A 113,723-nucleotide genomic window follows, 5' to 3' on the forward strand; every position below is an offset into this window, starting at 1 on the left:
GCGCAGATCAAAGCGGCGGCGCAGCGCGTGGCGCGCCTGCTGGAGATTCCGGTGGGCGATGCACTGGCGCGCTGCCGCGCGTTACCGCTGCTGCTGGGTGAAGCGCTGGATCGGCGTCGTGCGCAGGCGATCAAGGATGACTTCGCCGACATCGGCGCGACGCTGCAGGTGCGTGGCTACAAGCCGTTCCCGTGGATGGAGGCGCCTACGCTGCGGTAGCGCCGGGCCATGCCCGGCGGCATTCCGTTGCGCCGCCGCGATGCGGCTCGCCGGGCGTGGCCCGGCGCTACCGGGCTTCGGTCGGGTGGATGACGTTCAACCGAACGCCAGCAACTCCGGCTGCAATGCGCTGAAGATCCGCGCCAGCCGCTCCGCCCACGCCAGCTGCCCGGCCACGTCGGCAATCAGGTCCTGGCGGATCTCCAGCTCCACGTGCACCAGGCCACGGCCTTCGCCATGCACCGGCACCGCATAGTCGCTGGTACTGCTGACCGAATACGGCTCGTTGTCACCCACCACCAGGTCGCCCTCGTCGCGCAGTGCCTGCAGCAGGGCATGGGCAAAACGCGTGTCCTGGTGGTACAGCACGCCGGCATGCCACGGCCGCTGCATGCCGTTCATCGCCGGGGTGAAGCTGTGCATCATCACCAGCAGGGTGGGGCGGCCTGCATCACGGCGTGCATCAAGCTCGGCGTCGATGCGCGCGTGGTAGGGAGCGTGGATCGCTTCGATGCGTTGTTGCCGCTGCGCTGCCGACAGCCCGGCATTGCCTGGCACCACCGTGTGGTCGCTCACTTCCGGAATCAGCGTTGGCGACGCCAGCGGGCGGTTGCAGTCGATCAGCAGCCGCGAATAGGTCTGTTCGATCGCCCAGGCATCCAGCCGTTCGGACAGTGCGTGGGTGGTGCCGGCAATGCCGATGTCCCAGCCGATATGGCGGTCCAGCTCGGCCTGCGGCAAGCCCAGGCCTGCGAGGACACGCGGCACCCGCTGGCCGGCATGGTCGGCCAGCAGCAGGAACGGCGAGCCGCCCTGCGGCCGGTGGATCGTGTGGATCGCCGGGTCGTCTGCGCCCAGCAGCGCAGGCAGCGCGTGCAGATCGGCGTCAGCCACGCGGGCGTCCGTCCAGATGGTGCTCGATCATCCACAGTCCGGCCCAGAGCTTGGCATCCAGCTCGTAGCCTTCGCCCATTTTCTGTACCAGCCAGGCTGCCGCCCGGGCACGCGGAATCTCGTGCACGATGATGTCTTCGCTGTCGTCACCACCGCCCTCGCCAACGCGGCGCAGGCCGGTGGCACGCACGAAGGCGATCTTCTCGCTGCTGGCGCCGGAGGAGGTCGGGCCGATCAGCAGCACTTCGGCGTGATCGGCGGTCCAGCCGGTTTCTTCTTCCAGTTCGCGCACGGCCGAAACTTCGATCGATTCGCCTGCATCGATGTCGCCGACCAGGCCGGCCGGCATCTCGATGGTGGGCGCCTGCAGCGGCACGCGGAACTGTTCGACGAACAGCACGTTGTCGTCAGGGGTGACCGCGATGATGATCGCCGCCAGGCCACCGGCATGGGTGCGTTCGCTGTACTCCCAGGTGCCGCGCACCAGCATGCGCTGGTACTTGCCTTCATAGACGACGCGCGGGGCTTCGGTGTTGCGCTGGCTCATGCGGGCTCGCTGTGGGTGGGAAGAATATCGGGCACGCCGGCGGCATCGAACAGCCGGCGGCGGGTCATCGGGCCGAAGCGTAGGGTCTGGCACAGGCCGCCGAGCAGCTCGGGATCGGCGGTCTGGCGCAGCAGGCCGGGTTGGCTGCCTTCCAGCGGTGCGTCCAGCGCGATGGTGGTCAGCTGGCGCCAGAGCAGGGCGTGCTCGCGCTGCTCGCGCAGGCGCACGGCCATCTGCGCGGCGCCACGCAGGCGCAGGAACGGTACTTCATCCAGTCGCTCGTACAGCGCGTCCATGCTGCCGAAATGGGCCAGCAGCACGGCGGCGGACTTGCTGCCGACGCCACTGACACCAGGAATGTTGTCCACCGCGTCGCCACACAGCGCCAGGTAATCGGCGATCTGGTGCGCATGCACGCCGTGCCGTGCCTTCACCCCGGCCACGTCCCAGCGCTGGTTGCGCGCGTAGTCCCACTGTTCGTCGTGGTCCAGCAGCAGCTGCGACAGGTCCTTGTCGGCGGAGATGATCACGCCGCGGTGGCTGCCACGATGCACATGCAGGGCGCTGCCGATCAGGTCATCGGCCTCGTATTCGTGGTGGGCCAGAACGGCAAGGCCCAACGCCGCGCACAGCGCCTTGCAGTGCACGAACTGGCGCTTGAGCGCCTCCGGCGCCGGGTCGCGGTTGGCCTTGTAGGCCGGGTACAGGCGGTGGCGGAAGCCGCTGTCCAGCGCTTCGTCGAAGGCGATGGCGATGTGACGCGGGCGCTCGCGCTCGAGCAGGTCCAGCAGGAAGCGGGCGAAGCCGTGCACGGCATTGGTCGGCCAGCCCTGCGCGTCCTGGAACTGGTCCGGCAGCGAATGCCAGGCGCGGAACACGTAGATGCTGGCGTCGACCAGGTACAGCGAGGGCGGCGCTGCCGGCAGGCTCATGCCGGCGGCGTCCAGTCACGCAGCAGGGCCGCCGGATCGGGGCGCTCGCGTTCGGGGACGGCGGCTTTCGGCGTGCCGATATGGATGAAACCGGCGATGCCTTCGCCCTCGGCCAGGCCCAGGTAGGCGTGCACGGCAGGGTCGAAGGCCATCCATGCGGTCAGCCACTGCGCGCCGAAGCCCAGCGCCTGCGCGGCCTGCAGCAGGGCGAAGCAGACGCAGCCGGCGGTCATCAGCTGCTCCTGTTCGGGCACCTTCGGGTCCGGGCGCGGGCTGGCCACCACCACGATCACCAGCGGCGCATGGCTGAATCGCTGGCGGTCCTTTTCGAACACAGCCTCGCCGGCGTGCGGGTGGCGTTGGCGGCTGCGCTCGGCCAGGAAGTCGCCCAGAGTGTGACGTGCATCGCCGGCGATCTTGAGGAAGCGGAACGGCACGCGCTTGCCGTGATCGGGCACGCGCACGGCCGAAGCCAGCATCCGCTGCAGAGTGGCCGGGTCCGGGCCGGGCTCGGCCAGTTGCCGCGAAGGCACGGAGCGGCGGGCATCCAGGGCGAGCAGGGCGGCGGGGTCGGGCATGGAGTCTGAACCGGTCATCACGGAGGTTTGATTATAGTCGGGGTGGTCAAAGACACCGTCTGTGTCGCGTCTGGCCTTTGAATACCAAACTGTGATGAACGTCATGCCACTGGCGGGAAACGGACGGCCGCTTCCCCTCGCCTCGCAGGCCTTGCACGGCTTACGATATCTACCTTGCCGGGCCGCCGGTCATGAGGTTTGAAGTGAGGACTGTTTCACTGTCCGTGACGGGCTGGCCGGCCTACCATCGACGTACCGGTACATGGGGTGTGCCGGTTGTCGCGATGTCCACGTTGTCTGTCGTACCAGAGAAGGTGGGGAGCCTTCCCGAATGATGAGCGCGCCCACACCGATGGGATCGCCGGGCCGTGACCCGGCCCAGCTCCAGCTTGCCCGGGACATGGTCCTGCCCGCGCTGTGCCAGGCCTTTGGCGCTGCACTGGCGCGCTTCGACGATGCCCTGTTTGATCGGGCCGGCAATGCCGGTTCGTCGCAGCTGCTGTTCCTGGATGCGATGCGTGAACTGCGCCGCCGCCGCGAGGACATTGCCGGTGCCTTCTCTGGCCACCTGCAGCGGGCCTGGGATGCGCTGGCCAGTGGTGAGCCCATGTCGGCCGAATCGACGCTGTCGGGCCCAGCCGAGGATGGCCTGAGCCTGCTGGCGGAGCACGTGCTGGAGTCGCGGTTGGCGGTGCGCAATTTCGCAACTGTGCTGCTGCGCGACTTCAAGCCGGTGCTGGCGCGGCTCGACCGCCGCCTGGGCCGTCTGATCGGCGGCGCCGAACTGGATGCCGACCATAATCCCATCAGCCCCGAACACCTGGGCGTGGCCATCCACGAAGCCTTTGCCGGCTGCGAACTGGCCCCGGAAGTGCACCTGGTGCTGATCAAGCTGTGCGAGCGCGACCTGCGCGCGCCGGTGGGTCGCATCTACGAGAAGCTGGACGAGCAACTGGCCGCGGCCGGGGTGATGTCGCAGATGGGAGCGCCGCAGCGTCCACTGTCGGCTGCACCCGACCCGCGCATGGCCTCGGGCCTGGATGACCTGGTGGAGCAGCGCCCGGGCACGGGCCTGGACGGCGAATTCGGTGATGACGAGCAGGCTGCACCGGCCTGGGCGCAGCGCTTTGCCGCGCGCTGGTCCGAGCGGCGTGGCCACATGCAGCAGCACCTGGGCGCCGAAGACGGCGGCACCGGCGAGGCCCATGCAGGCCAGCAGGGCATGCTGCTGGAGGCGCTGCACGAACTGCTGCAGCAGACCCGCCACGTGCGCGAGGACGCGACGTCGGCCGCACAGGTGGCGATCGGCCAGCAGCGTCCGCTCAGCCAGCGCGAGATGATGTCGGTGCTGTCGCTGCTGCAGGCCACGCCCAGTGCAACCCTGCGCGCGGCGATCGGCGAGGACGGCGAATCACTCGCGCAGCGGTTGAAGAGCGAAGTGCTGTCCAGCGCCACCCGTCTCGGTGTCGATCCGGGCCAGACCCGGCTGGACCCGCAGGACGAGGATGCGATCGACCTGGTGGGCATGCTGTTCGACGTGATGCTGGACGAGCGCGAACTGGAAGGCCGCTCGCGCGAGCTGATCGGCCGCCTGGTGGTGCCGTTCGTCAAGGTCGCCATGCTCGACCGCCGCATGTTCGTGCAGAAGACCCATCCGGCGCGCAAGCTGCTCAACTCGCTGGCCGAAGCCTGCGAAGGCAACACCGGCGAAAGCCAGGCCGAGCGCATGCTGATGGCCAAGGTCGAGGAGATCATCGAGCGCCTGGTCGCCGAGTTCAACGAGAACCTGGCGATCTTCCTGACCCTGGAAGAAGAATTCCGCGAGTTCCTGGTGCAGCATCGCCGTCGCGTGGAAATCGCCGAGCGCCGCGCCGCCGAAACGCAGCGTGGCCAGGAAAAACTGGAAATGGCCCGCACCCGCGCCGGCGCCGAACTGGACCGCCGCATTGGTGATGCCACCCTGCCGCCGGCCATCGCCGAATTCCTGCGCCAGCCGTGGCAGCACCACCTGACCCTGGCGCTGCTGCGCGAGGGCGAGGAGGGCGCATCGGTGGCCGAGGCGCTGAGCCTGGGCGACGGCCTGCTGGAGGAAGTGGCCGAGGCCCGCCGCCAGATCGTCGGCAAGCCGTGGCTGCAGGCCTGGCAGCCGGTGCTGGCCAAGGTGTTCGCCAGCGTTGGCGTGCATGGCGACGCCGCCACCGGCGCCATCGATGCCCTGCATGACACCCTGCAGGGCATTGCCGAATCGCGGCCGGAACTGCAGCGCGGGCTGCCGGAACTGCCGCAGGTCGCACTGCCCGCGCCACCGGTAGCCGAATCGCCGGCGGTGGAGTTGAGCGGCCAGATCGATGCCGACGATTTCGACAACGCCGACGCCGATCGCTTCCGCCGCATGGAGATCGGCAACTGGCTGGACTTCGTCGACAAGGACGGCAAGGTGCAGGCCGGCAAGCTGTCCTGGGTCAGCCCGATTTCCTCGCGCCTGCTGTTCGTCAACCGTCGTGGCGTGCGCTTCTGCGTGGCCTCGCCGGAAGAACTGGCAGTGATGGTGCGGCTGGGACGTCTGCGCGCCCATGTGGATGACGGTGCGTTCGACAGCGCCATGCAGGGTGTGATCGATCGGCTGGACCCGGGCAGCGCCACGCTGCACTGAGTGGAGCCGCCTGCTAGGATCGGGAAAACTCACCGATCAGCGGGGACCTGCATGGCCGTGGCGTTGCTGGGGATCAAGGAAACCGCGCCGGGCGAACGGCGCGTGGCGCTGACGCCGGAGACCGCGCGCAAGCTCGGCGCCCTGGGCATCACTGTGTGGTACGAGTCCGGCGCCGGACTGGCCGCGGGTTTCACCGATGCAGCGTATGACGATGCTGGTGCCCGCGCGTTCGATGCCAGCCGCTGGGCCGAAATCGACATCCTGTTGTGCGTGCAGGCGCCGGCGGCGGCGGTGCTGGAACAGCTCAAGCCGGGTGCCACCGTGGTTGGCCTGTTGACTCCTGCCAGTGATCCGGCCCTGGCGGCATTGGCTGCCGATGACCGCCTGCACCTGTTCCCGCTGCAGCAGCTGCCGCGCACCACCCGTGCGCAGGCGATGGACGTGCTCAGTTCGCAGGCCGGCATGGCCGGTTACAAGGCCGCGCTGATCGCCGCCGAACGCGCACCCCGTTTCTTCCCGATGCTGACCACCGCTGCCGGCACCGTGCGTCCGGCCAAGGTGCTGGTGATCGGTGCCGGCGTGGCGGGGCTGCAGGCCATTGCCACTGCCCGGCGCCTCGGTGCCCAGGTGGAAGGCTTCGACGTGCGCCCGGAAACCCGCGAGCAGATCCAGTCGCTGGGCGCCCGCTTCCTCGACCTGGGGGTGAGCGCGGCCGGCGAGGGTGGTTACGCGCGCGCGTTGACCGATGAGGAGCGTGCCGAGCAGCAGCGCCGCCTGGCCGACCACCTGCGCGGCGTGGATGTGGTGATCTGCACGGCGGCGGTACCGGGGCGCCCGGCACCCACAATCGTCACTGTGGCGATGGTGGAAGGCATGGCCACCGGCAGCGTGATCGTGGACCTGGCCGCCGAGAGCGGTGGCAACTGCGCACTGACCCGGCCGGGGCAATGCATCGAACACCAGGGCGTGACCATCGACGGCCCGTTGGGCCTGGCCAGTCGTGGTGCGACCCAGGCCAGCGAGATGTATGCGCGCAACCTGCTGAACTTCGTCGCGCTGTTCGTGCGCGAGGGGCAGCTGGCGTTCGACTGGGACGACGAGTTGCTGGCCAAGACACGCTGGCAGGCGTGAGTCGGTAGCGCCGGGCCATGCCCGGCGAGCGCAGCGGTATGCGGAAATCCGCCGGGCATGGCCCGGCGCTACCGAAGCGGAGGCGTTACCGCGGCTTCGCCGGCGGTGGGTTGTCGCGCACCCAGTCCTTTCGCTGTTCCGGCGTCATCTGCGACCAGCGCTCGCGCAGGGCGTCGCGCTGCGCCGGTGGCATGTCGCGCATCTGGCCGAACAGTGCCCGGGCCTGCTCACGCTGCTCCGGGCTCATGTGCTCGAAGCGGCGCAGGCCGCGGCGCGCTTTGTCGCGTTCCTCCGGGCTCATCGATTGCCAGCGCTGGCCGTGCGACAGCATGCGTTGGCGCTGGCCGGCATCGGCACCGTTCCAGCGGTCGCGCAACGGTGCCAGCAGCGATTCGCGCTGGGCTTCACTCAGCTGTTCCCACGCCGGCAGCGGTGCGGCCGGTACAGGGCGTGGAGCCGCAGCGGGTACAGCGGGTGCAGCGGTCTGCGCCAGCGCGGGGACGGCCGGCAGCAGCGACAGGGTCAACAGCAGCGGCAGCAGGTTGAATCGGGGCATGGTTCACTCCATCGCCAGGTCGGTATCGCCCAGCCACAGGTACAGATCGGGATTTTCGTCGTACAGCGCGCTGTTGTCTTCCACCGAGGCCAGCACCGGGGCCGGCGCTGGGCCCGACAGGGGGCTGTGGCCGCTGAACTGCAGGCCGATACCCAGTGCCACCACCAGCGAACAGGCGCTGGCCAGCCACCAGCGCAGGCGCCCGTGCCGGGCCGCGCTGGCGCCGTGGCGGGCCTGGCGCAGCCGTGCCAGTGTGGCCGGCGACAGCGCCTGCAGCGACTGCGCGTGCAGGCTGCGCAGGATGTCATCGGAGGGCAGGGAGCGGTTCACGGGTGGGTCTCCAGGTAGTCCTGCAGCGCCTGCCGGGCGCGTGCCAGATGGGTTTTTACCGCGCCTTCGCTGCAGCCCATGGCGCGGGCGGTGGTGGCCCCGTCCAGGTCCTGCAGCACGCGCAGGGTGAAGGCTTCGCGCTGGCGGGCGGGCAGGGTGCGCAACGCGTCCACCAGCTGCTGGTACTGCTGGCGCTGTTCATGCGCCTGTGCGGGGTCCGGGCCGGGATCGGCCCAATCGATCTCGCCGCCTTCCGCGTCCTGGTTGTCGCGCCAGAACGGCAGGCGGAAGCGGCGTCGGCGCTGCAGGTCGATCACGCGCCGGCGCAGGATGCTCCAGAACAGCGGCGCCCATTCGGCGGCAGGTTTGTCGGCATAGTCCAGCATGCGCATCAGCGCGTCCTGCACCGCGTCCATGGCGTCGTCGCGCTGGCGCAGACCAGCCTCGGCGAAACGGAACGCACGCGGGCCGACGCTGGCCAGGAACGCTTCCAGCGACGCCGGCAGGGCATCGGTCTCGGCGCTCGGGGGGACAGGGCTGCTCACCAGCACAGGGTACGGTTCCTCGCTCGGGGTCACCATCGACAACGCGTGAGCGCGGCTTCGGTTGACCGTGGGCGCGCGCCGGGTTCAGCCCGTGGTTATGATGGGCCGACGAAGACAGAGCGGGAGCGTTGCCAGTGAGTGACGGGTTCGTAGCGCTGTACATCTTCATGCTGGCGGCCATCGCCGGCCACGTGATCATTTCGCGGGTGCCGGTGATCCTGCATACCCCGCTGATGTCGGGTTCCAACTTCATCCACGGCATCGTGCTGATCGGCGCGATGGTGGTGCTGGGACACGCGCAGACGCCGCTGGAGAAAGCCCTGGGCTTCCTTGCCGTGGTGCTCGGTGCCGGCAATGCGGCCGGTGGCTACGTGGTCACCGCGCGCATGCTGGAAATGTTCAAGCCGAGCGCGCCCAAGGGTGCCAAGGACGAACCGAAGGAGCCGCAGGCTTGAACATCAGTACCGTCGAACTGCTCGACTGGCTGGTCAAGGCCAGCTACCTCGTCGCCGCCACGTTGTTCCTGCTCGGCCTGCAGCGCATGGCCTCGCCGCTGACCGCGCACAGCGGCATCCGCTGGGCCGGGCTGGGCATGCTGCTGGCCACGGCGGCCACCTTCTTCCTGCCCGAACTGCACAACGTGCCGCTGATCCTGGTGGCGCTGCTGCTTGGCGCGGGCCTGGCCTGGTGGTCGGCAGGCAAGGTCGCCATCACTGACATGCCGCAGATGGTGGCGCTGTACAACGGCATGGGCGGTGGCTCGGCGGCGGCGATCGGCGCGGTGGAACTGCTGCGCTATGCGTTCCTGGCCAACCGCGATACCAGCCACTGGAGCGCGCAGGCGCTGGCCGACCTGGCCGCGCGCCAGCCATCGGGCACGGTGCTGCTGCTGGCGGTGGTCGGCGCGGCCATCGGCGCGGTGTCGCTGTCCGGCTCGGTGATCGCCTGGGCCAAGCTGGACGGACGCCTGGACAAGCGCGTGACCTGGCCCGGCCAGCAGGTGATGAACCTGCTGGTGGCGCTGGCGGTGGTGGTGCTGGCGATCATCGCGGCCAGCACGCTCAGTACCTGGTCCATCGTCGCCTTCTTCGTGCTGGCACTGGCGCTGGGCGTGCTGATGACGCTGCCGATCGGCGGTGCCGACATGCCGGTGGTGATCTCGCTGTACAACGCGTTCACCGGCCTGGCGGTGTCCTTCGAAGGCTACGTGCTGGGCAACGAGGCGTTGATCATCGCCGGGATGATGGTCGGCGCGGCCGGCATCCTGCTGACCCGGTTGATGGCCAAGGCGATGAACCGGCCGATCCGCAACGTGCTGTTCTCCAACTTCGGTGGCACGGCCGGTGGCGAAGCGCAGGCGATCAGCGGTTCGCAGAAGCCGATCGACGCGGCCGACGTGGCCGCGATGATGGCGTTTGCCGAGCGCGTGGTGATCGTGCCCGGCTACGGCATGGCGGTGGCGCAGGCCCAGCACAAGATCTGGGAACTGGCGCAGCGGCTGGGACAGCGCGGGGTGAAGGTGAAGTTCGCGATCCACCCGGTGGCGGGGCGCATGCCCGGGCACATGAACGTGCTGCTGGCCGAGGCGGGCGTGCCCTACGACCTGATCGCCGACATGGACGACATCAACCCGGAGTTCGCCAACACCGACGTGGTGCTGGTGATCGGCGCCAACGATGTGGTCAATCCGGTCGCGCGCACCGACCCGGCCAGCCCGATCTACGGCATGCCGGTGCTGGACGTGGTCAACGCCCGCAACGTGGTGGTGATCAAGCGCGGCAAGGGCACCGGCTTTGCCGGCATCGAGAATGCGCTGTTCTACGCCGACAACACCCGCATGCTGTACGGCGACGGTGCCGAGGCGGCGGCCTCGCTGGTGAGCGAGTTGAAGGCGCTCGACGGCGGGCATTGATGCCCGGGGTCGGATCCCTTTCCGCAGGAAAGGGTTCTGACCCCATGCTTCAGGCCCTCATCCACGCATGGCGTGGATCTACCGGGCGTGGGTGCGGACCTGGGTCCGCACGCTTCTGCCGGCCAGCAGCCGGCACTACCATCGCATCCACGCATGGCGTGGATCTACCCGCGCATCCCCGGTAGCGCCGGGCCATGCCCGGCGGGCGTAGCAACCAGCGCGCTCAGCGCGCCAGCCAGGCTCCCACGGCAACACCCACGACCAGCCACAGCCATTCCATGGCGCCATTGGCCAGGGTGATCAGGGTCCAGGCCAGGTGCGGGCCCATGCGCAGGCTGGCGTCCCACAGGTCCAGCCCGATCGACCCGCCCATCCAGGCGCTGGCGATGGTCCAGTTGGCCACGGCGGCTACCAGCAGGGTGCCCAGCACGACCAGGGCGATGCGCAGGCGGCCCGGGCCGAGCGTACCCATGCGCAGCATGAACACCAGTTCCAGGGCGGTCAGTACCGCCATCCAGCCGACCTGCCGGCCGGTCATCAGTGCCAGCACCATCCAGGCAAGGGGAGCAACAACCAGGCCCAGCAACAGCATGATGGGCCAGAGCCAGGTTACGGTCCTGGCACGCGCGGCATTGGAGGACATCGAAGCTCCCTGAAGATCACCCACAGGATACTGTGGTTTGCGGCGGTGCACCGGCGGTGCCGGGGCGGCTGGGCTAGAATGCCGTCTTGCGTGGCCCCGGCCACGGCCCCATATCGGTCCCCATGTATTCCCGTAGCAGCGAACCTGTCCACTTCGAACGCGATTGCGAGGCCGTGATGGTCCCGCAGGGCGATACCGTGACCCTGCCCGCCGGCAGCTATGGGTACATCACCCAGGCGCTGGGCGGCAGTTATTCGGTGTTCGTCGAAGGCAACCTGTTCCGCATCGCCGGCAAGGACGGCGACGCCATCGGCAAGGAGGCACCGGCACCGCTGGAACTGCCTGCCGATGCCACCGATGAACAGGTGGAACAGCTGGTGTGGCAGCAGCTGCGTACCTGCTTCGACCCGGAAATTCCGGTGAACATCGTCGAACTGGGCCTGGTCTACGAGGTCGAGATCAAGCACCTGGACGAGGGCCAGCGCGAGATCGACGTGAAGATGACCCTGACCGCACCGGGCTGCGGCATGGGCGACATCCTGGTCGACGACGTGCGCAGCAAGCTTGAAATGATCCCGACGGTGGCCGAGGCCGACGTCGACCTGGTGTTCGACCCGCCGTGGAACCAGCACATGATGTCCGAGGCGGCCCGGCTCGAGACCGGCATGCTTTGACCCAGGGCCCGCAGTGACGCGGGCCCGGCACTACCCGCAACCAGAACAGGAATCCTCCGGTGTCCCAGTCCATTCCCAGCTTCGCCGTCACCCGTTCGGACCACCCGCGCAGCGCTGAAGAGCGCGCCCAGATCCTGGAGAAGCCGGGCTTCGGCCTGCACTTCACCGATCACATGGTGGAAGTGCGCTGGGACAAGGATGCCGGCTGGCACAACGCCAACGTGCGTGCCTATGGCCCGCTGCAGCTGGACCCGGCCGCGGCCGTGCTGCACTACGGCCAGGAAATCTTCGAAGGCATCAAGGCCTACCGCCATGCCGATGGCTCGATCTGGACCTTCCGCCCGGATGCCAACGGCCGTCGCCTGCAGCGTTCGGCACAGCGCCTGGCGCTGCCGGAACTGCCGGTGGAGATCTTCGTCGAATCGCTGAAGCAGCTGATCGCCGTGGACAGCGCCTGGGTGCCGTCGGCCGATGAGTCCAGCCTGTACTTCCGTCCGTTCATGATCGGCGACGAAGCCTTCCTCGGCGTGCGCGGCGCGCACAAGGCCGGTTACTACGTCATCGCCAGCCCGGCTGGCCCGTACTTCGCCAAGGGCGTTGCCCCGGTGTCGATCTGGCTGTCCACCGAGTACGCACGTGCGGCCAAGGGCGGCACCGGCGCGGCCAAGTGCGGCGGCAACTACGCCGCCTCGCTGCTGCCGCAGCAGAAGGCGCAGGCGCAGGGCTGCTCGCAGGTGCTGTTCCTCGACCCGGTCGAAGGCAAGTACCTGGAAGAACTGGGCGGCATGAACGTGTTCCTGGTCTACAAGGACGGCACCCTGGTCACCCCGGAACTGTCGGGCAGCATCCTCGAGGGCATCACCCGCGAGAGCATCCTGCAGCTGGCCCGCGACCGTGGCATGAAGGTCGAAGAGCGCAAGGTCACCATCGATGAGTGGAAGCAGGGCGTGACCTCCGGCGATATCGCCGAAGTGTTCGCCTGCGGCACCGCTGCGGTGGTCACCCCGATCGGCCAGCTGAAGGGCGAGGGCTTCTCGGTGGGCGACATCAACGCCCCGGCCGGCGAAGTGACCATGTCGCTGCGCAAGGAACTGACCGATATCCAGTACGGCCGCCTGCCGGACCGCCACAACTGGCTGGTCAAGCTGGGCTGATCGCCCACGGCCCACTGTAGAGCCGAGCCCACGCTCGGCTGCTTTTCCGGAAAGCCCGTCCCCATGACGGGCTTTCTGCGTTTCGGGCTTGGGGTCAGATCCCTTTTCCTGCAGAAAAGGGATCTGACCCCGAGTGCGACCCGCATTCTGTAGAGCCGAGCCCACGCTCGGCTGCTTTTCCGGAAAGCCCGTCCCCGTGACGGGCTTTCTGCGTTTCGGGCCTGGGGCCAGATCCCTTTTCCTGCAGAAAAGGGATCTGACCCCGGATCAGCGGACGCCGATGTCGGCAAAGTCATTCCAGGACACGTGACGACCCAGTCAGGTCTGTGCAGGACACGAGAAAGTTCCTTCACCTTCACAAACCCTCGACCCGAAAAGTCTCAGAACGAACATTTCATCTTGCTGAAAAGACGCTGAAAATCTTGTGGTGTCCGGTTTCGGCCTTTAGCGTCATCTGCACGGCGGATCGTTAGGGGGATCCGCTGACTCACCGGACTTCGAACCTCGCCAATGCAAGCCAGCCCACGGTTCGGGCCGGTGCTTCTGCCGATTCCGGCATTCACACCACAAGAAAGGGAAATACGATGTCCCAGGTAACGCAACCGCGTGTGCGTCGAGTGTGGGTGGTCCTTGGTGCGTCCGTTCTGTCATCGCTGCTGCTGGCCACGCCTGCGCTGGCCGGTGATGTCCAGCTCAGCGGCCTGCAGTCCGCGCCGACGCACCAGCGCTTCATCGTGAAGTACCGCGACGGCAGCGCCGCCATGGCCAACACCACTGCGCTGGCTTCGTCGCTGAAGACGGCCGCCGCTGGCCTGGCCAGCAGCCAGGGCCGCGCGCTGGGCCTGCAGGAGGTCCGCAAGCTGGCCGTCGGCCCGACCCTGGTCAAGACTGACCGTCCGCTCGACCAGGCCGAATCCGAACTGCTGATGCGCAAGCTGGCCGCCGACCCGAACGTGGAATACGTCGAAGTCGACCAGATCATGCGCGCGACGCTGACCCCGAACGACACCCGCTTCAGCGAGCAGTGGGGCTTCGGTACGTCCAACGCGGGCATCAACATCCAGCCGGCCTGGGACAAGTCGACCGGCACCGGCGTGGTCGTGGCGGTGATCGACACCGGCATCACCAACCATCCTGACCTCAACGCCAACATCCTGCCCGGCTACGACTTCATCAGCGACGCAGCGATGGCGCGCGATGGTGGCGGCCGCGACAACAACCCTAACGATGAAGGCGACTGGTACGGCGCCAACGAGTGTGGCTCGGGCATCCCGGCCTCCAACTCCAGCTGGCACGGCACCCACGTCGCCGGCACCGTGGCGGCGGTGACCAACAACGCCAGCGGCGTGGCTGGCACCGCGTTCAACGCCAAGGTCGTGCCGGTGCGCGTGCTCGGCAAGTGCGGCGGTTACACCTCCGACATCGCTGACGCGATCGTGTGGGCGTCCGGTGGCACCGTCAGTGGCGTGCCGGCCAATGCCAATCCGGCCGAGGTCATCAACCTCTCGCTGGGCGGTGGCGGCAGCTGCTCGACCACCTACCAGAATGCGATCAACGGCGCGGTCGGGCGTGGCACCACCGTGGTGGTCGCCGCCGGCAACAGCAACGCCAACGTGTCCAGCTCGGTGCCGGCCAACTGCCCGAACGTGATCGCGGTGGCGGCAACCACCTCGGCCGGTGCACGTGCCAGCTTCTCCAACTACGGCACCGGCATCGACATCTCGGCACCGGGCCAGAGCATCCTGTCCACCCTCAACACCGGCACCACCACGCCGGGCAGCGCGACCTACGCGTCGTACAACGGCACCTCGATGGCGGCGCCGCACGTGGCCGGCGTGGTCGCGCTGATGCAGTCGGTCGCTCCGAGCCCGCTGAGCCCGGCGCAGGTCGAGAGCATCATCAAGAGCACGGCACGTCCGCTGCCGGGCGCCTGCTCGGGTGGCTGCGGCGCCGGCATCATCGACGCCAACGCGGCCGTGGCTGCGGCGATCAATGGCGGTGGCCCGAACCCGGGCGGCAACGTGCTGCAGAACAACGTGCCGGTGACCGGCCTGGGCGCTGCAACCGGTGCCGAGCTGAACTACACCGTCGCGGTTCCGGCCGGTAGCACCCAGCTGCGCGTGGCAATCAGTGGCGGCAGCGGTGATGCCGACCTGTACGTGCGCCAGGGCAGTGCCCCGACCGATACCGCCTACACCTGCCGTCCGTACCTGAGCGGCAACAGCGAGACCTGCACCATCAACAGTCCTGCCGCCGGCACCTGGTATGTGCGGGTGAAGGCCTACAGCACCTTCTCGGGCCTGACCCTCAACGCCCAGTACTGAGCCCAAGTCCCTCTCCATGGGCACGCCCCGGCTCCGGCCGGGGCGTTTCTGCTTTGGTGGGTGCCGACCTTGGTCGGCACGCGGTTCCTCAAGCCATGGTGGGTGCCGACCTTGGTCGGCACGCTGTTCCTCAGACCGACTCGAAGCGGTTCGCGGCCACGTTCTTGCGCACGTGCTGCGGGTCGAAAATGCGGCCGTTCATGGCGATGTACACGCCGCTCGGCAGCGACTGCACCGCACCGATCGCACAGCCGATGTTGAACTCCGCATCCGAACCACGGAAGCGCGCCGGGCTCAGCGCGCCGGTCATCACGATGGTCTTGTCCGGGATCGTTGCCAGCACCTTGCCGGTCTGCACCATCGAATCGGTGCCGTGGGTCACCAGCACGTGCCGGGTCGGCTGCGCGGCGATGGTGGCGCGGATCAGCTCGCGGTCCTCATCGTTGATGTGCAGCGAATCCTTGCGCAGGATCGGAATCACGTTGAAGCGGAACGTCACGCCCAGCTCGCGCAGGATCATGCCGATCTGCGGATCGCCGATCTGGTAGTCCGACTTGTCGTCGAAGTAGATCTTGTCGATCGTGCCACCGGTGGTGACGACCAGGAGCTCTTCCATCATGTGCATGCGCGAAACCAGGACAGGTACTGCGGCGCGGGGCCAGGAATGCAGATGATACGGCCCGGCGGGCGCAGCGTCAGCGTCGCTTGCCGAAGCGGGCGCGCAGGCCGGGCAGGCTGGCGCTGAAGATCACCAGGAGGGCCAGCGCGATCTCGATCAGCGCCAGCCAGCGCGTTTCCGGATGGCTCCAGGCGCTCATCACGCCGTGGCTGAACCAGCCCAGCGCCAGCACCGAAGCCCAGAAGCCGGCCTTGCGCCAGCCCAGGCGCAATGCAAAGGCCAGTGCCAGCGGCGGCGCGGTGAACACCAGCTGGGTGGGCAGCCAGTGCTTGTCATTGATGAACCAGCCTGCGAACAGCGCAGCCAGCCCCATCAGGGCCAACAGCAGGACCGTGCGCGGCGGCCGGTTCATCGGGCCAACCGCTGCGCGATGTCGGCCACCCGGCGGCCCAGCGCACGGGCCAGCACGGCCTCGTCGTCGGTCGGCTGCGGGTCGTCGGCGGCTCCAGCCACGTGGCTGGCGCCATAGGGCGTGCCGCCACTGGTGGTGTGGCTCAGCGCCGGTTCGGTGAACGGGATGCCGACGATCACGCAGCCGTGGTGCAGCAGCGGCACCTGCATCGACAGCAGGGTCGATTCCTGCCCGCCGTGCATCGAGGCGGTGGAGGTGAACACGCCGGCCGGCTTGCCCGAGAGGGTGCCGTTGACCCATTCGGCTCCCAGCCCATCCAGGAAATGCTTGACCGGGGCGGCCATGTTGCCGAAGCGGGTGGGGCTGCCGAGCAGCAGGCCCTGGCACTCGACCAGGTCCTGCACGCTCACATAGGGGGCGCCATCGTCGGGTACAGGCGGCTGCGCGGTCTGGGTCACCGCGGCTACCGGCGGCACCGTGCGCAGGCGCGCGCTCATGCCCGGCACTTCGCCGATGCCCCGCGCGATCTGGCGCGCCAGCCGTGCCACCGAACCGCCCCGGCTGTAGTACAGCACCAGAATCTCGCCCATCGTGCCCGCTTCTCCTCGTCGTGTGGCCACCAGTATGGCTATCCTGCCAGCATTCCGCATCGGGTACCCTTCCACCGATGGAACCTTTGGATACGCTCAACCTGTGGATGGAGCGCGCGCGGGATCGCGCACGGGCCATCAGTTTCGGCCGCTTCCTGTGGCATCGCTTCCTCGACGACCGCCTGTTCCAGGCAGCGGCGGCGCTGGCGTACACCACGGTGTTCGCACTGGTGCCGCTGGCCATCGTGGTGTTCGGCGTGCTCTCGGCCTTCCCCGTCTTCGACCGCTGGAGCGACCAGCTCAGCGATTACGTCTTCTCCAACTTCGTGCCCAACGCCGCGCGCGCGGCCGAGGGCTACCTGCGGCAGTTCTCGGCCAGCGCCGGCCAGCTCACCGCCGCCGGCTTCATCGCGCTGGTGGTGTCACTGCTGATCACCCTCAACAGTGTTGAAGAGACCTTCAACCAGATCTGGCGGGTCGGTTCGACCCGGCCCAAGCTGACCCGTTTCCTGGTCTACTGGACCGTACTGACGCTGGGCGCGATGCTCGCGGCCGCTTCGCTGGCGGTGTCGGCGCGGGTGTTCGCGATGCCGCTGTTCGGCACCCAGGAGGGCCGCTGGCTGGCCGAACTGGCGCTGCGGCTGGCGCCGATCCTGATCGAGTTCGTGTGCATCACGCTGATGTTCCGGGTGGTGCCGCACCACACGGTGAAGTGGCGGCATGCAGTGCCCGGCGCGATCCTGGCGGCGGTGATCCTGGAACTGGTGAAATGGGGCATCGGCGCCTACCTGGGCAGCTTCCAGTCCTACCAGAAGCTGTATGGCACGGTGGCGTTCGTGCCGATCCTGCTGCTGTGGATCTACCTGTGCTGGGTGGCGGTGCTGCTGGGCGCGTCGCTGTCCTCGTCGATGGCTGCCTTCCGCTACCAGCCGGTGGAACTGCGCCTGCCGCAGGGCTACGAGTTCTATGGCCTGCTGCGCCTGCTGGGCCGCTTCCACCATGCACGTGCCAAGGGCAAGGGTCTGGCCGATGATGAAATCCTGCGGCTGGAGCCGATGCTGACCGATTCGCTGCTGCAGGACCTGGCCTGCAACCTGCAGGAGATCGGCCTGCTGCGCCGCGACGAGCGCGGCGAGTGGTTGCTGTCGCGCGACCTGGACCAGGTCAGCCTGGCCGATCTGTACGAATGCACCCAGCTGCGCATCCCGGTGGCCGAGCAGCATCTGCCGTACCGGGACGACAGCCTGGGTCGCGCCGCACTGGCGGCACTGGACGACCTGCGACTGCCCCTGCGCGAACGCCTCAAGCGCAAGGTCAGCGATATCTATACCGAATCTGGAGACATGCCATGACCCGCAAGACCCCGTTGCTGCTGCTCCCGCTGGCCCTCCTGTTGGCGCTGGCAGCCTGCAAGCCGGCGCAGGAGCCGACCCCGGCCAGCAGCCAGCCGCCGGCGCAGGCACCGACACCGAGCACGCCGGCACCGGTCGAGGAGACCCCGGCCGAACGCACCACCGCCGAGTTCCCGGCGCTGAAGATGAAGGCGGTTGATGGCAGCGACTACGACCTGGCCGCGCACCGTGGCAAGTGGGTGGTGGTGAATTTCTGGGCGACGTGGTGTGCCCCGTGCCGCAAGGAAATGCCGGAGTTGTCGGCGCTGCATGCGATGCGCAGCAACATTGAAGTGGTCGGCCTGGCGTATGAGGACATCGAAGCGCCGGAGATGCAGGCATTCCTGACCAAGCATCCGGTGACCTATCCGATCGTGATCGTCGACCCGTTCGATCCGCCGGCTGATTTCGCCACGCCGCGTGGTTTGCCGCTGACGCATCTCATCGATCCGCAGGGCAAGCTGGCGCACAGCTTCCTCGGACCGGTGACCGCCGCGGACATCGAAAAGCAGATCGCTGCTGCCAAGTAGTGGGTTGGTCGGCAGGGCCTGCGGCCCTGCACCCGCGGTAGTGCCGGCCGCTGGCCGGCAACCCCAGCAACGGCAACAGCAACAGCAACAGCCGAAGCGGGTTTCCTGAGAGATGGCGGGGTGGGTCCGGTGGCGGGGGACGCCGTAAACCCATCCATGGGGGCTTGGCCGCGGCATCCATGCCGCGGACACCCCCGCAACCGGACCCACCCCGCCTTCGACAGTTCGCCGCGATCTGTCGGAATGCATGGCCTGCTCCAGGTGGGTGTCGACCACGCCGCTGTTGGTGGGTGTCGACCTTGGTCGACACGTAGATCCACGCCACGCGTGGATGCTCTTCGTTCCATTGTCGAAATATTCGATTTCAATGGAAATTCATCCACGCATGGCGTGGATCTACCTCCGTCACCGGAAATCTGTCGGGGATGGGGCGGTGTGGGTTGGCAGGACCGTTGGCGCCATGGATGGCGCCATCGAGCCCCCATGGATGGGTTTACGGCGCGTCCTGCCAACCCACACCACCCCAGCCAACAAGCAAAACTCCCAGAGCCGGCTGTTGCCGTTGCTTGAGGGCTTCTGCAGGTGCAGGGCCGCAGGCCCTGCCGAACAAACCCTATTCCTCTACCGGGAAATCCTCGATCGGCTTCAGCACGTCGTAGTGCTCGCGATGCAGCTTGCCTTTCAGCTTCGGCAGCTCCGGCAACGGCGCATCCACGCGCGTATCCGGCAGCCGGTCCAGCAGGTTGCGCACCAGCGTCAGCCGGCCCAGCCGCTGGTCGTTGAAATCCACCAGCGTCCACGGCGCCGCCTCGCGATGCGTCGCGCGCAACATCGCCTCGCGGGCCTCGGTGTAGGCGCTGTACTTGCTTCGTGATTTCAGGTCCACCGGAGAGAGCTTCCAGCCCTTCAGCGGGTCGATATGACGCTCGGCGAAGCGCTTCTCCTGCTGCTCCTGGTCAACGCACAGCCAGTACTTGAACAGGAGGATGCCGTCGTCCACCAGCAGCTGCTCGAACACCGGCGCCTGGCGCAGGAACTGCTGGTACTCGGTTTCGCTGCAATAGCCCATCACCCGTTCGACGCCGGCACGGTTGTACCAGCTGCGGTCCATCAGCACGATCTCGCCGGCGGCCGGCAGGTGCGAAGCGTAGCGCTGGAAATACCACTGCGTGGCTTCACGGTCGGTGGGCTTGGGCAAGGCCACCACCCGGCACTGGCGAGGGTTGAGGTGCTGGCTGATGGCCTGGATCGCGCCGCCTTTGCCCGCCGTGTCGCGCCCTTCGAACAGCACCAGCAGGCGTTGCCCGCTGTGCTGCACCCAGCGCGCCATCGCCGTCAGTTCCAGCTGCAGTGGCAGCAGCAGTTCGTCGTACTCCTTGCGCTTGAGCTTGGCCATCGTCACACCACGCGGGAAGGAAGCCCGAGCGTAGCGCAGGTGGCGCTCAAACGATGTCGATGCCGGGTAGAGTCGACTGTCAGTCGACTATCGCGCGCAGCGCGGGGTTTTGCGTTCTGCGCCTAGGGCAGTCGACTAACAGTCGACTCTACCCAGTCGACTCTACCCAGTCGACGTCATCCAATCGACGTCATTCAATCGACGTTACCCAGCCGACGTTACCAGTCGACGCCATCCAATCGAAGTTACCCCGTCGGTTCTACTGTACCCACCCAGCCGTGCTCACGCGCCAGCTGCTGCAGCAACGCCGACAGATCGCGGGCAAACCCGCCCATGTCGAACAGCCCGCTGCGCTCGCGTGCCTGCACCAGCTCAGCGCGCAACGCGGCCAGCGCCGCCGGGTCGTTGCCCAGTGCGCTGGCAGTGGCGATGAACGCGGCATCGTCGGCGACGTTCAGCCGGGCCAGGCCGAGGTGATGGTTGAGGCTGCCGGCCACGCGCGCGGCGAAGGTGTCACCGGGGCAGGTCAGCACAGGGCAGCCGGCCCACAGCGCATCGGAGGCGGTGGTGTGGGCGTTGTACGGATGCGTGTCCAGGAACAGGTCGGCCAGCTGATAGCGCGCCAGGTACTGCGGATGCGGCAGCTTGGCCATGAACACCAGGCGCGCCGGGTCCAGGCCCGCGGCCTGTGCGGCGGCACGCAGGCGCGCATCGGCCTGGCCGGGCCCGGACAGCAGCCACAGCACGCTGCCGGGCACCGCATGCAGCACTGCGAAGGCACGGCCCATGCTGCGCGGATTGAGCTTGTAGCTGTTGTTGAAGCAGCAGAACACCACGCCCTGCTCGGGCAGACCGCAGTCGGCACGGGTCGGCGCAGGCTCCAGCACACGCGTGTTGTCCGATGGCTGGAAGGCGCGCGGCAGGCGCAGCACGTGTTCGCTGTAGTGCGGCTCCAGTGCCGGCGGCAGGGCGAAGGCATCGCCGACCACCGCGTCCATCCACGGCGCCCCCGACGTGCCTGGATAGGCCAGCCAGTTCAGCTGCAGCGGGGCAGGGCGCATCGCCAGCACTTCCGGCGCGCCGCCACCGCCCCAGCCGCGCAGGTCGAACAGCAGGTCGATGCCCTGTCCGCGGATGCGTGCAGCGGTATCGGCATGGCGCAGGCCGGCCACATCATGCAGCTGCGCCGCTGCCTGCAGGCGCTGGCGGATGCGGCTGCCGTCGTCGCGGTTCAGTGCGAACAGATGCAGTTGCAGTGCGGGGTCGTGACGCAGCTGCTCGAACAGTGCCACGGTCAGCAATCCGGTTGGATGTGCGCCGAAGCCATTGGAAAGGAAACCGACGCGCAGCGCGCCGCGCGGGCGCACCGTTGCCGGTGGCAATGGCCGCACCGAGGCAGCCACGGCCAGCGCACGGGTGCGCGCGCAGGCCAGCTGTTCGGCAGCGCTGGCGTCCTCGCTGAGGAAGGCGAACGGTTCGACCACGCCCTGGCCGCTGGCAACGGCGGCGCGCACCTGTGCAGCCAGCGTATCCACGTCCTGCCAATCGCACAGGCGACGCTGCCAGGCCAGGCGCTGGGCGGCGATGTACGGTTCGGCCGGCATCAGCCCATGTGCGCGTCGATAGGCTGCCGACGCGCCTTCGGCATCATCGGCATCTTCCAGTGCGTGGCCCAGCCACAGCGCAATGCCGGGATGCTGCGGTGCCAGCGCCGAGGCCTGGCCGAGCAACTTGGCCGCGTCGCCATGTGCACCGGCCATCCACGCCACGCGGCCCAGCCGTGCCAGCGCTTCGGGGTGGTTCGGGCGCAGCTGCAGGGCACGTCGCGCGGCCTGTTCGCCGGCAGCGATGTCGCCGGTTTCCAGTTCCACGTCGGCCAGCATCACCCAGGCGACGAAGTCGTCGGGCTGGCGGGCGATCGCTTGCTGCAGTTGCTGTCGCTGCTGCCAGGCCGACATCGTGCTCAGCCCGCCGACAGCTGGGCCAGGGCGTCGACCTGGTGTTCGTGGCTGAGCCGCTGCAGCAGCGGGTCGAGGTCGCCGGCCAGGATGTTGGGCAGGTCGTACAGGGTCAGGCCTTCCACACGGTGGTCGGTGATGCGCCCCTGTGGGAAGTTGTAGGTGCGGATGCGCTGGCTGCGGTCGCCACTGCCTACCTGCAGGCGCCTCGACTCAGCCTGGGCGGCGTCCTGGCGCTGGCGCTCGGCGTCGAGCAGCTGCGCTTTCAGGCGCTTCATCGCCTTGTCGCGGTTGGCGTGCTGGCTGCGTTCGGTCTGGCATTCCACCACCACGCCGGTCGGTACGTGGGTGATGCGGATCGCCGACTCGGTCTTGTTGACGTGCTGGCCGCCGGCGCCGGAGGAGCGGAAGGTATCCACCTTCAGGTCGGCCGGGTTGATGACGATGTCATCGACTTCGTCGGCTTCCGGGATGATCGCCACGGTTGCGGCCGAGGTATGGATGCGGCCCTGCGATTCGGTGGCCGGCACGCGCTGCACGCGGTGCGTGCCGGATTCGAACTTCAGGCGCGAGAACGCGCCCCGGCCGACCACGCGTGCCACCACTTCCTTGTAGCCGCCGTGCTCGCCGGGATTGTCCGATTCGATCTCGACCTTCCAGCCCTGGCGCTCGGCATAGCGGGCGTACATGCGGAACAGGTCGCCGGCGAAGATCGCCGCCTCATCGCCACCGGTGCCGGCGCGCACTTCCAGGAACAGGTTGCCTTCATCGCGCGGGTCGCGCGGTACCAGCAGCAGCGCCAGTTCCTGCTCCAGTTCCAGCAGGCGCGCCTGCGCGGCGGCGATTTCCTCGTCGGCCAGTTCGCGCAGGTCGGGATCGGCGCGCATGCCTTCGGCGGCGGCCAGGTCGGACTTGGCACGTGCTTCATCGGCGAGTGCAGCAGCGACCGGTTCAAGTTGGGCGAATTCGCGCGAAAGGTCGCGGAAACGGGTGTTGTCGGCGACCACGTCGGGTTCGGCGAGCAGGCGTTCCAGTTCTTCGCGGCGCTCGGCCAGCGCTTCCAGCTTACGGCGCAGGGTCGGCGTCATCGGGTCTCACGGGTGGGTGGCGGTAACCCGGCGTGGCCGGGAACAGGCGCTCGGCGGCGCGGGTCAGGTCGGCATCGCCGCTCAGCGCGGCAGCGCGCAGGGCAGCGGTAGGAGGATGCAGCAATCGATTGGTCAGGCCGTGCGCCAGCAGTTCCAGCACTTCGTCGGCCGGCTTGCCGTTGGCCAGCTGCTGGCGCGCGCGTTCCAGCAGTTCAGAGCGGGTGGCCTCGCCGAACGCACGCAGCTGTCGCAGCGGCGCCTGGTGGGCGCTGGCCTGCTGGGTCTCGACGAAGCGCGATACCTGAAGGTCGATGATCGCCTCGGCCTCGGCGGCTGCCTCGCGGCGTCCACGACGGTTGTCTTCCACCGCACGTTCCAGGTCGTCGACGGTGTAGAGGAAGGCGTCGTTGAGCGTGCCGACCTCCGCCTCGATGTCACGTGGAACGGCCAGGTCGAACAGCAGCATCGGTTTGTGCCGGCGTGCGCGCAGGGCCTTGGCCACCATATCGCGGTGGATCACCGGTTCGCGTGCGGCGGTGGCCGAAAACACCACGTCGGCCTCGCCGAGGTGGCGGTCCAGTTCGGTCAGCGGCAGTGCCACGCCGCCGTGGCGGCTGGCCAGCTCCTGCGCGTGGGCGAGGGTGCGGTTGGCGATCAGCAATCGCCGCACCTTGCCCTCACTCAGGTGGCGTGCAGCCAGCTCGATGGTCTCGCCCGCGCCGACCAGCAGCACGGTGGAATCGTCCAGGCGCGCGAAGGCGTTCTGCGCCAGGCGCACTGCGGCCGAGGCGACCGACACCGGATTGGCGCCGACCTGGGTGTCGGTGCGCGCACGCTTGGCGACCGAGAAGGTCTGCTGGAACAGGCGGTCCAGCCGCTGGCCGAGCAGGCCGTGGTCGCGCGCGGTCGACCACGCATCCTTCACCTGGCCAAGGATCTGTGGTTCGCCCAGCACCATCGAATCCAGCCCGGTGGCGACCCGGAACAGGTGGCGTACGGCTTCTGCATCGGCATGCTGGTACAGGTAGCCCTGCAGGTCGCCTGCCTGGGCATGCAGCCACTGGTCCAGTGCCTGTGCCGAATCGGCCACGGCGTACAGTTCGGTGCGGTTGCAGGTGGACAGCAGCACCGCCTCGGCGATCTGCGGGGTATCGCGCAGCGAACCGAGCGCGCGCGGCAACGCCTCACCGGCGAAGGCCGCGCGCTCGCGCAGCTCCACCGGTGCGGTCTGGTGATTCAGTCCGAGCACCCACAGGGTCATTGTTCAGTTGCTTGCGATAAGCTGCTGGCCATTGGACGACATTTTAAGGCCCCGATGCCGACGATGCCCGCATTGATTCGCATCCCCAGTGTTCTGCTGCTGTCCCTGGCCTGTGCCCAGGCCCTGGCAGCGGTGCCGGCCAAGGCCCCCGTACGGGCCCCGGCCACGGAGGAACTGGCGCTGGAACCGGTGATGGCCGGTGAATTCGCCCTGCAGGCCGGCAAGCTGGCCGAGGCCGCCCGCTGGTACCTGCAGGCGGCCCAGCAGACCGACGGCGACGCCGGCCTGGCCGAACGTGCCACCCGCATTTCCATGCTGGCCAACGATGATGCCAGTGCCGCCAAGGGCCTGGCCCTGTGGCAGCAGCGCGCGCCCAGTTCGTTGACCATGCGCAGTGCCGCTGCCGCGCTGGCCATGCGCCAGGGTGATGTGAAGGCCGCGCTTGGCGATCTGCAGGCGTTGCTGGCCGACCCCGACGAGCGCGGCTGGAAGTTCGCCCTGGCCGCCCTGATCGGCGGTGGCCGCGACCCGGCGGTGCCGGCGCAGGTGCTGGGCGAGCTGGTCGACGCCAACGCCATTCCGCCGAAGATCGAGGCCTGGCAGGAGTTCGGTCGCCTTGCCCTGCGCATGGACAAGCCCGACTTGGCGCGGCGCATGATCGATGAAGTGGTCAAGCGCTTCCCCGAAGAACCGCGCGTGGCGCTGCTGCGTGCCAGCCAGCTGCAGCAGGCCGGGGAGACCGGCAAGGCGTTGTCGCTGCTGCACGATGTGGAGCCGAAAACCCGACAGGACCCGGAACTGCGCAATGCAGTGGCCATTGCCTACGACAGTCTCGGCCAACCGTCCGCAGCCGAGCGCGTACTGGCCTTCGGCCCGCAGGACGTGCAGACCTGGGGCATGCGCGCCTCGCTGCTGGCCAAGCAGGGCGACAAGGCCGCGCTCTCCAATCTCTACAACGAACTTTCACGACAGGCGGCCAAGCCGGACCCGGCGCAGCGCCTGCTGCTGGGCAAGATCGCCGAATACCTCAAGCGTTACCCCGAGGCCGTGCAGTGGTACCACAGCGTGCCCGGTGGCGATGAACTGAGCGAGGCACGCCTGCGCGCGGCCAATGCGCAGGCCCTGGCCGGGCGCCTGCCGCAGGCATTGGATGAAGTGCACGCGATCCAGTCCGATGCGGTGGTCGACGACGACGTGCGTCGCGACGCCTACCTGCTGGAAGCCGAACTGCGCCAGCGCGCCGACGACAGTGCCGGGGAGCTGGACGCGCTGGCCCGGGGCCTGGCCGCCTACCCGGATGACAATGGCCTGCTCTACGCCCGTGCCCTCACCTGGGAGCGCCGCGACGACATTCCGCGTGCCGAGGCCGACCTGCGCAAGATCCTGGTGACCGACCCGGAAAACGTGCCGGCGCTGAACGCGCTGGGCTACACCCTGGCCGACCGTACTGGCCGCCTGCAGGAAGCGCTGGAACTGATCGACCGCGCGCGCGTGGCCGAGCCGGACAACGCCGCCATCGTCGACAGCTATGGCTGGGTGCTGTATCGCCTGGGGCGCAAGGAAGAAGCGCTGGTGCAGCTGCGCCGTGCCTGGACCCTGGCCAAGGACCCGGAGATCGCCGCACATGTGGGCGAAGTACTGTGGGTGCTGGGCAAGCATGACGAGGCGCGCCACTTCTTCGAGGAAGCGGCCAAGCTCGATCCCGAAAACCGCGCGCTGCTGCGCGCCCGCGAGAAATTCAATCCATGAGTGTTTCGATGATCCGGCCGCTGCTGCTGGTGGCCGTGACCCTGGCGGTCAGCGCCTGTACCACCGTGGGCACGCAGAAGACCCCGCCACCGGCGGTGGTCGAGACCGTTTCCGCCGAAGCCGCGCAGGCCGAGGTCGCGCGCGTGGCCGCGCTGCACGCGCAGCCGGACTGGGCGTTCCAGGGCCGGGTCGCGGTCAGCAAGGGCAAGGACGGCGGCAGCGGCCGCATTGACTGGAAGCAGGAAGGCCGGCGCTATGTGGTCGAGCTGAGCGCGCCGGTGACCCGGCAGAGCTGGAAGCTGATCGGCGATACCCATTACGAAGCCGGTCGGCTGGAAGGGCTGCCGGGCGGTCCGCGGGACGGTGAGGACGCACAGGACCTGCTGCTGGAGGCCACCGGCTGGGATGTGCCGGTGAACCAGTTGCCGGACTGGGTGCGCGGCCTGGTGGCCGGCGACTCCGGCGCCCCCGACAAGGTCGAGCGCGATGCCGATGGGCGCCCGCGCCGCATCCAGCAGATGGGCTGGACCGTGCAGTACCTGGACTGGTACCCGGCTGAGGGCGAGCGCCCGGCGCTGCCGCGCCGCATCGAGGCCAGCAGCGAGGACGCCAAGGTGCGCCTGCTGGTGGACCAGTGGGGGCAGGGCACCCCATGAATGGCGCAGGCGACGACGCGGGCTGGTCCTGGTGGCCGGCCCCGGCCAAGCTGAACCTGTTCCTGCACATCACCGGCCGCCGTGCCGATGGCTACCACGAGCTGCAGACCGTGTTCCGCCTGCTGGACTGGGGTGACCGCATCGGCCTGCGCCTGCGTGAAGACGGCCTGGTGCGCCGGCAGGGGGATGGCCTGGCAGGCGTGGCCGAGGCCGATGATCTGGCGGTGCGCGCAGCGAAGCTGCTGAAAGAGGCGGCCAATATCGCGCAAGGCGTAGACATCGTCGTCGAAAAGAACGTTTCTGCAGGGGGTGGCTTTGGCGGCGGTTCCTCCGATGCGGCCACCGTACTGGTGGTGCTGAACCGGCTCTGGCGGGCCGGTCTGGACGAGGATGCGCTGGCCGCGCTGGGCCTGCGCCTGGGCGCTGACGTGCCGGTGTTCGTGCGCGGCCGCAATGCCTGGGCCGAAGGCGTGGGCGAGCGCCTGCAGCCGATCACCCTGGCCCCGGCCTGGTACGTGGTGGTCGAACCAGGCGTTCATGTTCCTACGCCGGCGCTGTTTGCAGACCCGGATTTGACGCGCGACAGCCCAGTTGCGAAAATAGAGGACTTCGCTTCCGGGACCCTGGTCGGGAACGCGTTCGAACCGGTGCTGCGCCGCCGCGAGCCTGCCGTAGAGGCGGCGCTTGTCGCGTTGAGCAGTATCGGGTCCGCGCGGCTGACCGGTTCGGGAAGTGGTTGTTTCGTCGAGTTCGCATCGCAGTCTGCTGCAGAGCAGGGACGGTCGAAGTTGCCGAAGGAGTTGCGGGCAAGGGTGGCAGCGGGCGTTGCGCGTTCGCCACTGCTGGATGCACTCGAGCAACACTGATTTATCAATGCAGGGGCGTCGCCAAGAGGCCCAAGGCACCAGGTTTTGATCCTGGCATTCGTAGGTTCGAATCCTACCGCCCCTGCCAATAGCGGCTGTGTCCGCGCCTTCCAGCGCATCGCCCGCGCGGGACGTGGAAACAACCGCGGTGTTGTCAGCAGCAAGGGTCCATCAGGGTCCTTGCCGACTCCGGATCCCCGCCACTCGTCCCCGCCCGAGACAATCATGATGCAAGAGTCCCCGAACCTGCTGGTCTTTTCCGGCAACGCCAACAAACGTCTGGCGCAGAACATCTGCAAGGAACTGGGGGTTCGCCCGGGCAAGGCGCTGGTCTCGCACTTCTCCGATGGTGAAGTGCAGGTGGAGATCGAAGAGAACGTCCGCAAGCAGGACGTGTTCGTGATCCAGCCGACCTGCGCGCCGAGCGCGGAAAACCTGATGGAACTGCTGGTGCTGATCGACGCGCTCAAGCGCGCATCGGTGGCCAGCGTGACCGCCGTGGTGCCGTACTTCGGTTACTCGCGCCAGGATCGCCGCATGCGTTCCTCGCGCGTGCCGATCACCGCCAAGCTGGCGGCCAAGATGTTCAGCACCGCTGGCGCTGATCGCGTGCTGACCGTCGACCTGCACGCCGACCAGATCCAGGGCTTCTTCGATATTCCGGTGGACAACGTGTATGCGTCCCCGCTGCTGCTGGCCGACATCTGGCGCGCCTACGGCACCGAGAACCTGATTGTTGTCTCGCCGGACGTGGGCGGCGTGGTCCGCGCCCGTGCGGTGGCCAAGCGCCTGGATGACGCCGACCTGGCGATCATCGACAAGCGCCGCCCGCGCGCCAACGTCTCCACCGTGATGAACATCATCGGTGACGTCGAAGGCAAGACCTGCGTGATGGTCGATGACATCGTCGACACCGCCGGCACCCTGTGCGCCGCTGCCGCTGCCCTGAAGGCGCGCGGTGCGCTCAAGGTCGCTGCCTACTGCACCCACGCGGTGCTGTCGGGCCCGGCAGTGGACAACATCACCAATTCCCAGCTCGACGAGCTGGTGGTGACCGACACCATCCCGCTGAAGGACGCGGCGCGGGTGTGCAGCAAGATTCGCCAGCTGAGCGTGGCGGAAATGCTGGCCGAAACGATGCGCCGCATCGCCTTCGGCGAGTCGGTCAGCTCGCTGTACGTCGATTGAGTTTTTCGCCCTCGCCGGCAACGGTGGGGGCATACCCCGGGTGCTTCTGGTCGCGGAAGCATCTTCAACCGCCACGCCGCGAGGCGCGGCAACAACCTGAGTAGTCGAAAATGTCGAAGACCCATGAAATCAAGGTCACCAAGCGTGAACTGCAGCGTAAGGGTGCGAGCCGCCGCCTGCGTCACGCTGGTGTGATCCCGGCCATCGTGTACGGCGGCAACGCCGAGCCGGTCGCCATCAGCCTGGACCACAACGAAATCTGGCTGGCCCAGCAGAACGAGTGGTTCTATGCCTCGATCCTGGACCTGAACCTGGACGGCCAGGTGCAGAAGGTCCTGCTGCGTGACATGCAGCGCCACCCGTACAAGCAGCTGATCATGCACCTGGACTTCCAGCGCGTGAACGAGAACGAAGCCCTGACCGCTTCGGTCCCGCTGCACTTCATCAACGAAGACACCTCGCCGGCTGGCAAGGCTGCCGACGTCGTGGTCACCCACGAACTGAAGGAAGTGACCATCACCTGCCTGCCGAAGGACCTGCCGGAGTCGATCGAAGTCGACCTGGGCGAGCTGAAGGCCGGTGACGTGGTGTACCTGTCCAACATCAAGCTGCCGAAGGGCGTGGAAATCCCGGCCCTGGCGCTGGGCAAGGACCACGACGACGCCATCGTCACCGCCAAGGCCGGCAAGGCCGACGCGGCTGACGAAGAAGCGGCTGCCGCCGAGTAATACCGCTACGGTGCCTGCCTCCGGGCAGGCACCGTACTGGAAGGAACCATGGCAGGACTGCGACTGATCGTCGGTCTGGGCAATCCCGGATCGGAACACGCCCGGACCCGGCACAATGCCGGGTTTCATTTCGTTGAGGCCCTGGCGGAAAAAGCCGGTGCGCGATGGAATGTGGACAGCAAGCTGTTCGGCGAGACCGCCAAGGTCGAGATTGCCGGGCAGACGGTGTGGCTGCTCAAGCCCGCCACCTTCATGAACCTCAGCGGCAAGTCGGTCACGGCGGCGCAGCGGTTCTGGAAGATCGAACCGGAAGAGACCCTGCTGGCCCATGACGAACTGGATCTGGCGCCCGGCGTGGCGCGGCTGAAGTTCGACGGCGGCCACGGTGGCCAGAACGGCCTGCGCGACACCATCCGCCTGCTCGGCCACGGCAAGTTCCATCGCCTGCGCGTGGGTATCGGCCATCCCGGCCACAAGGACCGCGTGGTGGGTTGGGTGCTGGGGCGTCCGTCCAAGGAGGACGACGTGCTGATCGCGCGCGCCATCGACGATGCGATCGACGTGATGCCGCTGGCGGTACAGGGCGATTTCAGCGAAGCGATGAAGCGCCTGCACACCCCGAAATAACCCGCTTTGGGTAGGTGCGAACCTTCCTGATTCCGGTGGGTGCCAACCTTGGTTGGCACACAATGATCAACACCGAGATGGATTGGCCAAGCAGCGCGCGCGCTGTTTCACCAATCACTTTCACCCCAGAGAGCTGTCACCCATGGGTATCAAATGCGGCATCGTCGGCCTGCCCAACGTCGGCAAGTCGACCCTGTTCAATGCGCTGACCAAGGCGGGTATCGCCGCGGCGAACTTCCCGTTCTGCACCATCGAACCGAACGTCGGCATCGTGCCGGTGCCGGATCCGCGCCTGGGCGAACTGGCAGGCATCATCAACCCGCAGAAGGTCATCCCGACCGCGGTCGAGTTCGTCGACATTGCTGGCCTGGTGGCCGGTGCTGCCAGCGGTGAAGGCCTGGGCAACAAGTTCCTGGCGCACATCCGCGAAGTCGATGCGATCACCCACGTGGTGCGCTGCTTCGAGCACGGTGACATCGTGCACGTGGCCGGCAAGGTCGATCCGATCTCGGACATCGAAACCATCGATACCGAGCTGGCGCTGGCCGACCTGGACAGCGTCGAGAAGGCACTGAACCGTGCCGAGCGTGCAGCCAAGGGTGGCGACAAGGATGCAGCGGCGCGCAAGCCGGTGCTGGCCAAGCTGCAGGCCGCGCTGTCGGACGGCAAGGCTGGTCGTTCGGTGGGCCTGGACGAAGAAGAGAAGGCGCTGGTCCGTGACCTGTTCCTGCTGACCCTGAAGCCGGTGATGTACATCGCCAACGTGCTGGAAGACGGTTTCGAGAACAACCCGCACCTGGAAGCCGTGCGTGCGCATGCCGCCGCCGAAGGCGCGCAGGTGGTGCCGGTGTCGGCCGCGATCGAAGAAGAGCTGTCGCAGCTTGACGACGAAGACCGCGACACCTTCCTGGCCGACCTCGGCCTGAGCGAGCCGGGCCTGAACCGTGTGATCAACGCGGCCTACAGCCTGCTGGGCCTGCAGACCTACTTCACCGCCGGCGTGAAGGAAGTCCGCGCGTGGACCGTGCGCAAGGGCGCCACCGCCCCGCAGGCCGCCGCGGTCATCCACACCGACTTCGAGAAGGGCTTCATCCGCGCCGAAACCATCGCGTATGACGACTTCATCAAGTACAAGGGCGAAGCCGGTGCCAAGGAAGCCGGTCGCCTGCGTCTGGAAGGCAAGGAATACCGCGTGCAGGAAGGCGACATCCTGCACTTCCGCTTCAACGTCTGATCCTGCGGCAACGGATCGACCCTGGACGCCCCGCCCTGTGCGGGGCGTTCGCGTTTGCGGGTATGGACAAAAAAGCACCACACTGCGAAACGCTTGCGGTGTGATGTTCGCCGGCACTTGTCCACAGCAAACTCCCATCGCTTTCCACGCCTGGTGTGGAAAACCATGCGACGCCCTGTAGAGCCGAGCCCATGCTCGGCTGATGCTGGCCGAAGCCGAGCATGGACCCGGTGCTCCGGGGCTCAATCGTGCAACGTGGACAAATATTCACCACGCTTTGAAACGATTGCGCGGCAACACTCCCACCCACTTGTCCACATCAAATCCCAACCACTCTCCACGAGGGGTGTGGAAAACCGTCGAACAGCATGGACAAAAAATAACCACGCTCCGAAACGCTTGCTGCGCAGTGCTCGCCGCCACTTGTCCACACCAAACCCCCACCGCTTTCCACGGCCCGTGTGGAAAAAAGAACCCGGCACTCCCTTGCCGGGTTCTTCCCGCATCACCAGTTGTACGAGACGCCCAGCTGGGCGCCGACATCGCGGAAGCCCATGCTGCCGCTCTGCCGGCTGATTTCTCCCCAGCCCCGCCATCCGCCGGACAGGTTCAGCTGCACGCCGGCCTTGGCCTCGTAGATGTCACGCGGCAGCTGGCGGCGCAGTTGCTCGCCGTCCATCGCCAACCCCGCGCCATTGCCGCCGGACCACCAGTTCACCGCCACGTACGGGTGCACCTGGCCCTGCGCCGGGCTCAACCCACGGCTGTACAGGCGCAGGCCGAGGCGGGTGCTTGTCTCGCCACCGCCGCGGTCCTCGACCACTGTGCCGTTGGCCTCCACTACGCGGTCGCTGTCATAGCGGCTGTGCACCACCTGCAGCTGCGGTTCCAGGTAGATGCCGCGCTGCGCGGTGTGCCGCAGCGGCAGCACGTAGCCGGCTTCGGCAGACGCGCTCCAGCTGCGGGCGTCATAGCGCTCCTTCTGCAGGCCGTCGCCCTGCACACTGTTGCGGAAGCGTCCGTACTGCAGCGAGCCATCCACATAGGCGCCGCCTTCCATGCGCGCATCCTGCAGCCAGGTGGCGTAGGCGCCCACGCTGGTGCCGGTCACCACGCCACGCGCGGTATAGCCGGTCAGCTGCGAGCGGCTGTCATTGCGCGCGCGGCCGTGGCCGAGCATCGCACCCGCCTGCAGCTCGCCCGTGCCACCCACTTCGAAGCGGCGGCCGACGCCGACCAGCACGCTGCTGATCTGGCCATCGACCTGTACCTGGCGGTTGCGGTCGTGGCTGTCGGGCTGCCCACTGCGAAGATGCATCCAGGCCACGGCATCGCTGTTGGCGCCGGCTGCGGCGGCGGGATCACCGGCGCGGTCGTGCAGGCCGTGCCGGAACATGCCCAGCGCGGCACTGCGGTTGGCCACGTAGGCGGCCGGTTCCGGGCGTTCCACCTGCGGACGCGGCGGATCGATCGGTGGCTCCGGCGGCAACGGCGGATCGATCGGGGGTACCGGCGGCACTGGCGGATCAACCGGCGGTTCCGGCGGCAACGGCGGATCAACCGGAGGTTCCGGCGGATCGACCGGCGGTACGTATTCCGAGCGCAGGTACCAGTTGCCGTCATCCGGCGTCGATACGCCGCCCTTGAACAGGAAGTAGTCGTAGGCACCAGCAACCGCGCGCCCCTGCAGGCTGAACTGTGCATCCGACTGGCCACCCACGGTGATCAGGCGGATGCCTTCCTGGGTCAGCGCACCCGCACCGCCGGCATTGCGCACGCTCACGCTGGCAGTGCCGCTGCTGTTGCCGTTGATCACCAGCTGGTCGCCCAGTGAAGTGTCGTCGCCCAGTGCGCGGTTGAAGATCCACTGGCCACCGTTGCCCACGTAGTCGCCGCTGACGGTAACGGTCTTGAAATCGCCGGCCGCCGGCGCATCGAAAGCGATGGTGCCGGTGTGCTCGAGCGTGCCGACGCTGGAACTGGCACGCACGTTCCACTGGCTGCTGCCGTCCAGCGACAACTGGGCAACCTGGTAGCCGGAATCATCACGTAGCGCACCGCTGAACGTGGTGCCGTTGCGCAGCACCATCCGAACATCCGCGGTCGCGCTGTCGACGACCACGTCACCGGTCAGGCGGCTGTTGTCCGCGGTGAAACGGATCTCGGACGTTGCCACCGAACTGCCATCGGTGAACACGGTATCGCTGACCCGCAGCAGTCGGCCGCCGTCCAGATCACCTGCGAGGCGGGCAACAACGGCCGTATTGTTGAGTGTCAGCTCGTGATTGCTGCCCTGCAACCACAACGCAGGACCATCCATGGTCTCGATCTGGCTGTCGTTGAACACCAGCCGGTCCCAGTAGGGACCGAATGCGGTGATGTAGGAACGATAGGCACCGGAGTTCGCTCCCAGCGCCTGGATGTGCAGGCCGTCCGCAGTGAGCTTTGCAGTGTTCATCTGCACGATGCCGAACGAGGATGCGCCGTGGGTGGTGATCGAGCCGCCATCCAGCTGTATGTCAGCGGTACTGCCGCCCGCGAACACACCACCGGACACCGCGCCGTAGGTCGCAATGTCGAGGTTGCTGGCACGGATCCGGGAGTAGGGAGTCGGAGGATTGCTGCCGGAAGCGCGCAGGCCGTAGACGCCATCGCCGTGGGTATCAATGCTGCCACCGGTGATCGTCGCGGTGCCACCCCACACGTCCACACCGTGGCCATACCCAGTGTCACCAAAGGTGCTGATCACGGTGTTGCTCAGGTCAGCCAGCGAATCGGCACCGGACAGCCAGATTCCGGAACTGCCATCGCGGACGGTGAATTGCGCACCATCGGCGGTCAACTTGCCCCAGCTGTTGACGTTGACGCCGTAGCCGCCGATGGTTTCGAAGCGGGCATCGCTGATTTCCGCTGTGGCGAACGTGCGATTCGTCCGGTTTCCCAGCAATCGGATGCTGCCGCCGTTGGCGGTGGCGGTGCCCCCGGTGATGCGGAGGGTCCCCCCGTTGTCAATGTCGAAGTAACCATTGATGACATCCACATCGCGCAGCGACATCACGCTTCCGCTGCCGCTGGCAGACATGCGGCCACTGAAGCCGTTGGTTGCCTGCGCGAACGTCATCGTCAGTGATTCCAGCGAAAGCAGTGCGCCGCCCTCGGCATAGGCCGTGCGGCCGGCACCGTTGCTGATCGTGGTACCCGACACATGCAGTTCGCTTCCACGCCCACTGGAATACAGGGTATGGCCATCGCTGCTTACACTGCCGCCATCGAGCCATACCTTGCCGCCGTTGGTGGCATTGACCGTGCCGTAGCCGGAGCCATTGCGATAGGCATCGATGACCAGGTTGCTGGCGCGGATGACGCTGCCGGCGCCGGTTGCGTTGAGCGCATAACCGACGCTGGAGCTTCCATTGCCAAGCTGGATATGGCCTCCCTGGACAAGGACGCTGCCGCCTGCCGAAGCCTGGATTGCGCTGCCGCCGCCGGTGACATCGACACGCGTGCCATCGAGCGTCGCCGTGCTGCCGGCTCCGTTCACATCCAGGGCGAAGCCGCCCGCGGAATGCAGCAGGGTATCGTTCGCATCCAGCTGCAGGGTCTCGCCATTGATGACCTTCAGCGGCCCGGTCAGGTCGGCGGCCTGGGCCGGTAGTGCCGCCCACAGGGCGGTGGCCAGCAGGCTGGGAAGGAGAGGAGCAGGCGCGGGACGCGCGCGCCCGGACGCACGGCGGCGCCGAGTGGGGGAGGCGTTCATGCTGGTGGACTTCCTGTGGCAGGGCGCAGCGCGGCTGCGCGAACTGGCGCGGCAGGGCCGCGTCGCTGCGGAAGCCCGCTGTGATGGCAGCAGGGGCGCCATCGGCTTCCGTTCCCCCACATGGCGATGCAGCTACTGCCGGCAGACGCACCATGGCGGGATGCGTCCAGCCTAGGAATCGGCACAGTTCTGTGGAATCAGGCGTTTCCTAAAGCCCGTGCAGGCCCTCCTGCGGGGCCGGCAGGGTTCAGCCTGCAGTGGGGCTCAGGCGAACAGCGAGGCCTGCAGGCAGTACTCGATCAGGGCCTGGTCGCTGTCCACGCCCAGTTTGCGCATGGCGCTGATCTTCTGCGTGCTGACCGTCTTGGCGCTGCGCTGCAATTGCCGCGCGATGTCACCCACGCTCATGCCGCCGGTGAACAGGCGGATCACTTCCAGCTCGCGCGGCGACAGGCGGGCGCGGACCGCATCGGCGTCGGCCGGTTCGCTCGCAGCGACCGGCAGCAGGCCGGGCGGGCGGTAGACGCGGTCGGCCAGCACCACGCGCAGGGCCTGCACCAGGCTGCCCAGGCCATGGCTCTTCAGTACCACCCCACCGGCGCCTGCTGCGTACATTGCTGCCACCAGCGACGGGTTGGAGACCATGGTCAGCACCAGCAGGCGGGTGTCCGGGAAGCTGCGGTGCAGGAACGAGATCAGCTTGATGCCATCACCGAAGTGGTCGCCCCCGGGCATGCTGTAGTCGGTGATCACCGCCTGTGGCCGGGTCTGCGTCATCAGGTCGATCAACGTGGCCGGATCGGCGGCTTCTCCCACAACCTCCAGGTCCAGTTCGCCCGCCAGCACATCGCGGATGCCGGCAAGGACGATCGGATGGTCGTCGGCGATGAGGATCCGTGTGGTCATGGCAGGAGCGGGTCGTCTGGGAGGGAAGGGGAGCCGGTATCAAGCAGGGGTTCGAGCAGTCGTTGCAAGCGCTGCTGGAACGCGAGCAGCGGGGCGTTCACCGCGTCCAGTCCGTCACCATGCGCGATGCGCTGTTCGATCTGCAGGCCGTTGTCCACCAGGCCGGGGGCGCCAACAATGACCAGTGCGCCACGGATGCGATGCAGAACCTGCGCGACGCGCAGGGCATCGGTAGCGGTGATCGCCTGGCGCAGGCTGTCGAGATCGTCCTGCATGGTCTGCACGAACAGCGCCTGCATCTTCGGGGGCACCTGCAACGGAGCATCGTGGCCAGCGGCGACGAGCAGCGCCGATCCGACCGCCGGCTCAACGCTCGCGGAATCCGTGCGGGTGATCCGGGCCAGCAGGCGCTGCAGCGCTTCCAGAGTGATCGGCTTGACCAGCAGGCCCTGCATGCCGGCCTCCTCACAGCGCCGGCGCTCGGCCGGGTCGGCATTGGCGGTGGCACCGTGGATCGGCACGCCAACGCCGCGTGCCCGCAGTTCGCGGGCCAGGCCGTAGCCATCCAGCCCGGGCATGTTCAGGTCGGTCAATACCAGCGCGAATGCCCCCTGCTGCCAGTAGCCCAGAGCTTCATTGCCATCGCTGGCGACCACGGCGCGGCATCCCAGTTGTTCCAGCTGGTCGCGCAGGATCGCCTGGTTGATCGGGTTGTCTTCGGCCACCAGTACCTGCAGGTTGAAGCGACGGGGCGGCGGGAGCCGGCCTTCCGCACTGGTTGCCGATGCCTGGCCACTGGCCGCTGCCAGCGCCATCACGATGGCGTCGAGCCGGTGCAGTCCAATCCGCCAGGTGTCGTCGATCAATTGCGGGCGTGCGCCGCCGTCGCGGCTGGCTGCCACGTGCGGGCTGCCCGTGGCCGGCGGCACCGGGCCATCCAGCACCACATCGAGCAGGACCGAGGGTGCTGGCGCGTTCGTTGCGACGTCTTCCCGGTACACGGTGGCGATCGCGCCACGTTGCTGCAGGCGTTCGCACAGCGATTGCACCAGTTCGCGGGCGGTGCCCCGCACCTGCACCCGCAGGTTGGCCGGCAGCCGTGGCGGCGGCGACTGCTGCGGATCGGCCGGAGCCGGTGGCAGCGGCAGTTCCACGCTGAAGCTGCTGCCCAGGCCGCTTTCGCTCACCACGCGCAGGTGACCGTCCATCAGGGCCGCGAGATGGGCGCAGATGGCCAGGCCCAGGCCGGTCCCGCGCATGGCGTCGGTAGCCGGGTTGGCCTGGAAGAACGGCTCGAACAGATGGGCCTGGTGCTCGCTGGCAATGCCGATGCCAGTGTCAGTCACCTGCCACTGGATCCAGCAGCAATCGTCCTGCAAGCGCGTGGATACCCGTACCACCACGCGCCCGCTGTCGGTGAACTTCAGCGCATTGCTGATCAGGTTGTTGAGCACCTGGCGGATCCGCGCCGCATCGCCACACACCGTCTCTGGCACGTCGGCATCGATGCAGGCATAGAACTGGAGGTTCTTGCCGGCCGCCGCTGCAGCATACGAATCCATTGCATCCTCGGTCAGCCGCACCGGATCGAACGGGCTGGGCTCCAGGCTCAACTGCCTGGCTTCGGCCTTGCTTACGTCAAGGATGTCGCTGATCAGCTGCATCAAGGTCGACGAGGAGCGCTGTATGGTGGCCAGGTAATCCTGTTGCTTCGCATCGAGTGGCGTCAGTCCCAGCAGTTCAAGCGTGCCGAGCACGCCGTAAAGTGGGGTTCGGATCTCATGGCTCATCGTCGCCAGGAACTGGCTCTTGGCGCGGTTGGCCTGGTCGGCGGCCCGGCGCGCCTGCTGCAGGACCTGCTCGGCTTCATGCTGGCTGCTGAGATCGATGAACAGGCACAACACGGCGGGTTCGCCGCGGTAGCGTGCCGGCGTGGCGGTGACCAGCAGGTGGCGGTCCTCCGGCGTGGTGTAGGCCAGGCCGTCGCCGAGCGTGGTGCCCCCGGCCGTCAGTACACTGCGCCGCCAGGGGCCGTGCCATCCGCCAGCGTGGTGGTCTTCGCCCAGCCAGCGACGGGCGAGGGCGTTGTCCAGCAGCACCGTGCCGTCACTGCGCCGCAGCAGGCACAGCCCGATCGGTGCGTTGTCCAGGATGGTGCGGCTGAAGGCTTCGCTTTCGAGCAGGCGCGCGTGATTGGTGCGCAGTGGCTCGATGACCGATCGGCGGTAGGCGCGCAGCACCAGCGTGCCACCCAGCGCCAGCATCAGTGCGACCAGCGTGGCGCCCAGCAACGGCCCCTGCGGATGCTGGAAGATCTGGCGCCAGCCCACGTGGTAGACCGCCAGCCACCCCCGGTCGCTGCGCATGCGGAACTGCAGGCCGTCCAGGCCGGCCTGCCAGGAGGCGCTGGCGCTGCTGGCATCGGCGGCATCGCCAAGCAGGCGACGGCCGCTGGCATCGAACAGCGACAGGCGCTGGAACACGGGAATGCCCAGCACCTGGCGGTAGTCATCAACACGTGCCGGGTCGAGTAGGCACGCCAGGGCGGCCAGCGAGCCATCGCTGGGCTCGCCCCACAGGCGCGCGTCCTGTGGCGCATGCGCAATCGCCAGCAGTCGGGTCTGGCCATCGCGCCAGGGCACGTCGACCCAGATGATTCCACCGCGCTGCAGGGCCGGCTGCGTGGCCAGCACACGGTGGATGTCGCTGATCGCCGGGCGCAGGTGGTGCGGGCTGTTCTGGCTGGCGTCAGCGCCGGTCATCTGCACCGGCGCCAACACGCCGCGCGTGCCCTGGCCATCGACCAGCAGGCACTGCGGTGGTGGGAAATGCGAGGCCGACCAGAACGTACCGTAGAAGCGCAGGAAACGATCCCCCAGTTCGGTTGGCGGTATCGCTTGGTTGTCGGTGTTCTCCACCAGCGCGAAGTTGGCGAACATCGGGCCACGCTGCAGTTCCACGCTGGCATCCGGAACCGGCTGGCCGCGTGCGCCGACATCATGCAGCCGCCACTGGCGCAGGAAGCGCTCCTGTTCGCGCAGCGTGCCGTCGAGGCGGCGGAAGTGGTACTCGATCTTCCTGCGCTCTTCGTTCAACAGCTGCGTGCCGCTGGACAGCAGCAGGCCGGCCTGCAGTGTGGCCAGCACGACCACGCCGATCAGCAGGGCATGGACGCGCAGGGAGCGGCGGGCAAGTCGACGTACGGGAGCGGCCTCGGCCGGCATGGCGGGTCTCGGAGCAATGGGCAGTCAGCGGCAACTCGCGGCGGCGGGGAATTGCCGGGTATCGCCGCCCATACAGGATCGTCAATGGTGCTTGATGAATCCGTGAAGCCCGTGTGGAGCCGGGCTCATCGCAGGGCGGCCGATGCGGCCTCGTCCATTCGCGGCGATTCGTCATCCAGCAGACGGGTGAATTCATCCGATGGCAGCGCCTGCGAAATCAGGAAGCCCTGCACCTGGCTGCAGCCGAGCTGGCGCAACGCCGCCAGGTCGGCATCGCTTTCCACGCCTTCGGCCACGATGGTAAGGCCCAGCTGGTTGGCCAGCGCGATGATGGTCGACAGGGTCAGATGCAGGGCAGGATCGCGGGCACAACCACTGACCAGCGCACGATCGATCTTGACCTCGGTGAAGGGCGTATTGACCAGGTTGTGCACCGAGCTCAGGCCTTGCCCGAAATCGTCCTGGGCGAGGCCGAAACCCTTCATGCGCAGGCGACAGGCGCCTGCATAGAAGTCGCTGACGTGCCGCGTGGTGCTGTTTTCCATCAGTTCGAAACACAGTTCACCCGGCGTGCCGCCCAGCGCCAGCGTCATCGCCAGCAGCTCGTCAGGCAGGTCGGACTGCTCCAGCAGATGCGGCGGCAGGTTGATCGATACCGGCACGCGGAAGCCCTGCTTGCGCCAGCGCGCCTGTGCCTTGATGCTGGCCTTGAGCATCATCCGCAACAGTTCGCCTTCCAGCCCATGGCGGCACATCGCGGGCAGGAAGCTGCCCGCGGCCAGTGTTCCCAGCTGCGGATGGCGCCAGCGCACCAGTGCTTCAGCAGCGACCACGCGCCCGGTCTGCAGCGATTTCTTGGGCTGGAACCAGGCCGTGAGGCCGCCGTCGGCCATTGCCTGGCGCAACTGCTGGGCATCGGGTTCCGGCAGCGTCGCCGCGCGTGCCGGTGCTGCATCCACCGACGGTCGCGCCTGCGCCAGCGCGTCGAACAGCGCCTCGATGTCGGTCGCGGCCACCGGCTTGGGCAGCAGGCCGATCACCTCCAGTCCGAGCGATTCGGCCATCAGGCGCGCTGACGTCATCATCCTTCGCGATGCCGCGCTGACCACGGCCAGGCGTGGTGGCCGCGGTTGGGCGGCCAGCGCCTGTATGAACTGGATGCCGTCCTGTCCCGGCATCAGCAGGTCGCTCACTACCAGATCGTAGGATTGGCAGGCGCACAGGGCGATCGCTGCTTCCACGTCCTCGCAGGCGTCGACCTGCACACCGCGGCGGCTGCCGAACAGGTTGGCGAGATAGCCGCGCTGGAACGGCTGGTCTTCCAGGATCAGGATGCGCTGGGTCATGCGGGGTTTCCTTGGCGCAGGGCGGTGATCGCCTTGCGCAGGCGGGCGATGTCGATGGGCTTGCTCAGATAGCCCCGCATGCCGCTGGCAAGGCAGCGCTCGCGTTCCTCGGCGGTGGCGTTGGCGGTGGCACCGATCACCGGCAGTGGATTGCCGTCATCGCGTAGTTGCCGTGCAAACGCGTGGCCATCCATGCGCGGCATGTTGATGTCGGTCACCACCAGGTCGAAGCTGTGTTCACGGCACAGCTGCAGCGCTTCCATGCCGTCCTGGGCCAGTTCCACGTCGCAGCCCAGGGTGCGCAGCTGTTCTGCCAGGATCACCCGGTTGATCGGATTGTCCTCGACGGCCAGCACGCGCATGCCCAGCGGCATCAGCGGCACTGCGCCCGCGGCTTCCGGCAGCGCCGCGCCGCGTTGCTGGAGGTTGGCCACTGCGTTGCCGATCGCGGTCATGCCATGCAGGCTGACCACCAGGCTGCCATCGGGCGCCACGATGGGCTGGTCGCCGCCGTCGATCGAGGCCACGACCCGCGGGCCCTTCCAGGGCAGCGGCGTCGACGCTTCACCGTCCATCAGGATCGCGCCGTCATGGTCGAGCAGGGCAGGCTCACCGTGCAGCGGCTGTGCGTTGGCACCCCAACGTTGCAGCCAGCCGCACGCACTGTCGACCAGTTCGCGGTCACGGCCACGTACCAGGATCGGCGGCTCCTGCTTCAGGGTCGGCCCATCTTCGGCAGCGGCCAGCACCGGCAGCGGCAGGCGCACACTGAAACTGCTGCCCAGCCCGGGTTCGCTGACCACCTGCAGCTCGCCACTCATCAGGCGGACCAGGCGGTCGCTGATGGACAGGCCGAGCCCGGTGCCCTGCGCGCTGGCTGCGCCGCGTACCTGGCGGAAGGGCTCGAACAGGCGCGCCTGCTCTTCGGCAGCAATGCCCACGCCGGTGTCGGTCACTTGCCAGGCCAGCACGCTGGACTCGGCCTCGCGCTCCACCTGGCGAACGCGGAGTACCACGCGGCCGTGTTCGGTGAACTTGATCGCGTTGCTGAGCAGGTTGCCCAGCACCTGGCGGATCCGGTCGGCGTCGCCAAGGACACGCGTCGGCAGGCGCGGGTCGGTGCAGACCAGGATCTGCAGCCCCTTGCGGGTGGCGGACGCGGCGAAGCTGCGCAGCACGCTTTCGGTCAGTTCGCGCGGCGAGAATGAACTCGGCTCCAGGCTGAGCTGCCCGGACTCGATCTTGGAAACATCCAGCACGTCGCTGATCAGCTGCAACAGCACCGATGACGAGCTCTCGATGGTGCGCAGGTACTGCGACTGCCGCGCATCCAGCGCGGTGTGTCCAAGCAGTTCAAGCGTCCCCAGTACGCCGTACAGCGGTGTGCGGATTTCATGGCTCATGGTGGCCAGGAACGCGCTCTTGGCCTGGTTGGCGGCATCGGCGGCCTGTCGTGCCGATGACAGCGCCGCCTGTGCCTGGCGATGCCGCGAGATGTCGTGGAAGACGCACAGCAGCACATCATCGCCCTGATAGCGGCAGGCGGCGTGCAACACCTGCAGTTGCCGGCCTTCGCGGGTTGTGAACTCCAGCCCACGGCCGCGTTCGCCGGCATGCCCGCGCCATGGCGCCTGCCAGTCGCTGTCCTCGCCATCCTGCCCCAGCCAGTCGCGCAGCAGCTGGTTGCAGAGCAGTAGATGGCGGTCACTGCGTCGCAGCACGCAGATCCCGACCGGGGCCATGTCGATTACCGTCGAGCTGAAGTCCAGATTCTCAAGCAGCCGGCGGTGCTGCTGGAGTGCCGGCTGGATCAATTGACCGTCGACGCGATGCCGCAGCAGGCGCAGCGTAAAGCCGGCCAGCAGCAGCGCCGTGCTGCAGGCCAGCAGTGGCACCGCCAGGTCGCTCAGCAGCAACGACGGCGGCAGGTGGTAGACCAGCCGCCAGCCATCGTTGCCAACGCTCTTCACCAGGGCCACGCCGCGCGGTATGCCGCTGCTCCACAGCGTGCCGAAGCTGTCGTCCTGGCGTTGCCGCAACGTTTCCCAGCCCGCCCTGTCCAGGCGGGGCGTCTGGCTGGACAAGGCCGGTTGCGCCTGGTCATCGAGCAGTGCGTAGCCACCAATACCCTGGCCATCAATCATGCTCGCCGCCGCCGCACCATCCAGCAGCAGCAACAGCCACTGCGCCGGGTGCGGCCCGGCCTGCACCGGTTGCGCCAGTACCACGCCGGTGTCGCCCGGGCGCAGCCAGTACACGGGGTCGGCGCCGTCGAGGCTGCCGTTGCGCGCCTGCAGTGCGTGCAGCGGCGGCAGTTGTGCCAGCGCCACGTCCACCTCGGTGCCAGCCAGCCTGTGGGGGCCACCTGCATCCACCAGTACCAGTTGTGTCTGCAGCGCCTGCAGCGTGTGCTCGGCACGTGCCGACAGCAGCAGTTGCTGGCCGCCTGCGCCATCGGGGATGTCCAGCGCAATCCGGCGCATGCCCTCGGCGTCGGTTGCCGAGGTGACCGGTGGGCCCTTCACCACCGAGTCGCCCAGGTAGCGCAGCAGGGCTTCACGCTGGTCGAAGTAGATCTGTGCCTTGTAGGCGGCTGCGTTCATTTCCCGGCGATGGGTCGAGATGTCCTCGTTGAACGTGCTCAGCAGGTAGAAGCCCGCCGCGGCTGCCAGGCAGATGAACACGCACACGGTCAGGCAGCGCAACAGCACCGATGCGGTGCTGGGCGGCGCGGACTGCGGCAGCAATGGGCGGGGAATGCGGAACATGAACCGATGCTAGGGAGCCACGCCGAAGTGGCGGAATCAGTTGTTTCCTAAAAGCCGCTGCCGGGCTGCCCGCAGCGGCGCCGTGCGGGGCTTCCGTTCAGCAATGCATGAAAAAGCCCCCGCCGGAGCGGGGGCTTTGGTGGAGCGTGCTGCGGGCCGTCCTGCTTACAGTGCGCTGCCGCCGAACTTGTGGGTGTACTGCAGGTTGATGGTGCGGCCGACGCTGTCGAACCAGGACACGTCGTAGTACGGGTACGCGGTGTAGGTGGCGTCCTTCGGCGGCATCTTGTTGAATACGTTGACCACCGACAGCGACAGGCGCGAATGGTCGTCGAAGCGGTACTGCACCGACGCGTTGTAGCGGTAGGTCGCCTTCACGTATGGGCTGTCACCGCTTTCCCAGTCGAACGACTGGTCGTAGTTGTCCGAGGTCGGCAGCTTGCCCAGGCGCGAACCGTAGACCGTGGCCGACCACGCGTCCTTCTCCCAGGTCACGCTCAGGCTGGTCTTGGTGCGCGGGATGTCGAATCCGCTGTTGACCGCGAACTGGTCCAGGGTCGGATCGCCGGGGTAGCGCTGGAAATCGTGCTTCTTCACCCAGGTGTGGGTGCCATTGAGGATGAAGTCGCCGATGCCGGTCTGCAGGCGGTAGCGCAGGCCGACGTCGATGCCGGAGGTGGACTCGCGGGCGACATTGATCGGGGCCACGCGCACGCCATACAGGCGGCCATCGCTGGTGCGGGTGATGCGGTCGAGCGCATCCACGCAGGTCGGCGAGCTGATGTCGGCAGTGCCGAGCCGGCAGTTCGCTTCGTTGGCCAGGATGGTGCGCACATCCATGTCCTGCACCTGCTTGCGCATGTCGATGTCGAACCAGTCCACCGACAGGTCCAGGCCGATCGCCGGCGACCAGACGAAGCCAGCGCTCCACGAGGTGCTGGTTTCCGGGTCGAGCTGGCGGTTGCCGGTGCGGCTGCGGATCAGGTTGCGTTCGTAGTCGGAGCAGTCGCTGGCGCCGTCGGCACGGCAGCTGTACAGGTCCTCGGCGGTGGTCTCGTCGTTGCCGGGGCCGGCGAACACGTAGTGCAGGTCCGGTGCGCGGAACGCCGTGCCATACGAGCCACGTACCAGCAGGGTGTCGATCGGGCGCCATTCCAGGCCGCCGCTCCAGGTCGCCTTGCCGATGGTGTGGCCCGAATAGCGGTACTGGTCGTAACGGCCGGCCACGCTCAGGTTGACTGTCTCGTGCAGCGGCATGCGCAGCTCGGCGGCGGTCGCCCAGCGGTTGCGCGAGCCCTGGCCGTCCGAATCCTTCCAGCTGTAGTAGTAGTACTGGGTGGCCAGCGGATCGGGATTCAGCGCGTAGGCCTGCTGGCCCACTTCCACGGTCGCGGCGAAACCGGCATCACCGCCCGGCAGGCCGAACAGCGCCGAGTTGGTCAGGGTGAACGCTGCCGTTTCGGTGCGCGACTTCGGCGAATAGGTGGTGCGTGCGGCAATCGAATCGTACTCGGCGCGGGTCAGCGGCCGGTACAGCCGCGACGGGTCCGCGTTGTAGATCGGGAAGCCATCATCATCCACACCCAGCTGCGGACCCAGGAACAGGTCATTGGCCTTGGAGGCGATGATCTGCGCCCAGCTGATCCGCGACTGGTACTGCGAGTGGCTCAGCGCCGCTTCGTAGTCCCAGTTGCCGATCAGGTTGCCCTTGAAGCCGGTGGTCACGCTGAAGGTCTTCTGCGTGCTGCGTACCATCGCATTGCGCAGGCCGCCCATCTCCTCGGGCGAGAACTGGCGCTGCCAGAACTCGATCTCGCCGGTGGCCTGGTTGTTGAAATAGCCCGACTCATCGCCACTGGCATCCATCCGGCCCCACTTGGTGACATCGCGCATCAGCGACATCGTGTGGTAGCCCAGCTGCACGTCGGCAAACCACTGCTGGCCATTGTCGAAGTCGTAGCTCAGCGATGCGTAGCCGTTGGCTCCACGGCGCTTGCTGAGGATGGTGCCGTAGCCGATCGACGCGTCGCTGCCGCAGTAGTAACCGTACTTCGGACGGTAGGCGCGGTAGGTACTGCCCTGGTTCTGCCCGGCCAGTGCTTCGCAGGTGGCGGCACCCGGGTCCAGGTAGTTGTCGTCGTAGTCGGTGCGCAGGTAGGCGCGGCGCGCGATGCGCGAGCCCTCGGTGGGGCCGTCCTGGGTCGAATCCTGGATGTCGCGCTCATAGGCCCACAGCGGGGTCTGCGACTGCAGCTCGACGCTGTACACGGCGTTGAAGTTGCCGCGGCTGAAGCCGCTGGCCAGGCTCATGTCGAACGACTCGCCACCGCCTTCGCTGGTGGTGCCCATGCGCATGTCGATGGTGGTGCCGTCGGCCTTCTTCTTCAGGATGAAGTTGACCACGCCGGCGATCGCGTCCGAGCCGTAGATGGCCGAGGCGCTGCCGGTCAGCACTTCGATGCGCTCGATCATGCCCAGCGGGATGTTGGAGACGTCGGTGAAGTTGCTGCGGCCCTTGAACGGCATCGGGAAGTCGGCGATGCGGCGGCCGTTGACCAGTACCAGTGTGTGGTTCGGGCCCAGGCCGCGCAGGTCCACCTGCTGGGCGCCCGGCGAGAAGTCGGCGCCACTGGAGGACTGCTGGCTCTGCGTCTCACCGCCGTTCTGGGTCATCGCGCGCAGCACGTCCGGCACGGTGGTGAAGCCGCTGGAGCGGATCTGCTCGGCGCTGATCACCGTGATCGGGGCGGGGCCTTCCACCTGGGCGCGCGGAATGCGCGAACCGGTGACCTGCACCGCGTCCAGTTGTTGAACCGAAGAGGAAGCCGGAGCCTGGGCCGCCGCGGAAGCAGCCACGCCCATCAACGCCAGCTGGATCGACCACGCCATCGCCTTTCTACGCATGAGGAATTCTCGGAAATGAAGCCGGCCCGCGGAGGAGGGGCCATGTCCCCCATTCAGATTTCCGGAATGGGCGCGCGCATTTAACGCCTTTTTTATGTCCTTGACTACTGGGTCTCTATCTGGCAAAGAGTGAAAACGCTTGCAAGTCGATTTTGTTCAGGGAGATCAAGATGCGACGCCCCCACAGCCCCCTGCGCGGACGCTTCCTCTGGCTGGCACTGCTGGTTCTGGCGTGGCCCCTCGCGGCCCTTGCCGAGGATCTGCAGGGGCCTGGCTTTGCCTATTACGAAGTGGGTGACCTGGAGGCGCCGAGGCCCGGTCCGCGCGCACCGGCGATGATGCTGATGGGCGGTGGCGAATGGGTGCCCGAGGCCTTCCAATGGTGGCTCCGGCAGGCCGGCAACGGCCGCGTGCTGATCCTGCGTGCTTCCGGTAGCGATGAGCTGCAGGACCGGCTCTATCGCGAGATCGGTGGGACCACCGCGGTGCAGACCCTGGTCTTCGACAGTCGCCGCGGTGCGGACGATCCCGCCGTGCTGCGCGTGGTTGCCGCGGCCGATGCCATCTTCATCGCCGGCGGCGACCAGTCACGCTACATCCGTTTCTGGAAGGGCACCGCGCTCAACCGCGCGCTCAACGCACATGTGCGTGCAGGCAAGCCGATTGCCGGTACCAGCGCCGGACTGGCGATCCTCGGTGGCTATGCCTACGGCGCGATGGATGGTGGCAGCATCACCTCGGCCGGAGCCCTGGCGGACCCGATGGGCAGCGCGGTGACCATGGACAGCGGCTTCCTGCAGATGCCCTACCTGCAGCGCGTAGTCACCGACACCCACTTCGACAAGCGCGACCGGCTCGGTCGCCTGATCGTGTTCGTGGCGCGCGCTGCACAGGACAGTGGCGACCCCGATATCGTCGGCATCGGGGTCGACGAGGACACTGCTCTCTGCGTCGAACCGGATGGCCAGGCCCAGGTCTACAGTGCCGATGGCGAAGGCAAGGTCTGGGTGGTCAGCCCCGGGCGTGATGCGGACCGCATGGTCGAAGGTGAGCCGTTGCGCTTCCATGCAGTGCCGGTGACGGTGGTCGCCAGCGGCAGCCGCATGCGCCTGGACGATTTCCAGGCCGAGGCCGATTACCAGGCCGTGGCCGACGTCAGCGACGGCGAGATTGAAGTCGTCCGTCAATAGCCGCGATAGCGCCGGGCCATGCCCGGCGGCCTTGCCGCGCTGTGCCTTCCGCCGGGCATGGCCCGGCGCTACCCGTGCATTCCAATCACTACACCTGCTGGAGACGTACCCGATGAAACTGCGCCTGGCGCTGTCTGCGCTGCTGTCCCTGCCGTTGCTCGCCCAGGCCGCACCGGCCACCTCGCCGCTGCTGGTCATCCATGGCGGCGCCGGCGTCGAGCGCAAGGACCTGTCACCGGCCGAAGAGAAGGCGGCACGTGACGCGCTGCGGGCGGCGCTGCTGAAGGGGCATGCCGAACTGGCCGCGGGTCGCCCGGCGCTCGCGGCGGTCACCGCGGCGATCACCGTGCTGGAGGACGATCCCACCTTCAATGCCGGCAAGGGGGCGGTGTTCACCCACGACGGCCGCAACGAGCTGGATGCGGCGGTGATGGATGGCGCCACCCAGGCCGCGGGTGCGGTGGCCGGCGTGCAGCGGGTGCGCAACCCGATCCTGCTGGCGCAGACCGTGATGCAGAAATCCAGGCACGTGATGATGGTCGGGCAGGGCGCAGAGGCGTTCGCGGTGGAGCAGGGCATCCCCCTGGTTGATCCGGCGTACTTCCGCACCGACAAGCGCTGGCAGCAGCTGCAGCGCGCGCTGAAGGAAGAGGCCAGCGGCCAGGCGCATGCCGACCTGGAGACCGCAAAGCACTTCGGTACCGTGGGTGCGGTCGCGTTGGACGCGCAGGGGCATCTCGCAGCGGGCACCTCCACCGGTGGCATGACCAACAAGCGCTATGGACGTGTGGGTGATTCGCCGATCATCGGCGCCGGTACCTGGGCTGACGCGCGCTGCGCGGTGTCTGGCACCGGCTGGGGCGAGTACTACATCCGTACTGCTGCCGCGCACGAGATCTGCGCACGCATGCGTTACCAGGGGCAGAGCCCGGAGCAGGCCGGCAAGGGCGTGATCAACGAGACGATCCCGCAGATGGGCGGCGATGGTGGTGCGATCGTGCTCGCCGCAGACGGAAAAATGGCCACGCCGTTCAACACCCAGGGCATGTATCGGGGCTGGATCGGCGCCGACGGTGTCCCCCATGTCGCAATTTTCGCCAGCGAGACCCTGCCGGTCCCCGGGCAATAACCTTGCGTATCAATGGGTTTGCGACAACGTGTGAAAAAGATGGAAAAAAGCGTTGACAGGCCCCCGTCCCATCAGCAGAATAAGCGGCTCACCACCACACACCGCAACGCTTCGGCGGCAACGGGATGGGGTGGTAAGGAGGGATACCCAAGCGGCCAACGGGGGCAGACTGTAAATCTGCTGGCTTACGCCTTCGGTGGTTCGAATCCACCTCCCTCCACCAGTTTCACGTTGTGACATTCCCGGCGCGGGAGTAGTTCAATGGTAGAACCTCAGCCTTCCAAGCTGATGGTGCGGGTTCGATTCCCGTCTCCCGCTCCATTGAATGAACTTTGAATATTATCGAGTTCATGTCATAATGCAAAACTCGGCTCACGTAGCTCAGTCGGTAGAGCACTTCCTTGGTAAGGAAGAGGTCGAAGGTTCGATTCCTTTCGTGAGCACCATCTTAAGCATCACCTCTCAGACGAATTCGAGATAAGCAGCCATGGCCAAGGGTAAGTTCGAGCGCACCAAGCCGCACGTCAACGTCGGCACCATCGGTCACGTCGACCACGGCAAGACCACGCTGACCGCCGCACTGACCAAGATCGGTGCCGAGCGCTTCGGTGGCGAGTTCAAGGACTACTCCTCGATCGACGCCGCTCCGGAAGAAAAGGCTCGTGGCATCACGATCTCGACCGCGCACGTCGAATACGAATCCCCGGTCCGTCACTACGCCCACGTCGATTGCCCGGGCCACGCTGACTACGTCAAGAACATGATCACCGGTGCCGCCCAGATGGACGGCGCGATCCTGGTGTGCTCGGCCGCTGACGGCCCGATGCCGCAGACCCGCGAGCACATCCTGCTGTCGCGTCAGGTCGGCGTGCCGTACATCGTCGTGTTCCTGAACAAGGCCGACATGGTTGACGACGCCGAGCTGCTCGAGCTGGTCGAGATGGAAGTGCGCGAGCTGCTGAGCAAGTACGACTTCCCGGGCGACGACACCCCGATCATCGCCGGTTCGGCCCGTCTGGCGCTGGAAGGCGACCAGAGCGACATCGGCGTGCCGGCCATCCTGAAGCTGGTTGACGCCCTGGACAGCTGGATCCCGGAGCCGGAGCGTGCGATCGACAAGCCGTTCCTGATGCCGGTGGAAGACGTGTTCTCGATCTCGGGCCGCGGCACCGTGGTGACCGGTCGTATCGAGCGCGGCGTGATCAAGGTTGGCGACGAAATCGAAATCGTCGGCATCCGTCCGGTGCAGAAGACCACCGTGACCGGCGTTGAAATGTTCCGCAAGCTGCTGGACCAGGGTCAGGCAGGCGACAACGCTGGCCTGCTGCTGCGCGGCACCAAGCGTGACGACGTCGAACGTGGCCAGGTCCTGGCCAAGCCGGGTTCGATCAAGCCGCACACCAAGTTCGAAGGCGAAGTCTACGTCCTGTCGAAGGACGAGGGCGGCCGTCACACCCCGTTCTTCAACGGCTACCGTCCGCAGTTCTACTTCCGCACCACCGACATCACCGGCGCAGCTGCTCTGCCGGAAGGCGTCGAAATGGTGATGCCGGGTGACAACGTCAAGATGGTCGTCACCCTGATCAACCCGGTGGCAATGGACGAAGGCCTGCGCTTCGCCATCCGCGAAGGCGGCCGTACCGTCGGCGCCGGCGTGGTCTCGAAGATCATCGAGTAAGCCTGCAGTACCGGTGGTTGCATAGCGCCGCCGGTTACGCGAATGGCGGGCCGGGAACCTCGGTCCGCCTTCGCCGTCTAAGGGAAGGCAAGTTTCAAAACGTACGCCAGTAGCTCAATTGGCAGAGCAGCGGTCTCCAAAACCGCAGGTTGGGGGTTCGAGTCCCTCCTGGCGTGCCATCTGCCCACCTTATCCAGCGGCCTGGGCCGCTAAAGCAGACACAGCCTGATGAATAGCAAGATCGAACACTCCAAGGACAACTCCGCCAACGGTGGGGATATCGTCAAGTATGTCGCCGCATCGCTGCTGGTGCTGGCCGGTCTGTTCGTCTGGTTCTGGTTCTCCGCCGACTCCGGTCGCGCAACCCAGCTGGGTGCGTGGGCGGGTCAGCTGCGTGCGTTGGCGGTCGTAGTCGGTCTGGTTGGCGGTATCGGCGTGTTCATGCTGACCGGCAAGGGGCGCGACACCCGCGAATTCCTCTCCGAGTCGCGCTTCGAACTGCGCAAGGTGGTCTGGCCGACGCGCCAGGAAGCCATCCGCATGACCTGGGTCGTGATGGTGGTGGTGACCATTCTCAGTCTGTTGCTGGGTGGGTTCGATTACGTCATTCAGTGGCTGGTTCAGTTGTTCCTGAGCCGCTAAGGAGAATTGCATGAAGCGTTGGTACGTCGTTCACGCCTATTCGGGCTTCGAGAAGTCGGTGGCGCAGGCTCTGCGCGATCGCATCGTCCGTGACGGCATGGAAGAGCGCTTCGGCGATGTCCTGGTCCCGACCGAAGAAGTGGTCGAGATGCGCGCTGGCCAGAAGCGCCGGTCCGAGCGCAAGTTCTTCCCGGGTTACGTGCTGGTCCAGATCGAGACCCATGAAGAAGCCGGTATTCCGCGCATCGACAACGAAAGCTGGCACCTGGTCAAGGAAACCCCGCGCGTGATGGGCTTCATCGGCGGTACTGCCGACCGCCCGCTGCCGATCGCCGATTCCGAGGCCGAGGCCATCCTGAATCGCGTTCAGGAAGGTGTCGAGAAGCCGCGTCCGAAGGTGCTGTTCGAGCCGGGCCAGATGGTCCGTGTCACCGATGGCCCGTTCAACGATTTCAACGGCGTCGTCGAAGAGGTCAACTACGAGAAGAGCCGTCTGCGCGTCTCGGTGCTGATCTTCGGTCGTGCCACCCCGGTCGAACTCGAGTTCGGCCAGGTCGAAAAGGCCGTCTGATCCAGCTGTAGAGTCGAGCCATGCTCGACTCCGGGGTCTGGATGGTGTGGCAGTCGAGCATGGCTCGACTCTGCAAAGGGAGCCGGGCCTTGCCCGGTTTCTTCCGTTTACGTGCCGCTTCAGACATGTGAAGAAAAAACCTGATATAGTGCGCGGCTCCCCGCTGGGAAGCCAGCAGGACGAGGCCGCCGCAAGGTGGCCTTCAGCATGATTTCAAAACGCGATGCCGGGACGCGTGATTCCCGGTCCGATGGGGAGCCTGTTGTCGAAAGGCGCTAGCACCCGGAGAGCATACTCATGGCAAAGAAAGTTGTCGGTTACATCAAGCTGCAGGTGAAGGCCGGTCAGGCCAACCCCTCGCCGCCGGTCGGTCCTGCGCTGGGTCAGCGCGGTCTGAACATCATGGAATTCTGCAAGGCGTTCAACGCTGCCACGCAGAAGCTCGAGCCGGGCCTGCCGGTTCCGGTGATCATCACGGCCTACTCGGACCGTACGTTCACCTTCATCACCAAGAGCACCCCGGCCACCACCCTGCTGAAGAAGGCCGCTGGCATCTCGTCGGGCTCCAAGCGCCCGAACACCGAGAAGGTCGGCAAGGTCACCCGTAAGCAGCTGGAAGAGATCGCCAAGGCGAAGGAACCGGATCTGACTGCCGCCGATCTGGACGCCGCCGTGCGTACCATCGCTGGCTCTGCCCGTTCCATGGGCCTCGTGGTGGAGGGTTAATAAGATGGCACAGACCAAGCGTGAGAAGGCCATCAAGGCCGCCGTCGTTCCGGGCAAGGCATACGCCTTCGAGGACGCGATCAACATCCTGAAGAGCGCCACCAAGGCCAAGTTCGTCGAGTCGATCGACGTCGCTGTGCGCCTGGGCGTCGATGCGAAGAAGTCCGACCAGCAGGTCCGTGGCTCCACCGTGCTGCCGGCCGGTACCGGCAAGTCGGTCCGCGTCGCCGTGTTCGCTCCGGCCGGTGCCAAGGCTGATGAAGCCCTGGCCGCTGGCGCCGAAGCCGTCGGTATGGATGACCTGGCCGAGAAGATGCAGGCCGGCGATCTGAACTACGACGTCGTCATCGCGACCCCGGACGCCATGCGCGTCGTCGGTAAGCTGGGCACCGTGCTGGGCCCGCGCGGCCTGATGCCGAACCCGAAGGTCGGCACCGTTTCCCCGAACCCGGGTGAAGCCGTGAAGAACGCCAAGTCGGGTCAGGTCCGTTACCGCACCGACAAGGCCGGCATCATCCACTGCACCATCGGCAAGGCCGACTTCGCCGAAGACGCGCTGAAGTCGAACCTGACCGCGCTGCTGCTGGACCTGATCAAGGCCAAGCCGGCCACCTCGAAGGGCACCTACCTGCAGAAGGTTTCGGTCAGCTCGACGATGGGCCCGGGCGTCACCGTCGACCAGTCGTCGCTGACCCTGAAGTAATTGTTTGAAGCGGTCACGGTGCCTCGGGTGCCGTGACCGTGACATTTGAAGGCATCGCTGGCAGTGCATCGCCCGCGGTAGCCGTCAAAGACCGCAGGCGCGGTCGTGGCACTACCGGCGACGGGCACGGAAGCTCGATCTGGCAAGGAGTCGCCGCCGGAGCAGTCACGAACGCTTAATCGATTCCCCGGAATCAACCTGCGTAGATGGTGCCCTTCTGGAGTTTTTCTGGTTCACGCATGTCTGGGATTTCCCTGATTGCCTCCAGGTCTGGAACGGCCCACCCCCCGGAACATCATCCCGATGTTCCCGGCGTCCAGGACGGATGCCGCACAGGACCGCACACGGCAGGAGCCGTAAGCGGAGTTCAATCGGAGGAGTGCAATGGCTCTCAATCTGTCCCAGAAGCAAGAAGTAGTCGCCGAGCTGGCAGACGTCGCCGCCAAGGCCCACTCCTTGATCGCAGCCGAATACGCTGGCACCACGGTCGCCCAGATGACCGCGATGCGCAAGCAGGCTCGTGAAACCGGTGTTTTCTTGAAGGTTGTCAAGAACACCCTGGCTTCGCGCGCCGTTGAAGGCACCGAGTTCGCAGTCGCCCAGGACCAGATGGTTGGTCCGCTGCTGTACGCGTTCTCGCTCGAGGAGCCCGGCGCTGCCGGTCGCCTGATCAAGGAAGCCGCCAAGGGCAACGACAAGCTGAAGGCTAAGGTCGTCGCCATCGGTGGCGAAGTGTTCCCGGCAAGCCACGTCGAAGTGCTGGCCTCGCTGCCGACCCGCGATCAGGCCCTGGCCATGTTGGCCCGCGTCCTGACCGAGCCGGTCACGATGTTTGCCCGCGCCATCAAGGCCGTTGGCGAGAAGCAGGGTGGTGGCGATGTCGCCGCCGACGCTGCCGAGCCGGCCGCCGAGACCGCCTGAGTTTCGACTTACCGTGGTTCCTGACGGAACCTCAACCCAGAAAATCATCCAAAGGTATTAATCATGTCCCTTACCAACGAACAGATCGTCGACGCCATCGCCGAGAAGTCCCTGATGGAAGTGATGGAGCTGGTCAAGGCCATCGAAGAGAAGTTCGGCGTCTCCGCCGCTGCTCCGGTTGCCGTGGCTGCTGCCGCTGGCCCGGCCGCTGCTGTTGAAGAGCAGACCGAGTTCACCGTCACCCTGAAGTCGGCCGGCGACAAGAAGGTCGAAGTCATCAAGGCCGTCCGCGCCATCACCGGCCTGGGCCTGAAGGAAGCGAAGGACCTGGCCGAAGCCGGTGGCGTCCTGAAGGAAGGCGCTTCGAAGGAAGACGCCGAGAAGATGAAGAAGGACCTGGAAGCTGCTGGCGCGACTGTCGAAGTCAAGTAAGCAGTTACCTTGCATCGTCACCGATTCACGGCGATGCAGCCAAGGCTGGGGGCGTAAGCCCCCGGCCTTTGGTCGTTGTTGCGGTGTTGTGGATCCACGCCATGCGTGGATGTAATCGGTAGATCCACGCCATGCGTGGATGCAAGAAGCAGCAAAAAGCCCAACACGGGCTGCAGTCAAACCCCGGCCGGCCAGCGCAGCGCGCGGCAGCAGGGGCGTGGTAGCAGACGAGTTGGCAGTTGGAAGTAGCGGGAGAAGGCGTGCTGGTGCCGGCAATACCAGCGACTTCCAACTGACAATTTCAAGTTTCCTTCTGGGTCGTGGACGCACGGCCCGCACAACAAGGTGGAAGACCTCATGACGTCCTATTCGTTCACCGAAAAAAAGCGTATCCGCAAGGATTTCGGCAAGCAGCGCTCGATTCTCGAAGTGCCGTTCCTGCTCGCCATCCAGGTGGATTCCTACCGTGAATTCCTGCAGGAAAACGTCGATCCGGCCAAGCGCACGGACCACGGCCTGCACGCTGCGCTGAAGTCGGTCTTCCCGATCGCCAGCTACAGCGGCAATGCTGCCCTGGAATACGTCGGCTACAAGCTGGGCGAACCGGTCTTCGACGAGCGCGAGTGCCGCCAGCGTGGCATGAGCTACGGCGCCCCGCTGCGCGTGACCGTGCGCCTGGTGATCTACGACCGTGAGTCGTCGACCAAGGCCATCAAGTACGTGAAGGAGCAGGAGGTCTATCTGGGCGAAATCCCGCTGATGACCGAGAACGGCACCTTCATCGTCAACGGCACCGAGCGCGTCATCGTCTCGCAGCTGCACCGCTCGCCGGGCGTGTTCTTCGACCACGACCGTGGCAAGACCCACAGCTCGGGCAAGCTGCTGTACAGCGCCCGCATCATTCCTTACCGCGGTTCCTGGCTGGACTTCGAGTTCGACCCGAAGGACGCGCTGTTCACCCGTATCGACCGCCGCCGCAAGCTGCCGGTGTCGATCCTGCTGCGCGCGCTCGGCTACAGCAACGAAGAGATGCTGGCCGAGTTCTTCGAGATCAACACCTTCCATATCAACCCGGATGAAGGCGTCCAGCTGGAGCTGGTGCCGGAGCGCCTGCGTGGCGAAACCCTGGGCTTCGACCTCGCCGACGGCGACAAGGTCATCGTGGAAGCCGGCAAGCGCATCACCGCGCGCCACATCAAGCAGCTGGAAGCCTCGGGCATCGCCGCCCTGGCCGTGCCGGACGACTACATCGTCGGCCGCATCCTGTCGCACGACGTGGTCGATGCCTCGACCGGCGAACTGCTGGCGCAGGCCAACGACGAGATCAGCGACGAGCAGCTGCAGAACTTCCGCAAGGCCGGTGTTGATGCGGTCGGCACCCTGTGGGTGAACGACCTGGATCGTGGCCCGTACCTGTCCAACACCCTGCGCATCGACCCGACCAAGACCCAGCTGGAAGCCCTGGTCGAGATCTACCGCATGATGCGTCCGGGCGAGCCGCCGACCAAGGACGCCGCGCAGAACCTGTTCCACAACCTGTTCTTCACCTTCGAGCGCTACGACCTGTCCGCGGTCGGCCGCATGAAGTTCAACCGTCGCGTGGGCCGCAAGGAAACCACGGGCGAAGCCGTGCTGTACGACAGCAAGTACTTCGGTGAGCGCAACGACGAAGAGTCCAAGCGCCTGGTTGCCGCCCACGGCGACAGCTCCGACATCCTGGACGTGATCAAGGTCCTGACCGAGATCCGCAACGGTCGCGGCGTGGTCGACGACATCGACCACCTGGGCAACCGTCGCGTGCGTTCGGTCGGCGAAATGGCCGAGAACGTGTTCCGCGTCGGCCTGGTCCGCGTCGAGCGCGCGGTCAAGGAGCGCCTGTCGATGGCCGAGTCCGAAGGCCTGACCCCGCAGGAGCTGATCAACGCCAAGCCGGTCGCCGCTGCCATCAAGGAGTTCTTCGGCTCCTCGCAGCTGTCGCAGTTCATGGACCAGAACAACCCGCTGTCGGAAGTGACCCACAAGCGTCGCGTCTCGGCCCTGGGCCCGGGCGGTCTGACCCGTGAGCGCGCCGGCTTCGAAGTGCGCGACGTGCACCCGACCCATTACGGCCGCGTCTGCACCATCGAAACCCCGGAAGGCCCGAACATCGGCCTGATCAACTCGCTGGCCGTGTACGCCCGCACCAACCAGTACGGTTTCCTCGAGACCCCGTACCGCAAGGTCGTGGACGGCAAGGTCTATGACGAAGTCGAGTTCCTGTCGGCCATCGAAGAAAACGAGTACGTCATTGCGCAGGCCAACGCCCTGACCAATGCCGACAGCGTGCTGACCGAGCAGTTCGTGCCGTGCCGCTTCCAGGGCGAATCGCTGCTGAAGCCGCCGGCGGAAGTCCACTTCATGGACGTCTCGCCGATGCAGACCGTGTCGATCGCGGCCGCGCTGGTTCCGTTCCTGGAGCACGATGATGCGAACCGCGCACTGATGGGCGCCAACATGCAGCGCCAGGCCGTGCCGACCCTGCGTGCGCAGAAGCCGCTGGTTGGTACCGGCATCGAGCGCGCGGTGGCGCGTGACTCCGGCGTGACCGTGAACGCCCGCCGTGGTGGCGAGATCGTGCAGATCGACGCCGCCCGCATCGTGGTCAAGGTCAACGAGGAAGAGATCGTTGGCGCCACCGACGCAGGCGTGGACATCTACAACCTGGTCAAGTACACCCGTTCGAACCAGAACACCTGCATCAACCAGCGTCCACTGGTCCAGGTGGGTGACGTCATCGCCCGCGGCGACGTGCTGGCCGACGGTCCGTCCACCGACATCGGCGAACTGGCCCTGGGCCAGAACATGCTGATCGCGTTCATGCCGTGGAACGGCTACAACTTCGAAGACTCCATCCTGCTCTCCGAGCGCGTGGTGGAAGAGGATCGTTACACCACGATCCACATCGAAGAGCTGACCTGCGTCGCGCGTGACACCAAGCTGGGGCCGGAGGAAATCTCCGCCGACATCCCGAACGTCTCCGAGCAGGCGCTGAACCGCCTGGACGAGAGCGGCGTGGTGTACATCGGTGCCGAAGTCCGCGCCGGCGACATCATGGTCGGCAAGGTCACCCCGAAGGGCGAAAGCCAGCTGACCCCGGAAGAGAAGCTGCTGCGCGCGATCTTCGGCGAGAAGGCTTCGGACGTGAAGGACAGCTCGCTGCGCGTTCCGCCGGGCATGGACGGCACCGTCATCGACGTGCAGGTCTTCACCCGCGACGGCATCGAGAAGGACAAGCGCGCCCGCCAGATCGAAGAATCTGAAATCAAGCGCGTCAAGAAGGACTTCGACGACCAGTTCCGCATCCTGGAAGCGGCCATCTACATGCGTCTGCGTTCGCAGATCGTGGGCAAGGTGGTCAACGGTGGCGCTGGCCTGAAGAAGGGTGACGTGATCACCGACGCCTTCCTGGACGGCCTGAAGAAGGCTGACTGGTTCGCCCTGCGCATGAAGGACGAAGACGCTTCGGAAGCCATCGAGCGCGCGCAGAAGCAGATCCAGGCGCACGAGAAGGAATTCGAGCGTCGCTTCGCCGACAAGCGCGGCAAGATCACCGCCGGCGACGACCTCGCCCCGGGCGTGCTGAAGATGGTCAAGGTGTTCCTGGCCGTGAAGCGCCGCATCCAGCCGGGCGACAAGATGGCAGGCCGCCACGGCAACAAGGGTGTGGTCTCCAACGTGGTGCCGGTCGAGGACATGCCGTACATGGCCTCGGGCGAGACCGTGGACATCGTGCTGAACCCGCTGGGCGTGCCGTCGCGTATGAACATCGGCCAGATTCTGGAAGTGCACCTGGGCTGGGCGGCCAAGGGTCTGGGTCGCAAGATCCAGGCGATGATGGAAGCCCAGGCCGCCGTTGCCGACCTGCGCAAGTTCCTGGACGACATCTACAACCACGACGACACCAACGTGGCCAACCGTGTCGACCTGTCGCAGTTCAGCGACGAGGAGCTGCTGCGCCTGGCCCGTAACCTGACCGACGGCGTCCCGATGGCCACCCCGGTGTTCGACGGCGCCACCGAAGCGGAAATCAAGCGCATGCTGGAACTGGCCGACCTGCCGAGCAGTGGCCAGACCCAGCTGTACGACGGCCGCACCGGTGAAGCGTTTGATCGCCACACCACCGTTGGTTACATGCACTACCTGAAGCTGAACCACCTGGTCGACGACAAGATGCACGCCCGTTCGACCGGTCCGTACTCGCTCGTTACCCAGCAGCCGCTGGGCGGCAAGGCGCAGTTCGGCGGCCAGCGCTTCGGTGAAATGGAAGTCTGGGCGCTGGAAGCCTACGGCGCGGCCTACACCCTGCAGGAAATGCTGACGGTGAAGTCCGATGACGTGCAGGGCCGCAACCAGATGTACAAGAACATCGTCGACGGTGAGCACGAGATGGTCGCGGGCATGCCGGAATCCTTCAACGTGCTCGTGAAGGAAATCCGCTCGCTGGCCATCAACATGGAACTGGAAGACAACTGATCCATGCCGGCGCGGCGGTCCGCCGCCGCGCCGCTGGCAGTCAACTGAAAGCCCATCGACACAGCATTCCTCCTTCTGGAGAACACCATGAAAGACCTGCTCAACCTCTTCAACCAGCAGCGCCAGACGCTGGACTTCGACGCGATCAAGATCGCGCTGGCTTCGCCGGACCTGATCCGTTCGTGGTCCTTCGGCGAAGTGAAGAAGCCGGAAACCATCAACTACCGTACCTTCAAGCCGGAACGCGATGGCCTGTTCTGCGCCGCCATCTTCGGCCCGGTGAAGGACTACGAGTGCCTGTGCGGCAAGTACAAGCGCATGAAGCACCGCGGCGTGGTCTGCGAAAAGTGCGGCACCGAAGTGACCCTGGCCAAGGTGCGCCGCGAGCGCATGGGCCACATCGACCTGGCTTCGCCGGTCGCGCACATCTGGTTCCTGAAGTCGCTGCCGTCGCGCATCGGCCTGATGCTGGACATGACCCTGCGCGACATCGAGCGCGTGCTGTACTTCGAAGCCTACGTGGTGACCGAGCCGGGCCTGACCGCCCTGGAGCGCCGCCAGCTGCTGACCGAAGAACAGTACCTGCAGGCCCGCCAGGAGCACGGTGACGACTTCGACGCCGCCATGGGCGCCGAGGCCGTGTACGAACTGCTGCGCACGATCGACCTGCAGTCGGAAATGACCCGCCTGCGCGAGGAAATCGCTGCTACCGGTTCGGAAACCAAGCTCAAGCGCCTCACCAAGCGCATCAAGCTGATCGAAGCCTTCCTGGAATCGGGCAACCGTCCGGAGTGGATGGTCATGACCGTGCTGCCGGTGCTGCCGCCGGACCTGCGTCCGCTGGTTCCGCTGGACGGCGGACGTTTCGCGACCTCCGACCTGAACGACCTGTACCGCCGCGTCATCAACCGTAACAACCGCCTGCGCCGCCTGCTCGAACTGAGCGCGCCGGACATCATCGTGCGCAATGAAAAGCGCATGCTGCAGGAATCGGTCGATGCGCTGCTGGACAACGGCCGTCGTGGCCGTGCCATCACCGGCACCAACAAGCGCCCGCTGAAGTCGCTGGCCGACATGATCAAGGGCAAGCAGGGTCGCTTCCGCCAGAACCTGCTGGGCAAGCGCGTCGACTACTCGGGCCGTTCGGTCATCGTGGTCGGTCCGTACCTGCGCCTGCACCAGTGCGGCCTGCCGAAGAAGATGGCGCTGGAGCTGTTCAAGCCGTTCGTCTTCGCCAAGCTGCAGCGCCGTGGCCTGGCCACCACCATCAAGGCCGCCAAGAAGCTGGTCGAGCGCGAAGAAGCCGAAGTCTGGGACATCCTGGAAGAGGTCATCCGCGAGCATCCGGTGATGCTGAACCGCGCGCCGACCCTGCACCGTCTGGGCATCCAGGCGTTCGAGCCGGTGCTGATCGAAGGCAAGGCCATCCAGCTGCACCCGCTGGTCTGCACCGCGTTCAACGCCGACTTCGACGGTGACCAGATGGCCGTCCACGTGCCGCTCTCGCTGGAAGCCCAGCTGGAAGCGCGTGCGCTGATGATGTCGACCAACAACATCCTGTCGCCGGCCAACGGCGAGCCGATCATCGTGCCGTCGCAGGACGTCGTGCTGGGTCTGTACTACATGACCCGCTCGCTGGAAAACAAGAAGGGCGAGGGCATGGCCTTCGCCAACATCGCCGAAGTCAAGCGCGCCTACGACAACCGCGTGGTGGAACTGCACGCACGCGTCAAGGTCCGCATCACCGAAGTGGTGACCGACGAAGACGGCATCAAGCAGAACAAGACCTCGATCGTGGACACCACGATCGGTCGCGCCCTGCTGGCTGAAATCCTGCCGGAAGGCCTGCCGTTCGCGCTGGCCAACACCGAGCTGACCAAGAAGAACATCAGCCGCCTGATCAACTCCAGCTACCGCCAGCTGGGCCTGAAGGACACGGTCGTGTTCGCCGACAAGCTGATGTACACCGGCTTCGCCTACGCGACCCGCGCCGGCGTCTCGATCGGCATCGACGACATGCTGATCCCGGACGAGAAGAAGGGCATCCTCACCGAGGCCGAAGCCGAAGTGCTGGAAATCCAGGAGCAGTACCAGTCGGGCCTGGTCACCGCCGGCGAGCGCTACAACAAGGTGGTCGACATCTGGTCGCGCACCAACGAGCGCATCGCCAAGGCGATGATGGACACCATCGGTACCGAGAAGGTGGTCAATGCCAAGGGTGAGACCATCGACCAGAAGTCGATGAACTCGCTGTACATCATGGCCGACTCCGGTGCGCGTGGTTCGCAGGCGCAGATCCGTCAGCTGGCCGGTATGCGTGGCCTGATGGCGCGTCCGGACGGCTCGATCATCGAGACGCCCATCAAGGCGAACTTCCGCGAAGGCCTGAACGTGCAGGAGTACTTCAACTCCACCCACGGTGCCCGTAAGGGTCTGGCCGATACCGCGCTGAAGACCGCGAACTCGGGTTACCTGACCCGTCGTCTGGTCGACGTCGCGCAGGACGTGGTGATCACCGAGGTGGATTGCGGTACCACCGAAGGCCTGATCATGACCCCGATCGTGGAAGGCGGCGACGTGGTCGAGCCGCTGAAGGACCGCGTGCTGGGCCGCGTGGTTGCCGAGGACGTGTTCCTGCCGGGCAACGACGAAGATCCGATCGTCACCCGCAACACCCTGCTGGACGAAGCCTGGGTTGCCAAGCTGGAAGATGCCGGCGTGCAGACCATCAAGGTCCGCTCGACCATCTCCTGTGAGTCGGCCTTCGGTGTCTGCTCGCGCTGCTACGGCCGCGATCTGGCCCGTGGCCATCTGGTCAACATCGGTGAAGCGGTCGGCGTCATCGCCGCCCAGTCCATCGGTGAGCCGGGTACCCAGCTGACCATGCGTACGTTCCACATCGGTGGTGCGGCGTCGCGAGCTGCTGCGGTCGACAACATCACCGTCAAGACCACCGGCTCGGTCAAGTTCAGCAACCTCAAGTCCGTCGAGCACGCCAACGGCTCGCTGGTGGCAGTGTCGCGCTCGGGCGAAATCTCGGTGCTCGATGCCCACGGCCGTGAGCGTGAGCGTTACAAGCTGCCGTACGGTGCGACCATCACCTCGAAGGACGGTGATGCGATCAAGGCTGGCCAGACCGTGGCCAACTGGGATCCGCATAACCACCCGATCGTGTCGGAAGTGGCCGGCTTCATCCGCTTCATCGACTTCGTCGACGGCATCACCGTCATCGAGAAGACCGATGAGCTGACCGGCCTCGCTTCGCGCGAAATCACCGATCCGAAGCGTCGTGGTACCCAGGCCAAGGACCTGCGCCCGATCGTGCGCATCGTCGACGCCAAGGGCAACGACCTGTCGATCCCGGGCACCGATCTGCCGGCGCAGTACCTGCTGCCGCCGCGCTCGATCGTCAACCTGCAGGACGGCGCTGCCGTCGGCGTGGGTGACGTGGTCGCCAAGATCCCGCAGGAAGCGTCGAAGACCCGCGACATCACCGGTGGTCTGCCGCGCGTGGCCGACCTGTTCGAAGCGCGCAAGCCGAAGGATCCGGCGGTGCTGGCCGAGCGTTCGGGCATCATCAGCTTCGGCAAGGACACCAAGGGCAAGCAGCGTCTGATCATCAAGGACACCGATGGTTCGGAGCACGAAGAGCTGATCCCGAAGTACCGCCAGGTCATCGTGTTCGAAGGCGAGCATGTCACCAAGGGTGAAACCATCGTGGACGGCGAGCCGAGCCCGCAGGACATCCTGCGCCTGCTGGGTGTCGAACCGCTGGCTGCCTACCTGGTGAAGGAAATCCAGGACGTGTACCGCCTGCAGGGCGTGAAGATCAACGACAAGCACATCGAGGTGATCACCCGCCAGATGCTGCGCAAGGTCGAGATCACCGACCAGGGCAGCAGCAAGTTCCTGAACGGCGAACAGGTGGAGCGTCAGCGCGTTATCGAGGAGAATGCGCGCCTGTCGACCCGCAACGAGCTGCCGGCGCACTTCGATCCGGTCCTGCTGGGTATCACCAAGGCCTCGCTGGCGACCGAATCGTTCATCTCGGCCGCGTCGTTCCAGGAAACCACCCGCGTGCTGACCGAAGCGGCCGTCCGCGGCACCTCGGACAACCTGCGTGGCCTGAAGGAAAACGTCATCGTGGGTCGCCTGATTCCGGCCGGTACCGGCCTGGCGTACCACAGCAACCGCCGTCGCGGCGCTTCCGGTCTCACCGAGTCGGAAATGCAGACCCTGGCCGGCACCCCGGCCGTGGTCGAGGCACCGGTGGTTGAAGCCGAAGCTGAACAGGCCTCGGGCGAAGAATGAGGTATCCGGTCCGGCCGCAAGGCCGGACCACCCATCGGTTCATCGATGGGATTGGGAAAGGGCAGGGGAGGTCGTCCGCGATCACCCCTGCCAACCTGAACGGGGTACATGGAGGCCCCCCAGTAACGTTCCGGGATCAGGAACGGGCTTGACAGGAGGCGTTTGACTGCTTTCCTGGCAGGTTGCTACAATCGTCTGTCTCAGCAGGCCAGAATTTTGGCCTGCTTTAACATTTCCGCATCTCTGGTCGGATTTTCCGGCCACCAATCAGAAGAACCTACTGATGGCGACGATCAACCAGCTGGTCCGCAAGCCGCGGCAAGCGACCACCTACAAGAGTGCCTCGCCGGCGCTCGACAAGTGCCCGCAGCGCCGTGGCGTCTGCACCCGTGTCTACACCACCACTCCGAAGAAGCCGAACTCGGCTCTGCGCAAGGTTGCCAAGGTCCGCCTGACCAACCAGGAAGAAGTGATTTCCTACATCGGTGGTGAAGGCCACAACCTGCAGGAGCACTCCGTGGTCCTGATCCGCGGCGGTCGCGTCAAGGACCTGCCGGGTGTGCGTTACCACACCGTTCGTGGCTCGCTCGACGCCGCCGGCGTTGCCAAGCGTCGCCAGGCCCGTTCCAAGTACGGCGCCAAGCGTCCGAAGGCATAAGGAGAGAGCACTATGTCGCGTAAGGGTAATACTCCGCAGCGTTCCGTCCTGCCCGATCCTAAGCACGGAAGCGAAACCATCGCCCGCTTCATCAACATGGTCATGCAGAGCGGCAAGAAGTCCGTCGCCGAAAAGATCGTGTACGGCGCCATGGACGTGATCACCGAGAAGAACAGCAGCGCCAACGCCATTGAACTGGTGCAGAAGGCTCTGGACAACGTCGCTCCGGCGGTCGAAGTCAAGTCGCGCCGCGTCGGTGGTGCCACCTACCAGGTGCCGGTCGAAGTGCGTTCGTCGCGCAAGATGGCCCTGGCCATGCGCTGGCTGATCGACTCCGCGCGCAAGCGTGGTGAGAACACCATGCCGAAGAAGCTGGCTGCTGAACTGATCGACGCCTCGGAAAACCGTGGCGGCGCCATCAAGAAGCGCGAAGAAACCCACCGCATGGCCGAAGCCAACAAGGCATTCGCCCACTACCGCTGGTGAGTTTGACGGCCTTGTAAAACAGGCAGGGCAGCACCACTTCGGTGCGTGCTGCCTCGCGGTCCCAGAAGGACTGCGCCAATCCGAAGGCCGCCGAAAGGCGGCGTTCGGCCATCCGAAATCCAAGAAATCTGAGAGGCTCCCGTGGCCCGTTCCACTCCCATCGAGCGTTACCGTAACTTCGGCATCATGGCTCACATCGATGCCGGCAAGACCACCACGTCCGAGCGCATCCTGTTCTACACCGGCAAGAGCCACAAGATCGGTGAAGTGCATGACGGCGCCGCCACCATGGACTGGATGGAGCAGGAGCAGGAGCGTGGCATCACGATCCAGTCCGCTGCCACCACCGCGTTCTGGAAGGGCATGGACAAGTCCCTGCCGGAGCACCGCTTCAACATCATCGACACCCCCGGGCACGTCGACTTCACCATCGAAGTGGAGCGCTCGCTGCGCGTGCTCGACGGTGCTGTCTTCGTCCTGTGCGCCGTCGGTGGCGTGCAGCCGCAGTCGGAAACCGTGTGGCGCCAGGCCAACAAGTACCACGTGCCGCGCATCGCGTTCGTCAACAAGATGGACCGCACCGGTGCCAACTTCCAGAAGGTCGTCGGCCAGCTGAAGGCCAAGCTGGGCGCGGTTGCCGTGCCGATGCAGCTGCCGATCGGCGCTGAAGACAACTTCAAGGGCGTTGTCGACCTGCTGAAGATGAAGGCCATCCATTGGGATGAGGCTTCGCAGGGCATGAAGTTCGAGTACGGTGAAATCCCGGCCGAGCTGCAGGGTCCGGCTGAAGAGGCTCGCCAGTTCATGGTCGAGACCGCTGCCGAAGCCAGCGAAGAGCTGATGGAAAAGTACCTGGGCGGCGAAGAGCTGGCCGAGGCTGAAATCATCAACGCGCTGCGTACCCGCACCCTGGCCACCGAGATCGTGCCGATGTACTGCGGCTCGGCCTTCAAGAACAAGGGCGTGCAGGCCATGCTGGACGGCGTGATCCAGCTGCTGCCGTCGCCGGTCGACGTGCCGGACGTGAAGGGCGTGGACGTTGACGACGACACCGTCGAAATGACCCGCAAGTCGGACGACAAGGCTCCGTTCTCGTCGCTGGCCTTCAAGATCATCACCGACCCGTTCGTCGGCGCGCTGACCTTCTTCCGTGTCTACTCGGGCACCCTGAACGGTGGCGACACCGTGCTGAACTCGGTGAAGGGCAAGAAGGAGCGCATCGGCCGCATCCTGCAGATGCACTCGAACAACCGCGAGGAAATCAAGGAAGTTCTGGCTGGTGACATCGCCGCTGCCGTGGGCCTGAAGGACACCACCACCGGTGACACCCTGTGCGCCGTGGACGCCCCGATCATCCTGGAGCGCATGACGTTCCCGGAGCCGGTGATCTCGATGGCCGTCGAGCCGAAGACCAAGTCGGACCAGGAAAAGATGGGTCTGGCCCTGGGCCGTCTGGCGCAGGAAGATCCGTCGTTCCGCGTCAAGACCGACGAAGAATCCGGCCAGACCATCATCTCGGGCATGGGCGAGCTGCACCTGGACATCATCGTCGACCGCCTGAAGCGCGAGTTCAACGTTGAAGCCAACGTCGGCGCGCCGCAGGTGGCCTACCGCGAAACCATCACCCTGGCCGACGTCAAGTCGGACTACAAGCACGCCAAGCAGTCCGGTGGTAAGGGTCAGTACGGTCACGTCGTGATCGAACTGTCGCCGATCACCGCTGCCGACCGTGCCGATCCGAAGCTGGCTCCGGCCATCAAGGACGACTTCCTGTTCATCAACGACATCACCGGCGGCGTGATCCCGAAGGAATTCATTCCGTCGGTTGAGAAGGGCCTGCGCGAAACCATCACCAGCGGTCCGCTGGCTGGCTTCCCGGTCGTGGACGTCAAGGTGAAGCTGGTGTTCGGTTCGTACCACGACGTCGACTCCTCGGAAATGGCGTTCAAGCTGGCTTCGTCGATGGCCTTCAAGCAGGGCTTCGCCAAGGCCAAGCCGGTGCTGCTGGAGCCGATCATGAAGGTCGAGATCGTGACCCCGGAGGATTACCAGGGTGACGTGATGGGCGACGTCAGCCGTCGTCGCGGCGTGCTGCAGGGTTCCGACACCACCGGTGACGGTTCGGCCAGCATCATCAACGCGATGATCCCGCTGGGTGAAATGTTCGGCTACGCCACTGCGCTGCGTTCGCAGACCCAGGGCCGCGCCACCTTCACCATGGAATTCGATCACTACGAGCCGGCGCCGACCAACATCGCCGAAGCCGTCATGAAGAAGGGCTGAGCCTCGCTCAGCCTCTCTTGAAACCACTTACGAACAATCAAGGTATAGAACAATGGCAAAGGGTAAGTTCGAGCGCACCAAGCCGCACGTCAACGTCGGCACCATCGGTCACGTCGACCACGGCAAGACCACGCTGACCGCTGCACTGACCAAGATCGGTGCCGAGCGCTTCGGTGGCGAGTTCAAGGATTACTCCTCGATCGACGCCGCTCCGGAAGAAAAGGCTCGTGGCATCACGATCTCGACCGCGCACGTCGAATACGAATCCCCGGTCCGTCACTACGCCCACGTCGATTGCCCGGGCCATGCTGACTACGTCAAGAACATGATCACCGGTGCCGCCCAGATGGACGGCGCGATCCTGGTGTGCTCGGCCGCTGACGGCCCGATGCCGCAGACCCGCGAGCACATCCTGCTGTCGCGTCAGGTCGGCGTGCCGTACATCGTCGTGTTCCTGAACAAGGCCGACATGGTTGACGACGCCGAGCTGCTCGAGCTGGTCGAGATGGAAGTGCGCGAGCTGCTGAGCAAGTACGACTTCCCGGGCGACGACACCCCGATCATCGCCGGTTCGGCCCGTCTGGCGCTGGAAGGCGACCAGAGCGACATCGGCGTGCCGGCCATCCTGAAGCTGGTCGACGCCCTGGACAGCTGGATCCCGGAGCCGGAGCGTGCGATCGACAAGCCGTTCCTGATGCCGGTGGAAGACGTGTTCTCGATCTCGGGCCGCGGCACCGTGGTGACCGGTCGTATCGAGCGCGGCGTGATCAAGGTTGGCGACGAAATCGAAATCGTCGGCATCCGTCCGGTGCAGAAGACCACCGTGACCGGCGTTGAAATGTTCCGCAAGCTGCTGGACCAGGGTCAGGCGGGCGACAACGCTGGCTTGCTGCTGCGCGGCACCAAGCGTGACGACGTCGAGCGTGGCCAGGTCCTGGCCAAGCCGGGTTCGATCAAGCCGCACACCAAGTTCGAAGGCGAAGTCTACGTCCTGTCGAAGGACGAGGGTGGCCGTCACACCCCGTTCTTCAACGGCTACCGTCCGCAGTTCTACTTCCGCACCACCGACATCACCGGCGCAGCTGCTCTGCCGGAAGGCGTCGAAATGGTGATGCCGGGTGACAACGTCAAGATGGTCGTCACCCTGATCAACCCGGTGGCAATGGACGAAGGCCTGCGCTTCGCCATCCGCGAAGGCGGCCGTACCGTCGGCGCCGGCGTGGTCTCGAAGATCATCGAGTAATCTGGTAGTATCTGCGCCCCGATGTTGCCTGGGTAGGGCATCGGGGCGTATCAAATGGGAAAGCAGGCACAGGATGTGCCTTGTGTTCCCCGGACCAGGAAGGGTCAATGCCATTCAGGCGGCGTCAACAGGCGACTGTTGACAGCTGCCTTGCGTGCCATTATGCTTCTACGTCTGGGCAGGCCTGGGAACGGGTCTGCCTACGTTTTTGAGGTCCATGGAGTGACCTTGGCGGCCTGCAGGAGTGTGGGGCGTCCGTATTCAGGAATTTCATGGGACAAAGCAACCCAGAGGCTTTGTCTGTCGCTCTTTTAACGAAGGAACCTACCGCCATGGCGGACCAAAAGATCCGGATCCGGCTGAAAGCGTTCGATCATCGTCTGATCGACCGTTCGGCCAGCGAGATCGTTGAAACGGCAAAGCGGACCGGCGCGCAAGTGCGTGGCCCGATCCCGCTGCCGACCAAGATCGAGCGTTACACCGTTCTCGTTTCCCCGCACGTCGACAAGGACGCGCGTGACCAGTACGAGACCCGCACGCACAAGCGCGTGCTCGATATCGTTGACCCGAATGACAAGACCGTGGACGCGCTGATGAAGCTCGAACTGGCTGCCGGCGTCGACGTTCAGATCAAGCTGACCTGAGGACTACGACCATGACGAAGAAGTATTCGTTGGGCTTCGTGGGCCGCAAGGCTGGCATGAGCCGCGTGTTCACTGAAGATGGCCGCTCCATCCCGGTGACCCTGATCGAAGCAACCCCGAACCGCATCGCGCAGATCAAGACCGTCGAAACCGACGGCTACAGCGCCGTGCAGGTGACCGTCGGCGCGCGTCGCGCTGCCCTGGTCAACAAGCCGGAAGCCGGCCACTTCGCCAAGGCGAAGGTGGAAGCGGGTCGTGGCCTGTGGGAATTCCGCGTTGAAGACGCGCAGCTCGGCGATTTCGCCGTTGGCGGCGAAGTCAAGGCGGACATCTTCGAAGTCGGCCAGATCGTCGACGTCCAGGGTGTCACCAAGGGTAAGGGCTTCCAGGGCACCATCAAGCGCCACAACTTCCGTATGGGCGATGCAACCCACGGTAACTCGCTGTCGCATCGCGCGCCGGGTTCGCTGGGCCAGCGCCAGACCCCGGGTCGCGTTTTCCCGGGCAAGAAGATGTCGGGCCACATGGGCGCGGTGCAGCAGAGCACCCAGAACCTGGAAGTGGTCAAGGTCGACGTCGAGCGCGGTCTGATCGCGGTTCGCGGCGCCGTTCCGGGCGCGGCGGGTGGCGATGTGATCGTCCGTCCGGCGAGCAAGGCATAAGGAGAGATGACGATGGAACTCGTTATCACGGGTAGCAACAACAAGGTCTCGGTCTCCGAAGCCGTGTTCGGTCGCGATTTCAGCGAAGATCTGGTCCACCAGGTCGTCGTTGCTTACCGCAACGCCGGTCGCGCCGGCACCAAGGCACAGAAGACTCGCTCTGAAGTGGCTGGTACCACCAAGAAGTCGAAGAAGCAGAAGGGCGGCGGCGCGCGTCATGGCGCACTGACGGCTCCGATCTTCGTCGGCGGCGGTGTCACCTTCGCGGCCAAGCCGCGCAGCTTCGAGCAGAAGGTCAATCGCAAGCAGTACCGTGCCGCCATGTGCGCGATCCTGTCCGAGCTGAACCGTCAGGGCCGTCTGACCATCGTGGAGTCCTTCGACGTCGAAGTGACCAACACGAAGGGTCTGATCGCCAAGCTGGCCGGCCTGGAAGTGGGCAAGCGCCCGCTGATCGTCACCGAAGAAGCGTCCGAGCACCTGTACCTGTCCGCCCGCAATCTGCCGTACGTGCAGGTGCGTGACGTCCAGGGTCTGGATCCGGTCTCGCTGGTGGGTGCCGACACGGTCGTCATCACCGCTGACGCGGTCAAGAAGGTCGAGGAGTGGCTGGCATGAACAGCAACGAAAAAATCTTCAGCGTGCTGCGTGCCCCGCGTGTCTCCGAAAAGACCGCGCGCCTGCAGGAACTCTCCAACCAGTATGTCTTCGAAGTTTCGAACGAAGCCACCAAGGCCGATGTAAAGGCCGCGGTTGAGCAGCTGTTCGACGTCAAGGTCGAAGCCGTCAACGTGGTCAACGTCAAGGGCAAGAACAAGTCCTTCCGTAACCGTGCTGGCCGCCGCGGCGATTGGCGCAAGGCGTACGTTCGCCTGGCCGATGGCCAGTCGATCGATGTAACGGCCAAGGCCTGAGGTACATCCCATGCCATTGATGAAATTCAAGCCCACTTCCCCCGGCCGCCGTTCGGCCGTGCGCGTGGTCACTCCCGACCTGCACAAGGGTGCTCCGCACGCCGCGCTGGTCGAGTCGCAGAGCCGCTCGGGTGGTCGTAACCACCATGGCCGCATCACCGTGCGTCACGTCGGTGGTGGTGCCAAGCAGCACTACCGCATCATCGACTTCAAGCGCAACAAGCTGGGCATCCCGGCGCGCGTGGAACGCATCGAGTACGATCCGAACCGCACCGCCCACATCGCTCTGCTGTGCTACGTCGACGGTGAGCGTCGCTACATCATCGCCCCGAAGGGCCTGAAGGCTGGTGATCAGGTGATCGCTGGTTCGGATGCCCCGATCAAGGCTGGCAACACCCTGCCGCTGCGCAACATCCCGGTCGGCACCACCATCCACTGCATCGAACTGAAGCCGGGCAAGGGCGCTCAGATCGCTCGCGCCGCTGGTGCGGCCGTGCAGCTGGTGGCTCGCGAAGGCATCTACGCCACCCTGCGCCTGCGCTCGGGTGAAATGCGCAAGGTTCCGGTCGAGTGCTGCGCCACCATCGGCGAAGTCGGCAACGACGAGCACAGCCTGGAAAAGCTGGGCAAGGCCGGTGCCAAGCGTTGGCGCGGCGTCCGCCCGACCGTTCGTGGTGCTGCCATGAACCCGGTTGACCACCCGCACGGTGGTGGTGAGGCCAAGGCCGGCCAGGGTAACCCGCATCCGGTCACCCCGTGGGGTGTCCCGACCAAGGGTTACAAGACGCGCCATAACAAGCGCACTCAGCAGTTCATCGTCCGCGATCGTAGGGGCTAATCGACCATGGCACGTTCACTCAAGAAGGGCCCGTTCGTCGATCACCACCTCGTCAAGAAGGTGGAGGCCGCTGCGGGCAGCAAGAAGCCGATCAAGACCTGGTCGCGCCGTTCGATGATCCTGCCTGACATGGTAGGCGTCACCATTGCCGTGCATAACGGCAAGAACCACATCCCGGTTCTCGTCAACGAGAACATGGTCGGCCACAAGCTCGGCGAATTTGCCATCACCCGGACCTTCAAGGGTCACGGTGGTGACAAGAAGTCGGGCAAGTAAGGAGAGATGACAATGGAAGCGAAAGCCATCCTGCGCACTGCGCGCATCTCCCCGCAGAAGGCTCGTCTGGTCGCTGACCAGGTGCGCGGTCTGCCGGCCGAGCGTGCGGTCAACCTGCTGAAGTTCTCGGACAAGAAGGCTGCCCACCTGATCAAGAAGGTGGTGGAGTCGGCTATTGCAAATGCCGAGAACAACCAGGGCGCCGACGTCGACGAGCTGAAGGTTCAGACCATCATGGTTGATGAAGGTCCGACCCTGAAGCGTTTCATGGCGCGGGCGAAAGGCCGCGGTACCCGCATCCTCAAGCGCACCAGCCACATCACTGTGGTTGTGGGCGCCGCCAAGTAAGCGGATAAGGAAAAGACCATGGGTCATAAAGTTCATCCGATTGGTATCCGCCTCGGCATTTCCAAGGACTGGAACTCCAAGTGGTACGCCAACAAGGCCGAGTTCGCTGGTTACCTGGCAGCCGACCTGAAAGTGCGCGAAATGCTGCGCAAGAAGCTGGCTCAGGCCGGCATCAGCAAGATCCTGATCGAGCGTCCGGCCAAGACCGCTCGCGTGACGATCCACACCGCCCGTCCGGGCGTGGTGATCGGCAAGCGCGGTGAGGACATCGAGAAGCTGCGCAAGGAAGTGAGCGAGATGATGGGCGTCCCGGCGCACATCAACGTCACCGAAGTGCGCAAGCCGGAACTGGACGCGCAGCTCGTTGCCGAGTCGATCGCCCAGCAGCTGGAGCGTCGCATCATGTTCCGCCGTGCAATGAAGCGCTCGGTCGGCAATGCGATGCGCCTGGGTGCCCTGGGCATCAAGGTCAACGTCGGTGGCCGCCTCAACGGTGCAGAAATCGCCCGTTCGGAGTGGTACCGCGAAGGCCGCGTGCCGCTGCACACCCTGCGTGCCGACATCGACTATGGCTTCGCTGAAGCCAAGACGACCTACGGCATCATCGGCATCAAGGTCTGGATCTACAAGGGCGAGGTCTTCGATTTCTCCCAGGTTGGCCAGGAAAAGCAGGACGACACCCCGTCGCGCAACGATCGTCACGATCGCGGCGACCGCGGTGACCGTCAGCGCCCGGCCCGTGAAGCGAGGTAACGACAATGTTGCAACCCAAGCGAACCAAGTACCGCAAGGTACACAAGGGCCGTAACGATGGCCTGAGCTGGAGCGCCAACGCTGTCAGCTTCGGCGAATACGGCCTGAAGGCAACCGCACACGGTCAGCTGACCGCGCGCCAGATCGAAGCGGCCCGCCGCTCGATCAGCCGCTACGTCAAGCGCGGCGGCAAGATGTGGATCCGCGTGTTCCCCGACAAGCCCATCACCAAGAAGCCCATCGAAGTCCGAATGGGTTCTGGTAAGGGCAACGTGGAATACTGGGTGGCCCAGATCCAGCCCGGCCGCATGATCTATGAAATCGAGGGTGTTTCCGAGGAAGTGGCTCGCGAGGCGTTCCGCCTGGCCGCCGCCAAGCTCTCGGTCACCACCACTTTCGTGACCCGTACGGTGCGCTGATGGATATCAAAACTCTCCGTGAAAAGTCGGCTGACGAACTCAAGGCCCACCTGATCGACCTGCGTAAGGAACAGTTCTCTGTCCGTATGCAGCAGGTCACCGGCCAGCTGCCGAAGACCCACGACATTCGCCGGGTCCGTCGCGAGATTGCTCGCGTCAAGACCCTGCTCGGCAGCACGAAGTAAGGATGGCCGCTATGAGCGACAATACTGAAAAGAAGACGCTGCGCACGGTCGAAGGCCGTGTCGTCAGCAACAAGATGGACAAGACGGTTACCGTCCTGGTTGAGCGTCAGGTCAAGCACGCGCTGTACGGCAAGTACATCAAGCGCTCGACCAAGCTGCACGCCCACGATGCCGACAACGCCTGCAAGGAAGGCGATGTCGTCCGCGTGACCGAGATTGCTCCGATGTCCAAGACCAAGAACTGGCGCGTGGTGGAAGTCATCACGCGTGCGGCTGAATAAGGAGTCTGAATCATGATCCAGATGCAGAGCTACCTTGACGTCGCGGACAATTCGGGTGCCAAGCAGGTGATGTGCTTCAAGGTGCTGGGTGGTTCCAAGCGCCGTTACGCCGGCATCGGCGACATCATCAAGGTCACCGTGAAGGATGCGATTCCGCGCGGCAAGGTCAAGAAGGGTGAAGTGTATGACGCCGTCGTGGTGCGTACCCGCAAGGGTGTGCGTCGCGCCGACGGCTCGCTGATCCGCTTCGACGGCAACGCTGCCGTTCTGCTGAACAGCAAGCAGGAGCCGATCGGTACCCGTATTTTCGGGCCGGTGACTCGTGAACTTCGTTCGGAGAAGTTCATGAAGATCGTCTCGCTCGCTCCCGAAGTGCTGTGAGCGACAGGAGATAATCATGGCTAACCGTATCAAGAAGGGCGACCAGGTTGTCGTCAACGCTGGCAAGGACAAGGGCAAGCAGGGCGAAGTCGTCCGCGTCGACGGCGACCGTGTGGTCGTCGCCAACGTGAACATCGTCAAGCGCCACACCAAGCCGAACCCGCAGGCAGGTGTTGCCGGCGGCGTGGTCGAGCGCGAAGCTTCGATCCATATCTCCAACGTGAATGTCCTGAACCCGGCTTCGGGCAAGGGCGAACGCGTTGGCTTCAAGGTGCTGGAGGATGGACGCAAACTGCGTGTGTTCCGCTCCAGCGGTGAGGCGCTCGACGCCTGAGGAATGAGAAGATGAGTTCCCGTCTCGAAAAGTTCTACAAGGACGAAGTGGTGCCGGCGCTGATGAAGCAGTTCGGCTACACCAATCCGATGGAAGTGCCGAAGCTGGTCAAGGTCACCCTGAACATGGGTGTCGGCGAAGCGGCCACCAACAAGAAGATCCTGGAAAACGCCGTCGGCGACATGACCAAGATTTCCGGCCAGAAGCCGGTTGTCACCAAGTCGCGTGTGTCGGTTGCGTCGTTCAAGATCCGCGATGGTTGGCCGATCGGCTGCAAGACCACGCTGCGTCGCCACAAGATGTACGAGTTCCTGGATCGCCTGATCAACATCTCGCTGCCGCGCGTGCGCGACTTCCGTGGTGTTTCCGGTCGTTCCTTCGACGGCCGCGGCAACTTCAACATGGGTGTGAAGGAGCAGATCATCTTCCCGGAAATCGACTTCGACGCCGTCGACGCGATCCGCGGTATGGATATCGCCATCACCACCACTGCGAAGACCGACGCGGAAGCGAAGGCGCTGCTGGCAGCGTTCAAGTTCCCGTTCCGTAACTGATCTGTCGAGGAAACCGAAATGGCAAAGACCTCCATGGTCAACCGCGACATCAAGCGGGAAAAGCTGGCAAAGAAGTACGCTGAAAAGCGTGCGGCTCTGAAGAAGATCGTGTCCTCCGTGGACGCGACCTACGAAGAGAAGATCGACGCCGCAACCAAGCTGGCCAAGCTGCCGCGCGATTCGTCGCCGAGCCGCCAGCGCAACCGTTGCGAGCTGTCGGGTCGTCCGCGTGGCGTCTACAGCAAGTTCGGCCTCGGCCGTAACAAGCTGCGTGAAGCCACCATGCGCGGCGACGTCCCGGGTCTGCGCAAGGCCAGCTGGTAATCCCAGCCGGCCCTGCGATCAGGAGCCCCTCCGGGGGTTCCTGAACCGGGCAGGGGAGGCATTCAGCCTTCCCGACGCAAAAAAACCGAAGAGCCCGGCGCAAGCCGGGCTCTTTTGGCGTATACTCCCGCGTCTTGCCCTGTGCAAACGGGGTTGTAGGAGTGGGCTTCCGGCCCGCTGCATCAAGGGACCTGGCCCGTTTCCAGGAGACAACAGATTTTCGCGAAAGCGGATATCGGTGCACTCAAAGGTACTCATATGAGCATGACTGATCCCATCGCCGACCTGCTGGTCCGCATCAAGAATGCGGCCGCGGTTGGCAAGCAGACGGTGAAAGCCCCGTCGTCCAAGATCAAGGTTGCGATCGCCCAGGTCCTGAAGGACGAGGGTTACATCACCGACCTGCGCGTGACCCAGCTGGAAAACAACAAGTCCGAGCTGGAAATCGTGCTGAAGTATTTCGAAGGCAAGCCGGTCATCGCGACCCTGAAGCGCTTCTCGCGTTCGGGCCTGCGCCAGTACCGCGGCAAGAGCGAGCTGCCGAAGGTCATGAACGGCCTGGGTATCTCCATCATTTCCACCTCCAAGGGCATCATGACTGATGCGCAGGCGCGCCAGCTGGGCGTCGGCGGCGAAGTCCTGTGCTTCGTGGCCTAAGGCGAAAGGAGTAGAACTATGTCCCGCGTAGCCAAGAAGCCGATCGACCTGGGTAAGGTTGAACTGAACGTCCAGTCGGACAGCGTCACCGCCAAGGGCCCGAAGGGTACCCTGTCGCTGGCCAAGCCGGCCGGTATTGCCATCAACGTCGACAACGGCGTTGCCACCCTGAGCACCGAGAACGCCGACCTGGTCGCACTGACCGGTACCGTGCGTGCGATCCTGTCCAACATGGTCAAGGGCGTGTCCGAAGGCTTCGAGCGCAAGCTGGAGCTGGTCGGCGTGGGTTACCGCGCTGCCATGCAGGGCAAGGACCTGAGCCTGTCCCTGGGCTTCTCGCACCCGGTCGTGTTCGTGGCGCCGGAAGGCATCACCATCACCACCCCGACCCAGACCGAGATCCTGGTCCAGGGCGCTGACAAGCAGGTCGTCGGTGAAGTTGCCGCCAAGATCCGTGCGTTCCGCAAGCCGGAGCCGTACAAGGGCAAGGGCGTGAAGTACTCCGACGAAGTCATCATCCGTAAGGAAGCCAAGAAGGCCTAATTAGGCGCTTCCGCTTTCAAAGGAAAAACATCATGAACAAGAACATCGCCCGCCTGCGTCGCGCCAAGTCGACCCGCGCCCACATCCGTGAGCTCGGCGTCGCCCGCCTGTCGGTGCTGCGCACCGGCCAGCACCTGTACGCCCAGGTCTTCACCGCCGACGGTTCCAAGGTGCTGGCTGCCGCCAACACCACCCAGACCGACGTCATGGAAGGCCTGAAGAACGGCAAGAACGCCGACGCCGCTGCCAAGGTCGGCCGCATCGTCGCTGAGCGCGCCAAGGCCGCCGGCGTCGAGAAGGTTGCCTTCGATCGTTCGGGCTACCGCTACCACGGCCGCATCAAGGCCCTGGCAGAAGCCGCCCGCGAAGCCGGCCTGCAGTTCTAAGGGATAAGGGCAGGGGACCAGTGGTCTCCTGCCCGCCTGCTCGCCAGCCTGAGTGAGGCTGGACGGCGCCGCTCTTCTGCAGTGGCCCACCGGAACGACGCGACATTCCACAACCATAAGCGGCCCCGAGCCGTACATACCCAAACTACCAAGGAATCAAAATGGCAGAAGAGCGTCAGCAGCGGGGTCGCGATCGCGACCGTAACCGCGAAGAGAAAGTCGACGACGGCATGATCGAAAAGCTGGTCGCGGTCAACCGCGTCAGCAAGACCGTCAAGGGTGGCCGCCAGTTCACCTTCACCGCCCTGACCGTGGTCGGCGACGGCGAAGGCAAGGTCGGTTTTGGCTATGGCAAGGCCCGCGAAGTGCCGGTCGCCATCCAGAAGTCGATGGAACAGGCCCGCAAGAACCTGGTCAGCGTTGACCTGAACAACGGCACCCTGTGGCACACCATCAAGGATGGTCACGGCGCAGCCCGCGTGTTCATGCAGCCGGCTTCCGAAGGTACCGGCGTCATCGCCGGCGGTGCCATGCGCGCCGTGCTGGAAGCGGTTGGCGTGAAGAACGTGCTGGCCAAGGCCACCGGTTCGCGCAACCCGATCAACCTGGTGCGTGCCACCGTGAAGGGCCTGTCTGCTGCGCAGTCGCCGGCCCGCATCGCGGCCAAGCGCGGCAAGAAGGTGGAGGAACTCAACCATGGCTAATGAGTCCAACAAGACTGTGAAGGTGCGCCTGGTGCGCGGCCTGCGTGGTACCCAGTCGCGTCACCGCCTGTCGGTGCGTGCCCTGGGCCTGAACAAGCTCAACGATGTGCGTGAACTGAAGGACAGCCCGCAGGTTCGCGGTCTGATCAACACCGTTCACTACCTCGTCAAGGTTGAGGAGTAATCGATCATGACTCTGCGTCTCAATGAACTGAGCCCGGCACCGGGCGCCCGCACCGAGCGCACCCGCGTCGGTCGCGGTATCGGCTCGGGCCTGGGCAAGACTGCCGGCCGCGGCCACAAGGGTTCGTTCGCCCGTAAGGGTGGCGGCAAGATCAAGGCTGGCTTCGAAGGCGGCCAGACCCCCATGCAGCGTCGTCTGCCGAAGATCGGCTTCCGTTCGCCGATCGCCAAGGACACCGCTGAAGTGCTGCTGTACGCGCTGGACAAGCTGCCGGCCGGTGAGATCGACTTCGCCGCCCTGCGTGCTGCCAAGCTGGTCCCGAGCACCGCAAAGAAGGCCAAGGTTGTCGTCAAGGGCGAAGTGACCAAGGCGTTCACCCTGAAGGGTATTGCTGCCACGGCTGGTGCCAAGGCCGCGATCGAAGCTGCCGGCGGCAGCGTAACGGAGTAAGAAAATCATGGCGCAAGCTGGCATCGGTAACCTCGCGGGCGGAATGGGCAAGTTCACTGAACTTCGCCAACGTTTGCTGTTCGTCGTCGGGGCTTTGATCGTCTATCGCATCGGCTGCTACGTGCCGGTGCCGGGCGTCAATCCCGATGCCATGCTTGCCATGATGCAACAGCAGGGCGGCGGCATCGTGGACATGTTCAACATGTTCTCGGGCGGCGCCCTGCACCGTTTCAGCATCTTTGCGCTGAACGTGATGCCGTACATCTCGGCATCGATCGTGATGCAGCTGGCCGTGCACATCTTCCCCGCCCTGAAGGCGATGCAGAAGGAAGGTGAGTCCGGCCGTCGCAAGATCACCCAGTATTCGCGCATCGGCGCCGTGCTGCTGGCAGTGGTGCAGGGCGGCTCGATCGCGCTGGCCCTGCAGGGCCAGGTCTCGCCGTCGGGCGCTCCGGTCGTGTACGCACCGGGCATGGGCTTCGTGCTCACCGCCGTGGTCGCGCTGACCGCCGGCACCATGTTCCTGATGTGGGTCGGTGAGCAGGTCACCGAGCGCGGCATCGGCAACGGCGTGTCGCTGATCATCTTCGCCGGTATCGTCGCCGGCCTGCCGGGTGCGGTCATCCACACCTTCGACGCCTACCGCGACGGCAACATCCAGTTCATCCAGCTGCTGCTGATCGCCATCGTCGTGCTCGCCTTCACCTTCTTCGTGGTGTTCGTCGAGCGTGGCCAGCGCCGGATCACGGTCAACTACGCGCGCCGCCAGGGCGGTCGCAACGCGTACATGAACCAGACCTCGTTCCTGCCGCTGAAGCTCAACATGGCCGGCGTCATCCCGGCGATCTTCGCCTCGAGCCTGCTGGCCTTCCCCGCCACCCTGGCCATGTGGTCCGGCCAGGCCGCCAACCAGAGCAGCTTCGGCCAGATCCTGCAGAAGGTCGCCAATGCGCTGGGCCCGGGCGAGCCGCTGCACATGATCGTGTTCGCCGCGCTGATCACCGGTTTCGCGTTCTTCTATACCGCGCTGGTGTTCAACTCGCAGGAAACCGCCGACAACCTGAAGAAGTCGGGCGCGCTGATTCCGGGCATCCGTCCGGGCAAGGCCACCGCCGACTACATCGACGGTGTGCTGACCCGCCTGACCGCAGCGGGTTCGGCCTACCTGGTGATCGTCTGCCTGCTGCCGGAACTGATGCGCACGCAGCTGAACGCCTCGTTCTACTTCGGCGGTACTTCGCTGCTGATCGTGGTGGTGGTGGTGATGGACTTCATCGCCCAGGTGCAGGCGCACCTGATGTCCCACCAGTACGAGAGCCTGCTGAAGAAGGCCAACCTGAAGGGCGGCAACCGCGGCGGTTTTGCCCGCGGCTGATTGGCCTGTTATACTTTCGTCTTCCTGACGTGATGGTCCCTCCGCTTCGCGGACTCCGGCCACACAAACGAAGGGCGGCCCCCGCAGCGGTTCCGGGTGGGGGTGTGATGAGGTGGTCCCGCGCTGGAGTAGCGCGGGCGGCCCCGGGGGAAACCCCAGGTCCAACCCCATCCGGCGCCGGAGCCTGGGCACACTCCCCAGGCCGGGTTCATGAAACCAATGGTTTCACGGGCTTCCATGTAAACCGGAACCTTGTTAGTATCGCTAGTTCACTTTTTTGATCCATCCTGCCGGATTGGCGTGCCCGAGGCGCGCTGTCGGCCATCACTCAGCTGGAGAACCGCGTCATGGCGCGTATTGCAGGCGTCAACCTGCCAGCCCAGAAGCACGTCTGGGTCGGGTTGCAAAGCATTTACGGCATCGGCCGTACCCGTTCGAAGAAGGTCTGCGAAGTCGCAGGCGTTGCTTCGACTACCAAGATCCGCGATCTGTCGGAGCCGGAAATCGAGCGCCTGCGCGCCGAAGTCGGCAAGTACATCGTGGAAGGCGATCTGCGCCGTGAAATCGGCATCGCGATCAAGCGCCTGATGGACCTGGGCTGCTACCGCGGCCTGCGTCACCGTCGTGGCCTCCCGCTGCGTGGCCAGCGCACCCGTACCAACGCCCGCACCCGCAAGGGTCCGCGCAAGGCGATCAAGAAGTAAGGGACTGAGAAATGGCTAAGCCCGCTGCTAAGACCAAGAAGAAGATCAAGCGCGTCGTCACCGACGGCGTTGCCCACGTCCACGCTTCGTTCAACAACACCATCGTCACCATCACCGACCGCCAGGGCAACGCTCTGTCGTGGGCGACCTCCGGTGGCGCTGGCTTCCGCGGTTCGCGCAAGTCGACCCCGTTCGCTGCCCAGGTGGCTGCTGAAAAGGCCGGTCGTGCTGCGCTGGACTACGGCGTGAAGTCGCTGGAAGTCCGCATCAAGGGCCCGGGTCCGGGCCGTGAGTCGGCCGTGCGTTCGTTGAACAACGTCGGCTACAAGATCACCAACATCATCGACGTGACGCCTATCCCGCACAACGGGTGCCGTCCGCCGAAGAAGCGTCGCGTCTAAAGGGAGCGATAAGAAATGGCTCGTTATATCGGTCCTACCTGTAAGCTCGCCCGTCGCGAAGGCGCCGACCTGTCCCTGAAGAGCCCGGCGCGTGCGCTGGACTCGAAGTGCAAGCTGGAGCAGAAGCCCGGCCAGCACGGCGCCACTGCCCGCAAGGGCAAGCTGTCCGACTACGCCACCCAGCTGCGTGAAAAGCAGAAGGTCAAGCGTATCTACGGCCTGCTGGAGCGTCAGTTCCGCAACTACTACAAGAAGGCCTCGACCAAGAAGGGCAACACCGGCGAGAACCTGCTGCAGCTGCTGGAAACCCGCCTGGACAACGTCGTCTACCGCATGGGCTTCGCCGTGACCCGTCCGGCTGCCCGTCAGCTGGTGTCGCACCGCGGCGTCACCGTGAATGGCAAGTCGGTCAACCTGGCTTCGTACCAGGTCAAGGCTGGCGACGCCATCGCCCTGTCTGAAAAGGCTGCCAAGCAGCTGCGCGTCCAGGAAGCCCTGACCGTCGCCGCCCAGCATGACCTGAGCCCGTCGTGGGTTGAAGTGGATTCCGGCAAGTTCACCGGCATCTTCAAGGCTGTTCCGGATCGTTCGGATCTGCCTGCGGACATCAACGAAGCGCTGATCGTCGAGCTGTATTCGAAGTAATTCACATTGGAGAGCCCCCGGCGACGGCCGGGGGTTCACTAGGAGAACCCGCAACATGACGGTTACCGCCAACCAGGTTCTGCGTCCTCGCGGTCCGCAGATCGAACGCCTTACCGACACCCGTGCAAAGGTCGTTATCGAACCTTTGGAGCGGGGTTACGGGCATACGCTGGGTAATGCCCTGCGTCGCGTGCTGCTGTCGTCCATCCCGGGCTTCGCCATCACGGAAGTCGAAATCGACGGCGTGTTGCATGAGTACACCACGGTCGAAGGTCTGCAGGAGGACGTGCTCGAAGTCCTGCTGAACCTCAAGGACGTGGCCATCCGTATGCACTCCGGCGACAGCGCCACCCTGTCCCTGTCCAAGCAGGGCCCGGGCGTTGTCACCGCTGCCGACATCAAGGTCGACCACAATGTGGAGATCCTGAACGGCGACCATGTCATCTGCCACCTGACCAAGGACACGGCAGTCAACATGCGTCTGAAGATCGAACGTGGTTTCGGCTACCAGCCGGCTGCCGCGCGTCGTCGTCCGGACGAAGAAACCCGTGCCATCGGCCGCCTGGTCCTGGATGCCTCGTTCTCGCCGGTCCGCCGCGTCGCCTATGCCGTGGAAGCGGCCCGCGTCGAACAGCGTACCGACCTGGACAAGCTGGTCATCGATATCGAGACCAACGGCACCATCGATGCCGAGGAAGCCGTGCGCACCGCCGCCGACATCCTCAGCGACCAGCTGTCGGTGTTCGGTGACTTCACCCACCGCGACCGCGGTGCGGCGAAGCCGGCCAACAACGGCGTGGATCCGGTGCTGCTGCGCCCGATCGACGATCTGGAGCTGACCGTGCGTTCGGCCAACTGCCTGAAGGCTGAAAGCATCTACTACATCGGCGATCTGATCCAGAAGACCGAAGTGGAGCTGCTGAAGACCCCGAACCTGGGCAAGAAGTCGCTCACCGAGATCAAGGAAGTGCTGGCTCAGCGCGGCCTGTCGCTCGGCATGAAGCTGGAGAACTGGCCGCCGGCCGGCGTCGCCAGCCACGGCATGCTGGGCTGATATCGGTAATGCCTGGAGGCTCCACCGGCAACGGTGGAGCCTTCAACGCAACACAACATGCCACGACGAACCCCAGGTTCGCGCGGCAGGTCGTCCAGGACGGGCGGCCAGGACCATCCGCAGTCCGCGCAGCAACGCCAGGATGGCGACAACGATCCGCACAGCCTCATCATTAACCAAGGAATATCACCATGCGTCACCAGAAGTCTGGCCGTAAGTTCAGCCGCACCAGCGCCCACCGCGAAGCGATGTTCAAGAACATGGCTGCCTCGCTGTTCAAGCACGAGCTGATCAAGACCACCCTGCCGAAGGCCAAGGAACTGCGCCGCGTTGCCGAGCCGCTGATCACCCTGGCCAAGGTCGACTCCGTCGCCAACCGCCGTCTGGCCTTCGCCCGCCTGCGCGACAACGAAGCCGTGGGCAACCTGTTCACCATCCTGGGCCCGCGCTACGCGAACCGTCCGGGCGGCTACCTGCGCCTGCTGAAGTGCGGCTTCCGCGCCGGCGACAACGCGCCGATGGCCTACGTCGAACTGGTCGACCGTCCGGTCGTGGCCGAGGAAGTGGCCGAGTAATCGGACCGCTCCAACGCGACACAGCGAAAGCCCGGCCTCCGCCGGGCTTTTGCGTTCTGGTAGCGCCGTGCCATGCCCGGCGTTTCCGTATCCGCTACGCTCGCCGGGCATGGCCCGGCGCTACCTGCGGCACGATCCGACCCACACCGTTCCGACAGGCGTGGCGTGTGGCGGTTCAGACGGCGCGCACTCTCGGTTACGCTTGGCGCCTGATCCATTCGAGCGTTGACGATGAATCCACTGCGCTGGCCCTTCCGCGCCCAGTTCTTCCTGGGCTTCCTGATCTGCGCGGGCCTGCTTGGCTACGCCATCTTCCTGCAGCTGAAGATGGGCCTGGAGCCGTGTCCGTTGTGCATCTTCCAGCGCCTGGCGTTCGCCGCGCTGGGCCTGCTGTTCCTGATCGGTGCACTGCATGGTCCGTCCAACCGCCCGGGACGCGCGACCTATGGCGTGCTGGCCTTCATTGCCGCGGCAGTAGGTGTCGGCATCGCCGCGCGCCACGTCTACGTGCAGATGCTGCCGCCGGAAATGGGTTCCACCTGTGGCCCGCCGCTGGCCTTCCTGAGTGAGACCATGGGGCCGCTGGAAGTGTTCCGCACGGTGCTGACCGGTACCGGCAACTGCGGCAACATCGACTGGACGTTCCTGGGCCTGACCATGCCGATGTGGTCGGGCGTGTGGTTCGTGCTGCTGGCGCTGTGGGCGCTGGTGGTGTCGCTGCGCAAGGTCAGGCGCTGAAGGCAGGACGGGGTCGGATCCCTTTGCATCGCAAAGGGATCCGACCCCTGTCTGATCAGAAATCCTGCTGCAGGCTCAGGTAGGCACCGCGGCGTGGTCCCCACTGCGGGGCGAACACACCCACGCCGCCACCGTCGCGCAGCTGGTAGCTGCGGTCCAGCGCGTTGATCACCGCCAGCTGCACATGCAGCGGATGCCCGCTGTCGGCGTTGAAGTCATGCCCGGCGCTGAGGTTCACCTGCAGGTACGACGGCAGCTCGCCGCCGTTGGGCACGCCCTCGATGTCAGAACGCAGGCCGCTGCCGAACACGTAGTTGGCGCCGATCCGGTTGTGCCCGGCGAAGGCGTAGCTGAGGCCACCCGATGACGTCAGCTTCTGGTCGTGGTCGAGGTGGATCCAGTGATCGGCCACATAGGCCAGGGCATCCGGATCGAGGTTGTACTGGCTGGTGATGACCTGGGTGCCGATCGCCTTGTTGTAGGCCGCGTTGAAGTAGGCGCTGAACGGGCCGTTGCTGTAGTCGGCGCTGAACTCCAGGCCGCGGATGTGGCCACGGCGATAGTTGAAGGTCGAGTAGATGTAGGCGGCGCCGAACTGGCCTTCATCCTGCAGGCGCGCGACGCGCCGATCGTAGGCATCCAGGCCGAGCGTCAGGTGCTCGCCCAGTTGCTGTGAGACGCCGATGTCGTAGTAGTCGCTGCGCTCGGCCAGCGGTGTGTTGTTGCCGCCACTGGGTTGCTGGTTGGTGGTGCCGTCGTACAGCGCAATGTCGCTGCTGGCAATCAACTCGCTGGCCGGTGGCGTGAAGTAGCGCGAATAGCCAGCGTGCACGGTGGTGCTGTCGCTGGCATTCCAGACCACGCCCACGCGCGGGCTGAGTTGGCCCTCGCTGCGGCCGAAGGCCCTGTAGCGGTCGCCGCGCAGGCCGTAGTTCACGGTCCAGTCCTCGCCGATCTTCCACTCGTCCTGCACGTACAGTGCCAGCGTGCTGGCGTGGAACGCGCTGCGATCGGCAATCAGCAGCGGCGTGGTGCTGGACTGCTGGCCGTTGTCGTCAACCGGGAACACCCAGCTGTTGCTGCTGGCCCGCGCGTTCTCGTAGTTGCCGTACAGGCCATAGCGCAGCCTGTGGTCGTTGCCCAGCGGCGTGGAAAAATCGGCCTGCAGGGTGTTGGCGCGATTGCTGCGCTGCACCTGCGAGGCGACACCACTGAACACCAGGTCACCGATGACATCGGGATTGAAGCCGACATCGCTGTAACGCTGCCCGGCCGAGAGCTGATAGGCGGTGCTGCCCAGCGTGCCCTGCAGCACCAGCATGCCGAAACGGGTGGTCTCGCGCTGGGTTTCATCCAGCTGGCTGGAATCGAAGGTGGTGGTATCGAGATAGCCGAACTGCGGCGCCTGGCCCGGATTGACCGGAATCTGGAAGCGGTTGTTGGCGAAGCCGGCAAACACGCTCAGGCGGGTGTTCTCGTTGACCAGGTAGGTCAGGTCGGCGAATGCCTTGCCCTGGTGCGTATCGTCGTGCAACGGCTTGCGCGTGTTGGTGGGGTTCTCCAGGCCGACGTCGTTCTGGTCGTAGTTGCCGGTCAGGAACCAGCTCCAGCGTCCCTGGTTGCCCCACCAGGAGGCATTCGGATTGACCTTGCCGAACGAGCCGGTGGTCAGCCCCGCGCTGCCGCCATTGCCCAGCTCGGCACCGTTGCGGGTGGTGATGTCGACCACCGCCGCTGTGCGTTCGCCGAACTGCGCCGGCAGCGCGCCGTCCATCAGGCGGATGCTCTTGATGGTGCGCGCATCCAGGGTCTGGCCGAAGCCGGAGATCGACTCGGGCAGCAGCACGCCGTTGATGCGGTACTGCAGGTTGGCGTGGTCGCCGCGCACGTGCACGCCGCCATAGGAATCCTGGACCACGCCCGGGGCCTGCAGCAGCACCTGGCTGAGCGGCGCGGAGGCACCCAGCGGCTGTTTCTGGATGTCCTCGGCGGTGATCTGGTACTGGCTGCTGCCGATGTCCGGCGACAGCGTGTTGCGGGCCTGGTCGAGCTGGGCGTGGACGGTGACCGCGTCCAGGTCCTTGACGGACGAAGAGGTGTCGTCGGCTGCCGAGGCGAAGGCGGGCATGCTGGCCAGGGCCAGGGCCAGGGCCAGGGCGAAGGTGATGCCGGTAGCGAGGGGCGAGGGCTTCATGGTGGGAGAGGTGGCGGCTGGATGTGGAAGGGGCCGGTCCATGACATGGAAGTGTTACTCCGTAACAAAGCATGCGCCTGTCCCGGGCGGCTGACCATGCAGGATCTGGCCACTGGCGTCGGCCTTTCCCTGCCGTTCAGGCGGGCAGGCCAGCCGGACCGGCCCTTTGCGTCAGCGGCTGGCTCTGCGACCATGACCGCCCCCCATCCCGGAAGTCTGCAATGAGCCTGTCCGCCGTTCCGCCCGTCCCCGATCCCGCCGCAGCCGCCACCGGCGCCGCCTGGTCGCCGGAGAGCTGGCGTGGCAAGACCGCGCTGCAGATGCCGACCTATCCCGACCCGGTGGCGCTGGACGCGGCCCTGCACGAGCTGAAGCGGCTGCCGCCGCTGGTCACCTCATGGGAGATCCTGGCGCTGAAGCAGCAGCTGGCCGAGGCCCAGGAAGGCAAGCGCTTTCTGCTGCAGGGTGGTGACTGCGCCGAGAATTTCAGCGACTGCGAATCGGGCACCATCTCGAACCGGCTGAAGGTGCTGCTGCAGATGAGCCTGGTGCTGGTGCACGGCCTGCGCCAGCCGGTGATCCGCGTTGGCCGCTTCGCCGGCCAGTACGCCAAGCCGCGTTCGGCCGACACCGAGACCCGCGACGGCGTGACCCTGCCCAGCTACCGCGGCGATGTGATCAACGCGCCGGCCTTCACCGAAGCGGCACGCCTGCCGGACCCGAAGCGGATGCTGCAGGCCCACGCGCATTCGGCGATGACGATGAACTTCGTGCGTGCGCTGATCGACGGTGGTTTCGCCGACCTGCACCACCCCGAGTACTGGAACCTGGAGTGGGTGCGGCATTCGCCGCTGGCCGCCGAGTACCAGAAGATGGTGGCCTCGATTGGCGATGCAGTGCACTTCATGGAGACCCTGGCCGGGGCCCGCGTGCACAACCTCAACCGCATCGATTTCTACACCTCGCATGAAGCACTGCTGCTGCCCTACGAGCAGGCGCTGACCCGTCAGGTGCCGCGCCAGCAGGGTTGGTTGAACCTGAGCACGCATTACCCGTGGATCGGCATGCGCACCGCCGCGCTCGATGGCGCGCACGTGGAGTACCTGCGTGGCGTGCGCAATCCGATTGCGATCAAGGTGGGCCCGTCGGTGACACCGGACCAGTTGCTGCGCCTGATCGACGTGCTCAATCCGCATGACGAACCGGGCCGCCTGAGCTTCATCCACCGCATGGGCGCCGCGCAGATTGCCGAGAAGCTGCCGCCGTTGCTGGACGCGGTCAAGCGCGATGGTCGTCGCGTGCTGTGGGTATGCGATGCGATGCATGGCAATACCGAGAGCACGGCCAATGGGTTCAAGACGCGTCGCTTCGACAACGTGCGTGGCGAAGTGGAGATGTCGTTCGACCTGCATGCGGCCGCAGGCACGCGCCTGGGTGGCGTGCACCTGGAACTGACCGGCGAGGACGTGACCGAATGCACCGGTGGTGCGCGCGAACTGACCGAACGTGACCTGGAACGCGCGTATCGTTCGACGGTGGATCCGCGGTTGAATTACGAGCAGTCGCTGGAGATCGCGATGGCGATCGTGCGCAAGCAGGAGCAGGTGCGGTAAGGGTTTTTCGGCAGGGCTTGCAGCCCTGCACCTGCTGCAATCAACGGCAACGGCAACGGCAACGGCAACGGCAAAAGCCGAAGCGGCATTCCGTGGGATGGCGGGGCGGTGTGGGTGGTCAGGACACGCCGTAAACCCATCCTTGGGGGCTCGATGGCGCCATCCATGGCGCCAACGGTCCTGCCCACCCACACCGCCCCGCTTCTGACAGATCCCTGCGGCTGTTGGTAGGTGTCGACCTTGGTCGACACGGTAGATCCACGCCATGCGTGGATGCATTTGGATTCCAATTCGAAATATTCGATTCCGATGGAGATTCATCCACGCATGGCGTGGATCTACTGCAGATCGCGGAGATCTGTCGAAGGCGGGGTGGGTCCGGTTGCGGGAGTGTCCGCGGCATGGATGCCGCGGCCAAGCCCCCAAGGGTGAGGGCGCTTTGCTTGCGAAGCACTGCTTCGCAAGCGCCCGAACGCACAGCCGCCAGCGGCTGGGCCGGACCGCGGAGCGGGGTTTACGGCGTCTCCCGCAACCGGACCCACCCCGCCATCCCACAGGAAACCCGCTTCTGCTTCGGCTGTTGCTGTTGCTTCGGTTCGCAGCAGGTGCAGGGCTGCAAGCCCTGCCCACCAACACCCTTCTTACGAACGGCTGACGTGACGCTCATGCGCCATGCGCGAGGCTGTCCGCTTGGCTGTTCGAGTGGAGGTAGCAACGGTGCACTGGCAAAGCGCACAGGCCTACGCATGGCCGTTGGGATTGGCAGCAGTAGTGGGCGGCATCGGTGCGTGGCTGATCCTGTGGATCTACCATCGATTGAAGGGGCGTGACCGCCGGCGCGCGCGCATCGGACGCGTGCTTGGCCTGCCGATGGCGACCGCGTGGCCCTTGCTGCTGTTGATCCCCGCGCTGCAGGCCACGCCGCTGCAGGATCCTGTGCTGGGCAATCTGCAGCATGTGCTGCACATCGCGCTGACCGCCTGCTTCATCTGGTTGCTGGTGCGCGCGGTGGCGGCGGGTGAGCGCGCGATCCTGCGCAGCCATCCCATCGATGTCTCCGACAACCTGGAGGCACGCCGCATCCAGACCCAGACGCGGGTGCTCAGTCGCGTGCTGATGGGCGGCATCATCGTGCTCGGCGCCTCGCTGGTGCTGTTGACCTTTCCGATGGTGCAGAAGATCGGCACGGCGCTGCTGGCGTCGGCGGGCCTGATCGGCCTGGTGGCCGGTATCGCGGCCAAGCCGGTGTTCGGCAACCTCATCGCCGGCCTGCAGATTGCGCTGACGCAGCCGATCCGGCTTGATGACGTGGTGATCGTCGAAGGCGAGTGGGGCCGCATCGAGGAGATCGGCAGCAGCTATGTAGTGGTGCGGATCTGGGATGAGCGGCGGATGGTGGTGCCGCTGACCTGGTTCATCGAGAACCCGTTCCAGAACTGGACGCGGCGCAGTGCAGATCTGCTCGGCACGGCGTTTCTGTGGCTGGACTACCGGGCGCCGATCGCGGCGATCCGCGCCGAGCTGGAGCGCATCTGTCGTGGCGAAGCGCTGTGGGATGGCCGGGTCTGCGTGACCCAGGTGACCGAGACCAGCGAGCGTGCGATCCAGGTACGCCTGCTGGTCAGCGCGCGCAGTTCCGGTGATGCCTTCGACCTGCGCTGCCTGGTGCGCGAACGCATGCTCGATTTCCTTGCGCGTGAGCATCCGCAGGCGCTGCCGCAGGTACGTGCACGCGTGCAGCACGATGACGAGCTGGACATGCCGCGTGCGCCACGTGCGCGTACTGCGGATGTGCGGTCGCCGGGTGCTGAAGATGGCGAGGCCGCGATCGTGCCGATGGAGCCGGAACCCGGACGGTAACGCCGGGCCATGCCCGGCGAGCGCAGCGGCGTCGCTCTATCCGCCGGGCATGGCCCGGCGCTACCTGGGGGGGCGGATCAAGGCTCGCCGGCGTCGATCAGCGCATCGGTATCGAAGTGCGGCGGCCGCCGGGCACGGGTGCGCTGCTCGTAGGCGTAGGCCATCTCGATCAGCTTCGGCTCACTCCAGGCGGTGCCCATGAACAGCAGGCCGACCGGCAGGCCGTCGATCTGGCCCATCGGCACGGTCAGGCTGGGATAACCGGCCACGGCAGCGGCACTGTAGCTCTCGCCGGGGAAGTCGTCGCCTTCGCTGCGGATCGCCCATGCGACGCCGGTGGTCGGCGCCACCAGCGCATCGAGTTGATGGGCGGCGAGGGCGGCATCGATGCCTTCCGGGCCGGCCAACCGGCGCGCATCGCTGCGCGCGCGGATGTAGGCAGGGTCTGCCAGGCCGGCGGTGGCGTCGGCCTCCACCAGCAGTTCCTGGCCGAACAGGCCCAGTTCCTGCTTGCTGTGCGCCTGGTTGAAGGCGATCAGTTCGGCCAGGCTGCGCAGTGGGGCGCGATGGGTGCTGAAGTAGCGCTCCAGGCCCGCCTTGAATTCGTACAACAGCAGCGTGCGCTCGGCCTCGGCCCAGGCGCCCTGGTTGGGCAGTTCGACGGGTACCACGACGGCACCGGCGCGACGCAGCTCGGTCGCTGCCTGATCGATCAGCGGCGGCATGCCGCGGTACTTCAGCAACGGCGTCTGCAGCAGGCCGATGCGTTTGCCGCGCAGGCCCTGCGGGTCCAGGCGCGCGGTGTAGTCGTAGACCGCACGGCCGGGCATGGTCGCGGTGGCGGGATCGGCGTCATCGCGGCCGGCGATCGCGGTCAGCACGGCAGCAGCATCGGCGACGCTGCGTGTCATCGGTCCGGCGGTGTCCTGGCTGAAGGAGATCGGCACGATGCCATCGCGGCTGACCAGCCCGACCGTCGGCTTCAGGCCGACCACGCCGTTGATCGCGGCCGGGCAGACGATGCTGCCGTCGGTTTCGGTGCCGATCGCCACGCTGGCCAGGTTGGCGGCCACGGCCACCGCGCTGCCACTACTGGAACCGCACGGTGAATGGCTGATGCGGTAGGGGTTGCGGGTCTGGCCGCCGCGCGCGCTCCAGCCGGAGATGGAGTCATTGCCGCGGAAGTTGGCCCACTCGCTGAGGTTGGTCTTGCCCAGCACCACGGCGCCGGCGTCGCGCAGCCGGCGCACCAGGTAGGCGTCGTCCGGGCGGAAGCCCTGCAGCGCCAGCGAGCCGGCACTGGTGGCCATCGGTGCGGCGTTGATGTTGTCCTTCAGCAGCAGGGGGATGCCATGCAGCGGACCGCGCAGGCGTCCTTCGCGGCGCTCGCGGTCGCGTGCGGCGGCTTCCTTCAGGGCATCGGGGTTGAGCTCGATCACCGCGCGCAGGCGTGGCCCGGTGCGGTCGAGGCTGGCGATGCGCTGCAGGTAGGCCTGGGTCAGGGTGGTGCTGTCCAGCTCACCGGCGGTCATCCGCGCCTGCAGGTCGGCGACATCGGTTTCGGCGTACGGGAACGGCACGTTGCGGCTCGCAGGTTCGGCCGCATGCGCGCTGGGCGTGGCCGGGCTGCAGCCAGCCGAAAGCAGCGCAGGCAGCGCGGCGAGCAGGCAGGTCAGCAGAGGCGGCAAGGACGGGCGCATGGGGCGGCTTGGTCGGCTCCAACCCCCAGTGTAGCCGGTGCTCAGCGGTGGCGCTTGCGCAGGTCGCGGGCGAGGACGTAGACCACGATCAGGTTGATCGCCAGGATTGTCCACGACGGCCAGCCGGGATGGCGGATGATCGCGAAGATGTCGAAAGGCAGGTACAGCGAGGCGGTCAGGCAACCCAGCCAGGAGGCCCAGGCCTTGGCCCGCCACAGGCCCCAGGCTTCGACCAGGTGCAGCAGGCCGTAGCCGATCATTCCCGCCGCGGCCAGGTGGACCGCGTCGGGACTGATCATGTGCAGCAGCGAGGGCAGGGTGCCATGGTCCGGATCCAGGCTGAAACGCCGGATCAGGACCATGATGCCGTGCCGCAGCGGCTGCGGCCCGAGCACTTCCAGCCCGGTGGCGGCCAACAGCGCAAGCATCGCCTTGCTCGCTTCGAGCAGGGCGATGACATGCAGGCCCGGATGCCGGTGTGGATCCGGGTTGTAGCCGCTCTGGTTCACGAGGTGCTGGCTCAGCCGCCGCGCGAAGCCTTCTTGCGGTCGCTTTCGGTCAGGAACTTCTTGCGCAGGCGGATCTCCTTCGGGGTGATCTCGACCAGCTCATCGTCTTCGATGAAGTCCAGGGCCTGTTCCAGCGAGTACTTGATCGCCGGGGTCAACTGGATCGCATCGTCCTTGCCCGAAGCGCGCATGTTGGTCAGCGGCTTGGTCTTGATCGCGTTGACGGTCAGGTCGTTGTCCTTGGAGTGGATGCCGACCAGCTGACCTTCATACACGTTGTCGCCTTCAGCAGCGAACAGCTTGCCGCGTTCCTGCAGCGGGCCCAGCGAGTAGGCCGGGGTGGTGCCCGGTGCATTGGCGATCATCACGCCGTTGATGCGCTTGGCGATCGCGCCCTGTTCCTTCGGACCGTAATGGTCGAACACGTGGAACAGCAGGCCCGAACCCTGGGTCAGGGTCTTGAACTCGTTCTGGAAGCCGATCAGGCCACGGGCCGGGATCGAGTATTCCAGGCGCACACGGCCCTTGCCGTCCGATTCCATGTTCTTCAGCTGGCCCTTGCGGGTACCCAGCTTTTCCATCACGCCGCCCTGGTGGATTTCTTCGATGTCCACCACCAGCTGCTCGATCGGCTCCATCATCTGGCCGTCGATTTCCTTGATGATCACTTCCGGACGCGACACGGCCAGCTCGTAGCCTTCGCGGCGCATGTTCTCGATCAGCACCGACAGGTGCAGTTCGCCACGGCCGGAGACCAGGAACTTGTCGGCGTCTTCCAGCTGCTCGACCTTCAGGGCCACGTTGTGGACCTTTTCACGGTCCAGGCGGTCCTTGATCTGGCGGCTGGTCAGGAACTTGCCACCGGACAGGTCCTTGTTGCCGGCGAACGGCGAGTTGTTGACCTGGAAGGTCATCGAGATGGTCGGCTCGTCGACGGTCAGCGCCGGCAGGGCTTCCGGGGTGTCCGGGGCGCAGATGGTGTCGGAGATGGTCAGCTCCTGGATGCCGGAGATGGCCACGATGTCGCCGGCCTCGGCGGTGTCCTGCTCGATGCGCTCCAGGCCCATGAAGCCCAGCACCTGCAGCACCTTGCCGTTACGCTTCTTGCCTTCACGGTCGATGACCGCGACCTGCATGTTCTTCTTCAGGGTGCCGCGCTGGATGCGGCCGATGCCGATCACGCCCACGAAGTTGTTGTAGTCCAGCTGGCTGATGCGCATCTGGAACGGGCCTTCCGGGTCCACTTCCGGACGCGGCGCGTGCTGCATGATCGCTTCGTACAGCGGGGTCATGTCGCCGTCACGCACGGTGTCTTCCAGGCCGGCATAGCCGTTCAGGCCCGAGGCGTAGACGATCGGGAAGTCCAGCTGCTCGTTGGTGGCGCCGAGCTTGTCGAACAGGTCGAAGACCTGGTCGATCACCCATTCCGGACGGGCGCCCGGACGGTCGACCTTGTTGACCACGACGATCGGCTTGAAGCCCATCGCGAAGGCCTTCTGGGTCACGAAGCGGGTCTGCGGCATCGGGCCGTCCATCGCATCGACCAGGATCAGCACGGTGTCGACCATCGACAGCACGCGCTCGACCTCGCCACCGAAGTCGGCGTGGCCGGGGGTGTCGACGATGTTGATCCGGTTCTTGATGCCGGTCTTCTTGTCTTCCCAGGTGATGGCGGTGTTCTTGGCCAGGATGGTGATGCCGCGTTCCTTTTCCTGGTCGTTGCTGTCCATCACGCGCTCGGCGAGGACGGTACGCTCGGACAGGGTGCCGGACTGCTTCAGCAGCTGGTCGACCAGGGTGGTCTTGCCATGGTCGACGTGGGCGACGATGGCGATGTTGCGAAGATTTTCGATGGACATACGAAAGGGGGCCAGTCGGCGCCGGATTTGGAAAAAGAAGTCCAACATTATACGTCGAACTTGACGATTCGCGAAAAGGTGGATTTCACACCCGTCACGGGGCCCATTCAGCTGGCTGTCCGCCGCGTGGGCCAGGGCCGCCAGGGCCCGGAGACCGGGCTTCCCATCCGCGGGCTGAAGCCGGGTTCTTCACCGATGGTCGAAGCCGCCGCCGCCACGAGGCAGGTGTAAACTAGGTGGCTAGACGCGTTCCCCTCTGCATCAAGGATCTTCATGTCCCTCATCGCCACTTTCGACACCACCCAGGGCCCGATCAAGGTCGAGCTGTTCGCCGACAAGGCGCCGCTGACCGTGGCCAATTTCGTGAACCTGGTCAAGCACGGCTTCTATGACGGCCTGATCTTCCACCGCGTGATCGCCGACTTCATGATCCAGGGCGGCTGCCCGCAGGGTCGTGGCACCGGCGGCCCGGGCTACAAGTTCGAAGACGAGAAGAATGGCGTGAAGCACGAGGTCGGCTCGCTGTCGATGGCCAACGCCGGCCCGAACACCAACGGCAGCCAGTTCTTCATCACCCACATCAAGACCGACTGGCTGGACGGCCGCCACACCGTCTTCGGCAAGGTCCTGGAAGGCCAGGCCATCGTCGATTCGGTCAAGCAGGGTGACGTGATCCATTCGATCACCCTGGAAGGCGACGTCGACGCCGTGCTGGCCGCCCAGGCCGACCGCGTCGCCGAGTGGAACAAGCACCTCGCCGCCTGATCCCCCTTTGAAACGGCCACCCACGGGTGGCCGTTTCCCTGTTCTCCGCCGCCCGCCAGGCCTGCGTGGCTCCGCCCGCGGCGTCCCATCAAACGCTTGCAAGCAAGAGGAAACCCCCATGAAAGCACCCGTTCGTGTTGCCGTGACCGGCGCCGCCGGCCAGATCGGTTATGCCCTGCTGTTCCGCATCGCCTCCGGCGAAATGCTGGGCAAGGACCAGCCGGTCATCCTGCAGCTGCTGGAACTGCCGGTCGACAAGGCCCAGGCCGCCCTGAAGGGCGTGATGATGGAGCTGGAAGACTGCGCCTTCCCGCTGCTGGCCGGCATGGTCGGCACCGATGACGCCGAAGTCGCGTTCAAGGACGCCGACATCGCTCTGCTGGTCGGCGCGCGTCCGCGCGGTCCGGGCATGGAGCGCAAGGACCTGCTGCTGGAAAACGCCAAGATCTTCACCGCGCAGGGCGCGGCGCTGAACAAGGTCGCCAGCCGTGACGTGAAGGTGCTGGTGGTCGGCAACCCGGCCAACACCAACGCCTACATCGCCATGAAGTCGGCCCCGGACCTGAAGCCGGAAAACTTCACCGCTATGCTGCGCCTGGACCACAACCGCGCGCTGAGCCAGCTGTCGACCAAGCTCGGCAAGCCGGTCGGTGGCATGGAGAAGCTGGTGGTGTGGGGCAACCACAGCCCGACCATGTACCCGGACTACCGTTTCGCCACCGCCGATGGTGCGTCGATCGCCGATGCGATCAACGACCAGGAGTGGAACGCCAACACCTTCATCCCGACCGTCGGCAAGCGCGGCGCGGCGATCATCGAAGCCCGTGGCTCGTCCTCGGCTGCTTCGGCCGCCAACGCAGCCATCGACCACGTGCGTGACTGGGTGCTGGGCAGCAACGGCAAGTGGGTCACCATGGGCGTGCCGTCCGACGGTTCCTACGGCATTCCGGAAGGCGTGATCTTCGGCTTCGCGGTGACCACCGAGAACGGCAAGTACACCCTGGTGAAGGATCTGCCGATCGACGATTTCAGCCAGAAGTACATCGACAAGACCCTGGCCGAGCTGGAAGAAGAGCGCGCCGGCGTCGCCCACCTGCTGGGCTGATGCAGGCGGTACCGGCTCGAGCCGGTACCTCTTCCATCAAGGTGGGTACCGACCGTTGGTCGGTCCGCAGAAAACGGGGAGGCTTCGGCTTCCCCGTTTTTGTTTGGAATTCCTGGAACCACATGATCCACCTGCATTACATCGATGACGCGCTGCTGGTGGCCGAGAAGCCGGCCGGCCTGCTGTCCGTGCCTGGCCGCAGCGCCGAGAACCAGGACTGTGTGGTCGCGCGCCTGCAGGCGCTGTATCCGGATGCCTTGACCGTGCACCGGCTGGACCAGGTGACTTCCGGCCTGCTGCTGCATGCGCGTGGCAAGGACATGCAGGCGGCGTTGTCGATGCATTTCGAGCAGCGCCAGGTTGGCAAGTGCTACGAAGCCGTCGTGCAGGGCCTGCTTGAGGGCGATGCCGGCGAAGTGGACCTGCCATTGATCGTGGACTGGCCGAACCGGCCGAAGCAGATGATCGACCATGAGCGCGGCAAGCCGGCGCTGACGCGTTGGCGCGTGCTGGCCCGTGATGCTGAAGCGCAGCGCACGCGCGTGGCGCTGGAACCGATCACTGGCCGCAGCCATCAGCTGCGCCTGCACATGGCCAGCCTCGGCCATCCCATCGTCGGCGACGTGCTGTATGACGCGGCACCGGCGCAACGCGTGCATCTGCATGCGCGCAGCCTGCGGTTCACCCACCCGGTGACGGGCGAAGCGCTCGCGTTCGAGTCCGCGGCTCCGTTCTAGGGGGTCGGCAGGGCTTGCAGCCCTGCACCTGCTACGAGCCAGAGCAACGTCAACGTCAAAGGCGGGCTATCCGTGGGTTGGCGGGACGGTGTCGGAGTGCGGGGGCGCCGCAAGTACTTCCCTGTAGGCTTGGCAGCCGCATCCATGCGGCTGACACCCCGCACTCCGACACCGCCCCGCCTTCGACAGGTTGCTGCGGCTGTTGGCGACTGTGGCTGTTTTTCTGCGTGGCTGTTGGTAGGTGTCGACCTTGGTCGACACGATTTTTCTTTCAGATATCGAATGACTCATCCACGCATGGCGTGGATCTACCGTGTCGACCAAGGTCGACACCCACCAGCGCAATATGTCGTACCGACAGATCGCAGAAAACTGTCGAAGGCGGGGTGGGTCCGGTGGCGGGAGTGTCCGCGGCATGGATGCCGCGGCCAAGCCCCCATGGACGGGTTTACGGCGTCTCCCGCCACCGGACCCACCCCGCCAACCCTCAGGAAACCCGCTTCTGCTGTTGCTTCGGCTTCTGCGGGTGCAGGGCTGCAAAGCCCTGCAGAACAAACCCACCCCCTACCAAGGTAGGGCGGCCCGCGCGGCAGCGCCGGACTATCCTCGAACCCATGACTTTGTCTGGGAGGGCTGCGTCATGAACTACGAGGAAACCTACCGTCGCTCGATCGACGAGCCGGAGGCCTTCTGGGGCGAGGAAGCCAAGCGCATCCATTGGCACAAACCGCCGCAGCAGGTGCTCGACTACAGCAACCCGCCATTCCGGCGCTGGTTCGTCGGCGGCGAAACCAATCTCTGCTACAACGCCGTGGACCGCCACCTGGCCGAGCGCGCCGACCAGCTTGCGCTTGTCGCCATTTCCACCGAGACCAACAGCACACGCGAGATCACCTATCGCCAGCTGTATCGCGAAGTGAACGACTTCGCCGCAGTGCTCAAGCACCTCGGTGTCGGCCACGGCGACCGCGTGGTGATCTACATGCCGAACATGGCCGAAGCCGTGTTCGCGATGCTGGCCTGCGCGCGCATCGGTGCGGTGCACTCGGTCGTGTTCGGTGGCTTCGCCGCGCACAACCTGGCGCTGCGCATCGACGACGCCAAGCCCAAGCTGCTGATCGCGGCCGATGCCGGCATGCGCGGTGGCAAGCTGATTCCGTACAAGCCGATGGTCGACGCCGCCTGCGCCGAAGCAGCCTCGCCACCACCGCACGTGCTGATCGTGTCGCGCGGACTGGACGCAGCCGAACCGCGCGTGCCGGGCCGTGACGTGGAGTACGCCACGCTGCGCGCGCAGATCGGTGAGGTCGATGTACCGGTGCAGTGGCTGGAAGCGAGTGAGCCGAGTTACCTGCTGTATACCTCCGGCACCACCGGCAAGCCGAAGGGCGTGCAGCGTGATGTCGGTGGCTATGCGGTGGCGATGGCGCAGTCGATGGAAACCGTGTTCGACTGCAAGCCAGGGCAGGTGATGTTCTCCACCTCCGATGTCGGCTGGGCCGTCGGCCATTCCTACAACGTCTACGGTCCGCTGATCGGTGGCTGCACCTCGCTGCTGTACGAAGGGCTGCCGACCAATCCCGATCCGGGCATCTGGTGGGCGCTGTGCGAGCAGTACAACGTGCGTACGATGTTCTCTTCGCCTACCGCCATCCGGGTGCTGAAGAAGCACGACGCGGACTTCATCCACCGGCATGACCTGGGCGCACTGAAGTACCTGTTCCTGGCCGGCGAGCCACTGGACGAACCCACCGCGCACTGGATCAGTGAGGCGCTGGGCAAGCCGATCATCGACAACTACTGGCAGACCGAAACCGGCTGGCCGGCGCTGACCCTGCTGCCGGGCCTGGAAATGAAGCCGGTGCGCTTCGGTTCGCCCGGTTTCCCCAATCTCGGTTACCGGATGAAGGTGATCGACGAGAACACCGGCGAGGAGGTCGCGCCGGGGCAGAAGGGCGTGCTGGTGGTGTCGCCACCGTTGCCGCCGGGTTGCATGAGCACCGTGTGGAACGATGACAGCCGCTTCCTGCAGAGCTACTTCAGCCACTTCAAGGAACTGTTGTACAGCTCGCTGGACTGGGCGATCCGCGACGACGATGGCTACACCTTCATCCTGGGGCGCACTGATGATGTGATCAACGTGGCCGGGCATCGCCTCGGCACGCGTGAGATCGAGGAAGCCATTTCCAGCCATCCGCGCGTGGCCGAGGCGGCGGTGATCGGGGTCAAGGACGAGTTGAAGGGGCAGGTGCCGCTGGTGTTCGTCACCCTCAAGCAGGGGCTCAACGGTGAGGATCCGGCGCCGGTGGTGGCGGAGATGATGGCCACGGTGACCACCTCGCTCGGCGCGGTCGCGCGCCCGGCGCATGTGCATGTGGTCAACGCACTGCCCAAGACCCGGTCGGGCAAGTTGTTGCGGCGCTCGCTGCAGGCGCTGGCCGAACAGCGTGATCCGGGCGACCTGTCGACGCTGGATGATCCCAGCGCGCTGGAGGAGATCCGCCGGGCGCTGGGGCGCTGACCTGCTTCTGTAGAGCCGAGCCGATGCTCGGCTCCGCATGCCTCGCCAAAGCAGCCGAACATGGGCTCGGCTCTACAGAGGAGGGTGTTGCTGCACCGCAGCTTCCTCCCGGCAACCGGTGCGCTAAGCTCGGCCCCAGGGGAGCGCGCCCGCCAGGGCGCGCAGGTGAAGCGCATCAAGGATTGGGGGGATGCAATGGCATTGCTGCACGCCAAGACGGCTGCTGGCCGTCAGGAAATCGAAGACCGTGGCCGGCGCCTGCCGGCAGCACTGCGCTCGATCCTGCTGATGGTCGATGGCCATCGCGACGACACCGAACTGCGCGGCCTGTTCGAAGGCCTGCGCGCACCGGCCGATGCACTGGAGCAGCTGGAAGCGCAGGGCCTGATCGAAGTGATCGGTGGCAATGCCGAGGTGGCACCGGCACGTGGAATCAGCACCGGCCGCGAACAGGATCCGGCGTTGTACCAGCAGTTGTACGACGCGATGAGCGAGGCGGTGCGGCGCCACCTCGGCCTGAAGGGCTACTTCATGCAGTTGAAGATTGAACGCTGCACCGATGCACTGGCGTTGGAACGCCTGTGCCCGGAGCTGCTGGCCGCGGTGGGAAAGGCGCGCAGCCCGGCGCTGGCGCAGCGCTGGTGGCAGGAAACCCAGGCGGCGGTGGTGAACGCTGGCAATGAGGTCGTGCAGGCCTGACTCACCGCGTAAAGTGATCGGTTCACTTCCCCACAAGGAGTCCCGCGTGCAGGACGACCACGACGACACCGATACCCCCGGCTGGGACGCGATCAATGCGGCGCTGGCGCCCCTGTATGCCGGGCAGGAGCCGCGTCATTTCGGCACCGCGCTGCCTTACACGCTCGGTGGCCAGGACCCGCTGGATGGCATCAGCGTGTACTGGGTGGATGCGCCGGTGCCGCACTGGCACTACATCACCTACGGCTTCTCCGAGCTGTACACCAAGGAGAGCAGTGATGCCGCCGCCAGCGGCTATGGTTTCGAGCTGACTTTCCGCCTCGCTGCCGAAGCCGGTGAACACGCCGGCAGCACGCCGCCGGTGTGGCCGATGAACCTGCTGCAGAACCTGGCGCGCTACGTGTTTGGCAGCGGCAACGTGTTCGAGGATGGTCACCATCTGAATGCCAACGGCCCGATCGCGCTGGAGACCGACACGCGCCTGTGCCACCTGGCCTTCATTGCCGATCCGCAGTTGCCTGCGCGCGACACCGCCAATGGTCACCTGCAGTTCCTGCAACTGGTCGGCCTGACCGACGAAGAGATGGAGGCGGTCAAGCGCTGGTCGACGCGCGGTGTGCTGCAGGCGCTGCAGCCGGCGATGCCGCTGTGGATCAGTGATCTGCACCGTCGCAACCTGCTGGAGGATCCGGCACTGGCAGCCCAGGTGCAGGCCGGCAGCGAGCGCGAGGGCTCCAGCACCGGCATGCTGTTCATCGAGACGTTGGACTGGCGGCAGGAGGCCGGCGTCACCACCCTGGTGCTCGGCGCGGGCCAGGTCGCCAGCGTCTGCGAACTGCTGCCGCTGCGCCTGCGCCACGGAAAGTCGCTGGAACTGGCCAGCCGCGAGCGGCAGTGGGAGTTCATTCCAGCCGGGCGCGGTGACGTGGGCGAAGTGTCGGCCGACAGCGCGCGCTGGGCCCTGGACGAGACGGGGCTGCAGGCCCTGGCAGGCGTGCGTGCCGAACGTGGCATCTACCCGGTGGCGGGAGCGCTGCGCGTCGAAGTAGTGCCAACCTACCTGCGCGACGCCAACGGTGAAGTGATCCGCCAGATCGGCTGAGTGTGACGATGGAGCTGATGGGGTCAGAGCCGCCTGCGGTGCAGGCGGATCCGACCCCGCGTTCTGCGGGCCGCGGGGGCAGATCCGTTCGCCACGCGAACGACCCTGACCCGGGGCATCCTCAGGCCAGGCCTTCGGCCTTCAGCGCGGCCTGCACACCGGCATCGGCGTCCATGCGTGCCTTGTAGGCGGCCAGGTTGTCCAGGCCGGACAGGTCGACCTTGGTGCCGGCGGCCCAGCGCAGGGTGATGTAGAAGTACGGGTCGGCGAAACTGCGGAAGCCGGCCAGCCACGGCTTGTCGGCCAGCTGCTTGTCGGCGGTCTCGAACAGGCCACGCAGGCGCTTGTGTGCGGCGGCGCGGATTGCATCGAACTGGCTTTCGTCGGCGATGAACTTGCCCGGTGCGAACAGCGGCGAGAAGGCCGGGTGCACGTCGGAATTGACGAAGGCCAGCCAGCGGGTGGCTTCGGCACGCTGTCGCGGGCTGCCATCACCGCCGAGGCCGGCCTGCGGATAGGTGTCGGCGATATAGCCCATGATCGCGGCGTTCTGCAGCAGCACGAAGTCGCCATCGACCAGCGCGGGCACCGCGCCGGCCGGATTGATCTTGAGGAATTCCGGACCCTTCAGGGTGTCCTTGTTCAGCAGTTCGACCTCGAACGGCTGGCCGGTCCACTGCAGGGCGATGTGGTCGGCGGTGGAACAGGCACCGGGCTTGCTGTACAGCTTCATGGGAACTCCAGGTGATGCGGGCGGGAAACGCCCACTATCCCAGAGCCTGCCGGCGGGCGGCAACGCTGCCGCCAGCACGGATCGTTACGACTGCCGCGGCTTGAGGTTCTGCACCTTATAGAAGGTGTGATCGCCGATGGTGGCCACCTGGTAGGCGTTGCGCCAGTTCGGGCTGGCGATGGACAACGCGGCGAAGTGGCTGGCACCGGGCACGATCTCGCGGCGCTCGCCGGCCGGCAGCGCCCAGTTGCGCTCGGCGTCGAAGGCCACGTTCATCGCCTCGCTCCAGGCTGCGTCGTTGCCCAGCTGGGTGCCGGGGGAGACGATGGTTGGTGCGAACTGCTTGCGCGCGGTGACCACCTGGCACATCGAGTCGCCCCACAGGCCACTGTCGAGACGGCGCAGGGCGACCTCGGCAACGGCCTGCTGGCCGCGCAGGGTCTGGTCGCGGGCTTCCAGGTAAACGGTGGTGCTCAAACACAATGAATCAGCGGCCGGCTGCGGCAACAACTGCGACAGCCAGAGAATCCAGGCCAGTTTCATATAACTCCTTGCTCCGTATGGGCCGCACTCTCCACTTCCGGTCGCGGGGCGACAGGACGCGGGGTACGACTTGGCGTCATGGGGAGGCGGCCATCGGGGCCGCCCCGTGGGCGGCCCCAAAAGAAACGATCAGTACCGATCGAGGGGGCCGCACCGGCTCACCGGAAACTGGCTGGTGAGCGGAAGATGGCGCAAGGTAGGGGGGGATAGCCGAACGCATCGTGAACCGCCCGGCTTGACATTCAGGTTCGGGAGGGGTGACGGAAATCACATTCCGTCCCCCATTCAGGCACTCATCAGAGCGCGGCGGCGACCCGACTGCCCTGGTCGATGGCCCGTTTTGCATCCAGTTCTGCGGCCACATCGGCGCCACCGATCAACGTCGCGCTGATGCCAGCGGCCTGCAGCTCCGCCTGCAGCGCACGATTCGGTTCCTGCCCGGCGCAGATCACCACCTGATCGACCGGCAGCAGCTGTTCGCTGCCCTCAACGCGGATGCGCAGGCCTTCATCGTCAACACCCAGGTACTCGACGCCGCCGAGCATGCGCACGCCCTTGGCTTTCAGCGTGGCGCGATGGATCCAGCCGGTGGTCTTGCCCAGCCGCGCACCGGGCTTGCCCGGGCTGCGCTGCAGCAGCCACAGCCGGCGCGGCGAGGCCTCGGCCTGCGCCCGCGCCAGGGAGCCGCGGGTCTCGAAGGTACTGTCCACGCCCCATTCGGCCATCCAGCGCTGTGGGTCCAGCGAGGGGGACTCACCGGCGTGGCTGAGGAACTCGCCGACATCGAAGCCGATGCCGCCGGCGCCGATGATCGCTGCATTGGCGCCCACCGTGACCCGGCCCAGCAGCACGTCCAGGTAGCTGACCACCTTGGCGTGGTCGGCACCGGGGAAGTCGACCTTGCGCGGGGTGATGCCGGTGGCCAGCACCACCTCGTCGAAGCCGGCCAGGCTGGCCGCATCCGCTCGCGTGCCAAGGCGCAGCTGCACGCCGGTTTCAGCCAGCTTGTGGCGGAAGTAGCGCAGGGTCTCGTGGAACTCTTCCTTGCCGGGGATGCGCTTGGCCACGTTGAACTGGCCACCGATCTCGTCGTTGGCATCGAACAGGGTGACCTGGTGGCCGCGCTCGGCGGCTACCGTGGCGCAGGCCAGGCCGGCCGGGCCGGCGCCGACCACCGCAACCTTTTTCGGCGTGGCAGCAGGGTGGTAGACCAGCTCGGTCTCGTGTGCGGCCCGCGGATTGATCAGGCAGCTGGCCAGCTTGTTCTCGAACACGTGGTCCAGGCAGGCCTGGTTGCAGGCGATGCAGGTGTTGATCGCCTCGGGGCGGCCGGCTCGGGCCTTGTTCGGCCACTGCGGGTCGGCCAGCAGCGGGCGCGCCAGCGACACCATGTCGGCACCGCCATCGGCCAGGATGCGCTCGGCGACCTCGGGCATGTTGATGCGGTTGGTTGCCACCAGCGGCACCTTCACATGCGGCTTGAGCTTGGCGGTGACGCCGGCAAAGGCCGCGCGCGGCACCGAGGTGGCGATGGTCGGGATGCGCGCCTCGTGCCAGCCGATGCCGGAATTGATGATCGTCGCGCCGGCGGCCTCGATGGCCTGCGCCTGCTGCACGATCTCTTCCCAGTTGCTGCCGTCTTCCACCAGGTCCACCAGCGACAGGCGGTAGATGATGATGAAGTCCGGCCCGCAGGCCTCGCGGATGCGGCGCACGATCTCCACCGCAAAGCGCATGCGTTGGTTGGCGTCGCCACCCCAGCGGTCGGAGCGCTTGTTGGTGCGCGGGGCGATGAACTCGTTGATGAGGTAGCCCTCCGAGCCCATCACTTCGACGCCGTCGTAGCCGGCTTCGCGGGCCAGCTTTGCGCTGCGCGCGTAGTCGGCGATATGCCGCTCGACGCCGCTGGCCGACAGCGCACGCGGGGTGAACGGATTGATCGGCGCCTTCAGCTTCGACGGTGCCACCGACAGGGGGTGGTAGGCATAGCGGCCGGCATGCAGCAACTGCAGGCAGATCTTCGCACCATGCTGGTGTGCGGCGGCGGTGAGTTGCCGGTGCGGGCGTACTTCCCAGGGCCAGGACAGCTTGCCGCCGAATGGCTTCAGCCAGCCCACCACGTTGGGCGCGAAGCCGCCGGTGACGATCAGGCCGACACCGCCCTCGGCGCGCTCGGCGAAATAGGCTGCCAGGCGCGGGAAGTCGCGGGCGCGATCTTCCAGGCCGGTGTGCATCGAACCCATCAGCACGCGATTGCGCAGCTGGGTGAACCCCAGGTCCAGCGGGGCGAACAGATGGGGATAGGCGCTTTCGTTGGCTGGCGACATGGTCGATACGCTTGCGTACGGAAGCGCGAAGCGTGCCGGGAAACGGCGGCCGGGGCAAGGGGCTGGCGAATCGGTAGCGCCGGGCCATGGCCGGCGACGCGGCTACCCGTGGCCGCGCTGCGCGCTCGCCGGGCGTGGCCCGGCGCTGCCCGCCGGCAGCGGCCGGCCAATCCCGAACCAGCCCAGCGTTATCCCGCACATTGGGCCGATCAGCAGGGCGAAGGCGAGGGTGCCGACACCGACGTTGCCGCCGAGCCACCAGCCCAGCAGCAGCACGCTGCCCTCGATCAGGCTGCGTACCTTCCAGATCGGCCAGCCGGTGCGGGCGTGCAGGCCGGTCATCAGGCCGTCGCGCGGGCCGGGCCCCAGCTTGGCGCCGATGTAAAGGCCGGTGGCCAGGGCGACCAGCAGCATGCCGGCGCAGAACATCGCCAGCTGCCAGCCAAGGCCGACCGCCGGGGGGAGAAGCCACAGGCCGAACTGCGCGGACGGGCCGATCAGCATCACGTTGAGCACGGTGCCGACGCCCGGCTTCTGTCGCAATGGCCACCAGAGCAGCAGCACCAGCGCGCCGATCACATTGGTGGCCAGGCCGAACGACAGCGGTGTCTGTGTGGCGATGCCCTGCGACAACACGTCCCACGGGGCCACGCCGATCGCTGCACGGATCATCAGCGAGGCGCCGAAGCCATACAGGAACAGGCCGATGATCAGTTGCAGCAGACGCAGGGGCAGGGCGGTGGGCATGGCGGCGCTCGGGGAGAGGGGGATCTGTTTCCACCGTAATCCCGATTCATCAGTCGCCATAGATACAGATGCCGACCAATCCGCCGCCACAGGCGGAACCTGTAGAGCCGAGCCCATGCTCGGCTGGCGATGCCAGGCAAAGCAGCCGGGCATGGGCTCGGCTCTACACCGGCGTTCCAGCCTGGCTCAATCGCCCCAGCCCGCCAGCGCCAGCTTGCCGACCGTGCGTCCGCTGGCCAGGCGCTGATGCGCGATGTCCAGATTCGCCGCATTGATCGTGCCCAGCGTCTCGCTGAGGGTGCCACGCAGCTGGCCAGCGTCGATCATGCTGGCCGCGCGGCTGAGGATGCGGTGCTGTTCGATGCGGTCTGCAGTGGCGAAGCGCGAACGCGCGAACATGAATTCCCAGTGGATGCCGATGCACTTGGCCTTGTAGGGATCACCGATGCGCAGCGCACCGCGCGGTTCGACGATGAGGCCGACATGGCCCTGTGGCGCCAGCAGCTGGCCCAATGCATCCCAGTAATGGTCGGTGTCGGCCAGGTTGAGGGCAACCTGTACTGAGTCGATGCCCACTGCCTGCAGCTGGGGCAGCAGCGGCTGCCGGTGGTCGATCACATGCTGGGCACCCATCCGCCGGCACCAGTCGATCGACGACTCGCGCGAGGCGGTGGCGATCACCTCGAATCCTGCATGCCGGCCCAGCTGGATCGCCATCGATCCAACGCCGCCTGCTCCGCCGATCACCAGCAGGTGCTGGCCGGCATGGCGGCGGTCATCCAGCTGCAATGGCATGCGCTGGAACAGCAGTTCCCATGCGGTCAGCGTGGTCAGTGGCAGGGCGGCCGCTTCGGCGAAGTCGAGCGTGGTCGGCTTGCGTGCTACCAGGCGTTCGTCCACAAGATGGAACTGCGCATTGCAGCCCGGGCGGGTGACATCACCGGCGTAGTAGACCTCGTCGCCGGACGCGAACAGGCTGGCGTCCTCGCCGATCGCTTCGACCACGCCGGCGGCGTCCCAGCCGAGCACGCGGGGTGCTTCGAGCGTGGCCGGATCGGTGGCCGCCCGCTGCTTGCCGTCGACCGGATTCACCGAGACGGCCTCGACCCGGATCAGCAGGTCGCGGCCACCCGGAGGCAGCGGCGGAGGCAGGTGGATATCGCAGAGGGCGGGGGCGGATTCACGACTCAGGGCGACGGCTTTCATCTCGGCTCCGGCTGGGTTCGTGGCTCCATCATAGAGTTCCTCACGTTTCAGCAGATGCGCTGAATCGCGTGGAGCAACCTGTTGCGCAATATGTCGTATTCCGCACCTAAACCCCGTCAAACCCTTGCGGCGTGAGGGTCTTGCGGTTTTTCATCATCCTGTATAGGGTTTCAACGTCGGACCGGTGGAGGGTCGGGCACAACACTTCACATGTTACGGGACTGTTAACATGACCTTCACCCGCCTGAGCATAATGTTCGCGGCGGTGGCGTGCTGAATCGGCTGTCGAACATCGACGCACTAGTGCTGGCCCATGCCTCTACCGGTTTCATACCCCCGAAATAGGAGCTGTACTCAATGAACAAGAAGATCCTTACTGCCGCGCTGCTGGGTGGTCTGGCTTTCGCCCAGGCTGCGTCCGCGCAGGAGTTCGATGACCGCTGGTACCTGACCGGTTCGGCCGGCTTCAACTTCCAGGACAGCGACCGCCTGACCAATGACGCCCCGTTCGTCACCCTGGGCCTGGGCAAGTTCATCAGCCCGAACTGGTCGCTGGACGGTGAGCTGAACTATCAGAACCCGAACTTCGACGCCAACAAGGACATGAACTGGTCGCAGTACGGCGTCTCGCTGGACCTGCGTCGCCACTTCATCAAGGAAGGCCGCGGCTGGAACCCGTACCTGCTGGCCGGCCTGGGCTACCAGAAGTCGGAAGAAGAGTACAACCCGATCAGCGGTGGCCTGGCTGACCGCAAGGACGGCAACTTTGCCGCCAAGGTCGGCGTCGGTCTGCAGACCACCTTCGAGAAGCGCGTTGCTGTCCGTGCCGAAGTCGCCTACCGCGCTGATTTCGACGACCAGAGCGTGAACCCGAAGCGTGCCGGCAACGATGAAAGCTGGTTCGGCGACGTGCTGGCTTCGGTCGGCGTCGTGATCCCGCTGGGCCCGGCTCCGGTCGCGGCTGCTCCGGCCCCGGCTCCGGTTGCCCCGAGCTGCGCCGATCTGGATGACGACGGTGACGGCGTCAACAACTGCGACGACAAGTGCCCGAACTCGCAGCCGGGTCAGACCATCGGTCCGGACGGTTGCCCGGTGCCGGTCTCCATCGACCTGAAGGGCGTGAACTTCGACTTCGACAAGTCGAACCTGCGTCCGGACGCCGTGGCGATCCTGAGCGAAGCCACCGAGATCCTGAAGCGTTACCCGGATCTGCGCGTTGAAGTCGCCGGTCACACCGACTCGAAGGGTACCGACGCTTACAACCAGAAGCTGTCGGAGCGTCGTGCTACCGCCGTGTACAACTACCTGACCAAGAACGGCGTTGACGCCGGTCGCCTGGTCGGCCCGATCGGCTACGGCGAGAGCCGTCCGATTGCTCCGAACACCAACCCGGATGGTTCGGACAACCCGGAAGGTCGCGCCAAGAACCGTCGTACCGAGCTGAACGTCCAGAACTAAGTTCTGACGCTCTGCCCGCAGGACACAGCAGGACCCGGCTTCGGCCGGGTCTTGTTGTTTCTGGGGTCCGGAATCCAGGTAGTGCTGGGTGCGGGAGCAACCGTTCGTCGGGTTTTTGTCCGTAAAACCAATGAGTTGCCGTATTCATTGAAAGTGGCGCTTGAAAGCTGTCGCGGCATTGCTAAACTCGCCGCGTCACTTCCTTTCGTGGATGCCCCTCATGCTGCGCTCTGCATCGGCCGCCTTCCTGGCGCTGGCCCTGGTTCCCGCCGCCCACGCTGCGGTCGATTGCTCGGTCAACGCCAGCGCCTCGCCGCTGCCGTTGCCGGCCACGACCATCGCGCCGGTGGCCGACGAGTTGTACATCCGTGGCAACCAGCTGGGCATGCCGGCCGGTGTGCTGAGCAGCAACTACGATCCGTCGCAGTCGCTGGACCAGGTGCTGCAGCGCCTGCGCATCGACGGCTGCCAGAACATCGCCAAGGCCATTCCGAGCGCACCGGCGGTGAAGCCGAACGATCCGGCGGCCTACAAGCCGCAGACCGAATTCGACAACACGCCCTGGCGCTTCGACATGAGCCAGAACGGCAAGCGCATGACCGCCGAAGAGTTCGACGCCTGGATGAAGGCGCGCGGCGTGCGCGTGGTCAAGGCGCGTCCGGCTCCGGCCACCACCCCGGCTCCGGCCGAAGCACCGGCTGAGACCAAGCCGGTCGACAAGAAGTAAGCGCTGCGGGGAGCAGAGGCTTGCGCACGCGCCGCCCACCTGCCGCCCCCGCCGCCCGCTCCCACGCACCGCGTGGGCGTGCGACGCCCGCTGCCGCAGCCGCCGGTGTCCGTCATGGCCTGGCGCGCGTGCTGTCCAAGGCCGGCGTGTGCTCGCGCAGCGAAGCCGCGCGCTGGATCGCCGATGGCCGCGTACGCGTGTCCGGGCGCATCGTCCGTGACCCCGAGTTTCCCATTGCACAGCCGGCGCCGCCGATCGAGGTCGACGGCCAGCCGTTGGGCGCGCCGCAGCGCCTGTACCTGATGCTCAACAAGCCGCGCGGGGTGGTGACAACCGTGCAGGACGAACGTGGCCGCGACACCGTCTATCGCTGCTTCGATGGCGCAGGCCTGCCGTGGATCGCACCGGTCGGGCGGCTGGACAAGGCCAGCGAGGGGCTGTTGCTGTTCAGCAACGATCCGCAGTGGGCCGCGCGCCTGACCGATCCGGAAACCGGCCCGCAGAAGACCTACCACGTGCAGGTGGACCGCCTGCCCGACGAGGACACCCTGGCTGCGCTGCGCGCCGGTGTCGAGGACGAAGGCGAGTTCCTCGTCGCCCAGGCCGCGCGCGTGCTGCGCAGTGGTGACAAGACCGCGTGGCTGGAGGTGGTTCTCGACGAGGGCCGCAACCGCCACATCCGCCGCCTGTTGGCGGCCTTCGACCTGCAGGTGCTGCGCCTGGTCCGGGTCGCGATCGGTGGGCTGCAACTCGGCGATCTCGGCAAGGGCCAGTGGCGGGTGCTGGAGGTCAGTGACCAGCAGCGGCTGGGGGCCGCTGCACCGGGCTGATCATCGCCCGCGGCCGGCAGCTGCCGGCCACCGTTCCAGGCGTAGGGGGCGCCTGGTTGTTGAATTTCCCGAACGGAGCCTGCCCATGTACCACCCGACCCTCAATCAAACCCTGCGCTGCGCAGGCCTGCTGCTGCCGATGGTGCTGCTGACCGCGTGCGGCGGCCACAAGAAAGTGGCCAAGGCGGAAACGCCGGCCGAGACCCCGGTGGTGGAAGTGAAGACCCCGGAACTGGATGGTCGCGGCAGCTATCGCTTCCTGATGAGCAACGGCGACAAGAAGATGACCGCCGATGAATTTGACGCCTGGATGAAGGCCAACGGCATCCGCGTTGCCAAGGGCAACGGCCAGGACGCTGCCGCCAAGCTGGTGGTGGTGGCCAGCAAGGACGAACCGAAGGGCAAGAAGAAAAAGAAATGACGCGCGTCGCGCGTCATTTCGGTAGCGCCGGGCCGTGCCCTGCGAGCGCATGGCCCGGCTATCGGGAAACCGCCGGGCATGGCCCGGCGCTACCCGTGGGGATCCGGCCCCGGCGCGATCAGCCCTTGATCACGCCCAGCTCGACACCGATGCGGGTGAACGCATCGATCGCGCGGTCCAGCTGTTCGCGGGTGTGCGCGGCACTGATCTGGGTGCGGATGCGGGCCTGGCCCTTGGGCACCACCGGGAAGAAGAAGCCGATCGCGTAGATGCCTTCTTCCAGCAGGCGCTCGGCGAACTTCTGTGCCAGCGGTGCGTCGTACAGCATCACCGGGCTGATCGGATGCACGCCCGGCTTCACGTCGAAACCGGCGGCGACCATCTTCTCGCGGAAGTGGCGGGTGTTCTCCACCAGGGTGTCGCGCAGGTCATCGGCGGCGGCCAGCATCTCGAACGCCTTGATGCCGGCGGCGACCACGTGCGGTGGCAGCGAGTTGGAGAACAGGTAGGGGCGCGAACGCTGGCGCAGCAGTTCGATCACCTCGGCGCTGGCGCAGGTGAAGCCACCCAGCGCACCCCCCATGGCCTTGCCCAGGGTACCGGTGATGATGTCGATCTTCTCCAGCACGCCCTTCACTTCGGCCGAGCCACGGCCGGTGGCGCCGAGGAAGCCGGTGGCGTGGCACTCATCGATGTGCACCAGCGCGTTGTACTTCTTCGCCAGTGCGGTGATCTCGTCCAGCGGGGCGATGAAGCCGTCCATCGAGAACACGCCGTCGGTGGTGATCAGCTTGGTCTTGCAGCCGGCGGCATCGGCGGCCTGCAGCTGGGCTTCCAGGTCGGCCATGTCGCAGTTGGCGTAGCGGAAGCGCTTGGCCTTGCACAGGCGCACGCCGTCGATGATCGAGGCGTGGTTCAGTGCATCGGAAATGATCGCGTCATTCTCGCCGAGCAGCGGCTCGAACAGGCCGCCGTTGGCATCGAAGCAGGCGGCGTACAGGATGGTGTCCTGCTTGCCGAAGAAGTCGGCGATCTGCTTCTCCAGCTGCTTGTGCAGGTCCTGGGTGCCGCAGATGAAGCGCACCGAGGCCATGCCGAAGCCGTGGGTATCCAGCGCATCCTTGGCGGCCTGGATCAGGTCCGGGTGGTCGGCCAGGCCCAGGTAGTTGTTGGCACAGAAGTTCAGCACCTTGCGGCCGTCGTCGAGGGTGATCTCGGCCGACTGCGGGCTGGTGATGATCCGCTCGGACTTGAACAGGCCCTGGGCGCGGATGGCGTCCAGTTCCTCGGCGTAGTGGCGGGTCAGGGCGGAGGAGGCGTCGGTCATGGCGTGGGCACGGCTCAGCACGGGGAAACCGGTGATTCTACCGGGCAACGATGGCCATCAACCGGGCCGGGCAGGGCACCGCCACGGGCGGCACATGTTGCATCGCAATAGCAAACGGGTTAAAAATTCGTGAACCGCGCCTGTCTGGCGCCGGTTGCCCGCTCCCCCCTTCCCGCCCCCGCCACCCTCGGAGACGCCCATGAAGCACGCCCGTGCCTGCCTCGCCATTGCCGCCGCCCTGACCCTCGCGCCGTTCGCCGCCAGCGCCCAGGACAACGAATCGCCGTACAGCTGGAACGTCACCGCCGTGTCGGACTACCTGTTCCGTGGTGTGTCGCAGACCGATGAGGATCCGACCCTGCAGGCCGGATTCACCTACACCAGCCCGGTTGGCCTGTACGCCGGCGTGTGGGGTTCGGGTGTGGATTTTGGTCCGGGTGACCCGAAGACCGAGGTCGACTACCTGATCGGCTACGGCGTGGACGTCACCGAGCGCGTCAACTTCGATGTGCTGCTGAACCGTTACACCTACCTGAAGTCCAGCCACCAGAACTACAACGAGCTGATCACCACCACCACGCTGGATGACACCTACAAGCTGACGGTGGCCTACACCAACGATGTATGGAACAGCAGCACCGATGGCTGGTACTTCGGCCTGGGCGGCAGCTGGGGCCTGCCGAAGGACTTTACCCTGAATGCCAACGTCGGTCGCAGCACCTTCGAGGACGGCATCGCCAAGGACTACACCGACTGGAACGTCGGCGTCGCGCGCCAGTTCGGCATGTTCAACGTCGGCCTGGGCTACTACGGCACCGATGGCAACGGCCGCGACAACTCCGGCAAGCTGGCGCACAGCCGGGTGATGCTGAGCGTGGCCGTCGGCAAGTAACGCCGCAGGCGTTACGGTAGGTGCCAGGCTTGCCTGGCACGCATTACGAAAAAGGCGCCCATCGGGCGCCTTTTTCAATTCCAGGGTGTGCCGAGCAAGCTTGGCACCCACCCATCGCCCGCGGCGAAGGATCAATTCCAGCTGAGCACGACCTTGCCGGCCTTGCCTTCTTCCATCAGGTCGAAGCCCTTCTGGAAGTCGTCGATCGGCAACTGGTGGGTCATCACCTTGCCGAGCGGGAAGCCGGACAGCACCAGCTGGGTCATCTTGTACCAGGTCTCGTACATCTTGCGGCCGTAGATGCCCTGCACGGTCAGGCCCTTGAAGATGATCTTGTCCCAGTCGCAGCCGGCGCCCTTGGGCATGATGCCGAGCATGGCGATCTTGCCGCCGTGGTACATGCAGTCGAGCATGTCGTTGAACGCGCGCGGGTTGCCGCTCATTTCCAGGCCCACGTCGAAGCCCTCCATGTGCAGTTCCTTCATCACGTCCTTCAGCGACTGGTTGGCGACGTTGACCACCCGGGTTGCACCCATGTCGGCGGCCAGCTTCAGGCGGAAGTCGTTGACGTCGGTCACCACGACGTTGCGCGCGCCGATGTGCTTGCAGATGCCGGCGGCGATGATGCCGATCGGGCCGGCACCGGTGATCAGCACGTCTTCGCCGATCACATTGAATTCCAGCGCACAGTGTGCGGCGTTGCCATACGGGTCGAAGAACGCAGCCAGCTCCGACGGGATCTGGTCCGGGATCGGCCACAGGTTGCTGGCCGGCATCACCATGTATTCGGCGAAGGCGCCGTTGACGTTGACGCCGATGCCGACGGTGTTCGGGCACAGGTGCGGGCGGCCGCCACGGCAGTTGCGGCAGTGGCCGCAGACGATATGGCCTTCGGCCGAGACGCGCTGGCCGATCTCGTAGCCGGTCACGGCCGAGCCGAGTGCGGCGACGCGACCGACGAACTCGTGGCCGATGGTCAGGCCCGGCTTGATGGTGCGCTGGCTCCACTCATCCCACAGGTAGATGTGCAGGTCGGTGCCGCAGATCGCGGTCTTCTCCAGCTTGATCAGGACCTCGTTCGGGCCCGGGGTCGGAACCGGAACTTCTTCCAGCCAGATGCCCTTGGCCGCTTCGCGCTTGACCAGGGCCTTCATCGTTTGCTGCGCCATCGGGGTGGAACTCATCAGGGGGAAAGCGCGGATTATAGGGTGCCGCGCGGAATTCCCATGTTGCGCTGCGGGTGCATTGGCGGAACGAAAGGCGTGCGCCAGCGGGCGTTTCGAACGGCGCCGCCGCGCTCGCCGGGCATGGCCCGGCGCTACCGGAGCGGGAAATCGTACGGGTAGCGCCGGGCCATGCCCGGCGAGCCGGGGCCCATGACTTCCGGGGTTCGGGCCGGGGCAGGGCGGCGGGCTACAATCGAGGGTTCCACTACCAGGGGCCGCTCCATGCGCTCGAACCTGCTTGCATTCTCCATCGTCGCCAGCCTCGGGCTGGCCCAGGTCGCCCATGCCGCTGAAGGCATGTGGGTGCCGCAGCAGCTGCCGGAAATCGCCGGCCCGCTGCAGAAGGCCGGCCTGAAGCTGTCCCCGGAGCAGCTGTCCAACCTCACCGGCGACCCGATGGGCGCGGTGGTCGCCCTCGGCGGCTGCACCGCCAGCTTCGTTTCGCCGCAGGGCCTGGTGGTAACCAACCACCATTGCGCCTATGGCGCCATCCAGCTGAATTCGACCGCGCAGAAGAACCTGATCAAGGACGGCTTCAACGCCCCGAAGCACAGCGATGAACTGAGCGCCGGCCCGAACGCCCGCGTCTACGTGCTCGACCAGATCACCGACGTCACCGCGCAGGCCAAGGCCGCGATTGCCGCGGCGGGCAACGACCCGCTGGCCCGCAGCCGCGCGCTGGACGCCTTCGACAAGGCCCAGGTCGCCGCCTGTGAAGCCGAAGAAGGCTTCCGCTGCCGCCTGTACACCTTCTCCGGCGGCAACACCTACCGCCTGTTCCGCAACATGGAAATCAAGGACGTGCGCCTGGTCTACGCGCCCCCGGGCAGCGTCGGCAAGTACGGCGGCGACGTCGACAACTGGATGTGGCCGCGCCACACCGGTGACTTCTCGTTCTACCGCGCCTACGTTGGCAAGGACGGCAAGCCGGCGGCGTTCTCGGCCGACAACGTGCCGTACCAGCCCAAGCACTTCCTGAAGTTCACCGACCAGCCGCTGGGCGCCGGTGACTTCGTGATGGTGGCCGGCTACCCGGGGCGCACCAACCGCTATGCGCTGGCCGGCGAGTTCAACGAAACCGCCAGCTGGACCTACCCGACCATCGCCCGCCACTACAACGCGGTGCTGAAGATGATCGACGAGGCCGGCAAGGCTGATGCCGACGTCAAGGTGAAGTACGCCGCGACCGCCGCCAGCATGAACAACGTGGCCAAGAACTACTCGGGCCAGCTGGAAGGCTTCAAGCGCATCGACGCGGCCGGCCAGAAGCAGGCCGAAGAAGCCGCCGTGCTGGCGTGGCTGAAGAAGCAGGGCGCCGCCGGCAAGCCGGCACTGGCCGCGCACGCGCAGCTGGTCAAGCACCTGGACACCAGCAAGGCCACCCGCGAGCGTGACCTGTTCGTCGGCCAGTTCAACAACACCCAGGCGGTCAGCGCCGCCATCGGCCTGTATCGCCTGTCGATCGAGCGCACCAAGCCGGACGCCGAGCGCGAAGTCGGTTACCAGCAGCGCGACCTG

106 protein-coding genes and 5 tRNA genes (2 of these 111 running past the window's edge) are annotated in these 113,723 nt (G+C 65.9%); 79 read left to right on the top strand and 32 right to left on the bottom strand.

All coding sequences use genetic code 11. The features are described from left to right. Positions 1-219 carry the end of a hypothetical protein gene (locus QP552_RS03665; protein WP_286075027.1) on the top strand. Its footprint begins 453 nt before the window's first position, so the window shows 219 of its 672 coding nt (coding positions 454-672); its start codon lies beyond the left edge, outside the window; it ends in the stop codon at positions 217-219. A gap of 96 nt (positions 220-315) precedes the next feature. On the opposite strand, the gene QP552_RS03670 is transcribed toward QP552_RS03665, so the two are convergent. Genes QP552_RS03670 through QP552_RS03685 form a run of 4 tightly spaced genes read right to left on the bottom strand, consistent with a single transcriptional unit; the run spans position 316 to position 3,170 of the window. After that, entirely contained in the window at positions 316-1,113 is a 798-nt protein-coding gene (locus QP552_RS03670; protein WP_286075028.1) for an N-formylglutamate amidohydrolase, read from the bottom strand. Beyond that, on the bottom strand, positions 1,106-1,660 hold the full coding sequence (locus QP552_RS03675) for an NUDIX hydrolase (protein ID WP_111205164.1): 555 nt from the start codon (positions 1,658-1,660) through the stop codon (positions 1,106-1,108). Before QP552_RS03675 ends, QP552_RS03670 begins: the two co-directional genes overlap by 8 nt. Continuing rightward, positions 1,657-2,592, bottom strand: a complete 936-nt coding sequence (locus QP552_RS03680; RefSeq protein ID WP_286075029.1) for a 5'-3' exonuclease H3TH domain-containing protein — start codon at positions 2,590-2,592, stop codon at positions 1,657-1,659. Before QP552_RS03680 ends, QP552_RS03675 begins: the two co-directional genes overlap by 4 nt. Continuing rightward, on the bottom strand, positions 2,589-3,170 hold the full coding sequence (locus tag QP552_RS03685) for a nitroreductase (protein ID WP_286075030.1): 582 nt from the start codon (positions 3,168-3,170) through the stop codon (positions 2,589-2,591). The genes QP552_RS03680 and QP552_RS03685 overlap by 4 nt, the downstream gene beginning before the upstream one ends. 331 nt (positions 3,171-3,501) lie before the next feature. On the opposite strand from QP552_RS03685, the gene QP552_RS03690 reads away from it, so the two are divergent. Together QP552_RS03690 and QP552_RS03695 are read left to right on the top strand one after the other, a co-directional pair. Further along, positions 3,502-5,823, top strand: a complete 2,322-nt coding sequence (locus tag QP552_RS03690; protein ID WP_111112376.1) for a DUF1631 domain-containing protein — start codon at positions 3,502-3,504, stop codon at positions 5,821-5,823. Positions 5,824-5,874: 51 nt separating this feature from the next. Further along, positions 5,875-6,954, top strand: coding sequence for an NAD(P) transhydrogenase subunit alpha (locus tag QP552_RS03695; RefSeq protein ID WP_286075031.1), 1,080 nt, complete (start codon positions 5,875-5,877; stop codon positions 6,952-6,954). A gap of 85 nt (positions 6,955-7,039) precedes the next feature. Here QP552_RS03695 and QP552_RS03700 read toward each other — a convergent pair whose 3' ends face one another. From QP552_RS03700 to QP552_RS03710, 3 genes are read right to left on the bottom strand one after another with little or no spacing between them, the layout of a single operon-like run. After that, complete coding sequence (locus tag QP552_RS03700; RefSeq protein ID WP_106550880.1) at positions 7,040-7,510, bottom strand: DUF3106 domain-containing protein; 471 nt, start codon at positions 7,508-7,510, stop codon at positions 7,040-7,042. A 3-nt stretch (positions 7,511-7,513) separates the two neighbouring features. Then, positions 7,514-7,840 (bottom strand): hypothetical protein, encoded by a 327-nt coding sequence (locus tag QP552_RS03705; protein ID WP_106550881.1) that lies wholly within the window; start codon positions 7,838-7,840, stop codon positions 7,514-7,516. Beyond that, entirely contained in the window at positions 7,837-8,421 is a 585-nt protein-coding gene (locus tag QP552_RS03710; protein WP_106550882.1) for an RNA polymerase sigma factor, read from the bottom strand. Before QP552_RS03710 ends, QP552_RS03705 begins: the two co-directional genes overlap by 4 nt. 98 nt (positions 8,422-8,519) lie before the next feature. On the opposite strand from QP552_RS03710, the gene QP552_RS03715 reads away from it, so the two are divergent. Together QP552_RS03715 and QP552_RS03720 are read left to right on the top strand one after the other, a co-directional pair. Next, positions 8,520-8,840, top strand: a complete 321-nt coding sequence (locus QP552_RS03715; protein WP_049428770.1) for an NAD(P) transhydrogenase subunit alpha — start codon at positions 8,520-8,522, stop codon at positions 8,838-8,840. Continuing rightward, positions 8,837-10,297 carry an NAD(P)(+) transhydrogenase (Re/Si-specific) subunit beta gene (locus QP552_RS03720; RefSeq protein ID WP_286075032.1) on the top strand — a complete coding sequence of 487 codons (1,461 nt, stop codon included), beginning with the start codon at positions 8,837-8,839 and terminating at the stop codon, positions 10,295-10,297. Before QP552_RS03715 ends, QP552_RS03720 begins: the two co-directional genes overlap by 4 nt. 223 nt (positions 10,298-10,520) lie before the next feature. Here QP552_RS03720 and QP552_RS03725 read toward each other — a convergent pair whose 3' ends face one another. Further along, a complete protein-coding gene (locus QP552_RS03725; protein ID WP_111112372.1) occupies positions 10,521-10,940 on the bottom strand; it encodes a hypothetical protein in 420 nt (139 codons plus the stop codon). Positions 10,941-11,062: 122 nt separating this feature from the next. Between QP552_RS03725 and sufT the strand changes: the two genes are divergently transcribed. The 3 genes from sufT to QP552_RS03740 all read left to right on the top strand — a co-directional run bounded on the left by sufT (position 11,063) and on the right by QP552_RS03740 (position 15,092). Next, entirely contained in the window at positions 11,063-11,614 is a 552-nt protein-coding gene (gene sufT, locus QP552_RS03730) for a putative Fe-S cluster assembly protein SufT (protein WP_012479222.1), read from the top strand. 59 nt (positions 11,615-11,673) lie between these two features. Then, entirely contained in the window at positions 11,674-12,768 is a 1,095-nt protein-coding gene (locus QP552_RS03735; protein WP_049428774.1) for a branched-chain amino acid aminotransferase, read from the top strand. 584 nt (positions 12,769-13,352) lie between these two features. After that, positions 13,353-15,092 (top strand): S8 family peptidase, encoded by a 1,740-nt coding sequence (locus tag QP552_RS03740; RefSeq protein ID WP_286075033.1) that lies wholly within the window; start codon positions 13,353-13,355, stop codon positions 15,090-15,092. 130 nt (positions 15,093-15,222) lie between these two features. On the opposite strand, the gene QP552_RS03745 is transcribed toward QP552_RS03740, so the two are convergent. The 3 genes from QP552_RS03745 to wrbA all read right to left on the bottom strand — a co-directional run bounded on the left by QP552_RS03745 (position 15,223) and on the right by wrbA (position 16,713). Beyond that, on the bottom strand, positions 15,223-15,708 hold the full coding sequence (locus QP552_RS03745) for an asparaginase domain-containing protein (protein ID WP_010481766.1): 486 nt from the start codon (positions 15,706-15,708) through the stop codon (positions 15,223-15,225). 79 nt (positions 15,709-15,787) lie between these two features. Further along, positions 15,788-16,123 carry a DUF2069 domain-containing protein gene (locus QP552_RS03750; RefSeq protein ID WP_286075034.1) on the bottom strand — a complete coding sequence of 112 codons (336 nt, stop codon included), beginning with the start codon at positions 16,121-16,123 and terminating at the stop codon, positions 15,788-15,790. Next, positions 16,120-16,713, bottom strand: coding sequence for an NAD(P)H:quinone oxidoreductase (wrbA, locus tag QP552_RS03755; protein WP_005408181.1), 594 nt, complete (start codon positions 16,711-16,713; stop codon positions 16,120-16,122). The genes QP552_RS03750 and wrbA overlap by 4 nt, the downstream gene beginning before the upstream one ends. A gap of 77 nt (positions 16,714-16,790) precedes the next feature. On the opposite strand from wrbA, the gene QP552_RS03760 reads away from it, so the two are divergent. Together QP552_RS03760 and QP552_RS03765 are read left to right on the top strand one after the other, a co-directional pair. Further along, entirely contained in the window at positions 16,791-18,065 is a 1,275-nt protein-coding gene (locus QP552_RS03760; RefSeq protein WP_049428781.1) for a YihY family inner membrane protein, read from the top strand. After that, complete coding sequence (locus tag QP552_RS03765) at positions 18,062-18,634, top strand: redoxin domain-containing protein (RefSeq protein ID WP_286075036.1); 573 nt, start codon at positions 18,062-18,064, stop codon at positions 18,632-18,634. The genes QP552_RS03760 and QP552_RS03765 overlap by 4 nt, the downstream gene beginning before the upstream one ends. 613 nt (positions 18,635-19,247) lie before the next feature. On the opposite strand, the gene ppk2 is transcribed toward QP552_RS03765, so the two are convergent. From ppk2 to hemA, 4 genes are all read right to left on the bottom strand, one after another. Beyond that, entirely contained in the window at positions 19,248-20,030 is a 783-nt protein-coding gene (ppk2, locus tag QP552_RS03770; protein WP_111110805.1) for a polyphosphate kinase 2, read from the bottom strand. A 245-nt stretch (positions 20,031-20,275) separates the two neighbouring features. Further along, positions 20,276-21,988: a tetratricopeptide repeat protein gene (locus tag QP552_RS03775; RefSeq protein ID WP_111110803.1), complete on the bottom strand. Its 1,713-nt coding sequence runs from the start codon at positions 21,986-21,988 to the stop codon at positions 20,276-20,278. A 5-nt stretch (positions 21,989-21,993) separates the two neighbouring features. Further along, complete coding sequence (prfA, locus tag QP552_RS03780; RefSeq protein WP_106550854.1) at positions 21,994-23,076, bottom strand: peptide chain release factor 1; 1,083 nt, start codon at positions 23,074-23,076, stop codon at positions 21,994-21,996. Next, complete coding sequence (gene hemA / locus QP552_RS03785; protein WP_286075040.1) at positions 23,054-24,337, bottom strand: glutamyl-tRNA reductase; 1,284 nt, start codon at positions 24,335-24,337, stop codon at positions 23,054-23,056. The genes prfA and hemA overlap by 23 nt, the downstream gene beginning before the upstream one ends. 63 nt (positions 24,338-24,400) lie before the next feature. Between hemA and QP552_RS03790 the strand changes: the two genes are divergently transcribed. From QP552_RS03790 to ychF, 8 genes are all read left to right on the top strand, one after another. Next, a complete protein-coding gene (locus tag QP552_RS03790; RefSeq protein WP_181358237.1) occupies positions 24,401-26,086 on the top strand; it encodes a tetratricopeptide repeat protein in 1,686 nt (561 codons plus the stop codon). After that, the gene (gene lolB, locus QP552_RS03795; RefSeq protein ID WP_286075043.1) at positions 26,083-26,742 is read left to right on the top strand and encodes a lipoprotein insertase outer membrane protein LolB; all 660 of its coding nucleotides are present in this window, start codon (positions 26,083-26,085) and stop codon (positions 26,740-26,742) included. Before QP552_RS03790 ends, lolB begins: the two co-directional genes overlap by 4 nt. Further along, entirely contained in the window at positions 26,739-27,608 is an 870-nt protein-coding gene (gene ispE, locus QP552_RS03800; RefSeq protein WP_286075044.1) for a 4-(cytidine 5'-diphospho)-2-C-methyl-D-erythritol kinase, read from the top strand. The genes lolB and ispE overlap by 4 nt, the downstream gene beginning before the upstream one ends. A gap of 11 nt (positions 27,609-27,619) precedes the next feature. Beyond that, positions 27,620-27,696, top strand: a tRNA-Gln gene (locus QP552_RS03805). A gap of 140 nt (positions 27,697-27,836) precedes the next feature. Beyond that, complete coding sequence (locus QP552_RS03810; protein ID WP_005415400.1) at positions 27,837-28,796, top strand: ribose-phosphate diphosphokinase; 960 nt, start codon at positions 27,837-27,839, stop codon at positions 28,794-28,796. A gap of 110 nt (positions 28,797-28,906) precedes the next feature. Further along, positions 28,907-29,524, top strand: a complete 618-nt coding sequence (locus tag QP552_RS03815; RefSeq protein ID WP_014036085.1) for a 50S ribosomal protein L25/general stress protein Ctc — start codon at positions 28,907-28,909, stop codon at positions 29,522-29,524. Between the two features lie 48 nt (positions 29,525-29,572). Beyond that, positions 29,573-30,151, top strand: a complete 579-nt coding sequence (gene pth, locus QP552_RS03820; RefSeq protein WP_005408192.1) for an aminoacyl-tRNA hydrolase — start codon at positions 29,573-29,575, stop codon at positions 30,149-30,151. Positions 30,152-30,293: 142 nt separating this feature from the next. Continuing rightward, positions 30,294-31,385 (top strand): redox-regulated ATPase YchF, encoded by a 1,092-nt coding sequence (gene ychF / locus QP552_RS03825; protein WP_049432727.1) that lies wholly within the window; start codon positions 30,294-30,296, stop codon positions 31,383-31,385. Positions 31,386-31,890: 505 nt separating this feature from the next. On the opposite strand, the gene QP552_RS03830 is transcribed toward ychF, so the two are convergent. From QP552_RS03830 to QP552_RS03855, 6 genes are all read right to left on the bottom strand, one after another. Further along, on the bottom strand, positions 31,891-35,142 hold the full coding sequence (locus tag QP552_RS03830; protein WP_286075046.1) for an autotransporter outer membrane beta-barrel domain-containing protein: 3,252 nt from the start codon (positions 35,140-35,142) through the stop codon (positions 31,891-31,893). Positions 35,143-35,406: 264 nt separating this feature from the next. Continuing rightward, positions 35,407-36,048 (bottom strand): response regulator transcription factor, encoded by a 642-nt coding sequence (locus QP552_RS03835; protein ID WP_111204503.1) that lies wholly within the window; start codon positions 36,046-36,048, stop codon positions 35,407-35,409. Next, the gene (locus QP552_RS03840; RefSeq protein WP_286075048.1) at positions 36,045-39,272 is read right to left on the bottom strand and encodes a hybrid sensor histidine kinase/response regulator; all 3,228 of its coding nucleotides are present in this window, start codon (positions 39,270-39,272) and stop codon (positions 36,045-36,047) included. The genes QP552_RS03835 and QP552_RS03840 overlap by 4 nt, the downstream gene beginning before the upstream one ends. A gap of 125 nt (positions 39,273-39,397) precedes the next feature. After that, positions 39,398-40,618, bottom strand: coding sequence for an EAL domain-containing response regulator (locus QP552_RS03845; RefSeq protein WP_111110789.1), 1,221 nt, complete (start codon positions 40,616-40,618; stop codon positions 39,398-39,400). Then, positions 40,615-43,386 carry a response regulator gene (locus QP552_RS03850; protein ID WP_286075051.1) on the bottom strand — a complete coding sequence of 924 codons (2,772 nt, stop codon included), beginning with the start codon at positions 43,384-43,386 and terminating at the stop codon, positions 40,615-40,617. Before QP552_RS03850 ends, QP552_RS03845 begins: the two co-directional genes overlap by 4 nt. A 165-nt stretch (positions 43,387-43,551) precedes the next feature. Continuing rightward, positions 43,552-46,290, bottom strand: a complete 2,739-nt coding sequence (locus QP552_RS03855; RefSeq protein ID WP_111110785.1) for a TonB-dependent receptor — start codon at positions 46,288-46,290, stop codon at positions 43,552-43,554. A 170-nt stretch (positions 46,291-46,460) separates the two neighbouring features. Here QP552_RS03855 and QP552_RS03860 point away from each other — a divergent pair, with 170 nt between their 5' ends. From QP552_RS03860 to QP552_RS04090, 47 genes are all read left to right on the top strand, one after another. Next, a complete protein-coding gene (locus tag QP552_RS03860; RefSeq protein ID WP_111110807.1) occupies positions 46,461-47,480 on the top strand; it encodes a cyanophycinase in 1,020 nt (339 codons plus the stop codon). Positions 47,481-47,592: 112 nt separating this feature from the next. Then, positions 47,593-48,609, top strand: coding sequence for an isoaspartyl peptidase/L-asparaginase (locus QP552_RS03865; RefSeq protein WP_286075054.1), 1,017 nt, complete (start codon positions 47,593-47,595; stop codon positions 48,607-48,609). Between the two features lie 137 nt (positions 48,610-48,746). Further along, a tRNA-Tyr gene (locus QP552_RS03870) sits at positions 48,747-48,832 on the top strand. A gap of 24 nt (positions 48,833-48,856) precedes the next feature. After that, positions 48,857-48,930 (top strand) — tRNA-Gly (locus tag QP552_RS03875). Positions 48,931-48,979: 49 nt separating this feature from the next. Beyond that, positions 48,980-49,055, top strand: a tRNA-Thr gene (locus QP552_RS03880). A 41-nt stretch (positions 49,056-49,096) separates the two neighbouring features. After that, the gene (tuf, locus tag QP552_RS03885; protein ID WP_004154360.1) at positions 49,097-50,287 is read left to right on the top strand and encodes an elongation factor Tu; all 1,191 of its coding nucleotides are present in this window, start codon (positions 49,097-49,099) and stop codon (positions 50,285-50,287) included. Between the two features lie 103 nt (positions 50,288-50,390). Next, positions 50,391-50,466, top strand: a tRNA-Trp gene (locus tag QP552_RS03890). A 49-nt stretch (positions 50,467-50,515) separates the two neighbouring features. Next, a complete protein-coding gene (secE, locus tag QP552_RS03895) occupies positions 50,516-50,929 on the top strand; it encodes a preprotein translocase subunit SecE (RefSeq protein ID WP_005408202.1) in 414 nt (137 codons plus the stop codon). Positions 50,930-50,939: 10 nt separating this feature from the next. Beyond that, complete coding sequence (gene nusG / locus QP552_RS03900) at positions 50,940-51,500, top strand: transcription termination/antitermination protein NusG (RefSeq protein WP_004154362.1); 561 nt, start codon at positions 50,940-50,942, stop codon at positions 51,498-51,500. Between the two features lie 297 nt (positions 51,501-51,797). After that, on the top strand, positions 51,798-52,226 hold the full coding sequence (gene rplK, locus QP552_RS03905) for a 50S ribosomal protein L11 (RefSeq protein ID WP_004145248.1): 429 nt from the start codon (positions 51,798-51,800) through the stop codon (positions 52,224-52,226). Between the two features lie 4 nt (positions 52,227-52,230). Next, a complete protein-coding gene (gene rplA, locus QP552_RS03910) occupies positions 52,231-52,929 on the top strand; it encodes a 50S ribosomal protein L1 (RefSeq protein ID WP_004154350.1) in 699 nt (232 codons plus the stop codon). Positions 52,930-53,313: 384 nt separating this feature from the next. After that, positions 53,314-53,850, top strand: a complete 537-nt coding sequence (gene rplJ, locus QP552_RS03915; protein ID WP_010480377.1) for a 50S ribosomal protein L10 — start codon at positions 53,314-53,316, stop codon at positions 53,848-53,850. A gap of 63 nt (positions 53,851-53,913) precedes the next feature. Then, on the top strand, positions 53,914-54,282 hold the full coding sequence (gene rplL, locus QP552_RS03920; protein WP_005408204.1) for a 50S ribosomal protein L7/L12: 369 nt from the start codon (positions 53,914-53,916) through the stop codon (positions 54,280-54,282). 357 nt (positions 54,283-54,639) lie between these two features. Next, positions 54,640-58,794: a DNA-directed RNA polymerase subunit beta gene (rpoB, locus tag QP552_RS03925; protein WP_049432754.1), complete on the top strand. Its 4,155-nt coding sequence runs from the start codon at positions 54,640-54,642 to the stop codon at positions 58,792-58,794. Positions 58,795-58,881: 87 nt separating this feature from the next. Beyond that, positions 58,882-63,105, top strand: coding sequence for a DNA-directed RNA polymerase subunit beta' (rpoC, locus tag QP552_RS03930; protein WP_111113205.1), 4,224 nt, complete (start codon positions 58,882-58,884; stop codon positions 63,103-63,105). 283 nt (positions 63,106-63,388) lie between these two features. Next, positions 63,389-63,763: a 30S ribosomal protein S12 gene (gene rpsL / locus QP552_RS03935; protein ID WP_004145320.1), complete on the top strand. Its 375-nt coding sequence runs from the start codon at positions 63,389-63,391 to the stop codon at positions 63,761-63,763. A 12-nt stretch (positions 63,764-63,775) separates the two neighbouring features. Beyond that, a complete protein-coding gene (rpsG, locus tag QP552_RS03940) occupies positions 63,776-64,249 on the top strand; it encodes a 30S ribosomal protein S7 (RefSeq protein WP_004145321.1) in 474 nt (157 codons plus the stop codon). Positions 64,250-64,390: 141 nt separating this feature from the next. Beyond that, entirely contained in the window at positions 64,391-66,532 is a 2,142-nt protein-coding gene (fusA, locus tag QP552_RS03945) for an elongation factor G (RefSeq protein WP_005408207.1), read from the top strand. 52 nt (positions 66,533-66,584) lie between these two features. Beyond that, entirely contained in the window at positions 66,585-67,775 is a 1,191-nt protein-coding gene (gene tuf / locus QP552_RS03950) for an elongation factor Tu (protein WP_004154360.1), read from the top strand. Between the two features lie 332 nt (positions 67,776-68,107). Continuing rightward, positions 68,108-68,419: a 30S ribosomal protein S10 gene (gene rpsJ, locus QP552_RS03955; RefSeq protein ID WP_005408208.1), complete on the top strand. Its 312-nt coding sequence runs from the start codon at positions 68,108-68,110 to the stop codon at positions 68,417-68,419. A gap of 11 nt (positions 68,420-68,430) precedes the next feature. Continuing rightward, positions 68,431-69,081, top strand: coding sequence for a 50S ribosomal protein L3 (gene rplC / locus QP552_RS03960; protein ID WP_004145336.1), 651 nt, complete (start codon positions 68,431-68,433; stop codon positions 69,079-69,081). Between the two features lie 12 nt (positions 69,082-69,093). Next, on the top strand, positions 69,094-69,699 hold the full coding sequence (rplD, locus tag QP552_RS03965; RefSeq protein WP_049432779.1) for a 50S ribosomal protein L4: 606 nt from the start codon (positions 69,094-69,096) through the stop codon (positions 69,697-69,699). Further along, positions 69,696-69,995, top strand: a complete 300-nt coding sequence (gene rplW, locus QP552_RS03970) for a 50S ribosomal protein L23 (RefSeq protein WP_004145338.1) — start codon at positions 69,696-69,698, stop codon at positions 69,993-69,995. Before rplD ends, rplW begins: the two co-directional genes overlap by 4 nt. Positions 69,996-70,005: 10 nt before the next feature. Then, positions 70,006-70,833 (top strand): 50S ribosomal protein L2, encoded by an 828-nt coding sequence (rplB, locus tag QP552_RS03975; RefSeq protein ID WP_004145339.1) that lies wholly within the window; start codon positions 70,006-70,008, stop codon positions 70,831-70,833. A 6-nt stretch (positions 70,834-70,839) separates the two neighbouring features. Then, on the top strand, positions 70,840-71,109 hold the full coding sequence (gene rpsS / locus QP552_RS03980) for a 30S ribosomal protein S19 (RefSeq protein ID WP_004154485.1): 270 nt from the start codon (positions 70,840-70,842) through the stop codon (positions 71,107-71,109). A gap of 12 nt (positions 71,110-71,121) precedes the next feature. Further along, complete coding sequence (rplV, locus tag QP552_RS03985; RefSeq protein ID WP_004145348.1) at positions 71,122-71,457, top strand: 50S ribosomal protein L22; 336 nt, start codon at positions 71,122-71,124, stop codon at positions 71,455-71,457. Positions 71,458-71,475: 18 nt separating this feature from the next. After that, on the top strand, positions 71,476-72,210 hold the full coding sequence (gene rpsC / locus QP552_RS03990) for a 30S ribosomal protein S3 (RefSeq protein WP_004145350.1): 735 nt from the start codon (positions 71,476-71,478) through the stop codon (positions 72,208-72,210). A 5-nt stretch (positions 72,211-72,215) separates the two neighbouring features. After that, complete coding sequence (gene rplP / locus QP552_RS03995) at positions 72,216-72,629, top strand: 50S ribosomal protein L16 (protein ID WP_004154486.1); 414 nt, start codon at positions 72,216-72,218, stop codon at positions 72,627-72,629. Next, a complete protein-coding gene (gene rpmC, locus QP552_RS04000; protein WP_004154487.1) occupies positions 72,629-72,814 on the top strand; it encodes a 50S ribosomal protein L29 in 186 nt (61 codons plus the stop codon). The genes rplP and rpmC overlap by 1 nt, the downstream gene beginning before the upstream one ends. Before the next feature lie 11 nt (positions 72,815-72,825). Further along, a complete protein-coding gene (gene rpsQ, locus QP552_RS04005) occupies positions 72,826-73,095 on the top strand; it encodes a 30S ribosomal protein S17 (RefSeq protein WP_004154489.1) in 270 nt (89 codons plus the stop codon). Between the two features lie 12 nt (positions 73,096-73,107). Continuing rightward, positions 73,108-73,476: a 50S ribosomal protein L14 gene (gene rplN / locus QP552_RS04010; protein WP_004145357.1), complete on the top strand. Its 369-nt coding sequence runs from the start codon at positions 73,108-73,110 to the stop codon at positions 73,474-73,476. Positions 73,477-73,492: 16 nt separating this feature from the next. Further along, positions 73,493-73,810 carry a 50S ribosomal protein L24 gene (gene rplX, locus QP552_RS04015; protein ID WP_004154490.1) on the top strand — a complete coding sequence of 106 codons (318 nt, stop codon included), beginning with the start codon at positions 73,493-73,495 and terminating at the stop codon, positions 73,808-73,810. Between the two features lie 11 nt (positions 73,811-73,821). Continuing rightward, the gene (rplE, locus tag QP552_RS04020) at positions 73,822-74,364 is read left to right on the top strand and encodes a 50S ribosomal protein L5 (protein ID WP_004154491.1); all 543 of its coding nucleotides are present in this window, start codon (positions 73,822-73,824) and stop codon (positions 74,362-74,364) included. Between the two features lie 18 nt (positions 74,365-74,382). Continuing rightward, positions 74,383-74,688, top strand: a complete 306-nt coding sequence (gene rpsN / locus QP552_RS04025; RefSeq protein WP_005408209.1) for a 30S ribosomal protein S14 — start codon at positions 74,383-74,385, stop codon at positions 74,686-74,688. Positions 74,689-74,946: 258 nt separating this feature from the next. Next, positions 74,947-75,345: a 30S ribosomal protein S8 gene (rpsH, locus tag QP552_RS04030; RefSeq protein ID WP_005408210.1), complete on the top strand. Its 399-nt coding sequence runs from the start codon at positions 74,947-74,949 to the stop codon at positions 75,343-75,345. An 18-nt stretch (positions 75,346-75,363) separates the two neighbouring features. After that, positions 75,364-75,888 carry a 50S ribosomal protein L6 gene (gene rplF, locus QP552_RS04035; protein WP_099551229.1) on the top strand — a complete coding sequence of 175 codons (525 nt, stop codon included), beginning with the start codon at positions 75,364-75,366 and terminating at the stop codon, positions 75,886-75,888. 32 nt (positions 75,889-75,920) lie between these two features. Beyond that, positions 75,921-76,274: a 50S ribosomal protein L18 gene (rplR, locus tag QP552_RS04040; protein WP_005408212.1), complete on the top strand. Its 354-nt coding sequence runs from the start codon at positions 75,921-75,923 to the stop codon at positions 76,272-76,274. Positions 76,275-76,435: 161 nt separating this feature from the next. Beyond that, positions 76,436-76,978, top strand: coding sequence for a 30S ribosomal protein S5 (rpsE, locus tag QP552_RS04045; protein ID WP_004145411.1), 543 nt, complete (start codon positions 76,436-76,438; stop codon positions 76,976-76,978). Beyond that, entirely contained in the window at positions 76,971-77,162 is a 192-nt protein-coding gene (gene rpmD / locus QP552_RS04050; protein WP_004154497.1) for a 50S ribosomal protein L30, read from the top strand. The genes rpsE and rpmD overlap by 8 nt, the downstream gene beginning before the upstream one ends. Positions 77,163-77,168: 6 nt before the next feature. After that, positions 77,169-77,612, top strand: a complete 444-nt coding sequence (gene rplO / locus QP552_RS04055) for a 50S ribosomal protein L15 (RefSeq protein ID WP_004154498.1) — start codon at positions 77,169-77,171, stop codon at positions 77,610-77,612. A 7-nt stretch (positions 77,613-77,619) separates the two neighbouring features. Further along, on the top strand, positions 77,620-78,987 hold the full coding sequence (secY, locus tag QP552_RS04060) for a preprotein translocase subunit SecY (RefSeq protein ID WP_004154499.1): 1,368 nt from the start codon (positions 77,620-77,622) through the stop codon (positions 78,985-78,987). 347 nt (positions 78,988-79,334) lie between these two features. Beyond that, positions 79,335-79,691 (top strand): 30S ribosomal protein S13, encoded by a 357-nt coding sequence (rpsM, locus tag QP552_RS04065; RefSeq protein ID WP_004154500.1) that lies wholly within the window; start codon positions 79,335-79,337, stop codon positions 79,689-79,691. 11 nt (positions 79,692-79,702) lie between these two features. Next, on the top strand, positions 79,703-80,092 hold the full coding sequence (rpsK, locus tag QP552_RS04070) for a 30S ribosomal protein S11 (protein WP_004145443.1): 390 nt from the start codon (positions 79,703-79,705) through the stop codon (positions 80,090-80,092). A gap of 15 nt (positions 80,093-80,107) precedes the next feature. Continuing rightward, positions 80,108-80,737, top strand: a complete 630-nt coding sequence (gene rpsD / locus QP552_RS04075; protein ID WP_004145446.1) for a 30S ribosomal protein S4 — start codon at positions 80,108-80,110, stop codon at positions 80,735-80,737. Between the two features lie 55 nt (positions 80,738-80,792). Next, the gene (gene rpoA / locus QP552_RS04080; protein ID WP_004145453.1) at positions 80,793-81,791 is read left to right on the top strand and encodes a DNA-directed RNA polymerase subunit alpha; all 999 of its coding nucleotides are present in this window, start codon (positions 80,793-80,795) and stop codon (positions 81,789-81,791) included. Positions 81,792-81,982: 191 nt separating this feature from the next. Beyond that, positions 81,983-82,366 carry a 50S ribosomal protein L17 gene (rplQ, locus tag QP552_RS04085; RefSeq protein ID WP_005408217.1) on the top strand — a complete coding sequence of 128 codons (384 nt, stop codon included), beginning with the start codon at positions 81,983-81,985 and terminating at the stop codon, positions 82,364-82,366. A gap of 231 nt (positions 82,367-82,597) precedes the next feature. Next, positions 82,598-83,104, top strand: coding sequence for a disulfide bond formation protein B (locus tag QP552_RS04090; RefSeq protein ID WP_049432774.1), 507 nt, complete (start codon positions 82,598-82,600; stop codon positions 83,102-83,104). A 55-nt stretch (positions 83,105-83,159) separates the two neighbouring features. Here QP552_RS04090 and QP552_RS04095 read toward each other — a convergent pair whose 3' ends face one another. Continuing rightward, on the bottom strand, positions 83,160-85,298 hold the full coding sequence (locus QP552_RS04095; protein WP_286075060.1) for a TonB-dependent receptor: 2,139 nt from the start codon (positions 85,296-85,298) through the stop codon (positions 83,160-83,162). 221 nt (positions 85,299-85,519) lie between these two features. Between QP552_RS04095 and QP552_RS04100 the strand changes: the two genes are divergently transcribed. Then, complete coding sequence (locus QP552_RS04100; RefSeq protein WP_049421673.1) at positions 85,520-86,911, top strand: 3-deoxy-7-phosphoheptulonate synthase class II; 1,392 nt, start codon at positions 85,520-85,522, stop codon at positions 86,909-86,911. Positions 86,912-87,583: 672 nt separating this feature from the next. Then, a complete protein-coding gene (locus tag QP552_RS04105) occupies positions 87,584-88,771 on the top strand; it encodes a mechanosensitive ion channel family protein (protein WP_343125818.1) in 1,188 nt (395 codons plus the stop codon). A 77-nt stretch (positions 88,772-88,848) separates the two neighbouring features. On the opposite strand, the gene QP552_RS04110 is transcribed toward QP552_RS04105, so the two are convergent. From QP552_RS04110 to typA, 3 genes are read right to left on the bottom strand one after another with little or no spacing between them, the layout of a single operon-like run. Beyond that, positions 88,849-90,471 (bottom strand): amidase, encoded by a 1,623-nt coding sequence (locus QP552_RS04110; RefSeq protein ID WP_111111799.1) that lies wholly within the window; start codon positions 90,469-90,471, stop codon positions 88,849-88,851. A gap of 41 nt (positions 90,472-90,512) precedes the next feature. Further along, on the bottom strand, positions 90,513-90,980 hold the full coding sequence (locus QP552_RS04115; protein ID WP_005415426.1) for a DUF2127 domain-containing protein: 468 nt from the start codon (positions 90,978-90,980) through the stop codon (positions 90,513-90,515). Positions 90,981-90,991: 11 nt separating this feature from the next. Next, a complete protein-coding gene (typA, locus tag QP552_RS04120) occupies positions 90,992-92,839 on the bottom strand; it encodes a translational GTPase TypA (protein WP_032129766.1) in 1,848 nt (615 codons plus the stop codon). 273 nt (positions 92,840-93,112) lie between these two features. Between typA and QP552_RS04125 the strand changes: the two genes are divergently transcribed. The 6 genes from QP552_RS04125 (at position 93,113) to QP552_RS04150 (ending at position 99,768) form a co-directional block, all read left to right on the top strand. Then, positions 93,113-93,604 carry a peptidylprolyl isomerase gene (locus QP552_RS04125; protein WP_005408225.1) on the top strand — a complete coding sequence of 164 codons (492 nt, stop codon included), beginning with the start codon at positions 93,113-93,115 and terminating at the stop codon, positions 93,602-93,604. 118 nt (positions 93,605-93,722) lie between these two features. Next, complete coding sequence (locus QP552_RS04130; protein WP_004153634.1) at positions 93,723-94,709, top strand: malate dehydrogenase; 987 nt, start codon at positions 93,723-93,725, stop codon at positions 94,707-94,709. 122 nt (positions 94,710-94,831) lie between these two features. Next, entirely contained in the window at positions 94,832-95,446 is a 615-nt protein-coding gene (locus tag QP552_RS04135) for an RluA family pseudouridine synthase (protein WP_286075064.1), read from the top strand. Between the two features lie 640 nt (positions 95,447-96,086). Next, on the top strand, positions 96,087-97,967 hold the full coding sequence (gene prpE / locus QP552_RS04140) for a propionate--CoA ligase (protein ID WP_180868216.1): 1,881 nt from the start codon (positions 96,087-96,089) through the stop codon (positions 97,965-97,967). A gap of 195 nt (positions 97,968-98,162) precedes the next feature. Beyond that, entirely contained in the window at positions 98,163-98,666 is a 504-nt protein-coding gene (locus QP552_RS04145; protein WP_106551243.1) for a hypothetical protein, read from the top strand. Positions 98,667-98,712: 46 nt separating this feature from the next. After that, entirely contained in the window at positions 98,713-99,768 is a 1,056-nt protein-coding gene (locus QP552_RS04150) for a suppressor of fused domain protein (RefSeq protein WP_106551242.1), read from the top strand. Positions 99,769-99,889: 121 nt separating this feature from the next. On the opposite strand, the gene QP552_RS04155 is transcribed toward QP552_RS04150, so the two are convergent. The 5 genes from QP552_RS04155 to QP552_RS04175 form a co-directional block, all read right to left on the bottom strand. Further along, positions 99,890-100,501: a glutathione S-transferase N-terminal domain-containing protein gene (locus QP552_RS04155; protein ID WP_010483964.1), complete on the bottom strand. Its 612-nt coding sequence runs from the start codon at positions 100,499-100,501 to the stop codon at positions 99,890-99,892. 84 nt (positions 100,502-100,585) lie between these two features. Then, complete coding sequence (locus QP552_RS04160) at positions 100,586-101,044, bottom strand: cell wall hydrolase (protein ID WP_004154513.1); 459 nt, start codon at positions 101,042-101,044, stop codon at positions 100,586-100,588. A gap of 296 nt (positions 101,045-101,340) precedes the next feature. After that, on the bottom strand, positions 101,341-103,371 hold the full coding sequence (locus tag QP552_RS04165) for an NADPH-dependent 2,4-dienoyl-CoA reductase (RefSeq protein ID WP_286075068.1): 2,031 nt from the start codon (positions 103,369-103,371) through the stop codon (positions 101,341-101,343). A 102-nt stretch (positions 103,372-103,473) separates the two neighbouring features. Continuing rightward, positions 103,474-104,118, bottom strand: coding sequence for a hypothetical protein (locus QP552_RS04170; RefSeq protein WP_106551240.1), 645 nt, complete (start codon positions 104,116-104,118; stop codon positions 103,474-103,476). 186 nt (positions 104,119-104,304) lie between these two features. Next, positions 104,305-105,324, bottom strand: a complete 1,020-nt coding sequence (locus tag QP552_RS04175) for a zinc-binding alcohol dehydrogenase family protein (protein ID WP_286075070.1) — start codon at positions 105,322-105,324, stop codon at positions 104,305-104,307. A 357-nt stretch (positions 105,325-105,681) separates the two neighbouring features. Here QP552_RS04175 and QP552_RS04180 point away from each other — a divergent pair, with 357 nt between their 5' ends. From QP552_RS04180 to QP552_RS04195, 4 genes are all read left to right on the top strand, one after another. After that, a complete protein-coding gene (locus QP552_RS04180) occupies positions 105,682-106,782 on the top strand; it encodes an OmpA family protein (RefSeq protein WP_005408234.1) in 1,101 nt (366 codons plus the stop codon). 220 nt (positions 106,783-107,002) lie between these two features. Then, entirely contained in the window at positions 107,003-107,509 is a 507-nt protein-coding gene (locus tag QP552_RS04185; protein ID WP_049430334.1) for a hypothetical protein, read from the top strand. 20 nt (positions 107,510-107,529) lie between these two features. Beyond that, positions 107,530-108,339 (top strand): pseudouridine synthase, encoded by an 810-nt coding sequence (locus QP552_RS04190; RefSeq protein WP_286075072.1) that lies wholly within the window; start codon positions 107,530-107,532, stop codon positions 108,337-108,339. A gap of 85 nt (positions 108,340-108,424) precedes the next feature. After that, positions 108,425-108,760: a hypothetical protein gene (locus QP552_RS04195; RefSeq protein WP_286075074.1), complete on the top strand. Its 336-nt coding sequence runs from the start codon at positions 108,425-108,427 to the stop codon at positions 108,758-108,760. A 118-nt stretch (positions 108,761-108,878) separates the two neighbouring features. Here QP552_RS04195 and kbl read toward each other — a convergent pair whose 3' ends face one another. Then, on the bottom strand, positions 108,879-110,087 hold the full coding sequence (gene kbl, locus QP552_RS04200) for a glycine C-acetyltransferase (protein ID WP_106551237.1): 1,209 nt from the start codon (positions 110,085-110,087) through the stop codon (positions 108,879-108,881). A 199-nt stretch (positions 110,088-110,286) separates the two neighbouring features. Here kbl and QP552_RS04205 point away from each other — a divergent pair, with 199 nt between their 5' ends. Beyond that, the gene (locus QP552_RS04205) at positions 110,287-110,979 is read left to right on the top strand and encodes a TorF family putative porin (RefSeq protein ID WP_111111256.1); all 693 of its coding nucleotides are present in this window, start codon (positions 110,287-110,289) and stop codon (positions 110,977-110,979) included. A gap of 131 nt (positions 110,980-111,110) precedes the next feature. On the opposite strand, the gene tdh is transcribed toward QP552_RS04205, so the two are convergent. After that, entirely contained in the window at positions 111,111-112,133 is a 1,023-nt protein-coding gene (gene tdh / locus QP552_RS04210) for an L-threonine 3-dehydrogenase (protein WP_010483949.1), read from the bottom strand. 294 nt (positions 112,134-112,427) lie between these two features. On the opposite strand from tdh, the gene QP552_RS04215 reads away from it, so the two are divergent. Next, positions 112,428-113,723: the 5' portion of a S46 family peptidase gene (locus QP552_RS04215; RefSeq protein WP_111111258.1), read on the top strand. Its footprint extends 870 nt past the window's final position; only the first 1,296 of its 2,166 coding nucleotides appear in the window; it begins with the start codon at positions 112,428-112,430; its stop codon lies off the right edge, out of view.

Origin of the sequence: Stenotrophomonas sp. 59 (assembly GCF_030291095.1) — a bacterium.
Classification (GTDB): domain Bacteria; phylum Pseudomonadota; class Gammaproteobacteria; order Xanthomonadales; family Xanthomonadaceae; genus Stenotrophomonas; species Stenotrophomonas maltophilia_Q.

Coding starts and splice junctions, on each gene's coding strand:
- QP552_RS03675 (WP_111205164.1), bottom strand. CDS start 1,660: ATGAGCCAGCGCAACACCGAAGCCCCGCGCGTCGTCTATGAAGGCAAG.
- QP552_RS03680 (WP_286075029.1), bottom strand. CDS start 2,592: ATGAGCCTGCCGGCAGCGCCGCCCTCGCTGTACCTGGTCGACGCCAGC.
- QP552_RS03685 (WP_286075030.1), bottom strand. CDS start 3,170: ATGCCCGACCCCGCCGCCCTGCTCGCCCTGGATGCCCGCCGCTCCGTG.
- QP552_RS03690 (WP_111112376.1), top strand. CDS start 3,502: ATGATGAGCGCGCCCACACCGATGGGATCGCCGGGCCGTGACCCGGCC.
- QP552_RS03695 (WP_286075031.1), top strand. CDS start 5,875: ATGGCCGTGGCGTTGCTGGGGATCAAGGAAACCGCGCCGGGCGAACGG.
- QP552_RS03700 (WP_106550880.1), bottom strand. CDS start 7,510: ATGCCCCGATTCAACCTGCTGCCGCTGCTGTTGACCCTGTCGCTGCTG.
- QP552_RS03710 (WP_106550882.1), bottom strand. CDS start 8,421: ATGGTGACCCCGAGCGAGGAACCGTACCCTGTGCTGGTGAGCAGCCCT.
- QP552_RS03725 (WP_111112372.1), bottom strand. CDS start 10,940: ATGTCCTCCAATGCCGCGCGTGCCAGGACCGTAACCTGGCTCTGGCCC.
- sufT (WP_012479222.1), top strand. CDS start 11,063: ATGTATTCCCGTAGCAGCGAACCTGTCCACTTCGAACGCGATTGCGAG.
- QP552_RS03740 (WP_286075033.1), top strand. CDS start 13,353: ATGTCCCAGGTAACGCAACCGCGTGTGCGTCGAGTGTGGGTGGTCCTT.
- QP552_RS03745 (WP_010481766.1), bottom strand. CDS start 15,708: ATGGAAGAGCTCCTGGTCGTCACCACCGGTGGCACGATCGACAAGATC.
- QP552_RS03750 (WP_286075034.1), bottom strand. CDS start 16,123: ATGAACCGGCCGCCGCGCACGGTCCTGCTGTTGGCCCTGATGGGGCTG.
- wrbA (WP_005408181.1), bottom strand. CDS start 16,713: ATGGGCGAGATTCTGGTGCTGTACTACAGCCGGGGCGGTTCGGTGGCA.
- QP552_RS03760 (WP_049428781.1), top strand. CDS start 16,791: ATGGAACCTTTGGATACGCTCAACCTGTGGATGGAGCGCGCGCGGGAT.
- QP552_RS03765 (WP_286075036.1), top strand. CDS start 18,062: ATGACCCGCAAGACCCCGTTGCTGCTGCTCCCGCTGGCCCTCCTGTTG.
- ppk2 (WP_111110805.1), bottom strand. CDS start 20,030: ATGGCCAAGCTCAAGCGCAAGGAGTACGACGAACTGCTGCTGCCACTG.
- QP552_RS03775 (WP_111110803.1), bottom strand. CDS start 21,988: ATGTCGGCCTGGCAGCAGCGACAGCAACTGCAGCAAGCGATCGCCCGC.
- prfA (WP_106550854.1), bottom strand. CDS start 23,076: ATGACGCCGACCCTGCGCCGTAAGCTGGAAGCGCTGGCCGAGCGCCGC.
- hemA (WP_286075040.1), bottom strand. CDS start 24,337: ATGACCCTGTGGGTGCTCGGACTGAATCACCAGACCGCACCGGTGGAG.
- QP552_RS03790 (WP_181358237.1), top strand. CDS start 24,401: ATGCCCGCATTGATTCGCATCCCCAGTGTTCTGCTGCTGTCCCTGGCC.
- lolB (WP_286075043.1), top strand. CDS start 26,083: ATGAGTGTTTCGATGATCCGGCCGCTGCTGCTGGTGGCCGTGACCCTG.
- ispE (WP_286075044.1), top strand. CDS start 26,739: ATGAATGGCGCAGGCGACGACGCGGGCTGGTCCTGGTGGCCGGCCCCG.
- QP552_RS03810 (WP_005415400.1), top strand. CDS start 27,837: ATGCAAGAGTCCCCGAACCTGCTGGTCTTTTCCGGCAACGCCAACAAA.
- QP552_RS03815 (WP_014036085.1), top strand. CDS start 28,907: ATGTCGAAGACCCATGAAATCAAGGTCACCAAGCGTGAACTGCAGCGT.
- pth (WP_005408192.1), top strand. CDS start 29,573: ATGGCAGGACTGCGACTGATCGTCGGTCTGGGCAATCCCGGATCGGAA.
- ychF (WP_049432727.1), top strand. CDS start 30,294: ATGGGTATCAAATGCGGCATCGTCGGCCTGCCCAACGTCGGCAAGTCG.
- QP552_RS03830 (WP_286075046.1), bottom strand. CDS start 35,142: ATGAACGCCTCCCCCACTCGGCGCCGCCGTGCGTCCGGGCGCGCGCGT.
- QP552_RS03835 (WP_111204503.1), bottom strand. CDS start 36,048: ATGACCACACGGATCCTCATCGCCGACGACCATCCGATCGTCCTTGCC.
- QP552_RS03840 (WP_286075048.1), bottom strand. CDS start 39,272: ATGCCGGCCGAGGCCGCTCCCGTACGTCGACTTGCCCGCCGCTCCCTG.
- QP552_RS03845 (WP_111110789.1), bottom strand. CDS start 40,618: ATGACCCAGCGCATCCTGATCCTGGAAGACCAGCCGTTCCAGCGCGGC.
- QP552_RS03850 (WP_286075051.1), bottom strand. CDS start 43,386: ATGTTCCGCATTCCCCGCCCATTGCTGCCGCAGTCCGCGCCGCCCAGC.
- QP552_RS03855 (WP_111110785.1), bottom strand. CDS start 46,290: ATGCGTAGAAAGGCGATGGCGTGGTCGATCCAGCTGGCGTTGATGGGC.
- QP552_RS03860 (WP_111110807.1), top strand. CDS start 46,461: ATGCGACGCCCCCACAGCCCCCTGCGCGGACGCTTCCTCTGGCTGGCA.
- QP552_RS03865 (WP_286075054.1), top strand. CDS start 47,593: ATGAAACTGCGCCTGGCGCTGTCTGCGCTGCTGTCCCTGCCGTTGCTC.
- tuf (WP_004154360.1), top strand. CDS start 49,097: ATGGCCAAGGGTAAGTTCGAGCGCACCAAGCCGCACGTCAACGTCGGC.
- secE (WP_005408202.1), top strand. CDS start 50,516: ATGAATAGCAAGATCGAACACTCCAAGGACAACTCCGCCAACGGTGGG.
- nusG (WP_004154362.1), top strand. CDS start 50,940: ATGAAGCGTTGGTACGTCGTTCACGCCTATTCGGGCTTCGAGAAGTCG.
- rplK (WP_004145248.1), top strand. CDS start 51,798: ATGGCAAAGAAAGTTGTCGGTTACATCAAGCTGCAGGTGAAGGCCGGT.
- rplA (WP_004154350.1), top strand. CDS start 52,231: ATGGCACAGACCAAGCGTGAGAAGGCCATCAAGGCCGCCGTCGTTCCG.
- rplJ (WP_010480377.1), top strand. CDS start 53,314: ATGGCTCTCAATCTGTCCCAGAAGCAAGAAGTAGTCGCCGAGCTGGCA.
- rplL (WP_005408204.1), top strand. CDS start 53,914: ATGTCCCTTACCAACGAACAGATCGTCGACGCCATCGCCGAGAAGTCC.
- rpoB (WP_049432754.1), top strand. CDS start 54,640: ATGACGTCCTATTCGTTCACCGAAAAAAAGCGTATCCGCAAGGATTTC.
- rpoC (WP_111113205.1), top strand. CDS start 58,882: ATGAAAGACCTGCTCAACCTCTTCAACCAGCAGCGCCAGACGCTGGAC.
- rpsL (WP_004145320.1), top strand. CDS start 63,389: ATGGCGACGATCAACCAGCTGGTCCGCAAGCCGCGGCAAGCGACCACC.
- rpsG (WP_004145321.1), top strand. CDS start 63,776: ATGTCGCGTAAGGGTAATACTCCGCAGCGTTCCGTCCTGCCCGATCCT.
- tuf (WP_004154360.1), top strand. CDS start 66,585: ATGGCAAAGGGTAAGTTCGAGCGCACCAAGCCGCACGTCAACGTCGGC.
- rpsJ (WP_005408208.1), top strand. CDS start 68,108: ATGGCGGACCAAAAGATCCGGATCCGGCTGAAAGCGTTCGATCATCGT.
- rplC (WP_004145336.1), top strand. CDS start 68,431: ATGACGAAGAAGTATTCGTTGGGCTTCGTGGGCCGCAAGGCTGGCATG.
- rplD (WP_049432779.1), top strand. CDS start 69,094: ATGGAACTCGTTATCACGGGTAGCAACAACAAGGTCTCGGTCTCCGAA.
- rplW (WP_004145338.1), top strand. CDS start 69,696: ATGAACAGCAACGAAAAAATCTTCAGCGTGCTGCGTGCCCCGCGTGTC.
- rplB (WP_004145339.1), top strand. CDS start 70,006: ATGCCATTGATGAAATTCAAGCCCACTTCCCCCGGCCGCCGTTCGGCC.
- rpsS (WP_004154485.1), top strand. CDS start 70,840: ATGGCACGTTCACTCAAGAAGGGCCCGTTCGTCGATCACCACCTCGTC.
- rplV (WP_004145348.1), top strand. CDS start 71,122: ATGGAAGCGAAAGCCATCCTGCGCACTGCGCGCATCTCCCCGCAGAAG.
- rpsC (WP_004145350.1), top strand. CDS start 71,476: ATGGGTCATAAAGTTCATCCGATTGGTATCCGCCTCGGCATTTCCAAG.
- rplP (WP_004154486.1), top strand. CDS start 72,216: ATGTTGCAACCCAAGCGAACCAAGTACCGCAAGGTACACAAGGGCCGT.
- rpmC (WP_004154487.1), top strand. CDS start 72,629: ATGGATATCAAAACTCTCCGTGAAAAGTCGGCTGACGAACTCAAGGCC.
- rpsQ (WP_004154489.1), top strand. CDS start 72,826: ATGAGCGACAATACTGAAAAGAAGACGCTGCGCACGGTCGAAGGCCGT.
- rplN (WP_004145357.1), top strand. CDS start 73,108: ATGATCCAGATGCAGAGCTACCTTGACGTCGCGGACAATTCGGGTGCC.
- rplX (WP_004154490.1), top strand. CDS start 73,493: ATGGCTAACCGTATCAAGAAGGGCGACCAGGTTGTCGTCAACGCTGGC.
- rplE (WP_004154491.1), top strand. CDS start 73,822: ATGAGTTCCCGTCTCGAAAAGTTCTACAAGGACGAAGTGGTGCCGGCG.
- rpsN (WP_005408209.1), top strand. CDS start 74,383: ATGGCAAAGACCTCCATGGTCAACCGCGACATCAAGCGGGAAAAGCTG.
- rpsH (WP_005408210.1), top strand. CDS start 74,947: ATGAGCATGACTGATCCCATCGCCGACCTGCTGGTCCGCATCAAGAAT.
- rplF (WP_099551229.1), top strand. CDS start 75,364: ATGTCCCGCGTAGCCAAGAAGCCGATCGACCTGGGTAAGGTTGAACTG.
- rplR (WP_005408212.1), top strand. CDS start 75,921: ATGAACAAGAACATCGCCCGCCTGCGTCGCGCCAAGTCGACCCGCGCC.
- rpsE (WP_004145411.1), top strand. CDS start 76,436: ATGGCAGAAGAGCGTCAGCAGCGGGGTCGCGATCGCGACCGTAACCGC.
- rpmD (WP_004154497.1), top strand. CDS start 76,971: ATGGCTAATGAGTCCAACAAGACTGTGAAGGTGCGCCTGGTGCGCGGC.
- rplO (WP_004154498.1), top strand. CDS start 77,169: ATGACTCTGCGTCTCAATGAACTGAGCCCGGCACCGGGCGCCCGCACC.
- secY (WP_004154499.1), top strand. CDS start 77,620: ATGGCGCAAGCTGGCATCGGTAACCTCGCGGGCGGAATGGGCAAGTTC.
- rpsM (WP_004154500.1), top strand. CDS start 79,335: ATGGCGCGTATTGCAGGCGTCAACCTGCCAGCCCAGAAGCACGTCTGG.
- rpsK (WP_004145443.1), top strand. CDS start 79,703: ATGGCTAAGCCCGCTGCTAAGACCAAGAAGAAGATCAAGCGCGTCGTC.
- rpsD (WP_004145446.1), top strand. CDS start 80,108: ATGGCTCGTTATATCGGTCCTACCTGTAAGCTCGCCCGTCGCGAAGGC.
- rpoA (WP_004145453.1), top strand. CDS start 80,793: ATGACGGTTACCGCCAACCAGGTTCTGCGTCCTCGCGGTCCGCAGATC.
- rplQ (WP_005408217.1), top strand. CDS start 81,983: ATGCGTCACCAGAAGTCTGGCCGTAAGTTCAGCCGCACCAGCGCCCAC.
- QP552_RS04090 (WP_049432774.1), top strand. CDS start 82,598: ATGAATCCACTGCGCTGGCCCTTCCGCGCCCAGTTCTTCCTGGGCTTC.
- QP552_RS04095 (WP_286075060.1), bottom strand. CDS start 85,298: ATGAAGCCCTCGCCCCTCGCTACCGGCATCACCTTCGCCCTGGCCCTG.
- QP552_RS04100 (WP_049421673.1), top strand. CDS start 85,520: ATGAGCCTGTCCGCCGTTCCGCCCGTCCCCGATCCCGCCGCAGCCGCC.
- QP552_RS04105 (WP_343125818.1), top strand. CDS start 87,584: ATGCGCGAGGCTGTCCGCTTGGCTGTTCGAGTGGAGGTAGCAACGGTG.
- QP552_RS04110 (WP_111111799.1), bottom strand. CDS start 90,471: ATGCGCCCGTCCTTGCCGCCTCTGCTGACCTGCCTGCTCGCCGCGCTG.
- typA (WP_032129766.1), bottom strand. CDS start 92,839: ATGTCCATCGAAAATCTTCGCAACATCGCCATCGTCGCCCACGTCGAC.
- QP552_RS04125 (WP_005408225.1), top strand. CDS start 93,113: ATGTCCCTCATCGCCACTTTCGACACCACCCAGGGCCCGATCAAGGTC.
- QP552_RS04130 (WP_004153634.1), top strand. CDS start 93,723: ATGAAAGCACCCGTTCGTGTTGCCGTGACCGGCGCCGCCGGCCAGATC.
- QP552_RS04135 (WP_286075064.1), top strand. CDS start 94,832: ATGATCCACCTGCATTACATCGATGACGCGCTGCTGGTGGCCGAGAAG.
- prpE (WP_180868216.1), top strand. CDS start 96,087: ATGAACTACGAGGAAACCTACCGTCGCTCGATCGACGAGCCGGAGGCC.
- QP552_RS04145 (WP_106551243.1), top strand. CDS start 98,163: ATGGCATTGCTGCACGCCAAGACGGCTGCTGGCCGTCAGGAAATCGAA.
- QP552_RS04155 (WP_010483964.1), bottom strand. CDS start 100,501: ATGAAGCTGTACAGCAAGCCCGGTGCCTGTTCCACCGCCGACCACATC.
- QP552_RS04160 (WP_004154513.1), bottom strand. CDS start 101,044: ATGAAACTGGCCTGGATTCTCTGGCTGTCGCAGTTGTTGCCGCAGCCG.
- QP552_RS04165 (WP_286075068.1), bottom strand. CDS start 103,371: ATGTCGCCAGCCAACGAAAGCGCCTATCCCCATCTGTTCGCCCCGCTG.
- QP552_RS04170 (WP_106551240.1), bottom strand. CDS start 104,118: ATGCCCACCGCCCTGCCCCTGCGTCTGCTGCAACTGATCATCGGCCTG.
- QP552_RS04175 (WP_286075070.1), bottom strand. CDS start 105,324: ATGAAAGCCGTCGCCCTGAGTCGTGAATCCGCCCCCGCCCTCTGCGAT.
- QP552_RS04180 (WP_005408234.1), top strand. CDS start 105,682: ATGAACAAGAAGATCCTTACTGCCGCGCTGCTGGGTGGTCTGGCTTTC.
- QP552_RS04185 (WP_049430334.1), top strand. CDS start 107,003: ATGCTGCGCTCTGCATCGGCCGCCTTCCTGGCGCTGGCCCTGGTTCCC.
- QP552_RS04195 (WP_286075074.1), top strand. CDS start 108,425: ATGTACCACCCGACCCTCAATCAAACCCTGCGCTGCGCAGGCCTGCTG.
- kbl (WP_106551237.1), bottom strand. CDS start 110,087: ATGACCGACGCCTCCTCCGCCCTGACCCGCCACTACGCCGAGGAACTG.
- QP552_RS04205 (WP_111111256.1), top strand. CDS start 110,287: ATGAAGCACGCCCGTGCCTGCCTCGCCATTGCCGCCGCCCTGACCCTC.
- tdh (WP_010483949.1), bottom strand. CDS start 112,133: ATGAAGGCCCTGGTCAAGCGCGAAGCGGCCAAGGGCATCTGGCTGGAA.